Here is a 114161-nt window from a genome sequence, read left to right as displayed (position 1 = left end):
GGCTGGTGCGGATTAGCTCCGGAACTTGCGGGTGAGTTAGCAGCTTATCGACGAAGATCTCATCGAAATGAGCAAATTTATGCCGATGATGCTGATTAATGTCTTTCAAGATTCGTTGGGCGCGATGCTGCTCTAATTCGGGTAATGCATTGAGTTGAATTAGCTGGCGCAACTGTTGCGCCATCGCCTCGCCTTCAATCACAAAATGGCTGATAAAACCGGTGCGATTGGCTAATGAAAGGGATTCAATCAGTGCTTTTTGTGCTTCACTTTTCCGCTCGGTTTGCCAGTAAAGAGTGTTACTTAACAATAGATTACGATTAAGGTCACTGGTGAGACGCAAGCGGCGGGCATTCTCATTAAGTTCGTCCAGCACCACTTCCGCTTCATTAAACCGGCCCAACATAATCTGGATGCGTGCAATATTGCGCCATTGCCCCTGCAAAAAGTGGTTATCGGCCATCCCCGGTTTTTCGGCCTGGCGTAGCCAATTTGCCGCCGCAACTTTATCTCCGGTCATTTGCCAATGAATAACCCGGGGTTTATCGGCATTGGTAATCCAATCGAGATGATATTGGCTGCCGTGTTGCAGCGCCTCGCAGCGCTGAATGTACATGTTGGCGTTATCTAAATCCCCACGGGCCAGCGAACATTTTGCCAACATCGCCAGACACTGTAATTGCTGCTGTGGCTGATAGTTGACCAGAATTTCGATACCTTTGCGCGCCGCTTCTTCAGCTTCATCCAGCCGTGACCACGACCACAATACCTGGGAGCGAATGCGCAATAGGAATTCATGCATCGGAAGCTGTTCAAGATGCTGTTCATGAACTAAATCAAAGGCTTTATCTTGTGTTTCATAAGCTGCTTGCAGGAATCCCTGCGCAATCAGAATTTCACTCTGCTGCAATAACGCCCATAAAGCATAGTGATAGACTTCGTGGCGGCGTGCCATTTGCTCAGTTTGCTGCATCATCGGCAGTGCGCGGCTTAGTTCGCCTTTGCAATGATGAACTTCCCCGGTGACCGAGGTCGCGACAATGCGGCTGTAGAAGTTTGCCATCGGTAGATATTTCAGCGCATCGGTTGCCAGCTTCTCGGCTTCCTCCGGCTTACCGGCATTGATAGCCACTTGAGCACGTAAAGCATCAAACTCAGCCCGCAAAATATCATCAATAGGAATTTTACGTTCCTGCATTGCTGATTCAGCGCGCTCAAGCAAGGTATTGACCTCACCATAGCGATGTTGGCTTTGCGCCAGCCATGCCTGTAGCAATGCCAGTTCAGGATTTTGCACCAATAAAGAGTAGGGCAGGGCGAGCAGACATTGCTCCAGCAGGGCTAACTCACTGTGATTAAACAGAGTCCAGGCGTGTTGCAGCAAGATATCACGTAGCATGCCGACATCGCCCGCCGCCAATGCATGGTGGATAGCTTCCGCTGGATAGCCCAGAGCCAGCCAGCCCTCAGCCGCCGCATGGTGTAATTCTGGCAATTCTAATGCCAGTTCCCATTGGCAGCGTTGGCGCAGGAAAGTGGCGAACAATGGATGGAAGCAGAACCATTCACCGCTGTCATCCATTCGATGAATAAATAGTCCCTGACGCTCTAATTCTTCCAGCCGTTGTTGGCCGTTATCTTCACCGGTCAGGCGCACTATCAGGGCATCATTCATTGAGCGCAATACCGAACAGCGCAACAGGAAAGCGCGCGCCTCGCTATCGACCTGATCCAGCACTTCATCGACTAAATAATCTGACAAATGGCTGGCATTTAACCCGGCCAACCGTTTTGCTGATTTTTGTGCTGAGGAATTGGGCTGGCGCGATGACAACGCGATCAATTGCAGCGCCGTCGCCCACCCTTCCACTTCATCACACAGGCGGCTGCTATCACCTTGCTCCAGTGGAACGGAGAGGCGGCAATCAAAGAATTGCTGCGCTTCCTGATGATTAAATGCCAACTGCTGCATACCTAATTCCAACAACTGGTCGCGCACCCGCAGGTTAGCAATACCCAGTGGTGGCAAGGTGCGAGAAAGCAGAATCAGGGTCAGATTTTCTGGCTGATGGCGCAGGAAAAAGCGCATGGCTTCATGAATGGCATCATTGGTAATCAGATGATAATCATCAATCACCAGATACAGCGGGCCGTCCCAATCGGACAGCTCGATAAATAATTGCGCAAACAGCGCAGAGAGACTGGCATATTGATGCTTCTGGCTGAGGGCTTCACTTTTGCTGCAATGGCCTCTGGTCGCCAATTGTATGGCTGCGATTAAATAGGTCGCAAAACGCTCGGGTTGATTGTCACTTTCATCCAGAGAATACCAGCCCAGATCGCATTGGTCGGCTGCCCACTGAGCGATTAACGTCGTCTTACCATATCCCGCCGGGCAATTTATTAATGTCAGGCGGTAATTTGCGACGCCAGATAACTTCACTAACAAGCGATCGCGTATCACGGTATTTTGCAGCCGTACCGGGCGGCTCAGTTTTGATGGGATAAGCATGCTGTGTCCGGTTTAAAAGGGTTCCGGTGAGAAAACGTCCTGGCGTTTGACATATCCATTTTTAATGAGTTGTTACAGGCATTCATAAGAGTAATTATTTTTAGCCTCGTAATTAATCAGCACTGCTAAGGTCTGATAACGGCCATCTTATTGCAATAGAGTTAATGTTTCCTGTGGCTGTAAGTTGCACCGGATCACAATTTTAGCTACGCCCTGCGACTCATCCCCAGCTAACTACCCGGCAGGATGATGCTCTTGTCCATTCTCATTGGCAGGATAAGGGTAAAATTACCCCACTCACAGGATTAGAGACTTCCCTATGTCACAGCTTATGCTTAAAAAGGACGATTTCCTGGCCGCACTGGCCCGCCAGTGGCAGCGCTTTGGTTTAACTTCTGCTCAGCAAATGACCCAACACCAATGGTGGGAAGCGGTCAGCGCGGCATTGGCCGAGCAACTGTCAGCTCAGCCCGCCCCACAGCCAGCCAAAAAAGTACAGCGCCATGTTAACTACATTTCGATGGAGTTTTTAATTGGCCGTTTAACTGCCAATAATCTGATTAACCTGGGGTGGTATGACCAAGTAGAGGCGCTGTTGGCGGAGCAGCAGGTTAACTTGAGCGACCTGTTAGAACAGGAAACTGACCCCGCATTGGGCAATGGTGGTTTGGGCCGTTTGGCGGCTTGTTTTCTTGATTCAATGGCGACAGTTGAGCAGCCCGCCACTGGCTATGGTCTGAATTATCAATATGGTTTGTTCCGCCAATCTTTCAGTGAATGTAAGCAGCAGGAAGCACCGGATAATTGGCAGCGCGAAAGCTACCCGTGGTTCCGCCACAATGCCGCGCTGGCGGTGGATGTTGGCTTTGGTGGCAAGCTGGAGAAACAGGCGGATGGCCGTCAGTTATGGCGTCCGGCCTTTACCTTACGTGGCGAAGCTTGGGATTTGCCGGTGCTGGGCTTTCGTAATGGCGTCACTCAACCCTTGCGTTTATGGCAAGCCACTCATCAGCATCCATTTGATTTAACTAATTTTAATGACGGTAAGTTCTTGCTTGCCGAGCAAAATGGTGTTGAAGCAGAAAAGCTGACTAAAGTGCTGTATCCAAATGATAATCATCTGGCCGGTAAACGTCTGCGGCTGATGCAGCAATATTTCCAGTGTGCTTGTTCGGTGGCCGATATCTTGCGCAAGCACCATCTGGCGGGCCGCAAGCTGGCTGAATTGCCAGATTATGAAGTCATTCAGTTGAATGATACCCACCCGACTATCGCCATTCCTGAAATGCTGCGCGTGTTGCTGGATGAGCATCAGTTCAGTTGGGATGCTGCTTGGGCGATTACCAGCAAAACTTTTGCCTACACCAACCACACTCTGATGCCCGAAGCGCTTGAATGCTGGGATGAAAAACTGGTGCGTAGCTTGCTGCCACGTCATTTTGTCATCATCAAGCAAATCAATGCGCAGTTTAAGAAGTTGGTCGATAAGCAATGGCCGGGCGACGAAGAGGTCTGGGCCAAGCTGGCAGTCCACCATAATAAACAAGTGCGGATGGCCAATCTGTGCGTGGTGAGCGGCTTTGCCGTCAACGGCGTTGCACAGTTGCACTCAGATCTGGTTATCAAAGATTTGTTCCCTGAATACTATCAATTATGGCCAAATAAATTCCACAATGTTACTAATGGTATTACCCCGCGCCGCTGGTTGAAGCAATGTAACCCGGCTTTGTCAGGTTTGATTGACGACACATTAAAAGTGGAATGGGCAAATAATCTGGATGCATTAGCCGGGCTTGAGTCTTATGCCGAAGATAAAGCTTTCCGCCAACAGTATCAGCAGATCAAATATGACAATAAAGTTAAATTAGCTGCATATGTTAAGCGCGTTATGGGGATAACTATTAACCCGGATGCTATCTTTGATGTACAGATTAAGCGGTTGCATGAATATAAACGTCAGCATTTGAATCTGTTGCATATTCTTTCGCTGTATCGCCAGATTCGTGACAACCCGAACCTGGATATTGCCCCGCGTGTATTCCTGTTCGGGGCGAAAGCTGCGCCAGGTTATTATTTAGCTAAGAATATTATTTATGCGATTAATCAGGCGGCGGAGAAGATCAATAATGATCCGATCGTCAAAGATCGCCTGAAAGTGGTGTTCATTCCTGACTACCGTGTTTCGGTCGCAGAATTGATGATCCCGGCGGCAGATGTGTCCGAGCAGATTTCCACTGCTGGTAAAGAAGCTTCTGGGACGGGCAATATGAAGTTGGCGCTGAATGGCGCATTAACGGTGGGCACACTGGACGGCGCTAACGTCGAGATTGCTGAACAGGTCGGTGACGAAAATATCTTTATTTTCGGCAACACCGTTGAACAGGTAAAAGCCATTCTGGCGAAAGGTTATAAGCCGCAGGCATATTTGAAATCTGACCCACATCTGAAAAGTATCTTGGATGAGCTCGCCAGCGGTGCATTCAGCCAAGGTGATAAACACGCATTTGACATGATGCTGCATAGCCTGTTGGAAGGGGGTGACCCTTATCTGGTACTCGCTGATTTTGCTTCATATTGTCAGGCACAGAAGCAAATTGATGCCCTTTACCGCGATAAGGATGAATGGACCCGCCGTACCATTCTTAACACCGCTCGGGTAGGGATGTTCAGTTCTGACCGTTCAATTCGCGATTATCAAACGCGGATCTGGCAAGCCAAACGTTAAGGAGAAGACTGCATGGATCGTAAATCGCTCGATCAAGCAGCGACACTGGCAGGGATAGCCGCCAACTATATTAATGCGCATGGTAAGCCGCAGGCTATTTCGGCACAAACTAAGCAGCAGTTGTTGGCGGCCATGGGGCGCACCAGTGTGCCCTCTGACTCCCAGACAGAAAAAGCACCATTACCACCGGTAAAAGTATTTACTTTTGGCAGCGCAATGCAGCTGCCAATGGCGGGTTCAGGCGATTATCACTGGCAGCTACAGACCGAAAAAGGTGATTTACATCAAGGGCGTATCAGTGCCAAAAAGACGCTGACCTTGCCAGCCTCACTGCCGCAGGGCTATCACCGTTTGGTGCTGGAACAAGGCTTACAACAGTGGCAGTGTTCGGTTATCGTCGCGCCGAAGCGCTGTTTTGAACCGGATGCCTTGTTGGCAGGGAAAAAACTCTGGGGAGCCTGTGTGCAGCTGTATACCCTGCGCTCCGAGCGCAACTGGGGTATTGGTGATTTTGGCGACTTAACCCAGATGTTGGAGCAGGTGGGTGAGCGCGGTGGGGCCTTTATTGGCCTTAACCCGATTCATGCGCTGTATCCGGCAAATCCACAAAGTGCCAGCCCCTACAGCCCCTCTTCACGGCGCTGGCTGAATGTGATTTATATTGACGTCAATCGCGTGGATGAATTCCACAGCAGCGAAGCCGCGCAGACTTGGTGGAACCAGTCCGAGACACAAAGTGCGCTGGCGAAAGCGCGCGCTAGCGAATGGGTTGATTATCCGCAAGTGATGCAACTCAAACTAGCCGCTTTGCGTTTGGTTTTCCCGCTTTTTACTGCCCGCAAAGCAAAAGATGCGCGGGTGCAGGCTTTCCATCGATTTGTTGAACAAGGTGGCAGTAGCCTGCATCAACAGGCCGCTTTTGATGCTCTTCATGCTCATTTGAGTGAAAATGACCCGATGATGTGGGGCTGGCCGGTATGGCCGGAAAAATATCGTGATGGGCACAGCAGTGGTGTGGCTGATTTTTGCCGTGAGCATGCGGATGAAGTGAATTTCTATCTGTGGTTGCAGTGGTTGGCCGCCAGCCAGTTTGATGATTGTTTCCATATCAGTCAAACACGAAAAATGCCGCTGGGTTTGTATCGTGACTTGGCGGTTGGCGTAGCAGAAGGTGGCGCTGAAACCTGGTGTGATCGCGAGTTATATTGTCTTAAAGCTTCTGTGGGAGCACCGCCCGATATTTTAGGGCCGCTGGGCCAAAATTGGGGCTTGCCGCCAATGGATCCGCACGTCATGGCCGCTCGCGCTTATCAGCCTTTTATTGATTTGCTGCGGGCCAATATGACCAGTTGTGGCGCGCTGCGTATTGACCATGTCATGGCGTTATTGCGTTTGTGGTGGATTCCTTACGGCCAAACCGCCGATCAAGGAGCTTATGTTAAATACCCAGTCGATGATTTGCTGGCGATATTAGCTTTAGAGAGCCAGCGTCACAACTGCATGGTCATTGGTGAAGATTTAGGCACGGTGCCGGTCGAGATTGTCGCCAAGTTGCGCGACAGCGGGGTGTATTCCTATAAAGTGCTCTATTTTGAGCATGACAGCGAAAACACCTTCCGCGCACCACAGTCTTATCCGGTACAGGCGATGGCGACCATCACCACCCATGACTTGCCGACTCTGCGCGGTTATTGGCAAAGTGATGATTTGACGTTAGGAAGTAAGTTGGGGTTATATCCGGACCAACAGATGTTGAAACAGCTCTATCTTGATAGAGAGCGCGCGAAACAAGGTTTGCTGGAAGGGCTGCATCATTATGATTGTGTGCCAAAGAAAGTGGGTCATAAAGCATCGTTGCTATCGATGAGCCCTGTTCTCAACCGCGGATTGCAGCGCTATGTGGCTGATAGTGCCAGTGCGTTACTGGGTTTGCAGCCGGAAGACTGGCTGGATATGGCTGCTCCAGTCAACATTCCTGGCACCAGTGATGAGTATCCAAACTGGCGGCGTAAGTTGACATCAACTTTGGAAGAGATGTTCGCCGACGACCAGGTTAATCGTTTATTGAAAGATTTGGATAAGCGCCGCAAGAATGTTTCAGCGGGGTGACCTTTTAGGTCGTACAAAGGGTTATTAGGTGATGGGTTCGGTTGACATGAGATTGCCGCTCACCTAACTCTTGATGCTTAAACCGGTTAAGGGTGTGGGCGCACACCCTTAACAATCCCGCGCCTTGCGCGAAATATTGTGGCTGCGCCATTCCCTCCAGCAGCCGCTAGCCTTATCGAGCCAACGCGATGGGCATCCCTGCCCAAGCGCGCTTTTCGCCGCCGTCCGTGGCGGCTCACTCGGGCCATCGTCTTTGTCGGCAATATCCCTGATTGCGCTCAACGTCAAAACATATACTCGTCACATTGCTTCAAGTGCCGCTAACACCGCTGTAACGCCAAGGACGCAGGATAATTAGTAGTAAGAATGCTCGCCGCGCTGATGCTCGGTCAAATCCCTCACACCCTTCAATTCTGGGAATTTCTGCAATAACTCTTTTTCGATGCCTTCTTTCAAGGTCACATCGACCATGGAACAGCCGTTACAACCGCCACCGAATTGCAGGATAGCCAATGCATCTGGCGTGATTTCCATCAAGGTGACACGGCCACCGTGACCGGCTAATTGCGGGTTAATTTGTGATTGCAGCACATACTCAACCCGCTCCATCAGCGGAGCATTGTCATCCACTTTACGCATTTTTGCGTTAGGGGCTTTGAGTGTCAGTTGAGAACCTAACTGGTCAGTGACGAAATCGATTTCAGCGTCTTCCAGATAAGGTTTGCTCAACTCATCAATATAAGCTGATAACTGCTCAAATTTCAGTACGGTATCTGTTGCTTCAACGGCATCCGGTGGGCAGTAAGACACACCGCACTCGGCGGTTGGCGTACCGGGGTTGATAACAAATACGCGGATTTGGGTGCCTTCTTCTTGATTTGCCAACAGTTTGGCAAAATGAGATTGTGCTGCGTCTGTTATTGTGATCATGGCATCTGCTCAATAGTTGACTATTCTTGTCGGTTATAATACGCCCATTGTTAGGGTGACTACAAGGTTCGGCAGAGACACCAGACCTGCAATGAGGCGATCTCCTGAGCCCATAGTAACTTGGCAATCTCATTCAGTGTACTGCCTGTTGTCACAACATCATCCAGCAGAGCAATATGTTGGCCGCGAATAGGCTCCATGCAGCGAAATATTCCCTGCATATTTTTCCGCCGTGCGGTGGCTTTTAATTGCTGCTGAGGGGGCGTCGCTCGAATGCGGCGTAAGGTGGTATTGCTGTAGTCGCAACCCAGCCAGCGAGCCAATGGGCGCGCTAATAAATCTGTTTGATTATACCCGCGCCGCCAACAACGCCAGCGGTGCAGCGGTACACTGATAATTCTGTCCGGTTTGATGACGTTACCGTGACGCCAAACATCGAGCCAGCGCAGTAAGAATAATCGAGCCAATACCGGTGCCAGTGAGGTCGCCCCGCTAAATTTTAGCTTTTTTATCAACCCATTCAATGGGGGAATATAATCGCTGACAAATATCATACGCATCCAGGGCCGTGGTTGCTGAAGACACCGGCCACAAGGCAAAGCTGTATTGCTGCAAGGTAAGCCGCAGTAAGGGCAACAAGGCGGTAATGGGGGTAAGTGGCGGCGGCAGTAGCAACAAATACCGTGCTTTGGGTGATACAGCGGTTGCTGGCATAGCCAACATTGGCTGATGATTGTTAGCATGTATATCTTCCTTGCTATACAGGTTAAGGCGACAGGATACTAACGTATGAAACAACTTTATTGGAACGTCTGCGGTGAAGGCGATCGCGATCTTGTGTTACTGCACGGATGGGGGCTGAATGCAGGAGTATGGCATTGCATAATTGACCGACTCGCGCCGCATTTTCGCCTGCATTTAGTCGATCTCCCTGGCTATGGCCGCAGCAATGAATTTGGTGCGATGTCACTGTCTGAAATGGCTGAAATAGTCTTACAACAAGCCCCTAAGCAAGCTATATGGCTGGGTTGGTCAATGGGCGGGTTGGTTGCTAGCCAGATAGCTTTGCAGCACCCTGAGCGGGTCAGTGGGCTTATCACGGTGGCTTCTTCCCCGTGTTTTGCGGCTCATGATGAGTGGCCGGGTATCCGCCCAGAGGTTTTGGCGGGTTTCCAACAACAACTCAGTGAGGATTTCCAGCGCACCGTTGAACGTTTTTTGGCGCTGCAAACTTTGGGGACGGAAAGCGCACGCCAGGATGCCCGTTTGTTGAAAGCGGTTGTATTGCAACACCAAATGCCGGAAGTGAGTGTCTTGACCGGTGGGTTAGATATCCTGCGCACGGCGGATTTGCGCGAAGCGTTAGCCGGCTGCTCTCTGCCTTTTTTGCGTATTTATGGTTATCTGGATGGGCTGGTGCCGCGCAATGTCGCCTCATTGTTAGATAGCAAATGGCCGCACACGCAGTCGGTGGTGATGAAAGGATGTGCCCATGCGCCATTTGTTTCTCATCCTGATGAATTTTCAAAACTAATTATCGATTTCGCGCAACAGAATAGCCGCTGACATTCTATTTTTTGGGCTTTCGAAGCACCATGGCTGGCGATAAGAGCCGGTTGAAAAGAGCGGCTAAATAAAATTTAATCGTCGATTTAATGGCTAAATATTAAATTTAATTAATAATTGTTAGTGCATTAGTACAATACTTATAAGCATTAATCATTCATTTGCGAGGTATTCGGTATGAATTTATTGAAAAATCTGGCGGTAGCTCTGGTGGTGACAGGGGTTTCTTTTGGCGCGATGGCGGCTAAAGAAATTACTAAAGAAGAAGCTAAAAATTACGAAAAAATTGGCACAATCTCGACTTCGGGTGAAGCAACATCGCCAATGGACGTGAAGCATGAACTGTCAAAATTGGCAGACGAGAAAGGCGGTAAGTATTACCTGATTATTGCCGAGCGCGAGAAAGGGAAGTTTGCTGCCGATGCAGAAGTCTATAAATAATGTTAGCAGAGATGCCCAAGTGGGCATCTCATTTGGTGCGCTGTTAATTTTTCAAGTGATAAATCACTGTGTTACATTGATTCTTTCCCTCAGGGCAACGCTTGCAATTGCCGCTGAGGCACCCGCTATTATCTTGCTCAATACGTTCAATCTTGCCCATTGCGGTCAACTTTTCCAGCATTGCCTCAACCAGAGGTAAAGGCAGCGCCAATTGGTGGCTTAACTGCTTGGCATCAGTGTTGCCGCTAAGGGCGATTGCATCGCGCAATTGCACCAGGCTTGCCATAGCTTCTCCTCATCAATGACAGTCATTGCCAGAGCGCTGGCAACACTTGCTGGTGGGTGTATTGTTTTGTAATCTCACGGTGACCCGGCTGCGCGCCCGGCGCAAACCCAACAAGATTAAAACATTAATAATAATAACCAATGCGATAATGCTAAGACTCTGTTGCGGGTGATCCCGGAAAGTGGCCGCTTGATAGAACAAGGTGGCCAGTGAGTAAGCAACATTCAGCCCCCACAGTATTGAGAAAGTCATCCAGCCGCGGCTGGTTTCCCGCGTAATCGCCCCCATCACCGAGACACAAGGCACATACAGTAAGACGAAAATCAGGTAGCTGTAGGCTGAAATACTGGAGCCGAACTTGCTACTCATCATCCCCATCGAACCGGCCGCCATTTCGCCGTCACCTTTACTGGCTTCAATAGGGTTGGATAACACACTGAGGCTAAAAGTATCTTTTAACCCCTGCCAGGTGGTATCAACCGCTCCGGCCAATTCACCCCATAAATTAAAGCTTTCAGCATCAAAAGGTTCATTTTTAATTTGTTCGGCGGTGTAAAGGGTATTCAATGTCCCCACCACGACTTCTTTGGCCATGGCCCCGGTGACTAAGCCCACAGTCGCTTGCCAGTTATCCTCATGAATCCCCATTGGCGACAGTAATGGCGTTAATACTTTACTAACAGAAGCCAGCGCCGAGTCATTAATACTGTCGACGGCTTTGCCGCTGAAAGAAAAACTGTTCAAACCGCCAATAAAAATACTCGCGATAACAATGACTTTCCCGGCGCGCAGGACAAATCCTTTCAACCGTTGCCAGGTTTGTAATAACAGACTTTTGAGATGCGGCACATGATAAACCGGCAATTCCATCACAAAGGGTGATGCTTCACCGCGCATGATGGTGTATTTCAAAACCAATCCGGTGAGAATGGCGACGGCAATCCCCAGTAAATAGAGAGAAAAGACGATACTGGCCCCGTCCTGGCCGAAGAATGCGGCGGCAAATACTGCAAATATAGCTAGCCGCGCGCCACAGGACATAAACGGCGCCATCATGATAGTTATCAATCGCTCGCGTTGAGCATCCAAGGTGCGTGCGCCCATAATCGAGGGTACATTGCAGCCAAAACCAACAATCAACGGCACAAAAGATTTACCCGGTAACCCCAGCGCCTGCATCAGCCGGTCCATAACAAACGCGGCACGGGCCATATAGCCAGAATCTTCCAAAAAGGAGAGGAACAAATACATCATGCCAATTTGTGGCACCAGCGGCAGCACGGTGTTTATCCCGCCCCCGACCCCTTGGGCCAGGAAGATAGTTAGCCACTGCGGGAAATGCAGTGTATAGCCAACCCATTGTATTCCTTGAATAAAAATGGCCGCAGAGCCGATATCAAATATCGGTTGTAGCGCCCCGCCGATATTAATGGCCAAGACGAACATTAAATACATGACAAACAAGAAGATAGGCACGCCCAACCAGCGGTTCAGGATCACTTTGTCGAGTGCTTGTGTCAGGCGGTTGGGTTCGGCTTGCTGTGAGTTGCCGACGATATCGCAGATACGGGCAATGCTCTGATAGCGGGCATCGGCGATCACCAGTTCTGAGTCTTCGTGCTGATTTTTCCGTAGGTTTTCACGTGCCAGCTCAAGGCGTGGCGCAGCTATACCCGCACGCGCCAAGCTGTAAATATCCCCTTCCAAGATTTGCAGGGACAACCAGCGGCGTTGTTGAACCGGCAAGGAGGGCGGCATTTCCTGCACCAGCTTCTCCACTTCATGCAGTAGCACCGGCGGGTAGTTAATCAAAGCTTTAAAAGTGACGGGCTGAAACTCATCAATGCTCGTTTTTAATTCATTGATACCGCGCCCTCGAGTCGAGATCAGCGGGATAACCGGGCAGCCCAATTGCTGAGAAAGGGCTTCAATATCAATATCAATGTGCTGGCTTTTGGCGATATCCAGCATATTCAGAGCCACGATACAGGGGATGCCTAGCTCCAGCAGTTGCAGTGTCAGGTAGAGATTGCGCTCCAGATTGGCGGCATCCACCACGTTAATCAGCAGGTCCGCTTCGCCGCTCAAAATATAGTGGCAGGCAATTTGCTCATCCAGCGAGGTTTGCTCTGAAATGGTCGTTAGTGAGTAGGTTCCCGGCAGGTCAACCAAAGTCACTTGGTGTTGCGCGGTGTTGAAGTGGCCCTCTTTGCGCTCGACAGTGACCCCGGCCCAGTTACCAACTCGCTGGCGAGCGCCAGTTAACTGGTTGAAAAGGGTAGTTTTACCCGCATTGGGGTTGCCAATTAGGCCAATGGTGAGTGTTTTCATAATCCAACGTGATAATCAATAAATGAAAGTCAGCTTGCGCAAGGCGATTATCTTGCATCACCCCGCAACCAGAATAAGAAGTTGACCTGAAAAACAAGAAGTTGACCTGAAAAATAAAGAATTGACCTGAAATCTTAGGGTTGCAGGTCGAGAGTCAGCAAATCTAAGTCTTTTTTACGGAGCACCAGACTGACCCGACGAGTTTCTATCTGAATAGGGTCACCTAAGGGCGCTAGGCGAACAACATTAAATGAAGAGCCGGGTAGCATACCCAGAGACAACAATTTCTGCCGGTAAGCGGGGCTAATTTCAGGTGAGAAACCAACAATTTTGTAGGAACGTTGTGGGATCAAATGCATAAGAGCCTCTTGAAATGTAGGTAATTAATTATCGTTATTGATGTACCAGTATTCAGAGTGATTCCACCCTACTCGCCATACTTCAAGCTGCATGTGCATTGGCTACCTTCCTGCAACTCAAATTATTTAGAGTCTGTAAGACGTAATAATTAAAGTAATAATAGTAAGAATCGTTTTCATATTCAACTCAGGTTAAATACTCAAAAGTAAATATTCATTACGATCTCATTTTTATAATTAATGAGTCTGATTTTTATTTGCGCTTGTTTTACCATCAAATTAGCACAATCGCAAATGCGAACAATGAGTTAAATCAGTTAACTGAATGTTTCTATAAACCGTTATCCATAATGATAAATACCGATTATTAACATAATCATTTCACTATGATTTGAATCAAATAACATTCGCATTCTAATTAACTATTAGAATGCTATGGTAATTATTTATAAATTAACAGCCATAGCGGACCAAATTAAACCGCATGTTAACTATGATGTTAAATCAGCCAGGGTGATACTCGATTTAACACTGGATAAAAGAATTGCGTGCTAATTAATTTAGAAGATAACCCAGCAATCTTATAGAAGAAAAAAATATGAGCGTAGAGGGTCAATAACCCGTTAGGGATGAGTTTTAACTGACAAATGCCATGCAGAAAGTGAATAAAGCAAGCTGAGGGTCACAAATGTGGCCCTCAGCTCCGATATCAGCGCTTTTTAAACGCCGCAGCCAACGCGTCACTCATGGCGCTGTTGTTGCTGCCAGAATTGCTGTCTACGCGCCCTTTGGCTGCTGGGCGGCTATTGGATTCATTATTATTCCGTGGTCGGCTGTTATTACTGGAATTATTGGCATTGGCACGGTTTTCACCGCCATTACCCCGGCGTGAACCGCTTTCACCCGGTTGCTCATCAAGGCGCATCGTCAGAGCAATACGTTTGCGCTGCAAATCCACTTCCATGACTTTAACTTTGACGATATCGCCGGCTTTCACCACCTTATGCGGGTCATCGACAAATTTATCTGCCAGTGAGGAAATATGCACCAGACCATCCTGATGAACGCCGATATCGACAAACGCACCAAAGTTAGTCACGTTAGTCACTGAGCCTTCGAGGATCATACCCGGCGTCAGGTCATTCAGTGTTTCCACGCCCTCGGCAAAGGTCGCCGTTTTAAACTCAGGGCGGGGATCTCGGCCCGGTTTTTCTAGCTCGCGTAAGATATCGGTGACCGTCGGCACACCAAATTTCTCGGTGGTGAAATCGCGGGCATTGAGATTACGCAAGGCCGTGGCATTGCCCATCAAATCCTGCAAAGCTTGCTCGGTGGCGGCCAAAATACGCTCGACAATCGGATAGGCCTCTGGATGCACTGTTGAGGCATCCAGCGGGTTATTCCCGTGGTTGATACGCAAGAAACCGGCGCACTGTTCAAAGGCTTTTGGCCCTAAGCGGCTGACTTTCAGCAATTGTTCGCGGTTATGGAAGCGGCCATTCTCATCACGCCAGTTCACAATATTTTGCGCCATCATGCGGGTCAAACCGGCGACTCGGTTCAGCAATGGCACGGACGCGGTGTTCAAATCGACTCCCACGGCGTTTACACAGTCTTCTACCACCGCATCCAGTTTTTTCGCCAATTGGCTTTGGCTGACATCATGCTGATATTGGCCGACCCCGATGGATTTCGGGTCGATTTTCACCAGTTCCGCTAACGGGTCTTGCAAGCGGCGGGCAATAGAGACCGCGCCACGGATGGAAACATCCAGATCTGGGAATTCCAGTGCCGCCAGCTCCGAGGCTGAATAAACTGACGCCCCGGCTTCACTGACAATGACTTTCTGCGCCGTCACCGCCGGATACTGCTGTTGCAGCTCAGTAAAGAAGCGCTCGGTTTCCCGTGATGCGGTGCCGTTACCAATCGCTACCAATTCAACCTGATGTTTGATGCACAGGGCGGCCACTACAGCGGCGGCTTTTGCCGTCTGCCCGGTATGAGGATAAATGGTATCGAAGGCAACCAGCTTGCCGGTAGCATCAACTACCGCCACTTTTACCCCGGTGCGCAGGCCCGGATCGAGGCCCATAGTGGCGCGCATCCCTGCTGGGGCCGCCATCAGCAAATCTTGCATGTTACGGGCGAATACATTGATAGCTTCGTCTTCGGCCCGTTCACGCAAGGTGCTCATCAACTCGGTTTCAAGATGCATCAGCACCTTAATGCGCCAAGTCCAGTTGACCACCGCTTTGCGCCAGCTGTCTGCCGGCGCATTATTCAGGCGCAGATCCAGGTGATTGATAATAATCTGTTCGCCCTGACTCTCGCGAGGCGGCTCGTCAAACTGGGGATCGGGATTCAGCGCCAGTTGCAGCACACCTTCATTACGGCCACGGAACATCGCTAGGGCGCGGTGAGAAGGGACTTGGGCGATAGGTTCGTGGTGATCAAAGTAATCGCGGAATTTAGCGCCTTCCTGCTCTTTGCCTTCCACTACTTTTGATACTAAATGGGCGTTTTTCCACAAGTATTGGCGCACTTTCGCCAGCAATGTTGCATCTTCCGCAAAACGCTCCATCAGGATATAGCGCGCGCCATCCAGTGCCGCTTTGGTATCCGCCACGCCTTTTTCAGCATCGACAAAAGCGAGCGCGACCTGTTCTGGGTCTTGCTGTGGATCATGCCATAAGCTGTCTGCCAAGGGTTCCAGACCGGCTTCAATAGCAATCTGCCCACGGGTGCGGCGCTTGGGTTTATAAGGAAGGTATAAATCTTCCAACTCGGTTTTACTCATGGTGCCGTTAATGGCACCGGCGAGTTGCTCGGTGAGCTTGCCTTGATCTTCTATTGATTTAAGAATGGTTTGGCGGCGGTCTTCAAGTTCGCGCAGATAACCCAAACGGCTTTCCAACTGGCGCAGCTGGGTATCATCCAATCCGCCGGTAACTTCCTTACGATACCGTGAAATAAAGGGCACGGTATTACCTTCATCCAACAGGCGTATTGCAGCAATCACTTGCTCCGGTCGCGCCTGTATTTCGCTTGCAATAATGCTGCTCAGTTGTTCATTCATAAGTCTGATATCAATTTTGATAGAGGAATAGGGAAAAATCATAGAGAACAGTTATACGGATTGCGGTAAAAAATTGCCAGCACTGCGGTTATCCCGGCGAGCCAGAAAAAGTATTGTGAGACATTTCCACTTTGTAACAGGAAAGCCAACAACCTCATTCCCAAAATATTGCCTAACGAATCACCCAATGTTGCTGACAGTGATAGCAAACCAAAATAGGTCGCGAAACTGCCATGGTCAGCAAATGCAGCATTATTTGCATCTGCGCTGGGCATGTACACCATAAGAGCCAGGGAGAAAACCCCCGCAGCCCATAGAATCAGTACCATATCCTGAGCAAGATAAATCAGGAAAAAAGAAACAGAGAATAACATCAGAGCGACAGCAGGATAATAAGATGGAATATACTGATTAATATAGAGACTGACCCAATGCTGCAACACCATGACGCATAGCGCTTCCACGATAAAGAACAGTGTCAGATTACTTTCGTCATCGAAGGTCTCGCGGGTATAGAGAGGGATGGTGGAATAAAGCTGGGCATGCAGCATCCATAATAAACTGTTGACCAGTAGGAAGCGGCAGTAATTGCGATTTTTAAAGGGCTTGAGCCAGTCAGCGAGTGTCAGGCGCGGAGCTGGGGGCGGTTTGCACTCAGTCCCCGAGATGTATATCAGGCAATAGACCAGCAGTAATATATAGAGGCCACCGATAATCCAATATAGCCCTTGGGGTACATAGCGTAGGATTTCAAAGCCGATGATAGGGGCAATCAACGCCGAACCATTCATCAAGATATAGAGAAAGGAGTAATCAGCCGAGGTTGTCGCATTGTGAGACCGAAGTTGTTTCTGGCTGGCAATAAATGACTGAGTCAGCAAGACAACCGAGGAAACACCCACTCCAGCGATACACAGACACCAAGGGGCGAATTCCCCCATGAGAGCATTCGACGATGCTAATAAAAAACCACTGGCGGCGATGCCTAGCGCGAAAATCAGGCCGGAACGAAAAGTCAGGCGATCAAACCACGGCCCCAGTGCGACTTTGGATAACCGTGAAACTAAAATGTAGCCAAACATAATGACGCTGACAGTGGTAATAGGAAAACGTAAATGTTCATGGAGATAAGTGGAAAACGTCGTCATCAGCACGTAATAAGCCAAAGAGGAGCCAACAAAAATGATAGCAATTGGCTGCATCGGTTGAGGGCGTTTCCATAACCGCATCAATGAGTGGCCTAAGCAGATCGACGGCTACGGTGGCCTTCACCCAATGGTTGATGCAAATAAACATCCAGCAGGTGGCATTGCCAGAGATAAAGCGCTTCAGTAAAACCATAGGCGAATCTCAATGCTGCCCCAGCAATAGTTATCGGCAGGGCACCATAGCAAGCTGAGAATAAACTTAATGAATTGAGATGGTCATACTCTTCATCGGTTTCGGCATGCGCTATCAGCGGCATGACAACATCGTCATGCAAAGCATGCTGAGCCGCCACATGGTGATAAAACTGGCGAGTCTCCTCAACTCGCCGCGCCGTTTTCTCTAGAACGGCCACGCAACTTTTATAGACGAACGGGTGCTGTTTAGCCGCCATCTGCAAGAATCGGCAAATTCCCTGGGTGCTGGGTAGCGGCAATAAGTTTTTTTCTAATTGAGGCAATTGATGAGCATGTCGAAAACGTGTTGCGCTGACTTTAAACAAATAAGGATGATCCCATTCCTCTGATAAATGAATGATGCACTTATTAATCAGTAATAACTCATTAGTGTGGGCTAATACGGTGCCCAAATGTTGGATAACACTGTGGGTATGGTGATAATTCTCGATTGCCCAGGCGTAAAGAGTATTGAGATTGTTCGGCGAATCTGGATTATTCATTTTTTGCCAAAATGTATCAAAATACAGGGCGTCGGCCCAAAGATTCAGTTCTTTATTAATGGCTTCAGCGGCCATGCTGGCATCAATGTAATCGGCATCGGGGGGAAAGGGGTAAAGCATCATATTCTGGTCAAGAAATTCGATAAAATCGTCGCTGAATGCCTCACAACAACCCGCTTCTTGCAGTGCCCGTTCAGGATCTCTATGGGCTGAAAGCTGGGAGGTAAAAAAAGTGCTGATATCGGTGTCAACCAACTCGACAACCTGTAGCCTTGAAGTCAGGCGCAGCCTGTGTTCCTGAACATGCTCAATGCTGATTGAGTTTTTTAATAGCATACTTTCCTCCTATCCTTGCTCGGTTTATGCGCCAGAGTTACACGCCGTGTAACCAATCCATTTTTAGGCGGGGAAAAGGCAATTTTTTATTGACATAAAAAATGCTTATTCCCCGGTAAAATAGATGAAATTGATCCCCCAACGAGGCTAGGTTAATCAAACTGGTATCTAAATCCCGTTGTAAACGTGGCCCCAAAATATCGGCACAGGCTTTGCCATAACGGCCACTATAGGGGTAACCATAGCGCTGAGTCGCGGGAATACTGGCAAATGATATTTCGTTGCTGGTCGCTTCGGCGACCCATGAAGAAAGTTGTTGGGTTACTTTCTGATGACTAGAGATGCGTTCGAAAAATTGCGCCATGGCGTTAAGCGCGTCAGTATCTCCTGGGGAACCAAAAAGCCCCATGGCATAAGAGAATGCTAGTGGGTCTTTCACCGCCATATTTTCCAGCGCCAACTGGAACATTAAAGTTGAGGTTAATGGCTCAAGCTCCGTGATCGGGGAGTGGGTCAATTCCTGGCAGATAGCATCCCAGTATTTATGCATGTGGTGTGAATGGAATGCGTGGCGGATAAACAATTCCTGCAACTGTTTATCCTCAGTTTCTGCTGCACATCGTGCGAGGGTTTTGTCCAGCCCGTATAACAAGTGGCACATTTCAACCATCAGTTTGCAGCAGTGTGGCGCTAGCCCATAGTATTCACTTAGCTTGTCGCCCTCCAGCCAGCCGCGTAATACATGCAGTGTGGTAGTCAGACATTCATCTATCTCTTCGGGTTGAACAACATCCCAAAGTTCTCTGGCAATAGATAAATCATGCAGTGATACAAGGGGGATGGCTGGGGCGATGACAGTGTTATCCATAAAATAGACCTCAAATAATGAATATTAGCCGCCAACTCCTGACGACTGAAGCTGATGATAGGGGGGTTGTGGCGGACGGTTAGTTAAATAGGGAGGGTCTGATAGGCGGTAATGATGATAAATATTGTCATTCCACACCTCAAACCAATCTGCCAGCCGATGGCAGCTTGAAAAAATAGCGGCTACGGTTGCTGCTGGTAGCATTGGATGGTTCTCCAGCAGCTGTTCAAAGATATCGATATGGCCAAATTCTTTATCAACCATCAAGTGGCGAATAAGTTCATCAGTGAATGCCTGAGGCAAATCGTGTCGTTGGCCGACGGTTTGGTAAAAATCCACTACTGTTTGGTCATTATCCGTGGTGGCTTCCAGTAACGCCTCGCAAGCGTTGTACACCAGTGTCCCTAGAGGGGCGACGCTGCGCATAAATAGAGTGATATTTAATGTGCTTGCCAGTGGGCGGCTTTCATTTAGATAGTCTGCACTGATAGCTGTGGCCTCACAGGCGGTCATAAACAGCCGATAGTGATCCCATTCTTCGCTGAGATGGCGGAACTGGACTTGCTGTTCTCTTTCCGTGCTCGCGTACTGGACGGCGAGGGGCATATGTGACATTACGCTGCGGGTGTAATGCATATTTTCCTGCGCCCAACCAATCATTATCGATGCGGGTTCATGACCATCATACAGACCTTGCCATATCATCGGCTGGTCGTACATTTGGTGAACCCATATAGGGAGCCAACGGTTAAATTCCTGTAGAAATAAAGATGTTGGAATGGCGTGGTAATCCGGTAAACACCAGATAAAGCCAGCGTCCTCCAGAGAAGCGAGAGTGTTATTCAACTTATTGATATCAAGAGAAAGAATTGTGGCGATTTGTTCCGTAGTGTGTTTGCCATTACAGCACCCAAGTAGGCGATTAAAACGTTCCCATTCAGCAAGATCGGCAATGGTCAGCAAGACCCCTGCTCGTAAGGCTGTATTGGTTGATAGCGTGATATGAGGTAACAGTAAGGGCTTAGAACCTTCCATACGTGTTCGCTCCATTGTGTAACGTTATATGAACTGAGACATAAACTAACCTCCCTAATGTTCCAGGGAGGTTTCGGTTGTTATTGATCGGCGGCTGGCCGAGGTACGTTTTGTGCCGGTAATTTGGTTTCTAGAATAATTATTTCCATTTTTATACCCTCCATTATGTAAATAAATTCATATACAACATTCAGTTAATAAATACTGATAAGTGGTCGACCACCCACTTCTTGTTCTAAAACTCACTGGTTAAAAAGTCAACATATCCAGTTCCAAATGAGAGAAACTACAGATATCTTGTGAACAAGCCGCAACGCGAGAGTGGGGGCAACCCATTGGATAATGAGGAAATAAACTTATTGGCAGAAAGTTTCGTTATTACGTTATATTGCGTGGTATTAGACCCAACCATATTGATTGGATGAGCGAATGGCTAAAAGCAACTACATTACCCGCGAGGGCTGGCAGGCGCTGGATCGGGAGCTGCATTATCTGTGGCGAGAAGAGCGGCCGATAGTGACACAAGCCGTGTCTGAAGCGGCCGCCATGGGTGACCGTTCGGAAAATGCCGAATATATCTATGGTAAGAAGCGACTGCGGGAAATTGACCGCCGGGTGCGCTTTCTGACCAAGCGCCTTGAAGTGCTGAAAGTTGTCGATCCCGACCCTCGTCAGGAAGGAAAAGTCTATTTTGGTGCTTGGGTGCGGGTAGAAAATGAATTAGAAGAACAACGCATCTTTCGTTTGGTCGGGCCGGATGAGTTTGATCCTGCGAAAAAATGGATTTCTATCGATTCGCCGGTGGCCCGTGCCTTAATAGGCAAACAGGTGGATGATGAAGTGACGGTGCAAACACCCAATGGCGAAGCAACCTACTGGATTTTAGAAATTCGCTATCGCCCATTTGACGAAAGTGTTGATAATTAAGCCCGACAATAAGCTTTGTAACAATTTCGACTAGAATATATACCATTAATAGCTGTCTGTTATACCCGTCATACTTCAAGCTGCATGTGCGTTGGCTGCTTTCGTTCACCCCAGTCACTTACTTATGTAAGCTCTTGGGGATTTACTCAGTTACCGCCTTCCTGCAACTCGAATTATTTAGGGTATAGAGTAAGTTTTTCTAACAATGTGCAGATTCGGGCAATACGGCCTTTGGGAGTAATAAAATGCAAGAGAATCACAAGATTCTGGTCGTTGATGACGATATGCGCCTACGTGCGCTATTAGAACGTTACCTGACAGAGCAAGGTTTCCAGGTGCGCAGTGTTGCCAATGCTGAACAGATGGATCGCTTGCTGACCCGTGAGTCTTTCCACCTGATGGTGCTCGACCTGATGTTACCAGGGGAAGATGGCCTGTCTATTTGCCGCCGTCTGCGCAGTCAAAGCAACCCAATGCCGATCATTATGGTGACGGCGAAAGGTGAAGAAGTTGACCGTATCGTTGGGCTGGAGATTGGTGCGGATGACTATATTCCGAAGCCATTCAATCCCCGCGAATTGCTGGCCCGCATCCGTGCAGTATTGCGTCGTCAGGCTAACGAATTACCGGGCGCGCCTTCACAAGAAGAAGCGATTATTGCCTTTGGTAAGTTCAAACTGAACCTCGGGACTCGCGAGATGTTCCGTGAAGATGAGCCTATGCCATTGACTAGCGGCGAGTTTGCGGTGCTGAAAGCCTTGGTCAGTCACCCGCGTGAGCCATTATCTCGCGATAAATTGATGAACCTGGCGCGTGGCCGTGAATACAGTGCAATGGAGCGCTCTATCGACGTACAGATTTCACGTCTGCGCCGCATGGTAGAAGAAGATCCAGCGCATCCACGCTATATCCAAACCGTATGGGGTTTGGGCTATGTATTCGTGCCGGACGGCAGTAAAGCATGAGGCGATGGCGCTTTTCTCCGCGTAGCTCATTCGCCCGAACCTTATTACTGATTGTGACCTTGTTGTTTGTCAGCTTGGTCACGACGTATTTGGTGGTGCTGAATTTCGCCATTTTGCCCAGTTTGCAGCAGTTTAATAAAGTGTTGGCCTATGAAGTTCGTATGCTGATGACTGATCGACTGCAACTGGAAGATGGCACGCTACTTGAAGTCCCGCCGGCGTTTCGGCGTGAGATTTACCGTGAATTGGGGATTTCGCTTTATACCAATGCTGCGGCAGAGGAAAGTGGCCTGCGTTGGGCACAGCATTACAAATTTCTTAGTGATCAAATGGCCCAGCAATTAGGTGGGCCAACCGATGTGCGGGTTGAGGTGAATAAAAACTCCCCGGTTGTCTGGCTAAAAACATGGTTGTCGCCGGATATCTGGGTGAGGGTGCCATTAACCGAGATCCATCAAGGCGATTTTTCGCCACTGTTCCGCTATACCTTGGCCATCATGCTGTTGGCGGTCGGCGGGGCTTGGCTGTTTATCCGTATTCAGAATCGTCCCTTGGTCGAGCTGGAACACGCGGCTTTGCAGGTCGGTAAGGGTATTATTCCGCCGCCTTTACGGGAATATGGCGCTTCAGAAGTGCGTTCTGTGACCCGGGCATTTAACCAAATGGCGGCTGGCGTGAAGCTGCTGGCTGATGACCGCACTTTGCTAATGGCCGGGGTCAGCCATGACTTACGCACACCATTGACCCGGATTCGTTTGGCGACGGAAATGATGAGTGAAGCCGACGGTTATCTCTCTGAGTCGATCAATAAAGACATTGAAGAGTGCAATGCCATTATTGAGCAATTTATCGATTATCTGCGCACTGGGCAGGAGATGCCGACCGAATCGAGTGATCTTAATGCGGTGTTGGGTGAAGTGATTGCGGCTGAAAGCGGCTATGAGCGGGTAATTGAAACAGATTTATGCCAAGGCGAGGTCATGGTGGATATTCATCCGTTATCCATTAAACGCGCTTTGGCAAATATGGTGGTGAACGCCGCCCGTTACGGTAATGGTTGGATAAAAGTGAGTAGCGGCACTGAACTTCAACGCGCCTGGTTCCAGGTGGAAGATGATGGCCCCGGTATCAAGCCCGAAGATTTAAAGCATTTATTCCAGCCTTTTGTCCGTGGTGATAGCGCACGCAGCACCAGCGGCACCGGATTAGGGCTGGCCATTGTGCAGCGGATTATTGATGCGCACGCCGGTTCGTTGGATATCGGCACCAGTGAGCGGGGCGGATTACGGATTCGGGCTTATATCCCGTTGCCGTTGGATGTGAAGGCTAAGCCATCAGTGGTAGTGTGATCAGATTTGGTTATTGAATATTAATTGTTCAGTGACTAGTGAATAGTGATTCGGTTCGGTTGAGGCTACGGAGATAAGCTAATCACTAAACTCATGACAACCGAACCCGATCACCGAACAACCACAACCCAACCTGATCACTAAACCACCAAACCAGATCTAATCCATTGTTGATGTGCGAAAAACAAAAAGGGACACCAATGTGCCCCTTTTGTCATCTTACAAAACCAAATCTAAATCAGATCTTTGGCCCTGCGCTGACTAGCGCGGCCCCAGCTGGGGTATCCGTATACTTATCGAAGTTAGTGGTAAAGCGCTTCGCTAAGTCTTCGGCTTTCTCTTGCCACTGCGCGACATCGGCGTAAGTATCGCGAGGGTCGAGGATTGCAGGGTCTACGCCCGGTAATGCCATCGGCACCGCCAGATCAAAGATAGGTAAAGTAAAGGTTTCAGCCTTATCAATTTCACCATTCAGAATGGCGTCAATGATAGCTCGGGTATCTTTGATGGAAATACGTTTGCCCGTGCCATTCCAGCCAGTGTTGACCAGATAAGCTTGTGCGCCCACCGCTTGCATACGTTTCACCAGCACTTCTGCATATTGTGTTGGATGCAGTGACAAGAATGCGGCACCAAAACACGCAGAGAAGGTTGGCGTCGGCTCAGTAACACCGCGCTCAGTACCGGCCAGTTTGGCGGTAAAGCCAGACAGGAAGTGATACTGGGTTTGATTTGCCGTCAGGCGAGATACCGGCGGTAATACGCCAAAAGCATCAGCCGTCAGGAAAATAACTTTAGTGGCATGGCCCGCTTTAGATACTGGCTTGACGATATTTTCAATGTGGTAGATAGGGTAAGAAACACGGGTGTTTTCAGTTTTGGAACCGTCATTGAAATCAACAGTACCATCTGGCAGTACGACTACGTTTTCCAGCAAAGCATCGCGCTTAATTGCATGATAAATATCGGGTTCTGCTTCTTCGGATAATTTGATGGTTTTGGCGTAGCAGCCACCTTCAAAGTTAAATACGCCGTCATCATCCCAGCCATGTTCGTCATCGCCGATCAACTTGCGTTTCGGGTCAGTGGACAGGGTGGTTTTACCGGTACCGGACAAGCCGAAGAAGATAGCAACATCGCCTTTTTCGCCGACGTTAGCCGAGCAGTGCATGGAAGCAATGCCTTTCAGTGGTAGCAGGTAGTTCATCATTGAGAACATACCTTTCTTCATTTCACCGCCATACCATGTGCCGCCAATCAGCTGCATACGTTCTGTCAGGTTAAAGGCGACAAAGTTCTCTGAATTCAGACCTTGCTCTTTCCAGTTCGGGTTAGTGCATTTAGCGCCATTCATGACGATAAAATCAGGTTCGAAATGGGCCAGTTCTTCATCTGTTGGGCGGATAAACATGTTTTTGACGAAATGCGCTTGCCAGGCCACTTCAGTGACAAAGCGAACTTGCAGACGGGTATCGGCATTGGCACCGCAGAATGTATCAACAACAAACAGGCGCTTGCCAGACAACTGATTGGTTACCAACCCTTTCAGGTGGGCCCAGGTTTCTTGGCTCAGCGGTTTGTTATCATTCTTGCCTTTGCCTTGATCAGCCCACCACACGGTATCCTGCGTGATGGCATCTCGGACAATATATTTATCTTTGGGTGAACGGCCAGTAAAGATACCGGTGTCTACCGCAATTGCTCCTGTGGTGGTGAGGGTTCCGCGCTCGTATCCTTCGAGTGTGGGTTTGGTCTCTTCCTGGAACAGTAAATCATAGCTTGGGTTGTAAACAATCTCGCTGACGTTATGGATGCCATAGGCGGCGAGCTCCTGCGGGGTAATTCCTTTAACACTCATGTCATAACTCCTGGATCGTCAATTTTCTACCAGCGATTGTAATTACTCATCTCTGATTAACAGCGATAGCGTTCAAATATTTCAATATATGGCCTATTTTTCGCTAGGTTATGAGAGATAGGACACGGATTGTCGCAAGTATGAAACAGCAGGAGAAATAGCTGGGCACGAGTCAGCACCCAACTATGCATTACAAGAATTAATGAATTTGTTCTGGTGACGGACTATTACCGCTTTTTAATGTGGCGATATCAACCGCATCAAACAGGTAGTGAGTGCCGCAATACTCGCAATTCATATCGATATTGCCGTCCAGCTCGAGCATCTCTTTAACGTCATCTTCGGATAACGTCACTAATGCATCGGCACAACGTTCACGGGAACAGGTACAACGGAAGCTGACATTTTGTGGCTCATAAAGTGTCACTTCTTCCTGATGATATAACCGATACAGCACCTCATTGGCCGGCAGGGTGAATAACTCTTCAGCTTTAATGGTGGTGGTCAGTTGTGCCAGATGATCAAACTCATCTTCATTGCGATCTGTTGCTGGCAGAACTTGCAGCAACATACCGCCTGCGGCAGCTTTACCCTCTACACTACCCGTGCGGATGAACAGGCGGGTAGGGAGCTGTTCAGACTGCATAAAGTAATTTTCCAGACAGGCAGCGATGGTTTCACCTTCCAATGCCACGACGCCTTGATAGCGTTCCCCCTGTGCTGGCGTGATAGTGATCACCAGATAACCACTGTTGCCCATCATCTCTTTCAGGGTGCTTTCATCACTGATCTCGCCTTTAAAGCGGGCGACGCCACGCATTTCTTGTTGGTTATTGCCGTTAATCACTGCCAGTGATAGTGGGCCATCGCCGCCCTGCAATTGCACCGTAATATCACCGTCAAACTTGAGGGTAGCCGTTAGTAGACTGGTCGCGACCAACATTTCACCCAACAGTTTTTGTACCGCGGGTGGATAATCATGATTGGCTAATACCTGCTGATAGGTTTCATTAACTGAAACTAGCTCACCGCGCACCGCATGGTTAGCGAACAGATAGCGATGTAGTTGATCGCGATTAGATTGGTCGTGATGAGACAGGTCGTGATTAGACATAATTTTCTCTCTTTCTGGCTGCAAGCAGTTTACTCAGGCTCGCCTTGTTTAAATTTGATTAGGTTGCGACGCTCTTTTTTATCCGGACGTCGATCCGGATGCGGCATAGTCAGAGCATTTAGCTTGCGCGCCTGTGCCACTTTCTCGCGGTTAGCAATGCTGGCCTCTGTTTCTTCATATAATGCCTGAGCTTCACTTGCGCCCCTGCGCTGGTGGTGTAGCGCCAAGACCCGTACTGTGCGCTCATCGTTTCCTTGGCGCAGGCGGATTTCAGCATTGATTTCAACTAACTTACTCGGTTTACCGCGCTGCCCGTTGTAGTGGACTTTGCCGCCGTCCACCATGTCCCGCGCGACGGCTCTGGTTTTGTAAAACCGGGCAGCCCAAAGCCATTTATCCAGCCGAACCGATTCATCCAAAGCTGTTTTATCCTTCATGAAAACTCCTGTCGTTAGGCTGAATTTCCCCACTCACTTGCGTAACTGCAATGCGGGCAATAGCTTACGGTAATCATTGATTGCAGGATGGCTGTGAAATGCCTTATCAGCACAGCTGGAATCTGGGTTTTCTATCCCCAGACAATAGCGGATACCAAAGGCGTGCGCGGCATCCAAAATCTTTTCACTGTCATCGACAAATAAGGTTCTGGCAGGATTCAGCCCAGTATGCTGTGTGACAGCTTGCCACAGCCGTTGATCTTCCTTTGGATAACCAAATGTATGGGTGGAAAGTAATAAATCAAGGTGCTGGTCGAGAGCGGTGTGCTCAATTTTTACCGCCAGGCTGTGCGGGTGGGCATTGGTGAGCAAAATAGTTTGCAAGCCGCGCTCCCGTAAACTGGTCAGAAAGGGCTGGGTATCCTGGCGCAGACGAACCCGGCTGCCCGCTTGTGTGGTCATGGCGTAGATATCTAAATCCAGTCGCTCACTCCAATAATCGAAGCAATACCAATTTAATGTGTGCTGCACTGCCAGATATTCATCATGGATAATTTTATGCGCTTGTTCCAGCGAGATTCCGCGCTGTTGGCTGAGAGTTTCCGGTACCTGCTTTAACCAGAAATGGCTGTCGAACTCTAAATCCAGCAGAGTGCCATCCATATCCAGCAGCACGGTATCAATTTCTTGCCAATTAAATTCAGGGGGCATAGCGGCTCCACAATCACAATAGTGGTGATAACCCGTCATACTTCAAGCTGCATGTGCGTTGGCCGCCCTTCTGCAACTCGAATTATTTAAGGTATAAATAATAGTTCATAATAAACGAAAAATGGCTAACGCAGGAAAGGTGTTGGAGTGAGGGTTTGGTTGAAGCAATTATCATAATAGCGCTGAATATTATCCATACGGCTACGGTTTTTCAGTATCCGCTGAATGAATAAGGTTGCATTCACCGCGAAACAAATCATCAGGGCCAGCAACAGCAGGCTGGTACCCAAATAACGGCCGAGTGTCATGATATCCGGTTCACTGTGTAATGCAATATGGCGGGTGCCATTGGCGTCGGTAGTGATATTGGTAATGATCCCTTCCGCCTTAAATGGGGTGTTGAGTAGCAGCCCAGAGAGCCGCTGTAACTCCCGCCATTGCTCAAGCGCACTGTAATCAAACAGTGGAACCGATGGAGCAGGGTGATTAACCAGTTGTTTACCTTCATCGCTGGTAATCAGGAACCCACCCGGCGGTGGGCTGTTTAACGCTTCTGTCGCCAAATGTGTTTCGCGGTAAACAAATGATGAGGTTGCCGTCTTAACCAGATTTTCCAAGGTGTCAGCACTGACCGGGCGTAACAGCACATTCATGCCTTTTAAGGTGCCAGATTGTGCCCGTTTCACTAGCCCAGACCAATTTTTGGCATTACCTAAATTCACCAAGGCATTTTTTAGACGGATACAATCGGCGTCTCCACCACATAATGCCTGCGTTTTTAGGACGATATCAGCAAAGTTATCCAGCAAAATCATGCCGGATTTTTCAATCGCAGTTGCCAACTGTGGGTTAACGTTGGTATCCGTGCCTTGTGGGTGCAGTTGTTGGTTGACGGTCGCCACCAGCGCGGCCGCTTTTTCAATAATTTCAGATTCAGGTTGCGGCAAGGGTGCAGCGTTATTCCAATAGATACCGGAACAATCAAAAGGTGTAAAAACAAAATTGTGTGGGTTTTGGGTATTCGGTGGGACATAGCACATCCCCGTCCCCTGCGCTTTCAGCATATCGCCAATATGGAGTGGCATCTTTTCTAATGCTTCGACGCTGGTCACCTGCTGGCTTTGTGCGCCTTGTAACCAAGCAACACTTAATTTCAGCGGCAGACCCAATGGGATATAAATCAGTAATAATCCCATGACTAACAGTGAACCGGCCATCAGCGTCAGGTTTTTCCCCCAACGCTGTAGAGGAAAATGTTTCATTTCATCATGCAGGGATAAAAAAGCCCCCTGACGAACAACCTGACGATTGAGATAGATATCAATGTTGGTTTTTTTACCCAGATCATGAGCAAAATAAGGCCCCCAATGGGCCGGATAAATCAGATCTACAATCCCGAGTGAGATATTGTTCATCTGCCCCTGATTTGACTCACCGAACAGGCCCCAGCGCTTTGGTGTACCACTCAAGCAATGAACTTCCCGCAAGTCTTTCTCAGATAGCGGGCGGAACATATTCCAGCAAGCCCAACCGGTTAATATGGCTGCCACAATAATAAGCCAGGGCAGTATTACCGTTGGGCCAGTCAGTGCAAAGAACAGCAATAGCAATGCTAAACAAATAGCCGCCGCTTCTTTTAGGCCATTAGCGCCATGCAGAGCATATTCTTCCGCTGTTTCCTTACGGATATTCAGCAGCTCAATATGCTCGCTATCCGCCTTGCGAATTGACGCATTTTGCGCCACTGAAGGTAAAATAAGCTGGTAACTATTCTCAGACTGGTGATTTTTCAGCGTATGCCCGTTGAGGGAAATAACCAGAGGGAGCGGCTGGGTTTGGATCAGTTCTACGTCATTATCCTGAGTAATATATTGTTCCCACGAAGCAGGTAAATGAACTTCAATAGAATCAAGATAATAACGCCAATTATTGGGTTCATCAGTGGCCACGCCATAGCGGGTAATGGCGCGCGTAACCGAATAAACATTGTCGCTTTGAGGGGTTAGAATAAGCTTCGTGGGTGAAGGAGTGCTGTTGCTCAGGCTATGGGTATCAAAAGTTGATTGGGGTTTAAGCCCAATCTTATCCTGTTGATTTAAGAGATAATTCTCAACGTTTACCCGCTCTTCAGGTGTCAGTTTGCGATGAGTAGGTTTTACGAACGGCAGAGTTGCAGTTACGGGAGCAGGGCGGCGGAATCGGAACCACCACCACAAACCTACTGCGATCAGACTGGTCAACAGTAAGGCCAATATTATGACTATTGTGCTCATCCCATCCCCATCCGAACGCCCCTGTTTTACGCCAACTCTATGAAATAACGCATTATCCCCGTCATACGTCAAGCTGCATGTGCGTTGGCTGCTTTCATTCACCCGAATCATTGACTGGCGTCAACTCATCTGGATTCACTCAATTGCCGCCTTCCTACAACTCGAATTATTTTGGGCATATATTATGCATAAACACCTTACAGAGGCATATAACAGAGTTATTCATCAAATAACTTAATGCAAGTGCTCTTTCACTGCCCGTAGGCTGATAAGGATAGCAAGGCTAAAACTTCGGTAATATCAGCATAATCCTATTTTCAAACACAATTTTTAACGAGTACTGCACTGAAATAGGATGAAAATTAACCAGTTGAATCTTGACTAAACTCGCCGCCATGTTAAAAACAGGTAAATTATATCTAACTAGCGTTGCGATAAAGGTTCTCATTAACGCACAATGTGATCAAGTTCTAATAAATTCCAGTATAAAGAGTCGGGTTAATCCGCGTGGGTAAAAAGTCGCTTATGAAGTAACCTTATTATGAGCCTGACTACCCTGATACGTGCCCGACACAGGCGGTAAGTTTTAATTTGGGGCCATTATGGAACACCTGCAAAAACCTAAAATACTTAAAATAGAAACGATTGCCTGCTCCCGCTTATTTACGGTTGAAGCCGTCGATCTCGAGTTCAGTAATGGCGTACAACGTGTCTATGAGCGCATGCGGCCATCAAATCGCGAAGCCGTCATGATCGTGCCCATTATTGGTGATGACCTATTGCTGATCCGCGAGTATGCCGTGGGTATAGAAGAGTATGAATTGGGCTTCCCCAAAGGGTTGATTGATCCCGGAGAGGGTGTATTAGAGGCCGCAAATCGCGAATTGATGGAGGAGGTTGGCTTTGGCGCTGAGCGTTTCGATTACCTCAGTAAACTGACGATGGCACCGTCCTATTTCTCCAGCAAAATGAACATTATTGTGGCGCAAAACCTTTATCCACAAAGTCTGGAAGGTGATGAGCCAGAACCGCTGCCCCAAGTGCGCTGGCCTATTGCGAATATGATGGCGCTGCTCGATGAACCGAATTTTCGCGAAGCCCGCAATGTCAGCGCCCTGTTTTTGGCTCAGGTATTTTTGACCAAAGCGGGTATGGCCTGATATTGAGCGGCTCGCCATAAAAAAACCGGGACAATCTTGCGATTTCCCGGCTTTTATTTTGGTGCTAAAGCAGCTTAGTCGCCATTAGCACTCACTTCACCGCTCGTCAGAACAACTCGTGAGTCTGGCCGTTGTCCATTAGTGTCGTACCCGCTTCATGTACTGAATACTCGGTGGGTTGTGTCCCCTCGATAAAGTACTCTGAGCGGCTACCTGGGCCGCCTGGGGATAGCTTGCCTGTCTGCTTATCAATCACGACACTGACGATACCTGGCGGTGGTGAAACTTGTTTTTCCGGCAGGCCTTCCAAGGCCGCTTTCATAAAGTCATTCCACGCCGGTTGAGCCGTTTTCGCTCCGCCCTCGGCCCCTGAAATCTGATCAGAAATAGCGCCAGATGCAGTGCTGCGGCCTAAGTCACGGCGATGATCGTCAAAACCAATCCAGACGGATGTCACGGTATCCGGGCCGTAGCCGGAGAACCAGGCATCTTTCGAGTTATTGGTGGTTCCGGTTTTACCGCCGATATCTTTGCGTTTTAAGTCGCGCCCAGCACGCCAGCCTGTGCCCATCCAGCCGGGTTCCCCGAAGATGTTGGAGTTCAATGCATCGCGCATCAAGAACGCCAGCGGTGTACTGATCACATGTGGCGCATATTGCTCATCGCTATTGAGCTTGGCCTGTGCTGGCGTAACTTGTTCCAGCTCTGGCATTGGCACATTGTTAGCATTATTCGTTTGTGAAGTTGCGACGTTTTCAGTGTTGTCGTCGGACAGCACGACCGAGCGCTGAGTGTCACCGTAAATGACCGGTAAATTACACTCTGCACATACAATTTTTGGTTTCGTTTCAAACAGCACATTGCCGGTGTCATCGGTGATTTTGGTGATGAAATACGGGTCGACCAAATAGCCGCCGTTGGCCAACACTGCATAACCGCGGACGAGCTGTAATGGTGTGAATGACGCGGAACCCAGCGCCAATGATTCTGAATGCACGATATTCTGTGCCGGGAAACCAAAGCGCTCCAGATATTCAGCGGCATAATCCACACCCATGGCACGCATTGCCCGCACCATCACCACGTTTTTCGACTGGCCTAAACCTTGACGCAGACGAATCGGGCCATCATAAGTTGGAGGCGAGTTTTTGGGCCGCCAATCGGTGCCAGCACCCGCATCCCAGCGGGTAATTGGCAAGTCGTTAAGGATGGTTGCCAGAGTCAGGCCTTTGTCCATCGCCGCGGTATACAGGAAAGGTTTGATATTCGACCCGACCTGACGCAGCGCCTGTGTCACACGGTTAAATTTACTTTGGTTAAAGTCAAAACCGCCGACCAGTGCTTTGATTGCGCCATTGTTCGGGTCAATAGAAACCAAGGCGGAATTGACGTCTGGCACTTGAGCCAACCACCAACTGTCACCTACTTTTCTGACCCAAATCTGTTGACCTGGCTGTACCACATCAGTGACTTTCTTAGGTGTTGGCCCCTGAGCATTGTCAGATTTATAGGGGCGCGCCCAACGCATACCGGCCATCGGTAACGCCACACTGTTGCCATCCGCCAATATTGCTGTCGCTTGGTCGGCATTCGCTTGCGTAACGACCGCAGGCAACAGCGGGCCATAAACCGGCAATGTTTTCAGCGAATCAATAATTTTCTCATTGCTCCATGCGCTTTCACCCACTTTCCACAACACATTGGATGGGCCGCGATAGCCGTGGCGCATGTCATAAGCCAACACATTGGCACGTAAGGAATCCACCGCCGCCAATTGGAGTTTTCTAGTGATAGTGGTGTAGACCTGATAACCATCGGTATAGGCGTTTTCGCCATAGCGCTTAATCATCTCCTGCCGCACCATTTCAGACAAATAAGGTGCTGAGAAAGCAATTTGCGGCGCATGATAGTTGGCGACCAGTTCTTCACTGCGAGCTTGCTCGTATTGCGCCTGGGTGATGTATTTTTCATCCAGCATGCGTGATAGCACAACATTACGGCGCGCAACCGCCCGGTCATGTGAGTAGAGCGGGTTGAAAGTCGAGGGCGCTTTCGGTAAACCGGCAATCATCGCCATTTGACTGAGGGTCAACTCATTGACTTCTTTACCAAAATAAACCTGCGCCGCCGCCCCGACACCATAAGCGCGGTAACCCAGATAAATCTTGTTCAGGTACAACTCAAGAATTTCATCTTTCGTCAGTAACTGTTCGATACGAATGGCCAGGAAAGCTTCCTTGATTTTGCGCATCAAGGTGCGCTCCGGGCTTAAGAAAAAGTTTCGTGCCAATTGCTGAGTAATGGTGCTGGCACCTTGAGAGGCACGGCCGGAAACCAGTGCAATAGAAGCCGCACGCAGGATACCTACTGGGTCCACACCGTGATGCTCATAGAACCGGCTGTCTTCCGTGGCAATAAACGCATGCACCATTTCTGGTGGAATTTGTTTTAGTGTCAACGGGATACGGCGCTTTTCACCGTATTGGGCGATCAATTCGCCTTCGGCGCTATACACCAACATAGGCGTTTGCAGCCGGACATCTTTCAGTGTGGCAACGTCGGGTAGCTGAGGCTCAATATATTTGTACAGGCCAAATATCGAGGCTGCTCCCAGTAAAATGCAACACACCGCAAGGATCAAAAAATACTTTACGAACTTCACCTGAGATTTCCCATTCAATGTCAATTGGGCAGTTTATAAACAACCGCGCCGTAGTATAAAGGCAAGCCCGTTACATGGATACGTTCTTTTATTCTCTCTCGACACGGAGGTCGACAAAGATGCACACACAATATTGGCAGGTTGGGCTAGATATTCAAATGGAGGCTATACGCGCCTTGGCCGTTGTCAGACGCCGTTATGGTTGGCAACTGCGGTATTGGTGGCATCAAACCTTACCTTCTGGGGCTTTGCGGGAGGGTATTTTACAACAGCCAGATGTAGTTAGCGACAAACTCAAATTATTACGCAAACAATTACCACGACATATTTCATTACGCATTGCACTGCCCGCCCAGCGTATATTGCAGCAGACTATCCCTCTTCCAGACCGGCGGCTGCGTGAACCCGAACGCACGGGGTTCATCAATGCGGAGGCAAGCAAGCTTTTCCCGGTCAACAGTCAGGAGTTGGCGCTGGATTATCGTGCTGAAGTTGGTAGTGAATTATTAATCACAGCCGCTCGCCAGTCAGAAATTCACCAATGGCAAGCATGTTTACAGCAGGCTAACCTACCATCCCCCGTAATTGATATCACCCCCTGCGCCCTGCGTTATATGGCCACGGCCGCTGGTTTATCAGGGACTTATTGGTTAGTTCATCGGCTGGCACATGAGTGGTTGTGGGTTTCCTCCAGTGAAATGCCGTTTATCTTTGGTGTGGTACCCATTGAAATTGACGAGATACAGGAATGCGACTGCGTGCGCTCGTTTAATCCGTTAACTGCTAATCCGTTAACTGCATTACTGGCACAGTTGCATACCCATCATCCCCAACCAAATGATAATCCGGTGAAAGTGTATTACAGCAGTATGATGGATGAATCCCCACCGGAAAATACCACGCGCTGGTCACCCTTTGCTGCGTTTGCTCAGTATCAGCCCCCTTTGCCCTCATCACCGGCCGCTTTCATGTTGGCTGGTGGGTTGGCATTACGCCCGGCAGATTACTGATGTATCAGGTTAATTTCTCATCATGGCGCACAGATCGCCAGCTTGCACGTTACCGATTTTGGCGCAACTTAGGGTTATGCCAAGCCCTGTTTTTTATCATCATACTGGTGGTTGTGCAGCGGCAATCACAGTTAGCGCAAATCAGTCAGCAAAGCAGCCTTACCGCGCTTTTGCACCAGCAAAAGGTATTAAGCCAGCATCATCAACAGGTGCAACAGCGGATGACACAAAAACAGCACGCGGAGCAGCGAGTGAAAATGTATCGGAAAATGCACCAATCCGCTCGCCGCTACGCAACATTATTGCAGTTGTTAGCACAGGAAATCCCCGAGAACTGCTGGTTAATCAGCCTGATACCTAAAGGTGAATATCTGGTTTTTGAGGCTGTTAGCCAAGATTACACCGCTATCCATGATTTTTTGGTGAAGTTAAGGCGTCAGCCCCTATTGGCAAATGTGCGCTTACAAAAAATTGCGCAGCAGGATGATGGTCATTTTCGATTTATGGCGCAGGCCGACTGGCAGGAGGAGGGGGTTAATGATGAATAAACAGCTTCAGCGCTGGATGGACAGGCCCGGCTGGCAGCTTTGTTTATATCAATGGGGGATACTGGCGCTGGTTGGTGCGAGTGTTTATGGCATGGTGCTGCGGCCCTTATGGCAACAGCAACGGCTAGCTACTCAGGAAATTATTCAACACCAACAACAGATTGAGCGCCAACAATCCACACTGATGCAGTTGCCATCGCTCATTTCTCTTGAGCAGCAAATTACTGTGTTGAATGCGGTTGAAGCACCGTTGCAGCCGTCAAATGCCTCAATGGCACATTTGGTGGGGCAATGGATTGTGCCGTTTGGTGGACAGGTGATGAGTTGGCAGCGGCAATCTGAACAGTCAGTGGCGGCCGGAGGAAACTCAGCCGAACAACAATTAACTGAGCAACAACAATTAACTAAGCAACAACAATTAACCAAGCAACAACAATGGCATGCAACCTTGCGGGTTAATTTTTATGGATTGCTCCATTTACTTCGTCAGTTAGCTGCAACCTCATCGCCAGTCCAAGTCCAGATAATGGGCATTACACGAGAGAAGCATGCGCTGACAGTGAAACTAAACCTAAAAGAGTCTCTTACCGGAGGTGAAAGTGAATAATCGCCGCAACAGACAGTGGATGTTTGGAGGGCTGTTGATGGTGGCATTACCGGCTTTGACGGTTGGCGCAGAACCCTTACTGGCTGAGATTGGGCGCAACCCATTTGAACGAGTATTAACAGGGGCTTGTGATGATGACCGTGAAAAACTCGCCGATTGGCAATTACAGGGCATTGTCCGGGGGGCGGATTACCATTCTGCTTGGGTACAGCGGGCGGAGGGCCAGTGGCAAAAACTGGCGATAGAAACGCGCCTATTGGCTCATTGGCAAGTGACCGACATCAGTGCGCGGCAAGTCCGCCTCCAGCATGTTAACCCAGAAAAGCCATGCTCGGGTTCATCAGGTTCTGTGGTGCTCTCGATGCGCTAAGATATTAATCATCAGTATTAAAAGGAATGAATCTGATGGGTTTCTATATATTTAAAATTAAAAATATATTTAAAATCAATAATATGGACAAATCAAAAGACGGGCTATGGGCTGCGTTTGGTATGCCGCGAGAGCTATTATTTATTTTTCTGCTGCTCGGTGTCTTACTTACCATGCCCTTTTCCATTAATGCAAAAGGCGGCTCGCCAATCTCACTGGAGTTTCAAGACACTCCTGCCCCCATGGTGTTGCAAGCACTGGCGGATTATCAGCAATTGAATTTGGTCATTGCGGCAGATATTGGCGGTAATCTTAGTCTCCGGCTGGTGGATGTCCCTTGGGAACAAGCACTTGCTATCGTTTTGCGCATGAGCCGCTTGAAAGTCGAGCGCGAAGGGGCGGTGATGATGGTTTTCACTGAACAGGATATTGAGGACAGGCGGCTGCAAGCTAAACAAAAAGCTGGCCCAGAATCACTCAGTAATTTGAGCCTTGCTTTGCAATATGCGGATGCTGAACAAGTCGCGGACAGCTTGAATCTGGCCGAGGGCGGGTTACTTTCTCCACTGGGCAGTGTGGTGGTAGATAAACGTACAAATACATTATTAATTCGTGATACTTCCGCATCATTAGCATTATTGAAAAGCTGGTTGGCAGAGATGGATTTGCCTTTACAGCAAGTACAGTTAGCTGCGCATATAGTGACCATCAGCCGTGAAAACTTGCAGGAGCTTGGCGTACGTTGGGGAATGGGGGAGCCACAACCTACATCCGCGCTGAGAATGAGTGATTTTAATGTCAATTTGCCGCTGCCTACCAGCGCAGTCAGTGCTGGATTTAATGTTGCCCGCATCGGAGGGCGGCTGCTGGAGCTGGAGTTGAGCGCTCTGGAGCAAGAAAATCAGGTCGACATTATTGCCAGCCCGCGCTTAGTAGCCTCACACCAGCAAACCGCCAGCATCAAACAAGGTTCTGATATTCCTTATACTGTCTCGCGGGGGAAGAAAGGGGCGACGACGATTGAGTTTAAAGAGGCGGTATTAGGAATGGAGGTCACACCAAAAATACTGCGTAATGGCAAAATTACTTTAAACTTAAAAATCAGCCATAATATGCCGGGAATGGCGATGAAACGTGGTGATAGTGAAACTTTGCTAATCGATAAGCAGGAAATAAAAACCCAAATAACCGTCAATAACGGCGAAACTATTGTATTAGGTGGGATTTTTCAGCAAAAAAACAGTCAAGGTGTTAATAAAGTGCCTATGTTGGCCGATATTCCTTGGTTGGGGGGGCTGTTTAAACAGGACGCCCAGCAACAAAGTCGTCGGGAGTTAGTTATTTTTATCACCCCAAGGTTGATAGGTACTTGAGCCCCAAAAGGTGCCGATTGATGAAAACAGGCCAATCTTGGTGACTTTCTGCAACTTTTTGTGTGATAGGAGGCTTCTAAATTTGACGCTGCCCCCGATTTAGCTTACAAGGGTTACCGAATTGAGCTCCGAGGTTTTTAATAACGTTGATACGCCGATAAAAACGTATGGTTTCCCTCCCACGACGTGTACAACGATTTATTCGGTTGCCAAACTACCAGAAGTGCTGAGATAATTTTCAGTCTGATCTCGCACTATCGCTCATGAGGTTTCAGTTTAGGTCCCGTTGCTAATTTGATTGGCGGGGCGGGTTATCATTAACGAATAGTCTTAGTAATACCAAAAACATGGCAGAGAAACGCAATATCTTTCTGGTTGGGCCTATGGGTGCCGGCAAAAGCACTATTGGTCGTCAGTTAGCTCAGCAACTCAATATGGAGTTTTTCGACTCTGATCAAGAAATTGAGCGACGTACCGGAGCTGACGTGGGCTGGGTATTCGACGTGGAAGGCGAAGAAGGTTTCCGCGATCGTGAAGAAAAAGTTATTAATGAACTGACGGAAAAACAGGGCATTGTTCTGGCAACCGGTGGTGGCTCTGTTAAATCCAGAGAAACCCGTAACCGTTTGTCAGCCCGTGGCGTGGTGGTGTATTTAGAAACCACCATCGAGAAGCAGTTGGCCCGCACACAGCGCGACAAAAAACGTCCGTTGTTGCAGGTTGATTCGCCTCCACGTGAGGTGTTAGAAGCACTGGCAAAAGAACGTAATCCGTTGTACGAAGAAATTGCAGATGTCACCATCCGCACTGACGATCAAAGCGCGAAAGTTGTTGCTAACCAGATTATCAACATGCTGGAAAGTAACTGATTTAGCATTTTACTAATGCCCGCGGGCGTAAGTTAAGAAGGTTACAGGGCGCGACATGGAGAAGATTACTGTCACGTTAGGGGAGCGTAGCTACCCGATTACGATTGCTGCTGGATTGTTCAAAGATCCGGCCTCTTTTAAGCCGCTAAAAGCGGGTGACCAGGTAATGCTGGTGACCAACCAAACGCTAGCGCCACTCTACCTGGATTCGCTCCGGGCAGTGCTGGAACAAAGCGGCATTAAAGTCGATCAGGTGATTTTACCTGATGGTGAACAGTATAAATCTCTGAGTGTTCTGGAGCAGGTATTTTCTGCCCTTCTGGAAAAACCGCACGGTCGTGATACTACACTTGTCGCCCTAGGTGGCGGTGTAGTAGGCGACCTGACCGGTTTTGCCGCAGCTTGTTATCAACGCGGTGTACGCTTTATTCAAGTTCCTACCACCTTACTTTCTCAAGTGGATTCCTCTGTCGGTGGTAAAACCGCAGTGAACCACCCATTGGGTAAGAACATGATTGGTGCTTTCTACCAGCCCGCATCGGTGGTGGTTGACCTTGATTGTCTCAAAACCCTCCCTCCACGTGAGCTTGCTTCCGGGCTGGCCGAAGTTATCAAATACGGTATCATTCTTGACGCCGCTTTCTTTGAGTGGCTGGAAAACAATATTGACGCTTTGTTAGCACTGGATATGTCAGCATTAGCTTACTGCATCCGCCGTTGCTGTGAATTGAAAGCCGATGTTGTTGCCGCCGACGAAAGGGAAGAGAGCGGGATGCGCGCTTTACTCAATTTGGGTCATACTTATGGTCATGCTATTGAGGCTGAAATGGGTTATGGCGTCTGGCTACACGGGGAAGCAGTTGCCGCCGGAATGATGATGGCTGCACATACCTCCCGTCGATTAGGCCAGCTTTCAGACCAAGATGTTGAGCGTATCAAGAAACTACTTTTACGTGCTGGTCTGCCAGTCAGCGGGCCGCAGGAAATGACGCCAGAGTCCTATCTGCCGCACATGATGCGAGATAAAAAAGTGCTAGCCGGTGAGCTTCGTCTGGTATTGCCAACCGCAATAGGTCGGTCAGAAGTTCGTGGTGGTGTTGCACATGATATGGTACTGGCGTCTATCACTGATTGTCAGTGATAGAAAATGGCATAAGTATATTTATTATATTCCTTTGCTGCGGGCGTTTTAGCTTGTTAGCAGTCAGTAAAATCAATCAGCCGGACTGCAATGATAAATGCGGTAGGCTTTTGCCTCTAGTTGGAGGGTTTAGATGGATGATTTAAAGCCGGAAGACGATCTGAAACCAGATAGCAGTGACCGTCGCCCAACACGTGCCCGCAAGTCCTCGACTGGGCCTAAGCTTGCTGTTTCACGCCAACATATGATGATTGGTATTGGCATTTTAGTGCTGCTGCTGATCATTATTGCCATTGGTTCAGCCTTAAAAGCCCCGACCGAGCATGAAGCATCGCAACAAAATCCAAATGTGGATGCTGCGCGAAATATTAATCTGTCTGATTCATCTTCACTGACCAGTGGCAGCAATACTCAGCCAGCCGTGGCAAATAACACCACCGATGGTCATGATGCCAATGGCGTGAGAAATACCGCTCAGCCACAAGATATCAATGTGCCGCCGATTTCTCCGACACCGACCGAGGCCGCTCCGCAGTCTTCTGTCAATAATTCAACTCAACGTGTTGAATTGCCTGGGAATATGTCTGATGCGCTTTCTCAGGCCCAGGGGCAGGTCGATACTCTGTCTCAGAATATGAATGACGGCCCGACCTCCACACTGCCGACGGCACCAGCTACCGTTTCAACCTCGAAAGGGGCCAAAGCGCCAGTAGCACGGGAACCGATGACTCATCCGACGCAGAAACAGGCCACGGCAGCGACTAAACAATCAGCAACGAATTCATCCGCTGTTAGCCATAAAAATCCGACAACAGCCGTCTCTCCAGCCGCTTCTGCGGTGGCGAAGTCAGGTTCGGCTGGCAGCAGCAGCGCATTGAAAAATGCTCCTGGTAGCCACTTCACGTTACAACTGAGCAGCGCATCGCGCTCAGATACCTTGAATGCCTATGCTAAGCAGCAAAAACTATCTGACTATCATGTATATGAAACTAAACGTGATGGTAAGCCTTGGTACATCTTAGTGAGTGGCAATTACGCCTCCTCTGCTGATGCTAAAAGGGCGATAGCCACATTACCCGCTGATGTTCAGGCGAAAAAACCGTGGGTTAAACCTGTACAACAAGTACAGCAAGACCTTAAAAAATAAATCATTCTTATTTGTGCGCTGATGTGCTGTCTGAAACAGAGTACAATCTGCGGCTCTGAATTATTAAGTAGCTAACTGACGGCATGAAGAAAAACCGCGCTTTTTTAAAATGGGCTGGTGGGAAATATCCGCTGGTTGATGACATTCGACGCCATCTTCCAGCGGGAGACTGCTTGATAGAGCCATTCGTCGGTGCGGGGTCGGTGTTTCTTAACACTGAGTATGAATCTTACATACTGGCCGATATCAACAGTGATCTCATTAACCTCTACAATATTGTAAAGAACCGCACTGATGGCTTCGTGCGGGATGCTCGTGTTTTATTCACGGGCGATTTCAATAATTCCGAGAGTTTTTATCAACTGCGTCAAGAGTTTAACGCCAGTGCCGATACCTATCGCCGTGCTTTATTATTTCTCTATTTGAATCGCCATTGTTATAACGGTCTGTGCCGTTATAATTTGAGCGGTGAATTCAATGTGCCTTTCGGTCGTTACAAAAAACCTTATTTCCCCGAAAATGAGCTGTATTGGTTTGCTGAAAAATCGCAAAATGCTGTTTTTGTTTGTGAGCATTATCAGGAAACTTTATTAAAAGCTGTGCACGGGGCGGTGGTTTACTGCGATCCTCCGTATGCGCCATTATCAGCGACGGCTAATTTTACGGCATATCACACCAGTAATTTTGGTTTAGCGGATCAACAGAATCTGGCTCGTCTGGCTTACCAGCTATCAGCAGAAAATAAGATCCCGGTTCTAATTTCTAATCACGACACAGAGCTGACGCGCGATTGGTATCATCAGGCGTCACTGCATGTGGTCAAAGCGCGCCGAACTATCAGCCGTAATATCCTTGGCCGTAGTAAAGTGAACGAGCTTTTGGCGCTGTATAGCTGAGCGGGAACTGCCGCTCGGTAAAGATTCAAACCCCATGGTTTGTGAGAAAAGCTTGTTACGCTGAAACCTCATAAAACAAAGAGATACGTTTGGAGAAGCGGATGAAAAAGTTTTTAATTGCCCCGTCTATTCTGTCAGCAGATTTTGCCCGCCTGGGCGACGATACCGCTAAGGTGCTTGCTGCCGGTGCTGATGTTGTGCATTTTGATGTGATGGACAATCATTACGTTCCTAATCTGACTATCGGGCCGATGGTGTGCAAGGCTTTGCGTGATTACGGTATTACCGCCCCTATTGATGTCCATCTGATGGTGAAACCGGTCGATCGTATTGTCCCGGATTTCGCCAAAGCCGGTGCCACGTATATTTCATTCCATCCTGAAGCTTCAGAGCATGTTGACCGCACTTTGCAACTCATCAAAGAGAGTGGCTGCAAGGCGGGTTTGGTGTTTAACCCCGCCACCCCGCTTAGCTACCTTGATTATGTGATGGATAAGCTGGATGTTATTTTGCTGATGTCGGTGAACCCCGGCTTCGGCGGGCAGTCTTTCATTCCCGAAACACTGAACAAATTGAAGCAAGTGCGCAAGCTGATTGATGACAGCGGCTATGACATTCGTCTGGAAGTAGATGGCGGCGTCAAAGTGGATAATATCCGCGATATCGCGGCTGCCGGTGCTGATATGTTTGTCGCCGGTTCGGCAATCTTTAGTCAGCCGGACTATAAAAGTGTGATTGATGCCATGCGCAGTGAATTGGCCAAATCTGCCCATGACTAAATTTGATGCTATCCGCGGTGTGGCTTTTGATCTCGATGGCACATTAGTTGATAGTGCACCGGGGCTGGCCAGCGCGATTGATCTGGCGCTGGCACATCAAGATTTACCGGTCGCAGGCCAATATTTGGTCTCAACCTGGATTGGCAATGGCGCTGATGTATTAGTCGAGCGCGCGCTACGCTGGGCGGGTCGCGAGCCAGATGCGCCATTAGTGGCACATACTCGTGAACTGTTTGACCACTATTACGCCCAGACAGTCGAGCAGGGCAGCCAGCTATTTCCGCAAGTGAAAGCGACATTGGCGCAGTTGGCGGCCAGTGGTTTGCCGATGGGCCTGATTACCAATAAGCCCACGCCATTCGTCGCCCCACTGCTAGCGTCCTTGGGTATTGCCGATTATTTCTCCGTCATCATTGGCGGTGATGATGTGGTGGTGAAGAAACCCCATCCCGCGCCCTTGTATTTATTGCTGGCTAAGCTTGGCTTGCATGCCCGTGAAATGCTGTTTGTTGGTGATTCACGTAATGATATTATGGCCGCGCAGGCGGCGGGTTGCCCCTGTGTCGGGCTGACCTATGGATATAACTATGGTGAAGCTATTGCCACCAGTCATCCCGACTGCGTGCTAGAGCACTTTGCCTGTCTGTTGCCCGCTCTCGGGCTGCCATCTTTAAAAGATCAGGAAGCATAAAATGAGTAAACCCACTGAAATATCTGCTGTATCCGATAAACAAAAACCTATCGTATTTAGCGGCGCGCAACCGTCCGGCGAATTGACTATTGGCAATTACATGGGTGCATTGCGTCAGTGGGTACAAATGCAAGATGACTATGATTGCATTTATTGCATTGTTGACTTGCATGCCATCACGGCTCGTCAGGATCCAGCCTTGTTACGCAAAAGAACTCTGGACACCTTGGCTCTGTATCTGGCTTGCGGTATTGACCCGAAGAAAAGCACCATTTTTGTTCAATCCCATGTGCCAGAACACTCCCAACTGGGCTGGGCGCTGAACTGCTACACCTATTTCGGCGAACTGAGCCGCATGACCCAGTTCAAAGACAAATCAGCCCGTTACGCTGAAAACATTAACGCCGGTTTGTTTGATTATCCGGTGTTGATGGCAGCGGATATTTTGCTGTATCAGACTAACCAAGTGCCGGTCGGTGAAGACCAGAAGCAACATCTGGAACTGAGCCGTGATATTGCCAGCCGATTCAATAATCTGTACGGCGATATCTTCAAAATTCCTGAGCCGTTTATTCCTAAAGCCGGTGCGCGGGTGATGTCTTTGCAGGACCCAACCAAAAAAATGTCCAAATCTGATGACAACCGCAATAATGTCATCGAATTGCTGGAAGATCCGAAATCTGTGGTGAAAAAGATTAAGCGCGCGATGACGGATTCTGACGAGCCAGCGGTTATCCGCTATGACACAGAGAAGAAAGCCGGTGTTTCTAATTTGCTGGATATCTTGTCAGGTGTGACTGGGCAGCCTGTTCCTGAGCTGGAAGCCCAGTTTGAAGGCCAAATGTATGGTCATTTGAAAGGTGCGGTTGCGGAGGCGGTTTCTGGCATGCTGAGCGAGCTACAGGCGCGTTATCATCAATATCGCGAAGACGAAGCTTTCTTGCAGGAAGTGATGCGTGACGGGGCGGCTAAGGCGCGTGCTCGCGCACAAGAAACGCTGGCAAAAGTGTATGAAGCGATTGGTTTTGTTGCCCATCCGTAAGTGAATCAATCAGTGCGTCAGTCGAAGGGGGATTTCTCCCCCTTCAGAGTCAATTCAGTTTAACCCACCTGTTCAATTTGCTCCTTTACCTCAGCTTTGCCGTGTTCCGCACTGGAAAACCAATTCAGTTTTTTGCGCAAACTGACCACACTGCCGACAATAATCAAGCTCGGGCTGCTGACCTGCTGCGAAAGCAGTGCCAATTGACTCAGTTCGCCGCTGACTACCCGCTGATGTCGCGAGGTGCCATTCTCGACCAGAGCAACTGGCGTAGTGGCTGGCATGCCGTGCCGAATTAATTGCTGCTGAATCTCGCCCGCTTGTGATAACCCCATATAAAACACCAGAGTTTGCTTTTCTGCCGCCAGATTGGCCCAATCTAACTGACTGTCTTTCTTGGCGTGGCCGGTAATCAGCCGCACACTTTGGGCGTGATCGCGGTGAGTTAGGGGAATGCCGCTGTAGGCTGAGCAGCCAGACGCCGCTGTTATCCCCGGCACCACGGAAAACGGAATATTGTAATCTGCCAGTGTTTCCAGTTCTTCGCCGCCACGGCCAAAAATAAACGGGTCGCCGCCTTTCAAGCGCACCACACGTTTCCCCTGCTGCGCCTGCTGCAAAAGAATCTGATTGATTTGATCTTGTGGAACACTATGGCGGCCAGACTCTTTGCCGACAAAAATGCGCTCGGCATCGCGGCGCACCAAATTCATTACTTCATCGGACACCAGCCGGTCATAGACCACCACGTCTGCTTGCTGAATCTGCTGCAAACCTTTCAATGTCAGCAAACCGGCATCGCCCGGCCCGGCCCCCACCAACACCACTTCACCGCGGTCAGACAGTGGCGTATTGAACAGTTGCTCAACATGCTGCTCGACTTGCACCTGATCCTCATTCGCCAGTGATTGCGCCAGCCGGTCGTGGGTCAGCAGTTTTTCCCAGAAGCGGCGGCGGTCAGTCATGGCGGCAAAATGCTGTTTCACCCGCTGGCGTAAATTGCCCGCTAACTGTGCTAACTGCCCCAAATGCTGTGGCAGCATGGCCTCGAGTTTCTCTCGCAGCAATCGCGCTAATACTGGCGCTTTACCGCCCGAGGAGATGGCAATCATGATAGGAGAGCGGTCAATGATTGATGGCATGATAAAACTGGTGCGTTTCGGGTCATCAACTACATTGCAGAACACCCGCTGTTGATTGGCACTTTGATAAACCAAAGCATTGACGGCCACCTGATCCGTTGCGGCAATCACCAGCCATTTTTCTGCCAATAGCCCGGGTACAAACTCGCCGCTGACTAAAGAAAGCCGCCCCTCATCAGCCCAATCATGAAACTGCGGCGTAAACTCGCACGCATTGACGGTGACGGCGGCACCGGCATCCAGCAACAAGCGGGCTTTGCGTTCGGCCACTTCACCTCCACCGACCAGCAGGCAGGCTTTGTTTTGCAGTTGGCAGAAAATCGGGAAGTAGTCCATGGGCAATCCTTCAGGTTGAGGCCGCTAGGGGGTAAAATCAGCCCCTAAGAGCTGGTGAATTCGGGTATCAGACTGCTGATAAAGTCAATTGAAGGGGAATCGTGCCGTTGGGGTCGTAGCGACGTAAGTCGCCGGAGTGCCCCTCGGTGCGGTAAACTCTTCACTCACTGAGCTATCAATCGACCTCGTATAACTCACTCTTGCACTGCTTGTGGCGCATTGATGGCCGCTGGCTGTGGGCGTTGTTCCCGTGGGGTGGCATACCAGTAGCCCAGCCCCATAAAAACCACGCCTGACAAGGTATTGCCCAGTGTGACCCATAACAGGTTGTGGCCGATGCCGCTTAAGGTATAAGCCTCACTGTGATGACCAAACCACGACAACGCAAATAGGGTCATATTGGCCACTGAGTGTTCGTAACCAGAGGCAATAAAGGCCAGCAAACACCACCAGATGGCAATGAATTTGGCAGCACCCTCTACGCGGATTGCCATCCAGATTGCCAGACAAACCAGCCAGTTACATAATACACCCTTGAAGAATAAGGTCATAGCGGGCGCAGAGGTTTTTGCCAGCGCCGCGGTGTGTACCAAACTGGTGTCAACGGACAGCAAATTGCCGCCGCCGTAGTAATAGAGCAGGGCGACAAAAACAGAACCCAACAAATTCCCCAGCCAGGTTTGTGGTAAAACTGCCCACATTTGGCTGGATTTGATGGTGCCGGCTTTGACACCAAAGGTCAGGAACATGGTGTGACCGGTAAACAATTCAGAGCCGGCAATAATCACCAAGGTCAACGCCAGACCAAAGGTGGCTCCCATCACTAATGGGCGGTAAGCCGGGTCAATCAGGTTACCCAGTGTGAAAATCAGAATAATGCCAAGGCCGACATAGGCACCGGCCATTGCCGAACCAATCCAAAAGCCCAGCGGGCTTTCTTTCGCCAGTTTGACGATTCGGGCCGCATTGGCCGCGCATTTGTTGATGGTGTCTGTATACATATTCTATCCCAGTCCCCTAGCTCTCGACGCCGCAGCAGTGTTTGCTGCGACGCCAATATCCTTGGGGATAATTGAAGTTATTTTTATCAGCATCCGGCATTTGCCAGAACCCGTTATCTATTACGCTTTGACTTGCACTATGCCGTCACGAACCCGCACGTCGTAATGGGTCACTGAGCGAGATTCATCTTCCAGACATAAACCATCATGCAGGCGAAAATGCTGTTTTTTCAGGGGGCTAGCCACCCACAAGTCACCTTGATGTTCTGCAATTAATCCACGCGACAACACGCTGGCCTGAGCAAAGGGGTCAATATTGCTGATAGCAAAAACATGTTCGTCGGTATAAGGCCGGAAGACCGCGACGTGATGCTCGCCAATCAGACCGCATACGCCGCTACCGGGCAAAATGTCATTTAATGGGCAAAGTGGGATCCACTGGCTCATAGGTTTTCCTCCAGTTCCAGCATCCGGACTGGGATGCGTTCTTCCGGGCGGGCCGGGCGATGTTGGTCGCGTTCGCGCACCACTTGTACATTGGGGTCGCGCAGCGGGCTGTTGATAAAGTGGGCGAAACGGACTTGCGCCGCAGGGTTTTCCACGGTGACTTTCCATTCGCAGACGACTTTGTCGCGCAGACGGGCAATATCAGTTTCGAGCTGATCATTAATGCCCAGTTTGTCGTCGAGAATAACGGCGCGCAGGTAATTAATGCCGCCCTCCAGACTTTCCAGCCACACCGAGGTGCGTTGCAGCTTATCGGCGGTGCGGATATAGAACATCATAAAGCGGTCGAGATAGCGCATCAGGGTTTCTTCGTCCAGATCCGCTGCCAGTAAATCCGCATGACGAGGTTTCATGCCGCCGTTACCGCAAACATACAAGTTCCAGCCATTTTCGGTGGCAATAATCCCGACATCTTTGCCCTGTGCTTCAGAACATTCACGGGTACAGCCGGAGACACCAAATTTCATTTTGTGTGGTGTGCGGATGCCCTTATAACGGTGTTCCAGCGCCACACCAAAGCCAACGCTGTCACCCACGCCAAAGCGGCACCAGGTGCTACCGACACAGGTTTTTGCCATGCGCAGGGCTTTGGCATAGGCGTGTCCGGTCTCAAAGCCCGCTTCAATCAACTGCGCCCAGATAGCGGGCAGGTCGTCTTTTTGCGCGCCAAACATCCCGACGCGCTGTGAGCCAGTCAGTTTGGTGTAGAGATTATATTCTTTGGCGATGCGGCCTATGGCCAGCAAGCCGTCAGGGGTGATTTCCCCACCCGGTGAGCGCGGGATAACCGAGTAAGTGCCGTCTTTTTGGATATTGCCGAGGAAGTTGTCGTTGGTGTCTTGCAACGGGGTATGTTGCGGTTCCAAGACATATTCATTCCAGCAGGATGCCAGCAGTGAGCCGACCGTCGGTTTACAGACTTCGCAGCCGTAACCTTTGCCGTATTTTTCCAGCAAGGCATCGAAATTTTTAATCTGTTCAACGCGAATCAGGTGGTATAGCTCTTGGCGCGAATAGGCAAAGTGCTCACATAAATGATGATTAACTTCAATACCTTGCTTGCTGAGTTCGGCATTTAACACTTGGGTGACGAGTGGAATACAGCCGCCGCAGCCGGTACCGGCTTTGGTAGCCGATTTCAGCGCCGCCACGGTATGGCAGCCCTGGCCGATAGCCTGAATAATATCGCCCTTGGTGACATCAAAACAGGAGCAGATTTGCGCACTGTCCGGCAGGGAGTCGACCCCCATCGCCGGTTTGCTACCGGCATGAGCCGGTAAAATCAGACTGTCTGGATTTTCCGGTAGCTCAATATTGTTCAGTGCCAATTGCAGCAGATTGCCGTAATCGCTGGTATCGCCCACCAGCACTGCCCCGAGCAGGGTTTTGTTGTCGGCACTGACTACCAAACGCTTGTAAATCTCTTTACTTTCATCCAGATAGACATAACTGCGCGCGCCTTCAGTGCGGCCATGGGCATCACCAATTCCGCCGACATCTACCCCCAGTAGTTTGAGCTTGGCGCTCATGTCCGCGCCGTGGAAAGCATTTTCACGGCCCAATAAATGGTCGGCGGTCACTTGCGCCATTTTGTAACCCGGCGCAACCAGCCCGAAAGTCCGCTCTTGCCATGATGCGCATTCGCCAATGGCGTACACATCCGGATCAGAGGTCTGGCAATTATCATTGATAGCAATACCACCACGGCGTGCTGTGGCTAAACCGCATTGATGGGCCAGTTTGTCTTGTGGACGGATGCCGGTGGAAAAGACGATAAAATCGACTTCCAGCTGCGAACCATCAGCAAACAGCATAGTTTTGCGGCTGTTTTGCCCGCTATGGACAATTTCTTGCGTATTTTTGCCGGTGTGAACTCGGACGCCCATGCGCTCAATCTTCTGGCGCAGTTGGTCACCGCCCATGGGATCAAGCTGTTCAGCCATCAATACGGGTGCAAATTCAATGACATGAGTTTCAACGCCGAGGCTTTTCAGTGCGCCAGCCGCTTCCAATCCTAATAACCCGCCGCCGATCACCGCCCCGCGTTTGCTGCGACGGGTGCAAGCTTCAATGGCATTTAAGTCTTCAATGGTGCGGTAAACAAAGCAATCTTGCCCTTCGCTGCCTTTAATCGGCGGGATCCACGGATAAGAGCCCGTCGCCATAATCAGCTTGTCGTAATACAGAGTACGGCCGCTGTTGGAATGGATGACTTTCTCTTTACGATTGATGGTAATCGCGCGTTCGCCGACCAGCACATTGACGCCGTGCTTTTCATAAAAACCTTCGCGAACCAGTGACAGTTCTTCCGCAGTGTGGTGGGAGAAATAAGAAGAAAGATGAACCCGGTCATAAGCGATGCGCGGTTCTTCGCAAAATACGGTTATCTCAAATTGGTCTTTATCTGCTTTATCTAATAAGTCTTCAATAAAGCGGTGGCCGACCATGCCGTTGCCGATGATGGCAAGCTTGACTTTGCTCATTTTTGCCTCAATTTTTAATTTTCTACCCTCACCTTAATCTTCCGCACGGCGCACTTATTGATGTAAATCAATTTGCTCCCTATATACCTCTAAGGTGGTAGATGGCTGATTTTTAACGTTTTTTATAAGTTGTGGATTTCATTCATGTTTAGCTGAATGGTTTCAGTTTTGGTTTTTTGATTTATTAAAATAAAACGGTGTTTTATTAAAAGAAAATCGGGCGAGGGGAGATGGGTCGGGTAAGCTAAAGGGTAATAATGAAAAACAATCATGGAGGCCTTTATGGCGGGCAAATCTTTAATCCCTCATTTATTAAACACTATCAATAATGTCCGCCTTAGTGGGCAAACGGGGCTGTGGCAGATAACCATTGCAGACGGCAAAATCACCGCGATTGCGCCACAACCGGAGCAGACCGTCGCCGGTGAGGGGATATTGGATGCACAAGGTGGGCTGGCTTTGCCGCCATTTATTGAGCCGCATATTCATCTGGATACCACTCAAACTGCCGGGCAGCCCAGTTGGAATCAATCCGGCACCTTGTTTGAGGGCATTGAGCGCTGGGCTGAGCGCAAAGCGCTACTGACTCGCGAGGATGTTAAACAGCGCGCCTGGCAAACCTTAAAATGGCAAATAGCCAATGGAATTCAGCATGTTCGCACCCATGTTGATGTTTCTGACCCCAGTTTGACCGCTTTGAGCGCGATGTTGGAAGTCAAAGAAGAAGTCAGTCCGTGGGTGGATATGCAGATTGTGGCCTTCCCACAAGAGGGAATTCTCTCTTATCCCGAGGGGGCCGCACTGCTGGAAGAGGCGCTGCGGCTAGGCGCTGATGTGGTTGGCGCGATTCCTCATTTTGAATTTACTCGTGAATATGGCGTCGAATCGCTGCATATTGCCTTTGCATTGGCGCAGAAATATCAGCGGCTGGTGGATGTTCATTGTGATGAAATTGATGATGAACAGTCGCGCTTTGTCGAAACGGTGGCGGCATTGGCGCACCGGGAGAACATGGGCGCACGGGTGACCGCCAGCCATACCACGGCGATGCACTCTTATAATGGCGCTTATACCTCGCGGTTATTCCGTCTGCTGAAAATGTCCGGCATTAATTTTGTTGCTAACCCGCTGGTAAATATTCACTTGCAAGGGCGCTTTGACACTTATCCCAAGCGGCGCGGTATTACTCGGGTGAAAGAGATGCTGGCGGCAGAGATTAATGTTTGTTTCGGTCATGACGATGTGTTCGACCCGTGGTATCCACTGGGCACCGCCAATATGTTGCAGGTGCTGCATATGGGATTACATATCTGTCAGTTGATGGGCTATGGCCAAATCAATGATGGGCTGAATTTGATCACCACCCACAGCGCCAGAACGTTGAATTTGTCGGATTATGGTTTGCAGCCGGGGAATAGCGCTAACGTGATTATTCTGCCCGCCGACAATGGTTTTGATGCTGTACGGCGACAGGTACCGGTGCATTATTCTATTCGCCATGGCGTGGTGATCGCCAAGACGCAACCGACAGAAAGTCGGATATATTTAGGGCAGGAAGAAATAGTTAGCTTTAAATAAAAAAACAGTGATTGCCCTGCAACCGAGATGGCGGCAGGGCAATAAAACAGCTAAATCAGTTGGTTGTATGGCCGTGGCTGCGGTGCTTAGTGAAGAAGCCCAGAATCAGACACATCACAAACACGGTCAGATACAAACCATTGGCGGTTGCCAGCGCGGCATGAACACCACTGTTAGCCACAATCGGGCCAGTGACCACGAAAGTCAGCATGGTGCCGACGGTGCCGCAGGTCAGAATGAAGTTCACCAGTTTTGGCGAAGACACTTTGGTTTGCAGTGAACCCAATGTAATCAAGGTGGTGTAAATAGCACTGGAAACAAAACCTAACGCCAGAATGTAGTAGCTCAGGTGCTCTGGGTTATTGGTGCTGACAAACATGTACATCGCCAATGTCGCCAGCGCAGCCAGTATGGTCACGATGCGCTGTAGGTCAAAGAAGCGCAGGATAAAGCTGAATGCCCACATCCCAATCATGTAGGAAATCCAGAAGTTACTGACCAATTGGCCCGCCTGATTGATATCCATGTTGAAGTTTTTGGTGGCATATTCCGGCACCCACTGGATGAAACCGAGTTGGCCGAGGATATAACACAGTGCAGCAATCGCCAGGAATAATACGCCAAGGCCCCATTTTTCTTTCTCCACCGGCTTGCTCTGGTCAGTGGCTTTGTGGCCAAGAACCGGGAATTCAGAGCACAATGTCAGCACGAAAATACCGACATACAGTAGGCCGATGCAAGCATAAACCCAGTACCATTCAATATGGCGCGCCAGCAGCATTGCTGCGGCGACCGGGAAAATCATCCCAGCCATGCTGAAGAATGAGTCGGTGAACAGCAGGCGAGAACCGCGCTGACGCCCTTCATACATATGGGTGACCAGGAATGTCCCGATCGACATAGTTATCCCGCTGACAACCCCTAGAATGAACATGCTGATGGAGAAGACCATCAGATTATGGCCAACCATTAATCCGGCAATAGCAATTAACATCAGAATAAAACCAAACACTAACTGACGTTTTAATGGAATGATTTCCATCAACCAAGCATTCAGGAAGATAGAGATCAAAATACCGGCGTTAAGGAAAGTGAATGTGTTACTCATACTGGCAATAGGCAGATTGAAATACTCTGCGATATTTCCCATCACCATCCCGGTGACAATAACTAACGCACCGGTCAGCGCGTATGAAAGGTAACTGATCCAAGTGAGTCGAAGGCGATTGCTGTTATTCATAGATGGGGCCTGTGTCAGCATAATATTTAAACAATAATAGTAAGAACATTTATAGAAAGCGTTCAAACCAGTTTCACTACTGAGGCCGCGGATCCTAGCATAGGCATAGTGATTTTTTGTGATTTACATTCAACTTTTAATGTAATTTATGAAATGTCATTGATAATAATTGTGATGTGTCACAGTTCGGGAGTGAGCCAGAGGATAAATATTCTGAATATGACCGGGATGTGAGCGCGCTTTGAGCGCGACTAAGACGGATGTGGTAGTAAGTATCGTGGTAGTAAGCGTCGTGATAGCAAGGAAGGTGGTCGGGTACTGTATGAGTTGGCAGAAAAGCTACTTCTTGGGCGGCATAACTGACTCGCGCATGATAATCGCCGGTGGGAAACTGGCGTTGGGAATCAACGGGTTAATTAGCAATTGAGTTGCATGTCGCGCCATTTCTACAATGGGGAAATGCAAGCTGGTCAAGGCCGGGCGGACAAATGGGGCGCGTTCGCCGCTGTCATAGCAAAGCAATGAAATATCCTGCGGTACTTGTAAATGGTGCTTATTGATAGCCAACAAAGCGCCGATGGCCATTTCTTCGTTGCAACAATAAATGGCGGTGGGGAGATTGGGGCGGCTGAGGATTTCATCGGCGCGCTGATGACCACTTTCCAAGTCATAAACCCCTTCTACACAGGCCACCGGCTCTAAACCGGCTAATTGCATAGCATCAAGAAAACCCTGACGGCGTAATTCACTGGAATGGCGCTGTGCGGAGCCACTGATACAAGCAATATGGCGATGGCCGGCATCAATCAATGCCTGTGCTGCCATTTGGCTGGCGCGACGATGATCAAAAGTAACACAACGGGCTTCCAGACCGGGAACCAGCCTATCCAATAACACAAATGAGCGCCCAGCCGCTGCCAACTGATGCAGCTTCTCATCACTGAGAAAACGGACATGCAAGATTAAACCATCGCAGCGTAAGTTATACAGGCGCTGGATAGCTTGCCATTCTTTATCTGCATTATCCCGCCCTTGAGTGACTAATAGCTGTTTACCCTGAGATTCAGCTTCAGTTTGGACACAATCCATCAATGCACCAAAAAAGCCGCCGCGATAAGAGGTGGTCACTAGCCCCAAGGTATGACTTTGGCTGGAGGCCAGTGCCCGTGCGGCAGGGTTAGGGGTATAGCCCAATACCGCGACCGCCTGTTCGACTTTTTCGCGCGTCTGCGCTTTGACATTGGTATCACCGTTGACCACGCGGGATACTGTAGCGCGGGAAACCCCGGCTAATACCGCGACGTCTTCCAGTGTGACCATCATCTTGCTCCAGTCCCTTTCATATTTGAAGTTGCAGGGGGAACTGCAACTCCAATTACTGTGGGTAATAAAATGAGTTAATGTTACAAATCTGCGAACTGCGGCAAGTAAGGTTTATTGACCTGTAAAACCTCTTCCAGCAGTGGCTGAGCAATGCTGGCGTTGCCAATCAGCGGATTGGTCACTAATGCCAGCAGAGCACTGCGGCGATCACCGTGAACTGCCGCTTCAATCGTCAGGCGCTCATAGGCTTTGACTTGCTGAGTTAGCCCGTGCATTGACACCGGCAAAGGCCCGAAAGTGAGCGGATGAGCACCTTGTGCATCAACAATACAGTTGGTTTCTACCACGGAACCATCAGACAAGCCACGAATCGCACCACGGTTTGTGGTATTCACTACAAGTTGCGTTCCTAAATTATTATGAATTGCACGAATAAGTTCCAGTGCTACTTCAGAATAAAATGATCCGCCCCGGAAACTCAATTGCTCCGGTTTGCTGTCCAGATGGGGGTCAGCGTACAGATCAAATAACTCTTTTTCTACCTGCATCACCTGCTCTGCGCGGGTACCACGTTCAGCGGCAGCGGCCTGCTCTTCTGCCAGCATATCTTGAGTCTGGTAGAAATAGCGATGATATGGGCAAGGAATTGCGCCCATTGCCCGCAGAAATTCCGGCGGCCATGGTGCTTCCTTGATGTTGTTCATGGTCAGTGAAGCGCCGTCACACAGCATGTTCAGCACATCTGCGGTGACATTTTTACCCTGCTGCAATACTTCATGCACCCACACCATATGATTAAGCCCGGCGAAGCGCAGTTGGATATCTTCATAAGGCGCATCCAGTAGTTTTGCAATCATGTGGTGCATGCTGATTGGAACATTACACAGGCCAATAATTTTCGCTTTGCTATAGCGGGTTACCGCTTCGGTGACGATACCGGCGGGGTTAGTAAAGTTAATTATCCAAGCATCTGGTGCCAGTTTCTCAACTTTAGCCGCAATATCCAGCATTACCGGAATAGTGCGTAGCGCTTTGGCAAAACCGCCGACACCAGTCGTCTCCTGCCCGAGCAAGTTATATTTCAGACCCAAGCGCTCATCTGCTGCCCGTGCTGGGAGTTGGCCAACCCGGAATTGTGTCAGAACAAAACTGGCACCTTCGATTGCGGTATCCAGGGAGAAGTGAACACTAACTTTCACGCGCTCCAGCCCGTGGCGATCCAGCATTCTGCGGGTCAGTGCAGCAATAATTTCCACTTTTTGACGGCCTAACTCGACGTCAGCCAGCGCCAGTTCCGTGACCGGTAACTGGTCAATCCGCTGAATTAATCCATCAACTAATTCTGGGGTATAGCTACTGCCGCCACCAATAATGGTAATTTTAAAGGTTTTCATATTTGGCCTCCAAATGAATAAATTAGAAATGAGAGCGCTCTCATTTGAGAGGAAAGACTAACGATTAACCAAAAACAAAATGGGATGCTGCTCGCAAAAATGGCAGTTTGAGAGTAAGAAAATAAGCAAGACGTGATCCCGGTTACAGAATTTCACTGTCGGCTAGGATTTGGTAGAGGGGTTAATATGATTAATTAATCGCCATTACGCTATTTCACTGCTGATGCGGTGAGTTTTCAGCGAAAATGCGCATTCTGTAACATAAATAACCGTAAATGGGTGGCATTGCGTGGGTCAGGTCTTTAGAATCAAAGCGTTTTTCCGTTGTTCGCATCCCACAGAAAGGAACCGTTAATGTTTAAACGTACTTTAGTGACCTTCATCGCACTTTGCTCTCTAAGCGCCGTGGCACCCGCTGCTTTGGCTGCCGGTGAACCTCATGTGTTGTTAACGACGTCGGTTGGGAATATTGAGTTGGAACTCAATAGCCAGAAGGCACCGGTTTCAACGCAGAATTTCGTTGATTATGTCAACAACGGCTATTACAACAACACCATATTCCACCGCGTTATCCCCGGTTTTATGATTCAGGGCGGAGGTTTTACAGCCGATTTCAAACAAAAAACGGCTAAAACCCCCATCAAAAATGAAGCGGATAACGGCTTGCGTAACCTGCGTGGCACTATCTCCATGGCCCGCACCGCAGATAAAGACAGCGCCACCAGCCAGTTCTTCCTCAACGTGGCAGACAATGCTTTCCTCGATCACGGCCAGCGCGATTTTGGCTATGCCGTGTTCGGTAAAGTGGTTAAGGGGATGGATGTGGTAGAGAAAATCTCCCAGGTTCAGACTGAAAACGTCGGCCCGTATCAGAATGTGCCAGTGAAACCTATCACCATTCTGTCGGCGAAAGTTTTACCTTAATTGCTGCAACCAGCTTTCATCCCCGAAAGCTGGTTTATCTCCTAAAAATCCCATCCCATCAGAAATTAATCAACAGGTTGCATATAATCAATTATCTGTCTTAGCTTGGGGGAAAGGTTCATGAGTGAAGCATTGCTTATCGCGAAGGCGCAGCCAGCACAGGATTTAGTGATTTTATCGGCATTGGCAAACCGTCATGGGCTGATTACCGGCGCGACCGGTACCGGTAAAACGGTCACATTACAAAAAATGGCTGAGCAGTTTTCCCGTATTGGCGTACCGGTATTTCTGGCCGATGTGAAAGGCGATTTATCCGGTATTGGCGCGGAAGGTATTGAATCAGAAAAACTGCAAGCAAGACTGACGGCAATTGGCGTCACTGACTGGCAACCCCAAGCTTGCCCGATTGTACCTTGGGATATTTTCGCTGAAAAAGGCCATCCCATCCGGGCCACCATTTCTGATCTTGGCCCGCTGCTACTGGGGCGTCTGCTTGATCTCAATGAAGTGCAAAGTGGCGTACTGCAATTAGTGTTTAAAATTGCCGACGACAATAATTTGCTGCTGTTAGACATGAAAGATTTGCGCGCCATCGTGCAATTCGTTGGCGACAATGCCAAGCAGTTCCGCACCCAATACGGCAATATTACGCCCGCCTCGGTAGGCGCTATCCAGCGCGGTTTACTGACCTTAGAACAGCAGGGTGCTAATCAATTTTTTGGTGAGCCGATGCTGGATATTCACGATTTGATGCGAACTGACAGTAATGGGCAAGGTGTTATCAATCTATTGGCCGCTGATCGGCTGATTAATCAACCTAAACTCTATGCCATTTTCCTGCTGTGGTTGTTAGCCGAACTGTTCGAGCAACTGCCGGAAGTCGGTGATGTCGATAAACCAAAATTGGTTTTTTTCTTTGATGAAGCCCATTTATTATTCACTGATGCCCCGGCGGCGCTGGTGGATAAAGTTGAACAAGTGGTGCGGTTGATTCGCTCAAAAGGGGTCGGCATCTATTTTGTGACACAAAATCCATTGGATGTTCCCGATAAAATCCTCGGCCAATTGGGTAACCGTGTGCAGCATGCTTTGCGTGCTTTTACTCCACGGGATCAAAAGGCGGTGAAATCCGCTGCGCAAACCATGCGCGCGAACCCGGCATTCAGTGCTGAACAGGCGATTACTGAGCTGGGTGTCGGCGAGGCACTTATTTCTTTCCTTGATAAGAAAGGGCGGCCCAATATTGTTGAGCGTGCCATGGTGATTGCCCCACAATCCAAAATGGGCGCGCTGGATGCCACTGCACGTAATCACGCCATTAATCATTCGCCGCTATATGGCCGCTATGAAGAGATGGTGGATCGCGAGTCAGCTTATGAGAAATTGTCTGCCGGTGGCTCCTCAACCTTGGGAGATGCGGCTTCGGGTAGGGAGGCGGCACCTCAGCAACCAGATGCTCATGGCGGCGGTTTGATGGATGGGCTGAATGATTTGCTGTTTGGCTCTACCGGGCCGCGTGGCGGCAAGCGCGATGGTATTGTCCAGACTGCCGCCAAAAGTATGGCGCGCGATCTGGGCCGACAAATTTTGCGTGGTGTTTTGGGGTCAATTACTGGTGGGCGCAAGCGTTAAAAACACTGCAATGACCTAGTCTCTAAAACGAGAAAACCCGCCATTAAGGCGGGTTATCCCGAATATCTGTCGGCTACAAAGGCATAGTTTCCTACCCTATGTGCCTATCAAGTTGTACCTTGGTTCATTGGTACGAGAGGGACTATATAGCGCGTAAATTACAGAGTCAATAGGTGCTGTCAAGTTGCTACCTTAGTCAGGGTATTGTTGCGAGTCAGTTCTGAGGAACCAATAATAAATCTTTAAATGTAGCGCTCTGGAGATTAACGTTAACAAATTGAAATAACAAAATATATTACTGGATATTATGTATGTCAGTTGAACGTATTATTGAGTCAATATCAGGAAAACGTATTGCGACATATGAGCGTTGTTTTGAAACAACTGATATATCGGAATGTCTCGGTATGTATATCTGGAATAAGCGAGTATGCGCCGAACTGTTGCCTGTACTACAAATACTGGAAGTCTCTCTTCGCAATGGCCTCTGTTCGGGCTATGAATCCTTATTCAGAGAACGCCTAAAGCAACAGGGTAAGAATGCGGCTGAAATTGATGCTGCATTCGACCCTATGTGGCTTAAGAATTTCTATGATTCAGCCACCGATAATCAATATAAAGATACCAAGGTTGCAATAGTATCGGCAGCAAATAAGTTGGAAAAGAGGGGAATAGAGCTCACTGCGGATAATTTAATACCAGAATTAACCTTTGGGGTGTGGAGCCATTTGTGTCAGTCCCATGACATAAATGCCGATCAATCTTTACGACTGTGGCCGGACTTACTTTACCATGCATTCCCCGGTAGAAAAATGAAGCACCCGCAACTGATTAATATTCTAAGAAATGTTAACCGATTACGGAATAGAATTGCTCATCATGAGCCAGTCTGGTACTCAAAAAGTCTTTATGGCACACCCGCATACTTGAATAAAGTCATCAATTTTTATAATGAGTGTTTGATATTGATTGAAGCAATCAACCCTTCAAATCTCAAAGCCATTACTTTGGTGAATAGTCATGCGTCATTGACTGCACTTTGTTCTATCCAATGTGTTGCAGAGTATAAAAATCTCGCGGCGGGAGTCCATGAAATTCCTCAACTCAATATTAAAAACTGGCATACTCATGCACAATTTAGTGAACGTATACGTGGTGCAATATCATCAATTCAGGGCGATTTAGTATCAATAAAAGCTGTTGATGGTAATTATGCCGGGCAATTTTTTATAGATAAAAGAGATAAGGCCATCTTGGTGGGACTTGCTCAGTTAAAAGTAGGGGAACTGGTGACCTTTATCCCTACAAGATTTGATGACTCTTTTATTGCCACCAAAGTGCATTACAATCTACCAACTTAGTCAGTTAGGTTAAATATGCTGTTATTGATCGATAATTACGATTCGTTTACCTACAACCTTTACCAGTATTTTTGTGAGCTGGGCGCGGAAGTGGTTGTTAAACGTAATGATGAAGTACAACTAGCTGATATTGAAAGATTATCACCATCCCATTTGGTGATTTCGCCCGGCCCCTGCACCCCCAATGAGGCCGGGATTTCTGTGGCCGCGATCCGTCATTTTGCCGGTAAATTGCCCATATTGGGCGTCTGTCTGGGCCATCAGGCGCTTGGGCAGGCTTTTGGCGCACGTATCGTGCGGGCGCGGCAAGTGATGCACGGTAAAACCACAGCAATTCGCCATAATGGTCAGGGTGTCTTTCGTGGGCTTAATCAGCCGCTTACTGTGACCCGCTACCACTCTTTAGTGATTGCTACTGACTCTCTACCTGATTGTTTTGAGCTGACCGCATGGACTGAACAAAACGGCGTGATGGATGAAATTATGGGCATCCGCCATCGCACTTTGCCACTGGAGGGCGTGCAGTTCCATCCGGAAAGTATCCTCAGCGAACAAGGCCATCAATTATTGGATAATTTCCTTAAAAATTAATTGGTTGAATTGCATTTTCTCTATTGGTTAATTTTTTGTTTGCTTGATTTTGATTTTTTATGCATATTTTGTGATTATATTCTCACTCGTCAGTAATTGGCGGCTCAATATTTTCTCAGATTGGACAGTGCAATGGCAGATAAATTAGCAGTGACTCGCAGTACATTCGACCAGGTTATTTTGCCTGTTTATGCACCCGCGCAGTTTATTCCGGTCAAAGGGAAAGGTAGCCGCGTGTGGGATCAACAAGGCACGGAATACATTGATTTTGCAGGTGGAATTGCGGTTACAGCACTCGGTCATTGCCATCCGGCGCTGGTGGCGGCATTACATCAGCAAGGTGAAATGTTATGGCATACCAGTAATGTATTCACCAATGAACCCGCCCTACGTTTGGCACAAAAACTGATTGCGGCGACCTTTGCTGACCGCGTGTTTTTTGCCAATTCCGGTGGCGAGGCGAATGAGGCGGCATTTAAGTTAGCCCGTCATTACGCTATTGAACGCCACAGCCCGTATAAAACTAAAATCATTGCTTTCCATAATGCATTCCATGGTCGCACGCTGTTTACTGTATCGGTCGGTGGGCAACCCAAGTACTCCGATGGTTTTGGCCCGAAACCGGCCGATATTATCCATGTGCCGTTTAATGACCTGGCTGCGGTAAAAGCGGTCATGGACGACCACACTTGTGCGGTGGTGCTGGAACCTATTCAAGGGGAAGGGGGCATTACCTCCGCGACACCAGAGTTTCTGCAAGGTGTGCGCGCGCTGTGTGATCAACACAAAGCGCTGCTGGTGTTTGATGAAGTGCAAAGCGGTATGGGGCGCAGTGGTAAGCTGTTTACTTATATGCACTACGGCGTGACGCCAGATATCCTCACCACGGCTAAAGCGTTAGGCGGCGGGTTCCCGGTCAGCGCGATGCTGACGACTGAAGAAATTGCCTCGGTGATGGCGGTAGGAACCCACGGCACTACCTATGGGGGGAACCCACTGGCCTGTGCGGTCGCAGAGGCCGCGCTGGATGTGATTAATACTCCAGAGGTACTTGATGGCATTGAACAGCGCCACGGCCTGTTTGTGCAGGCTTTGCAAGAGATTAACAGTAAGTATCAGGTGTTTGATGACATCCGCGGCATGGGGCTACTGATAGGGGCACAATTAACGCCGCAATATCATGGTCGCTCGCGGGAGTTCCTGACGGCAGCAGCAGCGAATGGTTTAATGATTCTTAATGCCGGGCCAGATGTATTACGGTTAGCGCCTTCGTTGGTGATTGAACCCGAAGATATCCAGCAAGGTATGGCGCGTTTAGAAAGGGCGGTTACCAGCCTGGTCAAAGGTTAAATCGTATTTTTGTCAACGGATTGTGGAGAGGTTTTTTGCCTCTCTTTTTTACGATGCCGTCCCCCGCAGTTTCCGGCTACGCCAAATACCATGGTGCGGCTGTTGCTGCCATGCCAGCGATGAAACGGTATGCATCACACTCAAATGAGACAAAATACGCCGTAAATTACGTTCAAGTTCAGAGATTTGCGTATCAGTATCTCTATCTGGCATTTGAACAAAATCGTTATTCCCCTCACGGGTATCTGACTCTAGCCGTTGCTGACATTGTTGAATCGCCATTTCACAGAGCTGTAAATACTCTTCCGCCAACCTAACCGTCAGCTGAATGTGGTGTTTATCTGATTCTGCCGGTGACTCTGCCAATGGATAAGCCCGCGTCAGTATAGTCATCTCATTGATATTCCCGACAATAAGTTCGCTATGGGTGGCCCACAGACGCATGTCCGCCAGATATTCTGAGTTGAACCCCGGCTCCTGCATAGCTTCTTTCAGTGAACTGAGGACGGCGTTGCTGGCTTTGTTCACGTGGATGCGCTCAAACGACAGTTGCTCAATATTCGGATTAGGTTTCAACAGGATGCGCAGGATTCTCTGATAACTTTCCAGCGTTTGATGCGCATTTTTACGCAGTAAACCGCTTTGCCACTGCGGCCATAGCCACAATGTACTGGCAAAGGCCAATGCACAGCCGATTAACGTATCTAACAATCGCGGGATTAAAAAGTCCGCACCTTCGCCGGTCAATAACTGCAAGATATAGACCGTAGTGATGGTTCTGAGAATGACCGACCAGCCATAGTTTTTGCGTTGAACCAGATAGGCCCCCAGGGTGATAAGCAACATAATGCTTAGCGTGGTGCCTTCCGGCATTTGAAAATGCAGCAAAGCTGCCGCGAGTAACAGCCCAATCAGGGTGCCAAGGGCGCGGTGATGAATTCGAATTTTAGTGGCGTTATAGCCGTTTTGTGTGACCAGCATCACGGTGAGCAAAATCCAATAAGGTTTAGGCAGATGAATCAAGGTACCGATGTAACTGCCGGCGGCCAAAGTGACGCCAAGGCGAGCGGCATTCCGCAAGGCACTGGATTTAAAAGATAAATAGCTGGTGAGTGCTGGCCAGAACGGCTGAGATAGCTGGCTGGACATCAAAGTGCGTTCATACTGCGGGCGTTGGTCGCTCAGGATTTGGGTAACATGGCTGATATGGTAATAGAAGAATTGTGCCGCTGGGTTATCCGGATGCTGCTGGGCAATCTCTTCCAGTTCGACCAGCGCATCATCTGCACTGAAATGATTTTTCGCTCGGTGATGATAGAGAATATCATCGGCGATGGTGCGCATTTGCGTCGAGATAACCTGCATATTGCGCTTAAGGACTTTCTCTATCGGGCTTTGGTCAATTAACTCTTGCGTTTTTTCTGACTGACTCACTGCCGCGGTGATGTGTTCCTGTAAATCGAGCGCCATCTGAAACAAGTTCAATAGCCGTTTCCGCTCTTTTTTAGTGGCATTGTCTATCAAGTTAAATTGCTGATAAATCTGATTAATCTTGTCCATTATACCTTGTTGCCGGTCAAGCAACGGCGGTATTGCCTTTTCTAGCGCCACATGTTGACCCAACAAACTGTATTTAGCATCACAATAATCGGCCAACAAATGATAAAGCTGACTCAATGGCTCACGGATCGGCTGGTCTTTACATAACCGGAACCATAGCCAGGTAAATAGGCCATACCAGAGAGTCCCCACGGCACACATCAATGGCGCTTGCCAGATAGGCGTACGGCCTACCATGCTGAGGCTAAAAATAGCGGCGATAAGTGCGGCGGGGAGCAGGCGGCCATTGAGCTGGCTGATAGCGCCACTGACACCCAATATTAATGCCAAGCCAAGCATCACCGCAGGTAATGGAATATCCCACAGCAGTAGTTGTTGAGTCAGAAAACTACTGAAAGTAAAGATAGCCCCGCCGACAATCAGTCGCTGGAAGAAATGTTGATGGGGGGTATCTAGCGCTGCAATATTACAGCAGGCGGGTATCAGGGAGAACATCAACCCCAACCGCAATTCGCCTATCGCGAACCCCAATGCCGCCGGCAAGCAGAGAACAAGTGTCTGGCGGAGTGCATAATTGACTTCAGGATGATAAATAAGCCGTTGCCAATTCATATAGGCCCCAGAGATTTATTAATTACATAACATATACCCAGAAGGCGGCAATTGAGCGAGTCCCCAAGAGCCTATTTACTTTAAGGTCAACGACCAGTAAGTGACTGGGGTGACAAATCTGCCGGGAGCAGATTTGAACGCTGCTTGCAGCGGCCTCGCAGAGGCGAGGCCCATGGACGGGCCGAGTAGTGAAAGCAGCCAACACACATGCAGCTTGAAGTATAACGGGTATAGAAGAAAACTGGTGCCGAGGGTATCGGCACCAGTTTATAGGGAATTAACGAGTGCCGTAAACGACAATCGTTTTACCATGCGCGGAGATCAGATTTTGATCTTCTAGCATTTTTAGTATCCGCCCCACAGTTTCGCGGGAACAGCCAACTATTTGACCAATTTCCTGGCGGGTAATCTTTATCTGCATCCCATCTGGGTGGGTCATGGCATCCGGTTGTTTTGCCAGATTAAGCAGCGTTTGTGCAATGCGCCCAGTGACATCCAGGAAGGCGAGGTTACCCACTTTCTCAGATGTTATCTGTAAGCGATTCGCCATTTGTGACGACAGGCGCATCAAGATATCTGGATTAACCTGAATCAGCTGACGGAATTTTTTGTAAGAAATTTCAGCCACTTCACAGGCGGTTTTTGCCCTAACCCAAGCACTACGTTCTTGGCCTTCTTCAAATAATCCAAGCTCGCCGATGAAATCTCCCTGGTTTAAATAGGAGAGAATCATCTCTTTACCTTCTTCATCTTTGATAAGCACCGCAACGGAGCCTTTCACGATGTAGTAAAGCGTTTCGGCTTTTTCACCTTGGTGAATTAGCGTACTTTTCGATGGATATTTGTGGATATGGCAATGAGACAGGAACCATTCGAGAGTCGGGTCTGTTTGTGGCTTGCCGAGAACCATTCGCTGTTATCCTCTGTTGTTATCGCAGCCTAACTTAACAGGGCTCAGAGTTCCCTGTACGGCGTGCTTATAAAATACACTTTCATTTAGCATATTAATTTGCTCAACTGCCGAAAGGTATAGCCAAGATGCGTACCGAGTAGAAACCCTTCACTGAGTATTGAGAAGCTACCCTATTTAATTCTAAATACAACACTTTCGGTTCTGTTTGTAGCACAGGATGAGGTCGGTGTCTTGTGTTGTATCGCTTCAGCATGATGAACATCGGGTTACATTGCCAGTTTGTAAATGAAAGGGTAGTCTGAATGAGAAAATTTAACCGGGAGCATGAGTTATGCAAGCACGTGTAAAGTGGGTTGAGGGGCTGACATTTTTAGGTGAATCCGCATCTGGTCATCAAGTTTTAATGGATGGAAATGCAGGAGATAAAGCCCCTAGCCCGATGGAAATGTTGTTAATGTCGGCGGGGGGCTGTAGCGCAATTGATGTCGTTTCCATTTTGCAAAAGGGGCGCAACGATGTGCGCGATTGCGAAGTGACATTAACCTCGCAGCGCCGGGAAGAAGCACCGCGCCTGTTTACCCAAATTAACCTGCATTTTATTGTCAGCGGCAAAGGGTTGACTGATAAAATCGTTGAGCGTGCAGTTGAGCTTTCAGCAGAGAAATATTGCTCGGTTTCTTTGATGTTGGGGAAAGCGGCGACTATTACCCACAGTTTTGAGATCCGCGAAATCGCCTAAATAAATCCTTCGCCCTTGCAGCTGCAGAGTTGCTAACCGCCTACCTGCAGCTCCAAGACAGAAGAATTATCCGATCTTCTTGCCTTCCAGCAATTGCTGCACCAGCGGGGCCATAATCAGCTCCATTGCCAGCCCCATCTTCCCGCCGGGGACAACCAACGTGTTGATATTGGAGATAAAAGACCCTTGCAGCATTGCCAATAAGTAGGGGAAATCGATTTGGTCCAAACCTCGGAAATGAATGACAACAAAACTTTCATCCAGTGAGGGAATGGCTTTAGCAGCAAATGGGTTTGAGGTATCGACGGTCGGCACGCGCTGAAAGTTAATGTGGGTGCGCGAGAACTGCGGCGTAATGTAGCTAATGTAATCGTCCATGGAACGCACCACGGAATCCATCACCGCCTCACGGGAATGGCCGCGCTCACCGGTATCCCGGACTAATTTTTGAATCCACTCCAGGTTGACGATGGGCACCACGCCGACCAGTAAATCTACATGTTTTGCCACATCATGATGCTCGGTCACGACTCCGCCGTGCAGCCCTTCATAAAATAATACATCGGTGGGTTCTGGCAGCGCCTCCCAAGGGGTGAAAGTGCCCGGAATTTGGTTATAAGGTACAGCTTCATCATAAGTGTGCAAATACTTACGTGAACGCCCCGAGCCATTTTTGCCGTACTCTTCCACACTGTCTTCTAACTGACCAAAGTCATTGGCTTCTGGGCCAAAATAGCTGATATGACGCCCTTGATCCCGTGCCTTACGGATGACGGTATCCATTTCTGGGCGGGTATAGCGGTGGAAGCTATCGCCCTCAATTTGCGCCGCGCGAATATTCAATTGCTGAAAAATTTTGCGGAACGCCAGGCTGGTTGTCGTCGTCCCTGCGCCACTTGAGCCGGTGACGGCTATAACCGGATGTTTAGTTGACATATTAGCTGTAACTCCATGGGGTTAGATCCTCAGTGGACAGGCTGAAATTGGCTGTTTTTTAGCGCTAATGGCTGATTTTTTTAGGGCTAAGGGCTATTTTTAGGGCAAATTGTCCGGCTTGTCACTCTGATTTTACTCGGCGAGTGTCGTGATCCGGCGAGGATTATGGCAACTCTTCGGCACCGGCTCGAAATGCACCGCGCGGCATAATATTGATGGTCTCGTGTAACTCGGACCAGACCAAAACAGCCTCACCACTGACCAACTGACGGCGGACGTCTTCGACTTTTTGGGTCAATGAGCGCTCATGCTCGCCGTAATCTGTGCCTTCACGTAGCACAAAGGCTTCCAGCAGATTATCCAGTGTTTCACTGTCGACTTGTTGCCAAGGGATCATCATGATGATTGCTCCAAATAGGGGGAAAGCCAGGCTGGAATACGTTGTTCCAGCCACATTTGTGGGTGTTTTAAGGAGCCGCCGACAAAACCGACATGGCCGCCGTGCTCTGTGAGCTGATAAGCAATATTGTCCGGTAACTCGTTGAGATTCGGGATAACCTCGGCGGTCATGAATGGATCATCTTTGGCATGAATGATAAGCAGCGGCGTCTTAATTTGTGACAGCTTAGGTAAAGCGCTACAACGCCGATAATAATCCAACGCATCATTGAAGCCATGTATTCTAGCCGTTATGACATCATCAAACTCTCTGATTCGCCGCAGTCCTTTCAATTGAGTCAGATCCAACGGCAGACTGCCGGGGTAATGCAGTAGCTTACGGGTGGCATTTAATTTGAGTTGGTTCAACAAATAGCGCTGATAAACCCGAGAGAAACCTTGCTCCATGCGGTCAGCACAAGGTTCTAGCATCAGCGGTGCAGAAACCACCACGGCTGCCTCTAATAAACTCTCTTGCTCTTGTTGAGCTAACTGCCCTTGTTCAGCTAAATAGAGGGCCAACATATTGCCCCCTAAAGAGATGCCAACCGCGGCGGTGGGTACCTGACCATAACTTTCCCGCAACCAGCGCAGAAAGAAGCGGGCATCCTCTGTTTCACCGGAGTGATAAATGCGTGACTTGCGATTTGGCTCACCACTGCATCCACGAAAATGCATCACCACACCCAGCCACCCTCGGTCTTGCCAGGCGCGCAGTAACCCATGGGCATAAGGGCTATAAAAATTTCCTTCCAACCCATGGAATAGCACCACTCTGGGCTTATCGCGCGCCAGCTCAGGGTTTTCACTCCAGGCCAGATCGACAAAATCCCCATCGGGCAGTTCCAGCCGTTGCCAAAAAGGTTGCAGTTGTACGCGCCGCCTGACCAAACGGGGCAGCAGCGTTTGTAGATGTGGGTTACTGGCACCGGCCAGCGGACGAAATATTTCATGCATATGGTGAATGGAAATCATGTCATTGCTCTTGTGTGATCAATAGCACACTGTTAGCTTCATGGGTATATCGCGCATCATTTTGGGTGAGAGGCACCCGTCTCATGGAACTGAGTTTATTTCTTTCAATGGTAGGTTTTCTCTGGGTTGCTGCAATTACCCCTGGCCCAAACAATATGTTATTAACCTCAGCCGGGGCCAACTTCGGTTTTATGCGCTCTATCTGGTTGATGTTAGGCATTATGTTGGGCATGCAGAGTATGCTGTTGCTGGTGGCATTTGGTGTCGGCGGCCTGATATTAGTTTATCCTTCCCTGCATTTAATCCTGAAAATTCTCGGCAGTCTTTATCTGCTGTGGTTGGCATGGAAAATTGCCACTTCGGCCTATGAAAAATTAGAAACCAATGTCGTCCCGCCAAAACCGCTGCGATTGTATCAGGGTTGGCTATTGCAGTTCCTTAACCCAAAAGCCTGGCTGATGGGATTAGGGTCAGTCGCCAGTTTCAGTATGGCGGGTGCGGCTTATAATCATTCCATCTTAATGATAAGCCTTGGCATGTTTATGGTGAATCTGGTGGCCGGTATTATTTGGCTGGGTTTTGGTACTTTGATTGGCCGTTTGCTGCGCAGCCGCCGGGCCTGGTTTACTTTTAATATCTCGATGGGGTTGCTGACAGCGGCCTGTGTACTACTTATTTGGCACTGACAATACTCGTCATACTGCAAGCTGCATGCGCGTTGGCTGTTTTTATGACTCGGTTCGCGGCCGATTTGTCACCCCAGTCACTTACTGGTTGTTGACCTTAAAGTCAGTAGACTCCGGGGGATTTACTCAATTGCCGCCGGCCTGCAACTCGAATTATTTAGAGTACGATCATGGGAGCTATTGATGGCTTATAACTATTTCCATGTTGATGCGTTTATCGGCAGCGGATTATCTGGTAACCCGGCGGGTGTGTATCTGCTGAAAAAGCCGCTGTCGACAGAACAGATGCAAAGTATCGCCGCCGAGATCAATTTGCCGGAAACCAGTTTTGTCTGGGATGAAGGAGATAAATCGGCTATTCGTTGGTTTACGCCCGAACGTGAAGTGGATTTATGCGGTCACGGCACCTTGGCGGCGGCGCATGTGATGTTCAATGTGATTAATCCCGGTTTGCACGATATCTGTTTTCGTAGCGCCAGCGGTGATTTACATGTCAAACGCGATGCCGATAACTTCAGTCGGTTGTCGCTGAACTTCCCCACATTGCCGCCAGAGAAAATCGCGATTTCGGTGCAGTTGAAAACCTTGCTAGCTGTTGATATTCAACAAGTATGGCAAGCAAAATCTCTGCTGGTAGTGCTGGAGAATGAGCAACAGGTTCAGCAATTACAGCCGGATATTGCTGCGCTCATTGCTTTCGCTGGCCGTGGTGTCATTGTGACGGCACCGGGTGATGAGGTCGATTTTGTTTCGCGCTACTTTACCCTGAGCAGCAATGAAGACCCGGTGACTGGATCGGCCCATTGCACATTAATGCCCTATTGGGCGGCTCGGTTGGGCAGGTCGTCCCTCCATGCCCGCCAGATATCGGCGCGAGGTGGCGAGTTATTCTGCACGTTAGCCGGAGATCGCACGGTTATCTCCGGTGAATCTCGCATTTTCCTCAAAGGCGAATTATCCCTTTAGTTAACTATTTGTTGTAGATAATGATCCGCTCGTGAGTTAATTTGTTATCACATAAAGGAATAAAGAATAATTTTTTATTCCTTTGTCTCTATTCCGCCTTCAGGTATCACTGTCATCTCAGCGCCCCTGTGCGCTAAAGGTCGCAATAATAGCGAATGACATTGTTAACCGAGCGGAGTGAACCATGGCGGTAATCCTATCTTCTACAAGCTTATCTTCTGCACGTTTATCTTCTGCAAACATTGCCGCCGCCATTCGCGGCTTCTTACGGCCCGGTAGCGCGCTGTTGGCTCTGTCATTGGTGGCGGTCAGTGCGCATGCTGTCGATGTGACGGTGGCCTACCAAACTTCTGCCGAACCGGCCAAGGTCGCTCAGGCGGATAACAGTTTTGCCAAGCTTTCCGGTGCTAAGGTCGATTGGCGCAAATTTGATAGCGGCTCCAGTGTGGTCAGGGCGCTGGCCTCGGGTGATGTGCAGATCGGGAATATCGGTTCCAGCCCATTGGCAGTTGCGGCCAGTCAGAATGTCCCGATTGAGGTTTTCTTGCTCGCCTCACAGTTGGGTAGCTCGGAAGCATTAGTCGTCAAAAAAGAGATCAAAACCCCGCAAGATTTAATCGGTAAGCGTATCGCCGTGCCCTTTATCTCCACCACTCATTACAGTCTACTGGCGGCTCTGAAGCATTGGGGCATCAAGCCGGATCAAGTCACGATTCTGAACTTACAGCCACCGGCTATCGCCGCAGCGTGGCAACGCGGTGATATTGATGGCGCGTATGTTTGGGCGCCCGCCGTAAACGAATTAGCCAAAACTGGCACGGTGCTGACGGATTCCGCGCAAGTGGGTCAATGGGGCGCGCCAACTCTGGATGTTTGGGTGGTGCGCAAAGATTTCGCCCAAGCACATCCCGAAGTGGTGACCGCCTTTGCTCGCAGTGCATTAGCTGCCCAAGGAGCTTATTTGGCCCAACCGAATCAATGGCTTAAAAACTCAGAAAATTTGAAACAGCTTGCGCGCTTAAGTGGCGTACCCGCCGAGCAAGTGCCGGAGTTGGTGAAGGGCAATACCTATCTGCCGGTGGCTGAACAGATAACACAGCTGGGCCAGCCAGTGGATCAAGCTATCCGCGATACTGCCGCGTTCCTCAAAGAGCAAGGTAAGATCCCGCAAGTGGCCAGTGATTATCATGATTTCGTCACTGACCGCTTTGTGAAAGCGGTTCAGGCGGCACCGCAGTCCTAGGAGTTATTATGCTAAACGTCAGCGGCCTGTGGGCTGAATATCAGGGCAAACCGGCTTTACAGGATGTGTCATTACAAATCGCATCCGGACAGTTAGTCGTGGTATTGGGGCCATCGGGCTGCGGCAAAACCACCTTGTTGAATTTGATTGCCGGGTTTATGGAGCCTTCAGCTGGCAGCATCACTCTGGATGATATTCCGGTTCACGGCCCCAGTGCCGAGCGGGGAGTGGTGTTCCAGCATGAGGGTTTACTGCCGTGGCGCGATGTGGTCAGTAATGTCGAGTTTGGCTTGCAACTGGCGGGGCTAAGTCAATCCCAGCGGCGGGCAACCGCGCTGAAAATGCTTCATCGGGTCGGGTTAGCCGGTTTTGAACATCACTTTATTTGGCAGCTTTCCGGTGGCATGCGCCAGCGAGTCGGGATTGCCCGTGCACTGGCGGTTGACCCGCGTTTATTGCTGCTCGATGAGCCGTTTGGCGCACTGGATGCTTTCACTCGCGAACAGATGCAAGAGTTGTTGCTGACGATTTGGCGTGATACTGGCAAGCAAATTCTATTGATTACGCACGATATTGAAGAGGCGGTATTTTTGGCCAGTGAGTTATTGCTACTGTCGCCAGGGCCGGGGCAGGTGGTCGAGCGGTTATCACTGAACTTTGGTCAGCGCTATGCCGACGGTGAAGCTTGCCGCAGCATTAAATCTGATCCTGAATTTATCGCCCGCCGTGAATACGTGCTAGGTAAAGTCTTCCAACAGCGGGAGGCCCTGATATGAGTCTGCACAATACCATACGCGACAGCACCATACGCGACAGTACATTGCGCGAAGCCAATTTGCGCCCAGTATCTTTGCCCACTCAAAAACCCACCCGCCGTTTCCCTGGCAGTTTTTTACCGGGCAGTTTTTTACTGGGTAGTTTTTTACCGGGTAATAAAGGGGTGTGGCTCAGTATCGCGACGTTGGCGAGTGTGGTGGCGCTGTGGTGGGCAGTCACCGCGCTTGGGCTTATCAGCCCACTGTTTTTGCCCGCGCCGCAGCAGGTTTTGCATCAATTATTAGTGATTGCCAGCCCGCAGGGGTTTATGGATGCCACGCTATGGCAGCATTTGGCGGCCAGTTTGGGGCGCATTTTAATTGCCCTGTTCGCCGCCGTGGCGCTGGGGGTGCCGACGGGGATCGCCATGGGCCTCAGCACTCGGGTGCGCGCGGTGCTGGACCCGCTGATTGAGATTTATCGCCCAGTGCCGCCGTTAGCCTATTTGCCGCTGATGGTGATTTGGTTTGGTATTGGCGAGACTTCAAAAATCCTGCTGATTTATCTGGCTATCTTCGCGCCGATCACCTTGGCCGCCGTGGCCGGGGTGCGCAGTGTAGCGCAGGTGCGAGTAAGAGCCGCCCGCGCACTAGGAGCCAGCCGCTGGCAGGTTTTATGGTTTGTTATCTTGCCCAGCGCATTACCGGAAATCCTAACCGGTATCCGCATTGGTTTGGGGGTCGGTTGGTCAACATTAGTGGCCGCCGAGTTAATCGCCGCCACCCGGGGTTTGGGCTTTATGGTGCAATCCGCCGGTGAGTTTCTTGCGACTGACGTGGTGATTGCCGGCATCAGTGTGATTGCTATTATCGCCTTTGGGATGGAATTAAGTTTGCGGGCGATTCAGCGCCGGTTAACGCCTTGGTATGGAGCACAGCAATGAATGAACGTTTGGTCGTGACCCCGTTGGGGCCATATATTGGGGCGTTGGTTGAGAATATTAATATCGCCCGCCCATTGGGAGACAGCCAGTTTGAGCAGCTTTATCATGCTTTGCTCAAGCATCAAGTGCTGTTTTTCCGCAATCAGCCGATTACCCCTCTACAGCAACGCGAGTTAGCCGGGCGCTTTGGCGATTTACATATTCACCCGGTTTACCCTCATGCTAAAGAGTGTGAAGAAATCATTGTGTTGGACACGCACGATGATAACCCACCGGATAATGACAACTGGCACACTGACGTGACGTTTATCGAAAATCCGCCATTGGGCGCGATTCTGGCGGCCAAGCAGTTGCCGACAACCGGCGGCGATACGTTATGGAGCAGTGGGATTGCGGCTTATGAAGCCCTTTCCGCGCCGTTTAAGCAGCTATTGGCGGGGTTACAGGCGGAGCATGATTTCACTCATTCTTTTCTGGAGCGCAAACACCGCGCTACGCCGGAAGATCATCAGCGCTGGTTGTTGGCAAAAGAGAAAAATCCGCCGTTGCTCCATCCGGTGGTGCGCACCCACCCGGTGAGTGGGCGTCAGGCATTATTCGTCAATGAAGGATTCACTACTCGAATTATTGATTTGAGTGATAAAGAGAGTGATGCGCTACTGCGTTTTCTGTTTGCCCACACCACAAAACCCGAGTTCCAGGTGCGCTGGCGCTGGCAGCAGGATGACGTGGCTATCTGGGATAACCGCGTCACCCAACACTATGCCAATGCGGATTATTTACCACAGCGGCGGATTATGCACCGAGCGACGATTCTCGGGGATAAGCCGGTGTTCCGGCCTCAGTAGGTTCCAACAGTGACGGCGCGTCAACCAACAGGGTGCGGGCGGCAGTTTCGACGGCATCGACGGTGATGTCTTCGACCTGCGGGCCGGCGTGCAGCAATATGTGGCGAGTTAGCGGATACCAACGCAGATATTTCTCTGGTCGGGATTCAAACAAAGCCACCACCGGGATTTGCAGTGCTGAACTGATATGTACCGGCGCACTGTCGGCGGAAATCACCACATCCAACTGGCTGGCTGCGGCCACAAACTCATCAACCGAGGGGGTTAACAAAGGGCGCGCTGCGATACTTGCCAACTGTTGCTCACTCGGTGGCTCTTGAGGGTCATAAAGAATGATGATATCAGCCTGATCACTGAGTTTCAGCGCCAACTGTTGCCACTTCTCCCAACTCCAACGCCGTTGCGGGGCTTTGTTAGAAACAAAAAAACCGACCCGTGGCCGCTTTTTTTTACCGAGTTCTGTCTGCCATTTCGCCTGCAATTCAGGATCAGGATAGATATGCAGTTTCACTGCTTCAGTATCAATTTGCTCTAATTCTGGCACCAGTGCGAAACCGGAGAGTGCTTCGTGGCGTATTGGCCGGTTAACAACATGGTCAGGATTGCGGTCATCAAACTCACTGACAGGAGTATGCCAGCGGCTATCGGCCACATTAAGTTGCTTGGCGAACTGAATACTATTTTTATTCATGCCGCCATTAGGAATTACCAGCAAATCAAAACGCAAACGCCGTAATTGCCAAATCAAGGCCAAGCGATCAAGAAGGCTTTTAAGTCTGCCAGGCTGCTGATTTCGTTCACATTGTTTGCTGTAAACGTAAGTATGTACTGCACTGACATCAGGGTTGCGTGCCAGTGCTGCCCGGTTGTATTTGTTCGCTAAGACATGAATCTCAGCTGCAGGCCACCGCTGTTTTAGTGCATGTAAAAAAGCAGTGGTGCAGATCATATCGCCAAGGAAATCAATTCGGATGACCAAAATGCGCTGCATTGATACTTTCCCCAGAAATAGTTTTATGCCTTATTAGACATTAAAATCCTCTGAGCAATAACAAAAATAAACATCAATTTAATATCTATTTATGTAATGAATGTTTTTGCCATGCATAACGCGTGATAGTCAGTGTGCAACGTAGTGCCCGCCAGAACTCATGTTTGTTACCAATGCCGCGGAACAGGGCTGAGTGTAACTTCAATTGACAGAACTTGGTGGCGAGTACGCTGCGTTCCGATGAGGTGGGCAATCTTTTGCGCATCAGCCCTAAAAAATGGCCGCTCTCTTGGTTAGCATGGCGGAGCAAAGTACGGCGTAAGTTTGGCTCTGCCGCGTCAGCGATATCAACTAATCCTTTGATAATATTGATATAGCTGTTCGCTCGAAGCAAGATATCTTGAGTTGAATGGGAGTGAGTGATTGAACTGGGATTGGTGCGGTAGCCATAAAATGGTGCGGCACAGTAACCCACACGTTGTGCTACTAATGCCAGTTGGACTGTCCACAGAATATCTTCGTGTAACATTTCTGGGATGAATGCGAGCTGATGGGTTTGAATAAGATCACGGCGAATCAGTTGCAGCCAGACATAATGTGGCCACTCATTGCGCTCAACACTCCCAATAATCCATTGTTTACCACTCAGTACCTGACCCCAAGACTATTTATGCAACAGTTGGGGGCTGGTGGAGTGTTGGGGGGCGGTGACGAAGGAATAGCCATTGCCAATCAATAAATCGAGTTGTTGTTGATTAGCTTGCTGTAGCCAGGTTGATAAAGTCTCGGGAGCCAGCCAGTCATCTCCATCGGCAAATGCAATCCAGGTTCCGGTCGCCCGGGCTATTCCAGCATTACGCGCCGCAGATAGCCCCTTATTCTGTTGATTGACAATTAAATACCGGCACTATGACGGTAATATCCTTTTTATTCATAACCTTATTATCCTTAATATAGGTCTTTTTTGAAAAGCGGGTTACCCCGCTTCAAATTGCTTGGTGATATTCTCCAACTGCTCTTGTGCATCCAACCAATGCATCTCAGTTTCTTCCAGCTTGGATTTCACCTGCGTCTGCTGTTGTAAGCATTGGGTGAGATCGCTCTTGCGAGCTATGTCGTACAGCGCGGAATCAGCGAGTTGCTCCTCAACTGCTGCTAATTCGGTACTGAGTTTATCCATCTGTTTTTCCAGCGTCATAATTTGCTTACGCAAAGGCTGGGTTTGGCTGCGGAACTCAGCATCGCGGCGTTTTTGGTCTTTGCGTTGTTGTGCGCTGTTGCCGGATAACTCTTTGCCGGGGTTATCTTGCTGGTTTTGCTGGCGCTGTACATCCACCAGAAACTGTTGATAATCCTCCAGATCGCCGTCGAACTGCTCCACTTTACCGTCATGTACCAGGTAAAGGTCATCAGTAGTAGACCGTAATAAGTGACGATCATGGGACACCACCACCAATGCGCCTTCGAAATCAATTAAGGCTTCGGTCAATGCCTGGCGCATATCAAGATCCAGATGGTTAGTCGGTTCATCCAGCAGCAACAGGTTAGGGCGCTGCCAGATAATCAGCGCCAATACCAGCCGCGCTTTTTCACCACCGGAGAAGCGAGCGGTAGGGTCGGTAACCTGATCCCCCTGAAAACCGTAGCCACCGAGATAATCGCGCAACTGCTGCTCCGGCTCCTTGGGGGCCAGGCGGCTCATATGTTGCAGCGGAGATTCATCTGCTCGTAAGAATTCAAGCTGATGCTGGGCGAAGTAACCCAGTTTAATCCCTTTGGACAGACCGATTTCACCACTTTTTGGTTCCAGTGTCCCTGCTAACAGTTTGATTAAAGTAGATTTACCCGCGCCATTGCGGCCTAGCAGGCCGATGCGCGAGCCCGGCACCAGATTGAGCTTGATGGATTCTAAAATAGTGCGGTCGCCATAACCGGCGCTGACTTTGTCCATCCGTAACAGGGGGTCTGGCAAGCTTTCCGGTGTGCGGAAACTGAAGTGGAATGGATTATCCACATGGGCCGGTGCAATCAGCTCCATCCGCTCAAGCATTTTAATACGGCTTTGGGCTTGTTTGGCTTTGGTCGCTTGGGCACGAAAACGGTCAATATAACTTTTCAGATGCGCGACTTTTTCTTGCTGATTCTGATACATCGATTGTTGCTGCGACAGCTTGGTGGCGCGCTGGCGTTCGAAAGATGAATAGTTACCGGTATATTCATTCAGAGTCTGCTGTTCAATATGCAGAATTTTATCAATAATAGGATCAAGGAAATCACGGTCATGGGAAATCAGCACCAGTGTGCCGGGGTAGCTTTTCAGCCATTTTTCCAGCCAGATCACTGCATCCAAATCTAAATGGTTGGTCGGTTCATCCAGCAACAGCAAATCAGAGCGGCAAACCAGTGCTTGCGCCAAGTTAAGGCGCATCCGCCAGCCGCCGGAAAATGAACGCACCGGCTGCTGTAATTGCTCTTGAGAAAAGCCCAGCCCGTGGAGCAAACTGGCTGCACGCGACTGAATGGTCCAGGCGTCAATGGCATCGAGTTTGCCATGCACGGTAGCAATGGCATGGCCGTCATTTTTTTCATTGGCGGCCTGAAGTTCGGCCTCTAACTGACGATATTCGCGATCGCCGTCGATAACATACTCTATCGCCGGCACATCCAGAGCGGGGGTCTCTTGATTGACCCAAGCCAGCGCCCAGTTACTGGGAAAAGTGGCATTGCCCCCATCGGCGCTGAGTTCGCCTTTGAGCAACGCCAGCAGAGTGGATTTACCACAGCCGTTTTTGCCGACCAGCCCGACCTTTTGCCCAGGGTTAATCGTTGCTGTCGCGTTGTCCAGCAAGACACGAGTACCACGTCGAATTTGTAGTGAGGAAAAAACAATCATAGAGTGCCGTATGTTAAATTGTCATTATGTGAGGGTGAACAGGGTGTTTAGCGCCCTATTTTTTGGTCTTTGCGAAGCATGGTAACGGAAAAACCGGACCCTGACGACGCTTTGGAGGGGAATGATGTCGCAGCCACCCAAGGTTTTGCTGCTGTATGCCCATCCGGAATCACAGGACTCGGTGGCTAACCGGGTTTTACTGCAACCGGTGCAGCAGCTAGAGCATGTCACTGTGCACGATTTATATGCACATTATCCGGATTTCTTTATTGATATTCACCATGAGCAGCAATTGCTACGTGAGCATCAAATTATTGTCTTTCAACATCCTCTTTATACTTACAGTTGCCCGGCGTTACTGAAAGAGTGGCTGGATCGGGTGCTGGCGCGTGGCTTTGCTAATGGGGTCGGGGGGCATGCTTTGACCGGTAAATACTGGCGTTCGGTGATAACTACCGGCGAGCCAGAAGGAGCCTATCGCGTTGGCGGTTATAACCGTTACCCGATGGAAGATATTTTGCGGCCTTTCGAATTGACGGCAGCTATGTGCCATATGCATTGGATGAATCCGATGATTATTTACTGGGCACGGCGGCAGAAGCCGGAAGTCCTGGCCAGTCATGCGCAAGCTTATGGGCAGTGGTTGCAGTCACCGCTACCGACCGGAGGGCTTTGAATATGGAAAGCTCGGCGCTACTGACCGCGATTTTATTATTCTTATTTGCCGCTGTGGTGGCGGTTCCCATTGCCCAGCGCCTCGGTATTGGGGCGGTTTTGGGCTATTTGATTGCGGGTATCGCCATTGGCCCTTGGGGATTGGGCTTTATTCGTGATGTCGATGAAATACTCCATTTCTCCGAGTTGGGTGTTGTTTTCCTGATGTTTATCATTGGCTTGGAATTGAATCCGGCCAAGCTTTGGCAGTTGCGGCGCTCTATTTTTGGCGTTGGTGCGGGTCAGGTGGTGATAACCGCAGCGGTGCTGGGGGCATTGCTCTACTTTAGCCATTTTGCCTGGCAGGCGGCGGTGATTGGCGGTGTCGGTTTGGCGATGTCTTCAACCGCGATGGCATTGCAGCTGATGCGGGAAAAGGGCATGAACCGCAATGAAGGCGGCCAGCTCGGTTTCTCGGTTTTGCTGTTTCAGGATATGGCGGTGATCCCCGCCTTGGCGCTGATTCCTATTTTGGCCGGTGGCGGCGGGGCGGCGAATGATTGGGTCAAGATTGGCATCAAAATCGCGGCTTTTGCTGGCATGCTGATTGGCGGCCGCTATTTGCTGCGCCCATTATTCCGCTACATTGTGGCCTCTGGTGTGCGGGAAGTTTTCACTGCTGCGGCTTTGCTGGTGGTATTGGGGTCGGCGCTGTTTATGGATGCTCTGGGCCTATCAATGGCGCTAGGGACTTTTATCGCTGGGATATTACTGGCTGAAAGTGAATTCCAGCATGAGTTGGAAATTGCCATCGAACCCTTTAAAGGGCTGCTGCTCGGGCTATTTTTCATCTCTGTCGGGATGGCTTTGAACCTCGGCGTCTTGTTTACTCACTTGTTGGATGTGCTGCTCGGCGTGCTGGCCTTGGTCTTCATCAAAGGCGCAGTGCTATATGGTTTGGCGCGGACATTTGGCTTGCGCCGTTCGGTGCGGCTGCAATTTGCTGGAGTGCTAAGTCAAGGGGGCGAATTTGCTTTCGTGTTATTCTCCGCAGCATTCTCTCAGCACGTGTTGGATGCTGAACAACTGGCATTGCTGCTGGTGGTGGTCACTCTGTCGATGATGACCACGCCGCTTTTGATGCAGGGGATTGACCGCATTTTGATCCGCCGTTACAACGCGCAGGAAGAGAGCGACGAGAAGCCGTTTGTTGAAGATAATGACCCGCAGGTCATTATTGTCGGCTTCGGGCGCTTTGGTCAGGTGATTGGGCGCTTACTGATGGCGAACAAAATGCGCATTACCGTGTTGGAGCGCGATGTCAGTGCCGTCAGTGTGATGCGCAAATACGGCTATAAAGTTTACTATGGCGATGCTACCGAGCTAGAACTGTTGCGGGCTGCCGGAGCGGAAAAAGCCAAAGCTATCGTGATCACCTGTAACGAGCCGGAAGACACCATGACGCTGGTGCATTTATGCCAGCAACATTTCCCCAACTTGCACATCCTGGCCCGTGCCAGAGGGCGTGTTGAAGCGCATGAATTGCTGCAAAATGGGGTTAAAGATTTTACGCGCGAGACTTTCTCCAGTGCGTTGGAGTTGGGGCGAAAAACACTGCTGGAATTAGGGATGCATCCGCATCAGGCCTACCGAGCACAGCAACATTTCCGCCGTCTCGACATGCGAATGTTGCGTGAGCTGGTACCGCAGCATCATGGGGATGTCGCGCAAATTTCCAGAATTAAAGAAGCCCGCCGTGAGCTGGAAGATATTTTCCAACGAGAAATGCTGCATGAAAGTCGGCAGTTAGATGGGTGGGATGAATACGAATAATGCCGGAGAAAATGATGTCTATTACGCTAAATAACAAAACAATTCCGCCAAATAACAAGACAGCAACACGTAAAAGATTCATCGCCGGGGCTGTTTGTCCTCAATGTAAGGCACTGGATACGCTGGCTTTATGGCGTGAAGATCAAGTAGAAGTGGTGGAGTGTGTTAAGTGCGGTCACCATCAGCGTCAGACGGATGAACAGGTCAATCAGCATGTCCGTGAGAATGAACAAGTGATCGGAATTTTCGATCCAGAGTAGCGTTATTCTTCGTGTTTTTTTATGCTGAAGAGTACAGCGGTGCAGATTTCCGCTACAATCTGTGCCAATTTTTGTTCCAAGGGTAGGAGATATCATGAAAGTAGCAAAAGACTTGGTGGTCAGCCTGGCTTACCAGGTGCGTACAGAAGACGGTGTGTTAGTTGATGAGTCTCCGGTGAGCGCGCCGTTGGACTACCTGCACGGCCACGGTTCCCTGATCGCAGGTTTGGAAAAAGCGCTCGAAGGCCACGAAGCGGGCGACAGCTTTGACGTGCGTGTAAACGCCGACGAAGGTTACGGCAGCTATGATGAGAATCTGGTGCAGCGCGTACCGAAAGACGTCTTTATGGGCGTTGACGAGTTGGAAGTTGGCATGCGTTTCCTGGCTGATACCGACCAAGGCCCAGTGCCAGTCGAAATCACGGCTGTTGAAGACGAGCACGTTGTGGTTGATGGTAACCATATGCTGGCGGGTCAGGATTTGAACTTCCACGTTGAAGTGGTTGCTATCCGTGAAGCAACAGAAGAAGAACTGCAGCATGGTCACGTCCATGGTGAGCATGATCATCACCATGAACACGGTGACGGTTGCTGCGGTGGCCACGGCCATGATGAAAGTGACCAAGGTCACGAACATGGTAAAGGCGGTTGTGGTAAAGGCGGCGGCTGCGGCTGTCACTAACATCTGACCTGTCACTAACATTTGATATGGTCAGTCAAAAGCCAGCCTTGCGGCTGGCTTTTTGCTATTTATGTCAATCGAATTGCAATTACGCGAGCGACTAATAGTGCGGCGGCGGCGGCTCTTCTGCTGGTGAAGCCATCATGGAAGACTGAGACTCTCGCAGCTTATCGGTCAATAAACGCAGATGTTCGCGTAATTTGGTTATTTCCATCTGGTGCTCCGTCACGATCAAATTGAGTTCTTCAATCGTCACTTCCTGAAATGCCAGACGGCTCTCCAGCGTTTCTAGCCGTTGCTCAAACAGGGATTGTTCCATCTTAATATCCTCTTATGACTGCAAACCATACCCTCTGATCACTTTCCGTTTGACGGCCATAAAACAGCTCGACGGCCATAAAACAAGGGCGGGCAATACTACCTGTAAAACCCCATGATTGCCCTGAGAGGGTCAAGATATCGATAAAACGAAACTTCTTGTAGTAAAAAAAGTCTTAATATCACTTAATAGCATCTGCATAGAGATTGTTTTGTGTTCGCACAGACAGTTATAGTACAAGACACACTTATAATCGTTGCTTGGGGTAAGTGTCCTTAAGCCAATGGAGAAATGGATGAAATCACTGTTTAAAGTAACGCTACTGGCTACCACCATGGCGCTGACCCTGAATACTTCTGCGACTTTTGCTGCTGAAACAGCCAAAACCGCTGATGCGGCTGCAACGACAAATAGCGCATTTAAGAATGATGACCAGCAATCTGCATATGCATTAGGTGCATCATTAGGGCGTTATATGGATAACTCCCTGAAAGAGCAAGAAAAATTGGGCATCAAACTGGATAAAGACCAGTTGATCGCCGGCGTACAGGATGCTTTTGCGAGCAAAAGTAAACTGACTGATGAAGAAATCGAAAAAACCTTGCAAGGTTTTGAAGCGCGCGTGAAAGCTTCTGCTCAAGCCAAAATGGAGCAAGATGCTAAAGAAAACGCCGATAAAGGTGCTAAGTACCGCGAAACTTTTGCTAAAGAAAAAGATGTGAAGAAAACTGAATCTGGCCTGCTGTACAAAGTAGAGAAAGCCGGTACCGGTGAAGCACCAAAAGACAGTGATACCGTGGTAGTTAACTACAAAGGGACTCTGACCGATGGTACTGAGTTTGATAACTCTTACAAACGCGGTGAGCCACTGTCTTTCCGTCTTGATGGTGTTATCCCTGGCTGGACCGAAGGCCTGAAGCAAATCAAGAAAGGCGGCAAAGTCACTCTGGTTATTCCACCAGAGTTAGCTTACGGCAAAACTGGCGTCCCAGGCATTCCAGCCAACTCTACTCTGGTATTTGATGTAGAGTTGTTGGATGTTAAAGCGGCACCTAAAGCTGACGCTCAAGAAGAACAACCTGCTGCTACGGACGCAAAAGCTAAAAAATAATTTAGCGCCTTTGTTGTCGTAACCTAGTACCCGGTTCTGCTATAACCGCCGCGATAATTGTCGTGGCGGTTTTTTTTGCGGTATATCTACCTTCTGCTCGTTGATAACTTGACGATTTATGGTTTGTGGGCTTAACGTCAAGATCACGCGCAAACGCAAGGATTTTATCTCGGCATATTTGCTAGACTTAAAATTCGATATATTTGAGTTATGAGTCTGCCGACGATATTGAGACAGGCTTTATGTAGAGGATGGTGTCTTCGATGTCTAATTCGCTTCTCAGTAGCGAAACCAGTGAACTGGATTTACTGGATGAACGTCCGTTCAGTCAGACGGACCATGAAATACTCAAATCATACGAAGCTATCGTTGATGGCTTGGCGATGCTTATTGGCAACCACTGTGAAATTGTCCTGCATTCACTGGAAGACCTGAAAAACTCTGCGGTAAGAATTGCTAATGGCGAACACACCGGCCGGCAAATTGGCTCGCCGATAACTGACCTGGCCCTGCGGATGCTGCATGATATGGCGGGTGCAGACAGCAGTGTTTCAAGAGCCTATTTCACACGCGCCAAAAGCGGTGTGCTGATGAAATCTGTCACTATCGCTATCCGTAACCGCGACCAGCGCGCTATTGGCCTGTTATGTATTAACATAAATCTGGATGTGCCTTTCTCGCAAATCATTAAGACTTTCATGCCGCCGGAAACTCAGGAGGTTGCTTCCTCAGTAAACTTTGCTTCATCGGTCGATGACTTGGTGGCGCAAACACTGGAATTTACTATTGAGGAAGTTAATGCTGATCGCAATGTGTCTAACAATGCGAAGAACCGCCAGGTTGTTCTCAATCTGTATGAGAAAGGTATTTTTGATATCAAAGATGCAATTAATCAGGTGGCTGAGCGACTAAATATTTCCAAACACACGGTTTATCTTTACATTCGCCAGTTCAAAAGTGGCGATCTCGTGGGACACGAGCGTTAATGTCAGGGGCAAAGGTGGCGAAATATTGTCTGATGGTCACAGGCCCAGCCTATGGCACCCAGCAGGCCAGCAGCGCCTATCAGTTCGCCCAAGCACTGATAAGTTCAGGCCATAATTTGGTTAGTGTTTTCTTCTACCGCGAAGGTGTTTTGAATGCTAACCAATTAACTGCACCTGCTAGTGATGAGTTTGATTTGGTACGGGCGTGGCAGCAACTCGCACTTAACCATTCGATTGAGCTAAATGTTTGTGTGGCGGCGGCATTGCGCCGTGGTGTTACTGACCAAAATGAAGCTGACCAACTCGATTTGGCGGGAGCAAATCTGCAACCCGGTTTTACCTTGAGTGGGCTAGGTGCACTGGCTGAAGCCGCATTAACCTGTGACCGCATGGTGCAATTTTAATGGCAGAGAATGGTAAGAATAGTGTTGCTTTTGTTTTCACCCAAAGCCCGCATGGTAATTCAGCGGGACGGGAAGGGTTAGATGCCTTGCTGGCAACTTCTGCTTTGAGTGAAGACATCGGGGTATTCTTTATTTCGGATGGTGTTTTGCAGCTTTTGCCACAGCAGCAGCCAGAAAAAATTCTCTCCAGAAACTATATTGCAACTTTCGGTGTCTTACCTCTGTACGATGTTGAGAATTGTTATATCTGTGAAGCCTCATTACAGCAGCGTGGATTGAGTGAAGTGACGGATTGGATACTTGATGTTGCGGTGTTATCTCCGGTAAATTTACGCCGCCAATTGGCAAATTATGATGTTGTACTGACTTTCTAATGAGATTTGGGTAGCCATAATGCTGTATACCGTCAGTCATTCACCTTATCACTGCGATTTATCTGCATTGCTGAAACTCGTCACATCGGAAGATGAAATTCTATTTCTGCAAAATGGAGTGATGGCGGTTTTAAAAAATAGTGAAAGTCTTAACTTGTTGTTAAATAACCCCGCTTCGCTATTTGTGTTGGAAGATGACGTTATTGCCCGTGGCTTGGGTGGTCAAATTTCAGACAAAATCATGCTAATCGGTTATACTCGCTTTGTGGATTTGACCCTAAAACATCAGCAGCAACTGGCATGGTAATGCAGTCAATGCTGTATATTTCTTGACACCTTAGATAGTCAGCCATAAAATTCTGCGTCCTCGTTCTCTGCCAGTAGTGCAAACGAGGGGGATTTATCACGTGTTTACGAAGCAAAAAACCAGGAGCTTTTTTAATAATGGCAACGATTAACCAGCTGGTTCGCAAGCCACGCAGCATGAAGGTTGCTAAAAGCAACGTTCCTGCGCTGGAAGCATGCCCGCAGAAACGTGGTGTATGTACCCGCGTATATACAACCACCCCGAAAAAACCTAACTCCGCACTGCGTAAAGTTTGTCGTGTGCGTTTAACTAACGGTTTTGAAGTCACCTCCTACATCGGCGGTGAAGGTCATAACCTTCAGGAACACTCCGTGATCCTGATCCGTGGCGGTCGTGTTAAAGACTTGCCAGGTGTGCGTTACCACACCGTTCGCGGCGCGCTTGACTGCTCAGGTGTTAAAGACCGTAAGCAATCACGTTCTAAGTACGGCGTGAAGAAGCCAAAGGCTTAATGGTTCTCCGTTAAGTAAGGCCAAACATTTTCACATTAATGTCAAAATAAACTCTTAGAGTTTTGGACAACCCTGAATTAACAACGGAGTATTTCCATGCCACGTCGTCGTGTAATTGGCCAGCGTAAAATTTTACCAGATCCTAAGTTCGGATCTGAATTGCTGGCTAAATTTGTAAATATCCTGATGGTAGATGGTAAGAAATCTACTGCAGAAGCAATCGTCTATACCGCGCTGGAGACCCTGGCTCAGCGTTCTGGTAAAGATTTTCTGGAAGCTTTCGAAGTAGCTCTGGACAACGTGCGCCCGACTGTCGAAGTTAAGTCTCGCCGCGTTGGTGGTTCTACTTATCAGGTACCAGTTGAAGTTCGTCCGGTTCGTCGTAATGCCTTGGCAATGCGTTGGATCGTTGATGCTGCTCGTAAACGCGGTGATAAATCCATGGCTTTGCGCTTAGCGAATGAACTGTCTGACGCAGCAGAGAACAAAGGTTCTGCTGTTAAGAAACGTGAAGACGTTCACCGTATGGCTGAAGCTAACAAGGCGTTCGCGCACTACCGCTGGTAATCACCACGCAGTAGTCATGCTAACCATGCGGGCGCTTTAAGCCAACCCGCATGGGTTAACCGAATGAACGCCCTAGGAATAGAGGAATCAAATGGCTCGTAAAACACCCATTGAGCGCTATCGTAATATCGGTATCAGCGCTCACATCGACGCCGGTAAGACAACCACTACCGAACGTATCCTGTTTTACACCGGTGTAAACCACAAGATCGGTGAAGTTCATGACGGCGCAGCCACCATGGACTGGATGGAACAGGAGCAGGAGCGTGGTATTACCATTACTTCTGCGGCTACTACCTGCTTCTGGTCTGGTATGGCTAAACAGTACGAACCACATCACGTCAACATCATTGACACCCCAGGGCACGTTGACTTCACTATCGAAGTAGAACGTTCCATGCGTGTTCTTGATGGCGCGGTAATGGTTTACTGTGCAGTTGGTGGTGTTCAGCCACAGTCTGAAACCGTATGGCGTCAGGCTAACAAATATAAAGTTCCACGCATTGCGTTCGTTAACAAAATGGACCGCATGGGTGCTAACTTCCTGAAAGTTGTTGGTCAGATTAAATCTCGTCTGGGCGCGAATCCAGTTCCATTGCAACTGGCAATCGGCGCGGAAGAGAAATTCACCGGTATTATCGACCTGGTGAAAATGAAAGCGATCAACTGGAACGAAGCTGATCAGGGCGTGACCTTCGAATACGAAGAGATCCCGGCTGATATGGCTGAGCTGGCTGCTGAATGGCACCAGAATCTGGTTGAATCTGCTGCAGAAGCATCTGACGAGCTGATGGATAAATACTTGGGCGGCGAAGAGCTGACCGAGGAAGAAATCAAGAAAGCTTTGCGTCAACGCGTTCTGCGCAACGAAATCATCTTGGTTACCTGTGGTTCTGCGTTTAAGAACAAAGGCGTACAGGCAATGCTGGATGCAGTTATCGACTATCTGCCAGCACCAACTGACGTTGAAGCAATCAACGGTATTTTGGACGACGGTAAAGATACTCCGGCTGTTCGTCACTCAGACGACAAAGAGCCGTTCTCTGCACTAGCATTCAAAATTGCTACTGACCCGTTTGTGGGTAACCTGACGTTCTTCCGTGTGTACTCTGGTGTTGTTAACTCCGGTGACACAGTGTTGAACTCAGTACGTTCACAGCGTGAACGTCTGGGCCGTATCGTTCAGATGCACGCCAACAAACGTGAAGAGATCAAAGAAGTTCGTGCAGGCGACATCGCAGCAGCGATCGGTCTGAAAGATGTGACGACGGGTGACACTCTGTGTGATCCAACTAATCCGATCATCTTGGAACGTATGGAGTTCCCAGAGCCAGTAATCTCTGTTGCCGTTGAACCAAAAACCAAAGCCGACCAAGAAAAAATGGGTATGGCTCTGGGTCGTCTGGCGAAAGAAGATCCATCATTCCGCGTTTGGACTGACGAAGAATCTGGTCAGACTATCATCGCTGGTATGGGTGAGCTGCACTTGGATATCCTGGTTGACCGTATGCGCCGCGAATTTAATGTGGAAGCAAACGTTGGTAAACCTCAGGTTGCATACCGTGAAACTATCCGCGATACCGTTAAGGACGTGGAAGGTAAGCATGCTAAGCAGTCAGGCGGTCGTGGTCAGTACGGTCATGTTGTTATCGACATGTCTCCGTTGCCACCGGGTGGTGTTGGGTATGAGTTCGTCAACGAAATCGTTGGTGGTTCTATTCCTAAAGAGTTCATCCCTGCTGTTGATAAAGGTATCCAGGAACAACTGAAAGCCGGTCCTCTGGCTGGTTACCCGGTTGTTGACGTTAAAATCCGTCTGCACTACGGTTCTTACCATGACGTTGACTCCTCAGAATTGGCGTTTAAATTAGCCGGTTCTATCGCCTTTAAAGAAGGGTTCAAACGAGCTAAACCAGTTCTGCTTGAGCCAATCATGAAGGTTGAAGTCGAAACCCCTGAAGATTACATGGGTGACGTAATGGGCGACCTTAACCGTCGTCGTGGTATCATCGAAGGTATGGAAGATACTGCTACCGGTAAAACCGTTCGCGTCAAGGTTCCGTTGTCTGAAATGTTCGGTTATGCTACTGACCTGCGTTCTCAGACTCAGGGCCGTGCTTCTTACTCCATGGAATTCCTGGAGTATGCTGAAGCACCTAGTAACGTCGCTAAAGCCGTTATCGAAGCCCGTGGCAAATAAGCTTTCGGGTTTAAAACAATGATCCAGTGCTCTCTCATAAGTGGGAGAGCACAAGAGTAAGGAATATAGTCGTGTCTAAAGAAAAATTTGAACGTAACAAACCCCATGTAAACGTCGGTACTATCGGCCACGTTGACCATGGTAAAACTACCCTGACTGCTGCAATCACCACCGTACTGGCTAAAACCTACGGCGGTAGCGCTCGTGCTTTCGATCAGATCGATAACGCACCAGAAGAAAAAGCACGTGGTATCACTATCAACACTTCTCACGTTGAATATGACACCCCAGCACGTCACTATGCGCACGTTGACTGCCCAGGGCATGCCGACTACGTTAAAAACATGATCACCGGTGCTGCTCAGATGGACGGCGCGATCTTGGTTGTTGCTGCAACTGATGGCCCTATGCCACAGACTCGTGAGCACATCCTGTTGGGTCGCCAGGTTGGCGTTCCATACATGATCGTATTCATGAACAAATGTGACATGGTTGATGATGAAGAGTTGCTGGAACTGGTAGAAATGGAAGTGCGTGAACTTCTTTCTGCTTACGATTTCCCAGGCGACGACATTCCAGTAATCAAGGGCTCAGCTCTGAAAGCACTGGAAGGCATTCCTGAGTGGGAAGCTAAAATCATCGAATTGGCTGAAGCATTGGATACCTACATTCCACTGCCAGAACGTGCTATTGATAAGCCATTCTTGCTGCCAATCGAAGACGTATTCTCTATCTCCGGCCGTGGTACTGTTGTAACGGGTCGTGTAGAGCGCGGTATCGTTAAAGTTGGTGAAGAAGTAGAGATCGTTGGTATCAAAGATACTGTTAAATCTACTTGTACCGGCGTTGAAATGTTCCGCAAACTGCTGGACGAAGGCCGTGCTGGTGAGAACGTTGGTGTTCTGCTGCGTGGTATCAAACGTGAAGATATCGAACGTGGTCAAGTTCTTGCTAAACCAGGTTCTATCAAGCCACACACTACCTTTGAATCAGAAGTTTATATTCTGAGCAAAGACGAAGGCGGCCGTCATACTCCGTTCTTCAAAGGCTACCGTCCTCAGTTCTACTTCCGTACAACTGACGTAACCGGTACCATCGAACTGCCAGAAGGCGTTGAAATGGTGATGCCAGGTGACAACATCAACATGGTTGTTACTCTGATTCACCCAATCGCAATGGACGACGGCCTGCGTTTCGCAATCCGTGAAGGCGGCCGTACTGTAGGCGCTGGTGTTGTTGCTAAAGTTATCGCTTAATTGTTTTATTGATTAATTACGTTATTGATCAAGTAAGAGGGCGCTTCGGCGCCCTTTTTTATTGCCTAAAGAAAATAATCTTAATTGAAATAACTCGCATTCTTATTTACACTGTGGATCTTGGTTAAGAAGTGAGTCATTTTATGTATGTTTGCCTGTGTAATGCGGTATCTGACAAAGTTATCCGTAAAGCTGTGCGTCAGCACCATCCACATACCATTCAACAGCTGCGCCAATTAGTACCAATTGGTACAGACTGCGGGAAGTGCATTCGACAGGCCAGAGAAATCTTGATTGAGGAACGCGCTAACATTCCAGAAATGAATGATGTTGCCTAATCGTTAGCAGGGAGAAGTTTTCCCCACACTTTGCCATCTGGTACTACACTTTTAGTACTGGAAGCGGAGGGTATAACTATGAAAGGCGATAAAAAGATAATTGCACATCTCAATAAACTACTCGGAAACGAGTTAGTTGCTATCAATCAATATTTTCTCCACGCCCGAATGTTTAAAAACTGGGGGCTGATGCGCCTTAATGATAAGGAGTATCACGAATCAATCGACGAAATGAAGCATGCGGATAAATATATCGAGCGCATCTTATTCCTCGAAGGTATTCCTAACTTACAAGATTTAGGTAAGCTGAATATTGGTGAAGACGTTGAAGAAATATTGAAGTCAGATTTAGCCCTCGAATTAGCAGGAGCTAAGGATCTGCGCGAAGGCATTGCCTATGCTGATTCTATTCATGACTATGTCAGTCGCGATTTGTTGAAGGAAATTCTAGCGGAAGAAGAAGGCCACATAGACTGGCTGGAAACAGAGCTGAGCCTCATTGAACGTTTGGGGATACAGAACTACTCCCAGGCTCAATTGGCAAAAGACTAGTTTTTTCCTCACTGCACCGTCGTTTACTCAACCATCGTATATTCAGTCAAAAGAGTGAGAACCTCCTTGGCCTCACTCTACTTCTCATTTTCAGACCTGTAAAAATAGACCTATTCCCCTCAAATTAAGTTATCTGGTAAGTTTTCGCATAGATTTTCAACACTGGCTTGCTTCCTGTCGGTATTTCAGTATAATGCGCGGGCCTACCTAATCTTGATAGGTCAGATTGAAACTAATCTGTCGGTTACAGCCTAGTGTTGGAACTGAACAATACTCCCGATATGGGGGTTATATGTTGAACGATTACACTCCCCCATCAATCGAAATGGGTGCGAGGAGTAATCATTTACGTTTATAAATAATTGGAGCTCTGGTCTCATGCAGAACCAAAGAATCCGTATCCGCCTGAAAGCGTTTGATCATCGTTTGATCGATCAATCAACTGCGGAAATCGTCGAGACTGCCAAGCGCACTGGTGCGCAGGTTCGTGGTCCGATCCCGCTGCCAACTCGCAAAGAGCGCTTTACCGTTCTGATCTCTCCGCACGTCAATAAAGATGCGCGCGATCAGTACGAGATTCGCACTCACAAGCGTCTGGTTGACATCGTTGAGCCAACCGAGAAAACCGTTGATGCTCTGATGCGTCTGGATCTGGCTGCCGGTGTAGACGTGCAGATCAGCCTGGGTTAATCAGGTCATTGAGCGATTGAGAGGTTGAAACAATGATTGGTTTAGTCGGTAAGAAAGTGGGCATGACGCGTATCTTCACAGAAGATGGCGTTTCAATCCCAGTAACTGTTATCGAAATTGAAGCGAACCGTGTAACTCAGGTCAAAAGCCTGGAGAACGACGGATACCGTGCTGTACAAGTAACTACCGGTGCTAAAAAAGCTAACCGCGTTACTAAACCAGAAGCGGGTCATTTCGCTAAAGCTGGCGTAGAAGCTGGCCGTGGTCTGTGGGAATTCCGCCTTCCAGAAGGTCAAGAGTTCACTGCTGGTCAAGAAATTAGCGTCGAGATTTTTGCTGACGTTAAGAAAGTCGACGTTACAGGTACATCTAAAGGTAAAGGTTTTGCCGGTACTGTTAAGCGCTGGAACTTCCGCACCCAAGATGCTACCCATGGTAACTCCTTGTCTCACCGTGTTCCGGGTTCTATCGGTCAAAACCAGACTCCGGGCAAAGTGTTCAAAGGCAAGAAAATGGCTGGCCACCTGGGTGACGAGCGTGTAACCGTTCAAAGCCTGGACGTAGTACGTGTTGACGCTGAGCGCAACCTACTGCTGGTTAAGGGTGCTGTACCGGGCGCTACCGGTGGCAACCTGATCGTTAAACCAGCTGTGAAGGCGTAAGGGGATAGCAATGGAATTAGTATTGAAAGACGCGCAAGGCGCGCTGACTGTTTCCGAAACTACCTTCGGTCGTGATTTCAACGAAGCGCTGGTACATCAGGTTGTTGTTGCTTATGCAGCAGGTGCCCGTCAAGGTACTCGTGCTCAGAAGACCCGCGCCGAAGTGACTGGTTCCGGTAAAAAACCGTGGCGCCAGAAAGGCACCGGCCGTGCGCGTGCAGGTTCTGTAAAGAGCCCAATCTGGCGTTCAGGTGGTGTGACCTTTGCTGCGAAGCCTCAGGACCACAGTCAGAAAGTAAATAAAAAGATGTACCGCGGCGCGCTGAAAAGCATTCTGTCCGAATTGGTACGTCAAGATCGTCTGATCATTGTCGAAAAGTTCTCTGTTGAAGCACCTAAAACTAAGTTGCTGGCGCAGAAGCTGAAAGATATGGCTCTGGAAGATGTACTGATCATCACTGGTGAACTGGATGAGAACTTGTTCTTGGCAGCTCGCAACCTGTACAAGGTTGATGTCCGTGATGTTGCTGGTATTGACCCAGTTAGCCTGATCGCCTTCGACAAAGTGGTTATGACTGCTGATGCTGTGAAGCAAGTTGAGGAGATGCTGGCATGATTCGTGAAGAACGTCTGCTGAAAGTACTGCGCGCGCCGCATGTATCTGAAAAAGCATCCGCTGCGATGGAAAAGAATAACACCATCGTTCTCAAAGTTGCCAAAGACGCGACCAAAGCAGAAATTAAAGCTGCAGTGCAGAAACTGTTTGAAGTCGAAGTCGAAGACGTTAACACCTTGCTGGTTAAAGGCAAGAGTAAGCGTCACGGTCAGCGTGTTGGTCGTCGTAGCGACTGGAAAAAAGCTTACGTCACCCTGAAAGAAGGCCAGAATCTGGACTTCATCGGCGGCGCAGAGTAAGTCGGAGGAGTAAACAATGGCAATTGTTAAATGTAAACCTACGTCTCCGGGTCGTCGCCACGTTGTTAAAGTGGTTAACCAGGAGTTGCATAAGGGTAAGCCTTATGCCCCGTTGCTTGAGAAATTAAGCAAAAGCGGTGGCCGTAACAACAATGGCCGTATCACTACCCGTCATATCGGTGGTGGCCACAAGCAACATTATCGTCTGGTTGACTTCAAACGCAACAAAGATGGTATCCCTGCTGTGGTTGAGCGTCTGGAGTACGATCCGAACCGTTCTGCGAATATCGCACTGGTTCTGTACAAAGACGGCGAACGCCGTTATATCCTGGCGCCAAAAGGCCTGAAAGCTGGTGACCAGATTCAATCTGGCGTTGATGCTGCAATTAAAGCAGGTAACACCCTGCCTATGCGTAACATCCCAGTTGGTTCAACGGTTCATAACGTAGAAATGAAACCAGGTAAAGGCGGCCAATTGGCTCGTTCTGCTGGTGCATACGTTCAGATCGTTGCTCGTGACGGTTCCTACGTGACCCTGCGTCTGCGCTCCGGCGAAATGCGCAAAGTTCTAGCTGATTGCCGCGCCACCTTAGGTGAAGTCGGTAACGCTGAACACATGCTGCGTGTGCTGGGTAAAGCAGGTGCTAGTCGTTGGCGTGGTATTCGTCCTACCGTTCGCGGTACGGCGATGAACCCAGTCGATCACCCACACGGTGGTGGTGAAGGTCGTAACTTTGGTAAGCACCCGGTAACCCCGTGGGGCGTTCAAACCAAAGGTAAGAAGACCCGTAGCAACAAGCGTACTGATAAGTTCATCGTACGTCGCCGTAGTAAAAAATAATTAGAGGATAAGCCATGCCACGTTCTCTCAAGAAAGGTCCCTTCATTGACCTGCACTTGCTGAAGAAGGTAGAGAAAGCGGTGGAAAGCGGAGACAAGAAGCCAATTCGGACTTGGTCCCGTCGTTCAACGGTCTTTCCAAATATGATCGGTTTGACCATCGCTGTCCATAATGGTCGTCAGCACGTTCCCGTTTTTGTTTCCGATGAAATGGTCGGTCACAAACTGGGTGAATTCGCGCCGACCCGTACTTATCGCGGCCATGCGGCCGATAAAAAGGCTAAAAAGCGCTAAGGTAGGAGGAAGAGATGGAAACTATCGCTAAACATCGCCACGCTCGTTCTTCTGCTCAGAAGGTTCGCTTGGTAGCGGATCTGATTCGCGGTAAGAAAGTGTCGCAAGCTCTGGAAACTCTGGCCTATACCAACAAGAAAGCTGCTGGTTTGGTTAAGAAGGTACTGGAGTCTGCCATTGCTAACGCAGAACACAACGATGGCGCTGACATCGATGATCTGAAAGTCACGAAGATCTTCGTAGACGAAGGCCCTAGCATGAAGCGCATTATGCCTCGTGCAAAAGGTCGTGCAGATCGCATCCTGAAGCGCACCAGCCACATTACTGTGGTTGTGTCCGATCGCTGAGACTCTGGAGACTAGCAATGGGTCAGAAAGTACATCCTAATGGTATTCGACTAGGTATTGTCAAAGCTTGGAACTCTACCTGGTACGCAAATACCAAAGAATTCGCTGACAACCTGGACAGCGACTTTAAAGTTCGCCAATTCTTGACTAAAGAATTAGCGAAAGCTTCCGTTTCTCGCATCGTTATCGAGCGTCCAGCGAAGAGCATCCGTGTGACTATTCACACCGCTCGTCCTGGCATCGTTATCGGCAAGAAAGGTGAAGATGTCGAAAAACTGCGTAAGGTCGTAGCGGATATCGCTGGCGTTCCTGCACAGATTAATATCGCCGAAGTCCGTAAACCGGAACTGGACGCAAAATTGGTTGCTGACAGCATCACTTCACAGCTGGAACGTCGCGTTATGTTCCGTCGTGCTATGAAGCGTGCTGTACAGAACGCAATGCGTCTTGGCGCTAAAGGTATCAAAGTTGAAGTAAGCGGCCGTCTTGGCGGTGCTGAAATCGCGCGTACCGAATGGTACCGTGAAGGTCGTGTTCCGTTGCATACACTGCGTGCGGATATCGATTACAACACATCTGAAGCGCACACCACTTATGGTGTAATCGGCGTTAAGGTATGGATCTTCAAAGGTGAGATCTTGGGTGGTATGGCTGCTGTTGAACAACCGGAACCGGCTGCTCAACCTAAAAAGCAGCAGCGTAAAGGCCGCAAGTAAGGAGAATCGCTGATGTTACAACCAAAGCGTACAAAATTCCGTAAGATGCACAAAGGCCGTAACCGTGGCCTTGCGCAAGGTACGGATGTTAGCTTCGGTGAGTTCGGCCTGAAAGCTTGTGGCCGTTGCCGCCTGACGGCTCGTCAAATCGAAGCAGCCCGTCGTGCGATGACACGTGCAATTAAGCGTCAAGGTAAGGTCTGGATCCGTGTATTCCCGGACAAGCCGATCACTGAGAAGCCGCTCGAAGTGCGTATGGGTAAAGGTAAGGGTAACGTAGAGTATTGGGTTGCCCTGATCCAGCCAGGAAAAGTTTTATTTGAAATGGCTGGTGTACCGGAAGAAACTGCTCGCGAAGCATTTAAGCTTGCTGCAGCGAAACTGCCTGTAGGAACCACCTTTGTAACTAAGACGGTGATGTAATGAAAGCACAAGAGCTGCGTGAAAAAAGCGTTGAAGAGCTGAACACTGAGCTGCTCAACCTGCTGCGTGAGCAATTTAATTTGCGCATGCAGGCGGCTAGTGGCCAGCTGCAACAAACTCACCTGTCGAAACAAGTGCGCCGTAATATCGCACGTGTTAAGACTTTACTGACTGAGAAGGCGGGTGCGTAATGACTGACCAAATCCGTACTCTGCAAGGTCGCGTAGTTAGTGACAAAATGGAGAAATCCATGGTTGTTGCTATCGAACGTGTGGTGAAGCACCCAATTTATGGGAAATTCATCCGTCGTACGACGAAATTGCATGTACATGACGAGAACAATGAATGTGGAATCGGTGACGTGGTAGAAATCCGCGAATGCCGTCCATTGTCAAAGACTAAGTCTTGGACACTTGTTCGCGTTGTAGAGAAAGCGATTCTGTAATAGAGTAGCTGACTCGAACATAATAAGCGGCTCTGAAAATGGGCCGCTTATTTTTTCTACCCACTTTTTCCTATCAAAGGATGTGGAACCGGTGTTATAATGCCGCGCCCTCATTAGTGGGGCTTTTAAACGACCTATTCTGGGTCCTAAAGTAGTAGTTGACATTAGCGGAGCACTAACATGATCCAAGAACAGACTATGCTGAACGTGGCCGACAACTCCGGTGCACGTCGCGTAATGTGTATCAAGGTTCTAGGTGGCTCGCACCGTCGCTACGCAGGCATCGGCGACATCATCAAGATCACCATCAAGGAAGCAATTCCTCGTGGCAAGGTGAAGAAAGGCGATGTTCTGAAGGCGGTAGTGGTGCGCACCAAGAAGGGTGTACGTCGCCCGGACGGTTCTGTCATTCGCTTCGATGGTAACGCTTGTGTTATTTTAAATAATAACAGCGAGCAGCCAATCGGCACGCGTATTTTTGGGCCGGTAACTCGTGAACTGCGTAATGAGAAGTTCATGAAAATTATCTCTCTGGCACCAGAAGTACTCTAAGGAGCGAACCATGGCAGCGAAAATCCGTCGTGATGACGAAGTTATCGTGCTAACCGGGAAAGACAAAGGTAAGCGCGGTAAAGTAAAGAATGTCCTGTCTGCTAGTAAGGTCATTGTTGAAGGTATCAACCTGGTTAAAAAACATCAGAAGCCGGTTCCGGCCCTGAACCAACCAGGTGGCATTGTTGAAAAAGAAGCTGCAATTCAAGTTTCCAACATTGCGCTGTTCAACGCGGCAACTGGTAAGGCTGACCGTGTAGGCTTTAGATTCGAAGATGGCAAAAAAGTCCGTTTCTTTAAATCTAATAGCGTAACTATCAAGTAATTTGGAGTAATACGATGGCGAAACTGCATGATTACTACAAAGACGAGGTAGTCAAACAACTGATGTCTCAGTTTGGCTACAACTCTGTCATGCAAGTCCCTCGGGTCGAGAAGATCACCCTGAACATGGGTGTTGGTGAAGCGATCGCTGACAAGAAACTGCTGGATAATGCAGCAGCTGACTTGGCAGCAATCTCCGGTCAAAAGCCGTTTATCACCAAAGCACGCAAATCTGTTGCAGGCTTCAAAATCCGTCAGGGCTATCCGATCGGCTGTAAAGTAACCCTGCGTGGCGAACGCATGTGGGAATTCTTTGAGCGTCTGATTACCATTGCTGTTCCACGTATCCGTGACTTCCGTGGCTTGTCCGCTAAGTCATTCGATGGCCGTGGTAACTACAGCATGGGTGTGCGCGAGCAGATCATCTTCCCGGAAATCGACTACGATAAAGTCGATCGTGTACGTGGTTTGGATATTACCATTACCACTACTGCGAAGTCCGATGATGAAGGCCGTGCATTGTTGGCTGCTTTTAAATTCCCATTCCGCAAGTAAGGTAGGGTTACTGATGGCTAAGCAATCAATGAAAGCACGCGAAGTCGTTCGCGTGAAACTAGCTAACAAATACCGCGCTCAACGCGAGGAATTAAAAGCTATTATCTCTGGTGTGAACTCATCCGACGAAGATCGTTGGAATGCTGTTCTGAAGCTGCAGTCTCTGCCGCGTGATTCCAGCCCGTCCCGTCAGCGTAACCGCTGCAACCAAACTGGTCGTCCGCATGGTTTCCTGCGGAAGTTCGGGTTGAGCCGTATTAAAGTCCGTGAAACCGCAATGCGCGGTGAAATCCCGGGCCTTAAAAAGGCTAGCTGGTAATTGTCACCAATTGAATCACGGGAGTAAAGACAGATGAGCATGCAAGATCCGATCGCGGATATGCTGACCCGTATCCGTAACGGTCAATCCGCAAACAAAGTCGCGGTCACCATGCCTTCCTCCAAGCTGAAAGTGGCAATTGCCAACGTTCTGAAGGAAGAAGGTTTTATTGAAGATTTTAAAATCGAAGGCGACACCAAGCCTGTTCTGGAATTAGCACTTAAGTATTTCCAGGGTAAGGCAGTGGTAGAAAGCATTCAACGTATCAGCCGTCCAGGTCTGCGCATCTATAAGAAAAAAGATGAGCTGCCAAAAGTTATGGCCGGTTTGGGTATCGCTGTTATTTCTACCTCTAAAGGTGTTATGACCGATCGTGCAGCTCGCCAAGCTGGTCTTGGTGGCGAGATTATCTGCTACGTAGCTTAATTCGGGAGGAAAGAATGTCTCGTGTTGCAAAAGCACCCGTCGTCATTCCTGCCGGCGTAGAGGTAAAACTCAACGGTCAGGTTATTTCGATAAAGGGTAAGAACGGCGAGCTGACTCGTACCGTCCATAGCGCTGTTGAAGTTAAGCAAGAAGAAAATACATTGACTTTCGCTCCACGCGAAGGCGCTGTAGACGGTTGGGCCCAAGCGGGTACCACTCGTGCACTGCTTAATGCAATGGTCGTTGGTGTTACCGAAGGCTTCACTAAGAAGCTTCAATTGGTAGGTGTAGGTTACCGTGCCGCAGTTAAAGGCAACGTGGTGAATTTAGCTTTAGGCTTCTCTCATCCAGTTGACCATGAATTGCCGGCTGGCATTACTGCTGAATGCCCGACCCAAACTGAAATCGTGCTGAAAGGCGCTGATAAGCAGGTGATTGGTCAGGTTGCAGCAGATTTACGTGCCTACCGTCGTCCTGAGCCTTATAAAGGCAAGGGTGTCCGTTACGCCGACGAAGTCGTGCGTACCAAAGAGGCTAAGAAGAAGTAAGGTAACACTATGGATAAGAAAGCAGCTCGTATCCGTCGTGCGACCCGCGCACGCCGCAAGCTCAAAGAACTGGGTGCGACTCGCCTGGTGGTACATCGTACCCCACGCCATATTTACGCGCAGGTTATTGCACCAAACGGTTCTGAAATTTTGGTAGCAGCTTCTACTGTAGAAAAAGCTATCAATGAGCAATTGAAGTACGCCGGCAACAAAGATGCCGCCGCAGCTGTAGGTAAAGCTGTTGCAGAGCGCGCATTGGAAAAAGGGATCACGAAAGTATCCTTTGACCGTTCCGGTTTCCAATATCATGGTCGAGTCCAGGCACTGGCAGATGCTGCCCGTGAAGCTGGCCTTCAGTTCTAAGGTAGAGGTGTAAGATGTCTCACATCGAAAAACAAGCTGGCGAACTGCAGGAAAAGCTGATCGCGGTAAACCGCGTATCTAAAACCGTAAAAGGTGGCCGTATTTTCAGCTTTACCGCACTGACAGTAGTTGGTGATGGTAACGGTCGCGTTGGTTTTGGCTACGGCAAAGCACGCGAAGTTCCGGCAGCGATCCAAAAAGCGATGGAAAAAGCCCGTCGCGCTATGATTAATGTTGCTTTGAATAACGGCACTCTGCAGCACCCTGTTAAAGGTGCTCACACAGGTTCCCGTGTATTCATGCAACCAGCTTCTGAAGGTACCGGTATCATCGCCGGTGGTGCAATGCGCGCCGTCTTGGAAGTTGCAGGGGTTCATAACGTTTTAGCTAAAGCATATGGTTCTACTAACCCGATTAACGTGGTTCGTGCAACTATCGCAGCTTTAGAAGATATGAAATCCCCAGAAATGGTCGCTGCTAAGCGTGGTAAGTCCGTCGAAGAAATTCTAGGGAAATAACCATGGCAAAGACTATTAAAGTAACTCAAACAAAAAGCAGTATCGGTCGTTTGCCGAAACACAAGGCAACTCTGATCGGTTTAGGTCTGCGTCGTATTGGTCATACTGTAGAGCGTGAGGATACTCCTGCTGTGCGTGGTATGGTCAACTTGGTTTCCTACATGGTTAAAGTTGAGGAGTAACAGATGCGTTTAAATACTCTGTCTCCGGCTGAAGGTGCCAAGCATGCGCCGAAGCGTGTAGGTCGTGGTATCGGTTCTGGCCTGGGTAAAACCGCTGGTCGTGGTCACAAAGGTCAGAACTCACGTTCTGGTGGTGGCGTACGTCGTGGTTTTGAAGGTGGTCAGATGCCTTTATATCGTCGTTTGCCGAAATTCGGCTTCACCTCTCGCAAAGCTATGATCACGGCAGAAGTTCGTCTGTCTGAACTGGCTTTAGTGGAAGGCGACGTAATCGACCTGAACACGCTGAAAGCCGCTAACGTTGTTGGTACCCAGATTGAGTTCGCGAAAGTTATGCTTTCAGGCGAAATCACTCGTGCGGTAACTCTGCGTGGTCTGCGTGTCACCAAAGGCGCTCGTGCTGCTATCGAAGCTGCTGGCGGTAAAATTGAGGAATAAGTAGCAGATGGCTAAGCAACCAGGATTAGATTTTCAAAGTGCTAAAGGCGGATTAGGCGAACTGAAGCGCAGACTTTTGTTTGTTATCGGTGCGCTTATTGTTTTCCGTATCGGCTCTTTTATTCCGATTCCTGGTATCGATGCCACTGTGCTTGCTAAATTGCTCGAGCAGCAGAGAGGGACCATCATTGAAATGTTTAACATGTTCTCTGGTGGTGCTCTCAGTCGTGCTTCTATCTTTGCCTTGGGTATCATGCCGTATATTTCGGCATCGATTATTATCCAACTGCTAACTGTGGTTCATCCGGCGTTGGCAGAAATAAAGAAAGAAGGGGAGGCTGGCCGTCGTAAGATTAGTCAGTACACCCGCTATGGCACGTTGGTATTGGCTATATTCCAATCGATCGGTATTGCTACCGGTCTGCCGAATATGCCTGGGATGCAAGGTCTGGTAATCAACCCAGGCTTTGCTTTCTATTTTACCGCTGTTGTTAGCTTGGTCACAGGGACGATGTTCCTAATGTGGCTTGGCGAACAGATTACTGAGCGTGGTATCGGTAACGGTATTTCAATCATAATCTTTGCTGGTATTGTTGCCGGTCTTCCACCTGCAATAGCCCATACCATCGAGCAAGCTCGGCAAGGCGACCTGCACTTCCTCCTGTTGCTGTTGGTTGCAGTATTAGTGTTTGCAGTAACCTTCTTCGTTGTTTTCATTGAACGTGGTCAACGTCGTATCGTCGTTAACTATGCTAAACGTCAACAAGGTCGTCGTGTTTATGCAGCACAGAGCACACATTTACCGTTGAAAGTGAATATGGCCGGGGTTATCCCTGCAATCTTTGCTTCCAGCATAATTCTGTTCCCTGCCACGATTGCATCATGGTTCGGGGGCGGAACAGGTTGGAACTGGCTGACGACTATTTCGATGTATTTGCAGCCAGGACAGCCGCTTTATGTGTTACTCTATGCGTCTGCAATCATCTTCTTCTGTTTCTTCTACACGGCGTTGGTGTTTAACCCACGTGAAACAGCAGATAACCTGAAGAAGTCCGGTGCATTCGTGCCAGGAATTCGTCCGGGAGAGCAAACGGCGAAGTACATCGATAAAGTAATGACGCGTCTAACCTTAATTGGTGCGATGTATATTACTTTCATCTGCCTGATCCCGGAGTTCATGCGTGACGCGATGAAAGTACCATTTTACTTTGGTGGTACCTCCCTACTTATCGTAGTGGTGGTCATCATGGACTTTATGGCTCAAGTGCAAACTCTGATGATGTCTAGTCAGTACGAGTCTGCATTGAAGAAAGCAAACCTGAAAGGCTATAACCGCTAATTCAGGGATGTTTGAGAAGTTACGGAGAGTAAAAATGAAAGTTCGTGCTTCCGTCAAGAAATTATGTCGTAACTGCAAAATTGTTAAGCGTAACGGTGTCGTTCGCGTAATCTGCAGTGCCGAACCAAAGCATAAACAGCGTCAAGGCTGATTTATCTTGCATATTTTTCTTGCAAAGTTGGGTTGAGCTGGCTAGATTAGCCAGCCAATCTTTTGTATGTGACTGCAATGCTATTTGAGTATCCTGAAAACGGGCTTTTCAGAATGGTATTGCTGTATAAAATAGTAGGAGTGCATAGTGGCCCGTATAGCAGGCATTAACATTCCTGATCAGAAACATACCGTTATCGCTTTAACAGCGATCTTCGGCATCGGTAAGACCCGTTCACAGGCTATCTGTGTTGCTGCGGGTATTGCTGAAAATGTTAAGATCAGTGAGCTGTCTGAAGAGCAAATCGAGAAGCTGCGTGACGAAGTTGCCAAGTACGTTGTAGAAGGTGATCTGCGTCGTGAGGTGACCCTGAGCATCAAGCGTCTGATGGACCTTGGGACTTATCGTGGTTTGCGTCATCGTCGTGGTCTACCAGTTCGCGGTCAGCGTACTAAGACCAACGCACGTACCCGTAAGGGTCCGCGTAAACCGATCAAGAAATAATCGGGGTGATTGAATAATGGCAAAGGCACCTATTCGTGCACGCAAGCGTGTAAGAAAGACAGTCTCTGACGGTGTGGCTCATATCCATGCTTCTTTCAACAACACCATCGTTACCATTACAGATCGTCAAGGTAACGCATTGGGTTGGGCAACAGCAGGTGGTTCCGGTTTCCGTGGATCTCGTAAGTCTACTCCGTTTGCAGCGCAAGTTGCAGCAGAGCGCTGCGCTGACGCAGTGAAAGAATACGGTATCAAGAATCTGGAAGTTATGGTTAAAGGACCTGGTCCGGGCCGTGAGTCTACTATCCGTGCGTTAAACGCGGCTGGTTTTCGCATCACTAATATTACTGATGTGACTCCGATCCCTCATAACGGTTGTCGTCCGCCGAAAAAGCGCCGCGTATAACGCTGCTTTTAGGTTTGTTGGAGAGAGAAAATGGCAAGATATTTGGGTCCTAAGCTCAAGCTGAGCCGTCGTGAGGGCACAGACCTGTTCCTTAAGTCTGGCGTTCGCGCGATTGACACCAAGTGTAAGATTGAACAACCACCTGGCCAGCACGGTGCGCGTAAACCGCGTCTGTCTGACTACGGTGTGCAGTTACGTGAAAAACAAAAAGTTCGCCGTATCTATGGTGTTCTAGAACGTCAATTCCGTAACTACTATAAAGAAGCAGCACGTCTGAAAGGCAACACCGGTGCAAACCTGTTGCAATTGCTGGAAGGCCGTCTGGATAACGTAGTTTACCGTATGGGCTTTGGCGCAACTCGTGCTGAATCACGTCAGCTGGTTAGTCATAAAGCTATCATGGTAAATGGTCGCGTTGTTAACATCGCTTCTTATCAGGTATCTCCGAATGACGTAGTCAGCATCCGTGAGAAAGCTAAAAAGCAGTCTCGTGTTAAGGCAGCTTTGGAGCTGGCTGAGCAGCGTGAAAAGCCGACTTGGCTGGAAGTTGATGCTGTCAAGATGGAAGGTGTGTTCAAACGTATTCCTGAACGTACTGATCTGTCTGCGGACATTAACGAACACCTGATCGTCGAGCTTTACTCCAAGTAAAGCTTAGTACCAAAGAGAGGACACAATGCAGGGTTCTGTGACAGAGTTTCTAAAACCGCGCCTGGTAGATATCGAGCAAGTGAGTTCGACGCATGCCAAGGTGACCCTTGAGCCGTTAGAGCGTGGCTTTGGCCATACTCTCGGCAACGCACTGCGCCGTATTCTGCTTTCATCTATGCCGGGTTGCGCTGTGACCGAGGTTGAGATTGATGGTGTACTACATGAGTACAGCACCAAAGAAGGCGTACAGGAAGATATCCTGGAGATCCTGCTCAACCTGAAAGGGCTGGCGGTGAGAGTTCAGGGCAAAGATGAAGTTATTCTTACCCTGAATAAGTCTGGCATTGGCCCTGTGACTGCAGCCGATATCACCCATGATGGTGATGTCGAAATCGTCAAGCCGCAGCACGTTATCTGCCACCTGACCGATGAAAACGCATCTATTAGTATGCGTATCAAAGTTCAACGTGGTCGTGGTTATGTGCCGGCTTCTGCCCGAATTCATTCGGAAGAAGATGAGCGCCCGATTGGTCGTCTGTTAGTAGACGCATGCTATAGCCCTGTAGAGCGAATTGCCTACAATGTTGAAGCAGCGCGTGTAGAACAGCGTACCGACCTGGACAAGTTGGTTATCGAGATGGAAACCAATGGTACGATCGATCCTGAAGAGGCGATCCGCCGTGCGGCAACTATCTTGGCTGAACAGCTTGAAGCTTTCGTTGACCTACGTGATGTACGTCAGCCGGAAGTTAAAGAAGAGAAGCCAGAGTTTGATCCGATCCTGCTGCGCCCTGTTGACGATCTGGAATTGACTGTCCGCTCTGCTAACTGCCTCAAGGCAGAAGCTATCCACTACATCGGTGATCTGGTACAGCGTACCGAGGTTGAGTTGCTGAAAACGCCTAACCTGGGTAAAAAATCTCTTACTGAGATTAAAGACGTGCTTGCATCACGTGGTCTTTCTTTAGGCATGCGCCTAGAAAATTGGCCGCCGGCTAGCATTGCTGATAACGAGTAACCGGATCACAGGTTAAGGTTTTACTGAGAAGGATAAGGTCATGCGCCATCGTAAGAGTGGTCGTCAACTGAACCGTAACAGCAGCCATCGCCAGGCTATGTTCCGTAACATGGCCGGCTCTTTGGTTCGTCATGAGATAATCAAGACGACCCTGCCGAAAGCGAAAGAGCTGCGTCGCGTTGTTGAGCCGCTGATTACTCTTGCCAAGACCGACAGCGTAGCTAATCGTCGTCTGGCATTCGCCCGCACTCGTGATAACGAGATCGTGGCAAAACTGTTTAACGAGCTAGGCCCGCGTTTCGCGAGCCGCGCCGGTGGTTACACTCGCATTCTGAAGTGTGGCTTCCGTGCAGGCGACAACGCACCGATGGCTTACATCGAGTTAGTTGATCGTGCTGCATCGCAAGCAGAAGTAGTTGCTGCAGAGTAATCTGTAAACGCGTAAAAAAACCGGGCTTGCCCGGTTTTTTTACGTCCAGAATTCAGCAACATGGTTTCCATTCTTCATCTCTTTACACCGTGCCACTTATTATTTATCTGCCAATCCATTAATCTTAACTAGCACTCCATTTTATGGGGCTGATTGGAGGATATATGGGATTAGTCGATGAATGGGCTGAAAGACACATTATTAATGCTCAAGAGAATGGAGAACTGGATAATCTTTCGGGAAATGGCAAACCCTTGTTGCTTGATGATGACCGCCTTGTTCCTCCTGAACTAAGAGCTGGCTATAGATTATTGAAGAATGCCGGATATCTTCCTCCTGAATTGCAGGATCGTCAGGAAGCACTGACTATCACTGATTTATTATCGCAACTGGATAAACAACACCAAGATTACCCTAACTTGCATAAAAGACTGGTCCTACTGGAACTAAGATTAAAGCAAGCGGGGTTTAGCACGGACTTTTTACACAAAGAGTATCAGCACAAAGTGGCAGATAAGCTGTCCAAAGAGGAGTAATGCATGCTAAAAATTGGGCAACTCGCTAAACTTGCAGATGTCACGCCAGATACTATTCGCTATTACGAAAAGCAAGGCATGATGGAGCATGGCGAACGTACGGAAGGTGGCTACAGACTTTACACTGAACAAGATTTGCAGCGTTTACGTTTCATTCGTTATGCAAAGCAGCTTGGTTTTACATTAGAAACAATTGCTGAGTTATTGTCGATCCGTGTTGATCCGGAACATCACACATGCCAAGAGTCTAAGGCGATTGTAGATTCTCGGCTACATGATGTGGAAAGCAAGATCATAGAGTTGAAAAAGATGCAGGAGTCTTTAAAACGACTTAGTAATGCGTGTTGCGGTAGTACGCACGCCACGACTTATTGCTCAATTTTGGAGGCACTGGAGCAAGGGGCAACTGAAGAGTTAGCTAGAGACTAAATTTTTTTAGAGGATGGGTTTTTATCCGTATTTATAGGCAGTATTATTCGTGTGTTTTTTGATCAATATTTCATTGGTGAGGTACTACTATGACGACATATCGGCATACTAAAGGAAAAATTAAAGACAATGCGCTGGAAGCCCTGCTCCATGATCCACTATTTAGGCAACGTATTGAGAAGAATGCTAAAGGCAAAGGAAGCTACCAGCGTAAAGAAAAACACGGTAAAGGCGGTAACTGGGAGGCCAGTGGTAAGCAATCAATAGATTTATTACCACTGGCCTCCTGATTTGAAAGCAATAAAAAAGCCATCAATATTGATGGCTTTCTACATTTAATAAAGCTGAAATTATTTTGGTTGTTGCGCTTTCAGTAGGTCACGAATTTCAGCAAGCAGTTTTTCTTCTGTTGTTGGTGCTGGCGGCGCTGCAGGTTCTTCCGCTTTTTCGCGACGTAGTTTATTCATTAGTTTAACGGCTGAGAAAATAGCGAGTGCGACAATGACGAAATCAAAAACGCTTTGAATAAAACTACCATAATTCATTACAACAGCAGGTATAGTTCCTTCGGCGGCACGTAATACGAAATGGAATTGTTTGAAATCGACCCCACCGAGCAATAAACCTAATGGTGGCATAATGATATCGGCAACAAGTGAGGAGACAATTCTGCCAAATGCAGCTCCAATAATTACCCCGACAGCCAAGTCGACCACATTGCCACGCATGGCAAATTCACGAAATTCCTTCATAAAACTCATAACTAACACCCCCCTTTAAAATGAACTACTTAATCTTAGCTAAATAAAACTGGATACAGCCATAATTATAGGAAAATTTTTCCATTCTCAATGGGAATAGTTTTAATTTAATCATCATTAATTACAAGAAGAACGGACTTGGCTGGAACAGCCGCTCCACATCAGGGACGAATTTTTTGTGAGTAATAAACATTATTACATGATCGCCCTGCTTAATAACGGAGTTACCATTTGCAATAATAACTTCGTCACCACGAACAATTGCCCCAATAGTTGTACCCGGCGGCAGCTTTATATCTTCAACCATTCGGCCTACCACTTTTGATGTTGTTTCATCACCGTGGGCAATAGCTTCTATTGCTTCAGCAACACCTCGTCTTAATGACGAGACACTGACAATATCGGCTTTGCGGACATGGCCTAATAATGCGGAAATAGTAGCTTGTTGTGGCGATATAACAATATCAATAACACTTCCCTGAACCAGGTCGACATAGGCACTGCGCTGGATTAGTACCATTGCCTTTTTAGCGCCCATGCGTTTTGCCAACATAGCTGACATAATATTTGCTTCATCATCATTGGTAATGGCGATGAAAACATCAACCTGTTCAATATGTTCTTCTGCTAACAATTCCTGATCTGATGCATCACCATAAAATACGATAGTATCGTGCAGCATTTCTGCTAATTCAGCCGCACGTTGCTGGTCGCGTTCGATTAACTTTACGCTGTAATCTTTTTCCAATCGTAACGCTAAGCCCGCCCCTACATTTCCACCACCAACAATCATGATGCGCTTATAGGGTTTTTCCAGCCGTTGCAATTCACTCATTACGGCCCGGATATGCTGCGAGGCAGCAACAAAGAATACTTCATCACCCGCTTCAATAATTGTCGAACCCTGCGGACGAATTGGCCGATCTTGACGAAATATTGCCGCGACTCTAGTATCAATATGCGGCATATGTTCACGTAAAGATGATAATGCATTCCCGACTAGTGGCCCGCCATAATAGGCTTTGACCGCCGCAATGCTGACTTTACCTTCAGCAAAATTCACCACCTGCAAAGCACCCGGATATTCGATAAGTTTATAGATGTAATCTATAACTAACTGTTCCGGTGAGATTAAATGATCAATAGGAACCGCTTCCGGTAGAAATAGTTTATCTGCTTCACGAATATATTCAGCCGAACGAATGCGAGCGATACGATTTGGTGTGTTAAATAGCGAGTAAGCTATTTGGCAGGCAACCATATTAGTTTCATCTGAGTTAGTCACTGCTACCAACATATCGGCATCTTCTGCCCCAGCTTCCCGCAAAATACGCGGGTGCGACCCATGCCCTTGCACGACTCGAAGATCAAATTTATCTTGTAGCTGGCGTAGCCGACCAGAGTCGACATCAACGACCGTGATGTCATTGTTCTCACCTACCAGATTTTCTGCCAGGGTACCGCCGACTTGCCCCGCCCCAAGAATAATTATTTTCATAGCGCTCTCTGTTTCACACTGAAATTAGGTTTGAGGCAGCAAAGGCCACGACTATCTTTTGATCAACTTTGCATAATAAAAACCATCGCCATCCTCAGGATGTGGCAGGTTTTGTCTACCGGGCGCTGAAGTTGTACCGGTTTCGACCAATTCTGCTTCACTGTGCCGTTGCAGGAAAGCGGCTATCTGCTGCTGATTCTCTTCTGGCAATATAGAGCAGGTAGCATAAACCATTACGCCACCTTGTTTTAGTTTAGGCCAGATAGCTTCAAGTATCTCAGATTGAAGTTGGGCCAGGTCGGCAATATCGCTGTCTCGGCGCAACCATTTGATATCGGGATGCCGGCGAATAACCCCGGTTGCTGAGCAAGGGGCATCTAACAGAATTCGGTCGAATTGCTGATCACCGCACCATTCATCCGGGGTTCGGCCATCACCGACTCGCACGTCCGCATGTAATTTCAGACGTTGTAAGTTCTCTTTAACTCGGCTGAGACGCTGTTCATCTATATCGATAGCTAATACATGGGCCTTTGGCGCTGCTTCCAATATATGAGTTGTTTTACCCCCTGGAGCGGCACACAAATCGAGGATCTGTTCACCATTTTGGGGATCAAGCAGATCAACACAGCCTTGTGCGGATGCATCTTGCACTGTTACCCAGCCGAGTTCAAAACCGGGGAGAGCGCCGACAGCACAAGGTGTAATAAGGCGAACAGCATCAGGATAAAGATCATGAGGTAGAGCATCAATATTAGCTTGCTTCAACAGCTCAAGGTATTCACTACGTGAATGATGTAGCCGGCTTACGCGCAGCCACATTGGCGGTTTTTGATTATTTGCGTCCAAAATCTGCTGCCATTGATCTGGATAGGCGTGTTTAATCCGCGCCAGTAGCCAGCTTGGATGCAGGTAGTGACTCTCGTTATTTGCAGCTCGCTCTAATAATTCCACTTGCTGGCGCTGGAATTGGCGCAGTACCCCATTAATTAACCCTTTTAATTGGGGGCGTTTCAATGCGGTAGCCCCCTCAACTGTTTCCGCCAGCGCTGCATGAGGGGGAATGCGCGTGTATATCAGCTGATAAAGTCCAACCATAATCAAATAATGAAAAACGCGCTGTTTGCCCGTCATCGGGCGTGCCATTAATTGCTTGATGCACCATTCGAGCTGCGGTAAAACACGCAAAGTGCCAAAACACAACTCCTGCAGCAATGCGCGATCTTTATCGGAAATATTTTTATGTAGCCCAGGTAAAACGGTACTGAGCGATTGCCCCTGATCCAATACCTGGCTAATTGCTTTGGCAGCGATGCTGCGGAGATTATATGTGTTTTTCATAACCAAAAAAGCCGACAAACGTCAGCAAATAAAGGGAAAGTAGCCCGATGATGAAGTATCGGGCGATGAAACTTATACCCGTTGGGTATATGATTAAATAGATCTTTTATGCTAACTGGTTACCGGGAGTAAACCATTCGCGCCGCGAATTTAACAAATCTGCTGCTGACATCGCTTTCTTTCCAGCCGGTTGCAGTTGCGTGATATTCAAAACACCATCAGCGGTGGCAATTTGAATGCCATGCTTATCGGCCTGAATGATTGTTCCAGGAGCGGCATTGTCAATAGTCGCGAGCACTTGTGCTTGCCAAACTTTGATCGGCTGCGCATCAACAACGAAATAGCTGACTGGCCAAGGATTGAAGGCGCGAATACAACGCTCTAACTGAACAGCAGAAAGTGACCAATCTAGTTTGGCTTCCTCTTTGCTCAGTTTTTCTGCATAGGTTACTTGCGCTTCGTCCTGTACTTCGGGCTGTGCACGGCCTTCGGCCAACTGTTGCAGTGTGACTAATAAGCCCTGAGGGCCAAGTTGCGCCAATTTATCGTACAGTGTCGCACTGGTGTCTTCTGGCTGAATATCACACTCAATCTTATGCAACATATCACCGGTATCCAGCCCGGCATCCATCTGCATGATAGTCACACCGGTTTTTGCATCGCCGGCCCATAATGAGCGTTGGATCGGAGCAGCACCACGCCAGCGCGGCAACAGGGAACCATGGACATTAATACAGCCTAATCGCGGCATGGTTAAAACAGATGCCGGCAGAATCAAGCCATAAGCAACCACCACCATAATATCCGCGTTAAGATCGGCAACTAAGTGCTGATTTTCTTCCAGGCGTAATGATTTTGGCTGAAAAACGGGAATGTTGTGTTGTTCAGCTAATACCTTCACCGGGCTTGGGGTAAGCTTATTTCCTCGGCCTGCTGGGCGGTCAGGTTGTGTGAAAACCCCCACAATCTGATGTTGAGAAGACAACAACGCGCCTAAATGGCGCGCTGCAAAGTCAGGAGTTCCGGCAAAAATAATCCGCAAAGAGTCAAACACATTGGTTTCCTGCAATTAATAGGTTTCCTGTATTAGAGTCAGTTAGTCGGCTCGAGCATTTAGCTTGGCCATTTTCTCCAGCTTCTGGCGGATACGCTGACGTTTCAGTGGAGATAAATAATCCACAAACAGTTTGCCCACCAAATGATCCATTTCATGCTGGATACAAATCGCCAATAAGTCATCAGCTTCTAGCTCGAACGGTTTACCGTCACGATCCAGCGCCCTGATTTTGACTTTTTCAGCCCGAGGAACTAACGCGCGTTGCTCTGGAATGGATAAGCAACCTTCTTCAATACCGGTTTCACCGCTTTTTTCCAACAGTTCAGGGTTAATCAACACTAAACGTTGGTCACGATTTTCCGAGACATCGATGACGATAATTTGCAGGTGAACATCCACTTGTGTTGCAGCAAGGCCAATACCTTCCTCTGCGTACATGGTTTCGAACATGTCGTCCACGATACGCTGGATTTCACCATTAACTTCTTTTACCGGCGCTGCAATTTTGCGCAGCCGCTCGTCTGGGTAATGTAATACTTGTAATACTGACATAAATATCTAGATCTGCGTCCGAGTAGTGAATGATATTCAATCTCTATTCTAGACATTTCCGGCCATGATTGACAGCATCGTCTACCAATTGAACAAATCGGCGTCAGTTTAGGAAATATGCCAGGGAGGCGATATGCTAGCGGCAGAATTATGGCTCAGGATGAGCTACGTCAAAGGGCTCGGGGCAATAAAAAGCAGCGCATTGGTAAGGCGGTTACTGGCCAGCGGTGATGTTCACCTTGGGAGATTGGCCGCCTATGGGTTAGATCCCCAGCAATGTCAGCAATTTACTCAGGTCGATCCCCATTATATTGACGCCACCCTGACCTGGCTGGATCACCCCTCGCATTACTTATTCACATACGGCGAGCCTGGCTATCCACCGCGTTTAGCTCATATTTCTACTGCTCCCCTGATGATTTTTGTTTCCGGTGAACTTGATGCCCTTTATCGGCCACAAATTGCCATGGTGGGCAGTCGCCATTTTAGCCATTATGGCGAACAGTGGGGGCGATATTTCGCTTCAGAATTGGCTCAAACTGGGTTAGTCATTACCAGTGGTCTGGCTGTGGGGATTGACGGAATCTGCCATAAGGCGGCCCTGAATGCTAAAGGAAAAACCATTGCTGTATTAGGTAGTGGATTGGAGCACATATACCCACGTCGTCACAGTCAATTAGCGCGCGAAATTGAGTATCAAGGTGGGGCTTTAGTCTCCGAGTTTCTGACAACAGCATTACCTATCGCCGCTCATTTTCCTCGAAGAAACCGTATTATCAGCGGATTAAGTTCCGCAGTGTTAGTTGTTGAAGCAACAATGAAAAGTGGCTCTTTAATTACTGCCCGCTATGCTATGGATCAAGGCCGAGATGTTTTTGCACTTCCGGGGCCACTCGGCAGCGCAACCAGTGAGGGGGTTCACTGGCTAATTCAGCAGGGGGCATACTTGGCCAAATCTGCTCATGAGGTTGCTGAACAGGTTGGCGGTTCGCTGCAATGGATATCATTGCCCGACAAAGTAATTATTTCTTCATCTGAGGGGCAAGTTGAATTGCCATTTGCCGATGTGTTGGCTAACGTAGGAGATGAGGTGACACCCGTTGATGTCGTCGCCGAACGTGCCGGCCAACCTGTGCCAGATATCGTTAGCAAATTGCTCGAACTGGAGTTAGCAGGGTGGATCGCAGCTGTACCCGGCGGCTATGTCCGATTAAGGAGGGCAGGCCATGTTCGACGTTCTAATTTACTTATTTGAAACTTATATGCATAACGAGTCGGAAATGCTTGTTGATCAAGACAGGATTACTGATGATCTTGCACAAGCAGGTTTCTATCGTGAGGATATCAACAACGCCCTGAACTGGTTAGAGGCTCTCGCCGACCTACAAGAGGGGCAGAAAGCACCTTATCTCTATGCTGCTGATCCGCAAGCACTGCGTATTTATACGGCGGAAGAGTGTCAACGTCTGGATGCCACTTGCCGTGGTTTTATCCTGTTTCTTGAACAAATTCAGGTATTACACCTTGATACCCGTGAGATGGTTATCGACCGTATTATGGCATTGGACTCGAATGAGATTGACCTAGAGGATCTCAAATGGGTTGTGTTAATGGTGCTGTTTAACATTCCGGGTTATGAAAGCGCCTATCAGCAGATGGAAGAGTTACTTTTTGAAGTCAATGAAGGTTATTTGCACTAAGTGGTAATATCACTGGCAAATAACTTTATATAGAAGGCGTTATGACAAAAACAGTTACTGCTAAGGATAATGGGTCGTGTCCGGAGTGCGGAGCGGCGTTAGTCATTCGTAGCGGCGGTCATGGCCCATTCCTTGGTTGCTCACATTATCCAGGTTGCCAGTACATGCGCCCGCTGAAAGCGCAATCTGACGGCCATATCGTGAAAGTTCTGGAAGGGCAACATTGCCCTGAATGTGGTTCAGAAATGGTGTTGCGGCAAGGACGTTTTGGTATGTTTATTGGTTGTAGCCAATATCCGCAATGCGATCATACCGAAGTTATTGATAAACCGGATGAAACATCAATAGACTGTCCACAATGTGGGCAAGGAAAATTGCTACAGCGCAAATCTCGGTTTGGAAAAGTCTTCCATGCTTGCAATCGTTATCCCGATTGCCAGTTTACAATTAATCAGCAACCCATTACTGGAGAGTGTGTTTATTGCCACTATCCATTGTTAATGGAAAAGAAAACAGCACAAGGCGTAAAACGTTTTTGCGCCAGCAAGTTATGCGGGAAGGCAGTAGTCAGTGAGTAATAACAACGTGAGTAAGCCAGAGAATAGTGCCGTTTTGGCGGATGTGTTGCGGGCATTGCAACAAGAAGAGGTTATCGCCTACCCGACAGAGGCTGTGTTCGGGCTGGGCTGTGATCCTGATAGTGAAAAGGCTGTTAATGCATTATTAGCATTAAAACAGCGGCCATGGCAGAAAGGGCTGATTCTAATTGCCGCCAATTATGAACAGTTAAAACCGTATGTGAATGACGCGGCACTAAGTGACGCCCAGCGAGAGGCTATTTTTTCCTGTTGGCCAGGGCCGGTAACTTGGGTTATTCCTGCCCGCCCTGAAACACCGCGCTGGCTAACGGGCAGCTTTGATTCATTAGCCGTGAGAGTCAGTGACCACCCACTTGTACAGCAGCTTTGCTCGCAGTATGGCAAACCGTTGGTTTCAACCAGCGCTAACTTAAGTGGCCAAGAACCTTGCCGTACAACTGAAGAAGTCAGAATACAGTTTGGTGTTTCACTGCCCGTATTCACTGGTTTAGTTGGCGGGCGTTTGAATCCATCTGAGATTAGAGATGCTTTAACCGGTAAACAATTTCGTCAAGGATAGGAAATAGCATGGATCAGAAGTTTGCAGTGTTTGGTAACCCAATTGGGCACAGTAAGTCACCAAGGATCCATGCGCTCTTTGCTGAGCAAACGGGCATTGAACATCGTTACGGTATGGTTTTGGCTCCTAATGAAACTTTTGAAGAGACATTAACGTCTTTTTTTGCGGGCGGAGCGATAGGCGCGAACATAACGACACCGTTTAAAGAACGTGCTCATGCAAAGTGCGACGAATTGACCGATCGCGCGTCACTGGCCGGTGCCGTCAATACTATTAAGCAATTAAAAGATGGGCGCTTGTTGGGTGATAACACCGATGGCATTGGTTTGCTCAGTGATCTTGAGCGACAGGGTCTGATCCAAACAACCGACCGTATCCTATTGGTGGGGGCTGGTGGGGCGGCTCGGGGTGTTATCCTTCCTTTACTTTCCTATGGCTGTAAGGTTGTTATCACTAACCGGACTTATGCTCGCGCGCAGCAACTTGCAGAAGTATTCCATCATTTAGGGGATATAGATGCTATCGAGATGCAAGATCTGAGTGGGCAGCAGTTTGATTTAATCATCAATGCGACAGCCTCAGGCATTCATGGTGAAGTACCAAACCTGCCTATAGATATTATTAGCCCACAAACCCGTTGTTACGACATGTTCTATCAGGCTGATATTACGCCATTTTTAACCTGGAGTACGCGCTTGGGGGTGACGAACTATGCCGATGGTTTGGGCATGCTGGTGGGGCAGGCGGCGCATGCTTTTCAGTTATGGCATGGTGTGATACCTGAAATTACCCCTGTATTAAATCAGCTGCGTGATGAGTTAGGTAAATAGAAAGTCACGGAGTAATGCAGGGAAGATATGGTTAATTCCCTGCATCAGAAATTAATCTCTATTTGGTTTCTGCCAGATAGTCATCTTTCCAGCGCACATAGTTACCCGCAGAATAAAGTAGGCCTTCTAATTCAGCGGGCGTTAAAGGGCGGACTTGTCTGGCTGGGCTGCCCATATAAAGGTGGCCGCTAACCAGTTTTTTTCCAGTAGAAACTAAACTACCCGCTCCAATCATCACATCATCTTCTACAATAGCACCATCTAATACGATGGAGCCCATTCCCACTAATACCCGATTGCCAATGGTACAACCGTGGAGCATGGCTTTATGTCCGACAGTCACATCTTCGCCAATAATCAGCGGATTCCCCTTGGGATTATGTTCTGAGTGATGGGTAACATGTAACACGCTACCGTCTTGAATATTAGAACGTGCGCCAATGCTAACCTGATTAACATCACCACGAATGGCAACTAACGGCCAGACACTGACATCATCACCCAAAATAACATTACCAATGATCACACTGGATCTATCGATCATGACTCGTTCACCTAGCGTAGGTAAGTAATGAAGATAAGGGCGAATAGCATCAGACATAATAATAGCCTCTTTATAAGAAAGTACTTTACCGGCAATACTAGCCTTTGCTGGTGGAATTACAACCAATCGGCGGTGGGGATCGCCATGAAAACACAGCGGATCGACCAAGATCTGCACGTAAGGAGTGAAAAGTATTCAAACAGAAGAAAAACGCGAAAAAAGTGTTGTGCAAAAAATTCGACTCCCTATAATGCGCATCCATCGAGACGGCACACAACGAATCAAGTAGTTGAGTGGCCGGCGAAGAGAACAGAGAAAATCAACGAAATTAGTAGTTGACTCTGAATGAGGAAAGCGTAATATGCGCACCTCGCGTTACCAACCACGGGTTGCTAACGCGCTGCTCTTTAACAATTTATCAGACAATCTGTGTGGGCACTCGCAAGACGATATCGAAGCCTGTTTCGGCAGGCAGAAGAAATATCAAAGTCTTGAAGAGTGACCAAAGCAGTACACATTTGAACTTCGGTTCGAATGCATATTTGCAGAAAGTAATCTTTGAGCATCGCTATGTTAACTCATAGCAAATCAAACA

The 114161-nt window shown here is 48.8% G+C and carries 124 protein-coding genes and 1 pseudogene (1 of these 125 running past the window's edge); 85 read left to right on the top strand and 40 right to left on the bottom strand.

Going from position 1 to position 114161, the window contains the following annotated elements; translation table 11 throughout:
* Nucleotides 1-2512, bottom strand: the 5' portion of a protein-coding gene (gene malT / locus OVO64_RS05820; protein ID WP_042562529.1) for an HTH-type transcriptional regulator MalT. Its footprint begins 200 nt before the window's first position; only the first 2512 of its 2712 coding nucleotides appear in the window; its start codon is at nt 2510-2512; the stop codon falls past the left edge of the window.
* A 319-nt stretch (nt 2513-2831) separates the two neighbouring features.
* Between malT and malP the strand changes: the two genes are divergently transcribed.
* On the top strand, nt 2832-5237 hold the full coding sequence (gene malP, locus OVO64_RS05815) for a maltodextrin phosphorylase (RefSeq protein WP_038637293.1): 2406 nt from the start codon (nt 2832-2834) through the stop codon (nt 5235-5237).
* Nucleotides 5238-5249: 12 nt separating this feature from the next.
* Nucleotides 5250-7346 carry a 4-alpha-glucanotransferase gene (gene malQ, locus OVO64_RS05810; protein WP_267248664.1) on the top strand — a complete coding sequence of 699 codons (2097 nt, stop codon included), beginning with the start codon at nt 5250-5252 and terminating at the stop codon, nt 7344-7346.
* A 108-nt stretch (nt 7347-7454) separates the two neighbouring features.
* Here the strand turns inward: malQ and OVO64_RS05805 are convergent, their stop codons facing one another.
* The 3 genes from OVO64_RS05805 to gntX all read right to left on the bottom strand — a co-directional run bounded on the left by OVO64_RS05805 (nt 7455) and on the right by gntX (nt 9019).
* A complete protein-coding gene (locus tag OVO64_RS05805; RefSeq protein ID WP_162484228.1) occupies nt 7455-7634 on the bottom strand; it encodes a hypothetical protein in 180 nt (59 codons plus the stop codon).
* Nucleotides 7635-7700: 66 nt separating this feature from the next.
* Nucleotides 7701-8276 (bottom strand): Fe-S biogenesis protein NfuA, encoded by a 576-nt coding sequence (nfuA, locus tag OVO64_RS05800; protein ID WP_038637289.1) that lies wholly within the window; start codon nt 8274-8276, stop codon nt 7701-7703.
* A 59-nt stretch (nt 8277-8335) separates the two neighbouring features.
* Entirely contained in the window at nt 8336-9019 is a 684-nt protein-coding gene (gntX, locus tag OVO64_RS05795) for a DNA utilization protein GntX (protein WP_038637286.1), read from the bottom strand.
* Between the two features lie 46 nt (nt 9020-9065).
* On the opposite strand from gntX, the gene bioH reads away from it, so the two are divergent.
* Nucleotides 9066-9842 carry a pimeloyl-ACP methyl ester esterase BioH gene (gene bioH / locus OVO64_RS05790; protein WP_038637283.1) on the top strand — a complete coding sequence of 259 codons (777 nt, stop codon included), beginning with the start codon at nt 9066-9068 and terminating at the stop codon, nt 9840-9842.
* A 177-nt stretch (nt 9843-10019) separates the two neighbouring features.
* Nucleotides 10020-10283 (top strand): YdgH/BhsA/McbA-like domain containing protein, encoded by a 264-nt coding sequence (locus tag OVO64_RS05785; RefSeq protein ID WP_038637281.1) that lies wholly within the window; start codon nt 10020-10022, stop codon nt 10281-10283.
* Nucleotides 10284-10326: 43 nt separating this feature from the next.
* Here OVO64_RS05785 and OVO64_RS05780 read toward each other — a convergent pair whose 3' ends face one another.
* The 8 genes from OVO64_RS05780 to OVO64_RS05745 form a co-directional block, all read right to left on the bottom strand.
* Nucleotides 10327-10569 carry a FeoC-like transcriptional regulator gene (locus tag OVO64_RS05780; RefSeq protein WP_038637278.1) on the bottom strand — a complete coding sequence of 81 codons (243 nt, stop codon included), beginning with the start codon at nt 10567-10569 and terminating at the stop codon, nt 10327-10329.
* Nucleotides 10570-10581: 12 nt separating this feature from the next.
* Nucleotides 10582-12900: a Fe(2+) transporter permease subunit FeoB gene (gene feoB / locus OVO64_RS05775; RefSeq protein WP_145510063.1), complete on the bottom strand. Its 2319-nt coding sequence runs from the start codon at nt 12898-12900 to the stop codon at nt 10582-10584.
* 134 nt (nt 12901-13034) lie between these two features.
* Nucleotides 13035-13259, bottom strand: a complete 225-nt coding sequence (feoA, locus tag OVO64_RS05770) for a ferrous iron transporter A (RefSeq protein ID WP_005186094.1) — start codon at nt 13257-13259, stop codon at nt 13035-13037.
* A 709-nt stretch (nt 13260-13968) separates the two neighbouring features.
* Nucleotides 13969-16335 (bottom strand): Tex family protein, encoded by a 2367-nt coding sequence (locus OVO64_RS05765; protein ID WP_050291835.1) that lies wholly within the window; start codon nt 16333-16335, stop codon nt 13969-13971.
* Between the two features lie 38 nt (nt 16336-16373).
* The gene (locus tag OVO64_RS05760; protein WP_230852362.1) at nt 16374-17564 is read right to left on the bottom strand and encodes an MFS transporter; all 1191 of its coding nucleotides are present in this window, start codon (nt 17562-17564) and stop codon (nt 16374-16376) included.
* 11 nt (nt 17565-17575) lie between these two features.
* Nucleotides 17576-18556 carry a hypothetical protein gene (locus OVO64_RS05755; protein ID WP_038637264.1) on the bottom strand — a complete coding sequence of 327 codons (981 nt, stop codon included), beginning with the start codon at nt 18554-18556 and terminating at the stop codon, nt 17576-17578.
* 37 nt (nt 18557-18593) lie between these two features.
* On the bottom strand, nt 18594-19424 hold the full coding sequence (locus OVO64_RS05750) for a hypothetical protein (RefSeq protein ID WP_050291833.1): 831 nt from the start codon (nt 19422-19424) through the stop codon (nt 18594-18596).
* Nucleotides 19425-19448: 24 nt separating this feature from the next.
* The gene (locus OVO64_RS05745) at nt 19449-20459 is read right to left on the bottom strand and encodes a hypothetical protein (protein WP_038637256.1); all 1011 of its coding nucleotides are present in this window, start codon (nt 20457-20459) and stop codon (nt 19449-19451) included.
* Between the two features lie 429 nt (nt 20460-20888).
* Between OVO64_RS05745 and greB the strand changes: the two genes are divergently transcribed.
* From greB to envZ, 3 genes are all read left to right on the top strand, one after another.
* Nucleotides 20889-21386: a transcription elongation factor GreB gene (gene greB / locus OVO64_RS05740; RefSeq protein WP_038637253.1), complete on the top strand. Its 498-nt coding sequence runs from the start codon at nt 20889-20891 to the stop codon at nt 21384-21386.
* 245 nt (nt 21387-21631) lie between these two features.
* On the top strand, nt 21632-22351 hold the full coding sequence (ompR, locus tag OVO64_RS05735) for a two-component system response regulator OmpR (RefSeq protein WP_004393220.1): 720 nt from the start codon (nt 21632-21634) through the stop codon (nt 22349-22351).
* Nucleotides 22348-23700 carry a two-component system sensor histidine kinase EnvZ gene (envZ, locus tag OVO64_RS05730; RefSeq protein ID WP_038637250.1) on the top strand — a complete coding sequence of 451 codons (1353 nt, stop codon included), beginning with the start codon at nt 22348-22350 and terminating at the stop codon, nt 23698-23700. The genes ompR and envZ overlap by 4 nt, the downstream gene beginning before the upstream one ends.
* 238 nt (nt 23701-23938) lie before the next feature.
* On the opposite strand, the gene pckA is transcribed toward envZ, so the two are convergent.
* The 5 genes from pckA to OVO64_RS05705 all read right to left on the bottom strand — a co-directional run bounded on the left by pckA (nt 23939) and on the right by OVO64_RS05705 (nt 30093).
* Nucleotides 23939-25558, bottom strand: coding sequence for a phosphoenolpyruvate carboxykinase (ATP) (gene pckA / locus OVO64_RS05725; protein ID WP_004393224.1), 1620 nt, complete (start codon nt 25556-25558; stop codon nt 23939-23941).
* A gap of 199 nt (nt 25559-25757) precedes the next feature.
* Complete coding sequence (gene hslO / locus OVO64_RS05720) at nt 25758-26672, bottom strand: Hsp33 family molecular chaperone HslO (protein ID WP_038637247.1); 915 nt, start codon at nt 26670-26672, stop codon at nt 25758-25760.
* 29 nt (nt 26673-26701) lie between these two features.
* Nucleotides 26702-27109 carry a ribosome-associated heat shock protein Hsp15 gene (hslR, locus tag OVO64_RS05715; protein WP_038637244.1) on the bottom strand — a complete coding sequence of 136 codons (408 nt, stop codon included), beginning with the start codon at nt 27107-27109 and terminating at the stop codon, nt 26702-26704.
* A 33-nt stretch (nt 27110-27142) separates the two neighbouring features.
* The gene (gene yrfG / locus OVO64_RS05710) at nt 27143-27820 is read right to left on the bottom strand and encodes a GMP/IMP nucleotidase (protein WP_145509945.1); all 678 of its coding nucleotides are present in this window, start codon (nt 27818-27820) and stop codon (nt 27143-27145) included.
* A gap of 125 nt (nt 27821-27945) precedes the next feature.
* Nucleotides 27946-30093, bottom strand: a complete 2148-nt coding sequence (locus tag OVO64_RS05705; protein WP_038637238.1) for an intracellular growth attenuator family protein — start codon at nt 30091-30093, stop codon at nt 27946-27948.
* 602 nt (nt 30094-30695) lie between these two features.
* Between OVO64_RS05705 and nudE the strand changes: the two genes are divergently transcribed.
* Nucleotides 30696-31253, top strand: a complete 558-nt coding sequence (nudE, locus tag OVO64_RS05700) for an ADP compounds hydrolase NudE (protein WP_038637236.1) — start codon at nt 30696-30698, stop codon at nt 31251-31253.
* 106 nt (nt 31254-31359) lie between these two features.
* On the opposite strand, the gene mrcA is transcribed toward nudE, so the two are convergent.
* The gene (gene mrcA, locus OVO64_RS05695; protein WP_038637233.1) at nt 31360-33915 is read right to left on the bottom strand and encodes a peptidoglycan glycosyltransferase/peptidoglycan DD-transpeptidase MrcA; all 2556 of its coding nucleotides are present in this window, start codon (nt 33913-33915) and stop codon (nt 31360-31362) included.
* Between the two features lie 119 nt (nt 33916-34034).
* Here mrcA and pilM point away from each other — a divergent pair, with 119 nt between their 5' ends.
* The 12 genes from pilM (at nt 34035) to trpS (ending at nt 44388) form a co-directional block, all read left to right on the top strand.
* Entirely contained in the window at nt 34035-34925 is an 891-nt protein-coding gene (gene pilM / locus OVO64_RS05690) for a type IV pilus biogenesis protein PilM (protein WP_038637230.1), read from the top strand.
* The gene (locus OVO64_RS05685) at nt 34925-35473 is read left to right on the top strand and encodes a PilN domain-containing protein (RefSeq protein WP_145509944.1); all 549 of its coding nucleotides are present in this window, start codon (nt 34925-34927) and stop codon (nt 35471-35473) included. Before pilM ends, OVO64_RS05685 begins: the two co-directional genes overlap by 1 nt.
* On the top strand, nt 35466-36080 hold the full coding sequence (locus OVO64_RS05680) for a hypothetical protein (protein ID WP_050291916.1): 615 nt from the start codon (nt 35466-35468) through the stop codon (nt 36078-36080). The genes OVO64_RS05685 and OVO64_RS05680 overlap by 8 nt, the downstream gene beginning before the upstream one ends.
* 19 nt (nt 36081-36099) lie before the next feature.
* Complete coding sequence (locus OVO64_RS05675) at nt 36100-36450, top strand: pilus assembly protein PilP (protein ID WP_038639913.1); 351 nt, start codon at nt 36100-36102, stop codon at nt 36448-36450.
* 173 nt (nt 36451-36623) lie between these two features.
* Nucleotides 36624-37823, top strand: a complete 1200-nt coding sequence (hofQ, locus tag OVO64_RS05670) for a DNA uptake porin HofQ (protein WP_072089165.1) — start codon at nt 36624-36626, stop codon at nt 37821-37823.
* A 347-nt stretch (nt 37824-38170) separates the two neighbouring features.
* Nucleotides 38171-38692 (top strand): shikimate kinase AroK, encoded by a 522-nt coding sequence (gene aroK / locus OVO64_RS05665; RefSeq protein WP_004391482.1) that lies wholly within the window; start codon nt 38171-38173, stop codon nt 38690-38692.
* Nucleotides 38693-38747: 55 nt separating this feature from the next.
* Nucleotides 38748-39833, top strand: a complete 1086-nt coding sequence (gene aroB, locus OVO64_RS05660; protein ID WP_038637220.1) for a 3-dehydroquinate synthase — start codon at nt 38748-38750, stop codon at nt 39831-39833.
* Between the two features lie 133 nt (nt 39834-39966).
* Nucleotides 39967-40980: an SPOR domain-containing protein gene (locus tag OVO64_RS05655; protein ID WP_038637217.1), complete on the top strand. Its 1014-nt coding sequence runs from the start codon at nt 39967-39969 to the stop codon at nt 40978-40980.
* Nucleotides 40981-41063: 83 nt separating this feature from the next.
* Nucleotides 41064-41876 carry an adenine-specific DNA-methyltransferase gene (gene dam / locus OVO64_RS05650; protein ID WP_038637213.1) on the top strand — a complete coding sequence of 271 codons (813 nt, stop codon included), beginning with the start codon at nt 41064-41066 and terminating at the stop codon, nt 41874-41876.
* Nucleotides 41877-41977: 101 nt separating this feature from the next.
* Nucleotides 41978-42655, top strand: coding sequence for a ribulose-phosphate 3-epimerase (rpe, locus tag OVO64_RS05645; RefSeq protein ID WP_038637210.1), 678 nt, complete (start codon nt 41978-41980; stop codon nt 42653-42655).
* Complete coding sequence (locus tag OVO64_RS05640) at nt 42648-43346, top strand: phosphoglycolate phosphatase (protein WP_038637207.1); 699 nt, start codon at nt 42648-42650, stop codon at nt 43344-43346. Before rpe ends, OVO64_RS05640 begins: the two co-directional genes overlap by 8 nt.
* A gap of 1 nt (nt 43347) precedes the next feature.
* Nucleotides 43348-44388 carry a tryptophan--tRNA ligase gene (gene trpS / locus OVO64_RS05635; protein ID WP_267248660.1) on the top strand — a complete coding sequence of 347 codons (1041 nt, stop codon included), beginning with the start codon at nt 43348-43350 and terminating at the stop codon, nt 44386-44388.
* A 59-nt stretch (nt 44389-44447) separates the two neighbouring features.
* Here the strand turns inward: trpS and cysG are convergent, their stop codons facing one another.
* The 4 genes from cysG to nirB all read right to left on the bottom strand — a co-directional run bounded on the left by cysG (nt 44448) and on the right by nirB (nt 49857).
* Nucleotides 44448-45866, bottom strand: a complete 1419-nt coding sequence (gene cysG, locus OVO64_RS05630) for a siroheme synthase CysG (protein WP_145509942.1) — start codon at nt 45864-45866, stop codon at nt 44448-44450.
* 194 nt (nt 45867-46060) lie between these two features.
* Nucleotides 46061-46867: a nitrite transporter NirC gene (gene nirC, locus OVO64_RS05625; RefSeq protein ID WP_145509941.1), complete on the bottom strand. Its 807-nt coding sequence runs from the start codon at nt 46865-46867 to the stop codon at nt 46061-46063.
* Between the two features lie 120 nt (nt 46868-46987).
* Nucleotides 46988-47314 carry a nitrite reductase small subunit NirD gene (nirD, locus tag OVO64_RS05620; protein WP_038637197.1) on the bottom strand — a complete coding sequence of 109 codons (327 nt, stop codon included), beginning with the start codon at nt 47312-47314 and terminating at the stop codon, nt 46988-46990.
* Nucleotides 47311-49857 (bottom strand): nitrite reductase large subunit NirB, encoded by a 2547-nt coding sequence (gene nirB / locus OVO64_RS05615; protein ID WP_038637195.1) that lies wholly within the window; start codon nt 49855-49857, stop codon nt 47311-47313. Before nirB ends, nirD begins: the two co-directional genes overlap by 4 nt.
* Before the next feature lie 270 nt (nt 49858-50127).
* On the opposite strand from nirB, the gene OVO64_RS05610 reads away from it, so the two are divergent.
* The gene (locus OVO64_RS05610; RefSeq protein ID WP_416371388.1) at nt 50128-51435 is read left to right on the top strand and encodes a cytosine deaminase; all 1308 of its coding nucleotides are present in this window, start codon (nt 50128-50130) and stop codon (nt 51433-51435) included.
* 55 nt (nt 51436-51490) lie between these two features.
* Here OVO64_RS05610 and tsgA read toward each other — a convergent pair whose 3' ends face one another.
* The 3 genes from tsgA to OVO64_RS05595 form a co-directional block, all read right to left on the bottom strand.
* Entirely contained in the window at nt 51491-52675 is a 1185-nt protein-coding gene (tsgA, locus tag OVO64_RS05605) for an MFS transporter TsgA (RefSeq protein WP_038637190.1), read from the bottom strand.
* Nucleotides 52676-53014: 339 nt separating this feature from the next.
* Nucleotides 53015-53995, bottom strand: coding sequence for a LacI family DNA-binding transcriptional regulator (locus tag OVO64_RS05600; protein ID WP_038637187.1), 981 nt, complete (start codon nt 53993-53995; stop codon nt 53015-53017).
* Between the two features lie 83 nt (nt 53996-54078).
* Nucleotides 54079-55392, bottom strand: coding sequence for a 6-phospho-beta-glucosidase (locus OVO64_RS05595; protein ID WP_038637184.1), 1314 nt, complete (start codon nt 55390-55392; stop codon nt 54079-54081).
* A gap of 354 nt (nt 55393-55746) precedes the next feature.
* Between OVO64_RS05595 and ppiA the strand changes: the two genes are divergently transcribed.
* From ppiA to argD, 5 genes are all read left to right on the top strand, one after another.
* Nucleotides 55747-56316, top strand: coding sequence for a peptidylprolyl isomerase A (gene ppiA / locus OVO64_RS05590; protein ID WP_025376626.1), 570 nt, complete (start codon nt 55747-55749; stop codon nt 56314-56316).
* 120 nt (nt 56317-56436) lie between these two features.
* Entirely contained in the window at nt 56437-57948 is a 1512-nt protein-coding gene (locus OVO64_RS05585) for a helicase HerA-like domain-containing protein (RefSeq protein WP_145586400.1), read from the top strand.
* Nucleotides 57949-58259: 311 nt separating this feature from the next.
* Nucleotides 58260-59309 carry an Abi family protein gene (locus OVO64_RS05580; RefSeq protein WP_145509939.1) on the top strand — a complete coding sequence of 350 codons (1050 nt, stop codon included), beginning with the start codon at nt 58260-58262 and terminating at the stop codon, nt 59307-59309.
* Between the two features lie 15 nt (nt 59310-59324).
* On the top strand, nt 59325-59900 hold the full coding sequence (locus OVO64_RS05575) for an aminodeoxychorismate synthase component II (RefSeq protein WP_145586401.1): 576 nt from the start codon (nt 59325-59327) through the stop codon (nt 59898-59900).
* Between the two features lie 132 nt (nt 59901-60032).
* Nucleotides 60033-61250 (top strand): bifunctional acetylornithine/succinyldiaminopimelate transaminase, encoded by a 1218-nt coding sequence (argD, locus tag OVO64_RS05570; protein WP_038637171.1) that lies wholly within the window; start codon nt 60033-60035, stop codon nt 61248-61250.
* A gap of 48 nt (nt 61251-61298) precedes the next feature.
* Here the strand turns inward: argD and OVO64_RS05565 are convergent, their stop codons facing one another.
* Together OVO64_RS05565 and crp are read right to left on the bottom strand one after the other, a co-directional pair.
* Complete coding sequence (locus OVO64_RS05565) at nt 61299-63422, bottom strand: YccS/YhfK family putative transporter (protein ID WP_050291822.1); 2124 nt, start codon at nt 63420-63422, stop codon at nt 61299-61301.
* Nucleotides 63423-63699: 277 nt separating this feature from the next.
* Nucleotides 63700-64332, bottom strand: coding sequence for a cAMP-activated global transcriptional regulator CRP (gene crp / locus OVO64_RS05560; protein WP_002212297.1), 633 nt, complete (start codon nt 64330-64332; stop codon nt 63700-63702).
* Between the two features lie 334 nt (nt 64333-64666).
* Here crp and OVO64_RS05555 point away from each other — a divergent pair, with 334 nt between their 5' ends.
* Nucleotides 64667-65074 (top strand): OsmC family protein, encoded by a 408-nt coding sequence (locus OVO64_RS05555; protein WP_004875129.1) that lies wholly within the window; start codon nt 64667-64669, stop codon nt 65072-65074.
* A 66-nt stretch (nt 65075-65140) separates the two neighbouring features.
* Here the strand turns inward: OVO64_RS05555 and OVO64_RS05550 are convergent, their stop codons facing one another.
* The 3 genes from OVO64_RS05550 to OVO64_RS05540 form a co-directional block, all read right to left on the bottom strand.
* Nucleotides 65141-66010, bottom strand: coding sequence for a phosphoribulokinase (locus tag OVO64_RS05550; RefSeq protein WP_038637163.1), 870 nt, complete (start codon nt 66008-66010; stop codon nt 65141-65143).
* Between the two features lie 163 nt (nt 66011-66173).
* Entirely contained in the window at nt 66174-66410 is a 237-nt protein-coding gene (locus OVO64_RS05545) for a YheU family protein (RefSeq protein ID WP_038637160.1), read from the bottom strand.
* Complete coding sequence (locus OVO64_RS05540; protein WP_038639911.1) at nt 66407-67405, bottom strand: hydrolase; 999 nt, start codon at nt 67403-67405, stop codon at nt 66407-66409. The genes OVO64_RS05545 and OVO64_RS05540 overlap by 4 nt, the downstream gene beginning before the upstream one ends.
* A gap of 101 nt (nt 67406-67506) precedes the next feature.
* On the opposite strand from OVO64_RS05540, the gene OVO64_RS05535 reads away from it, so the two are divergent.
* The 6 genes from OVO64_RS05535 to tauD all read left to right on the top strand — a co-directional run bounded on the left by OVO64_RS05535 (nt 67507) and on the right by tauD (nt 72865).
* Nucleotides 67507-68109, top strand: a complete 603-nt coding sequence (locus OVO64_RS05535; protein ID WP_050291820.1) for a LysE family translocator — start codon at nt 67507-67509, stop codon at nt 68107-68109.
* Between the two features lie 183 nt (nt 68110-68292).
* Nucleotides 68293-69075: a PhzF family phenazine biosynthesis protein gene (locus OVO64_RS05530; RefSeq protein ID WP_145509938.1), complete on the top strand. Its 783-nt coding sequence runs from the start codon at nt 68293-68295 to the stop codon at nt 69073-69075.
* Nucleotides 69076-69259: 184 nt separating this feature from the next.
* On the top strand, nt 69260-70318 hold the full coding sequence (gene tauA, locus OVO64_RS05525) for a taurine ABC transporter substrate-binding protein (protein WP_050291819.1): 1059 nt from the start codon (nt 69260-69262) through the stop codon (nt 70316-70318).
* Nucleotides 70319-70326: 8 nt separating this feature from the next.
* Nucleotides 70327-71094, top strand: a complete 768-nt coding sequence (gene tauB / locus OVO64_RS05520) for a taurine ABC transporter ATP-binding subunit (RefSeq protein ID WP_038637147.1) — start codon at nt 70327-70329, stop codon at nt 71092-71094.
* Entirely contained in the window at nt 71091-72017 is a 927-nt protein-coding gene (gene tauC, locus OVO64_RS05515; RefSeq protein ID WP_050291815.1) for a taurine ABC transporter permease TauC, read from the top strand. Before tauB ends, tauC begins: the two co-directional genes overlap by 4 nt.
* The gene (gene tauD, locus OVO64_RS05510) at nt 72014-72865 is read left to right on the top strand and encodes a taurine dioxygenase (protein ID WP_145586405.1); all 852 of its coding nucleotides are present in this window, start codon (nt 72014-72016) and stop codon (nt 72863-72865) included. Before tauC ends, tauD begins: the two co-directional genes overlap by 4 nt.
* Here the strand turns inward: tauD and OVO64_RS05505 are convergent.
* The 3 genes and pseudogenes from OVO64_RS05505 to OVO64_RS05485 form a co-directional block, all read right to left on the bottom strand.
* Entirely contained in the window at nt 72813-73856 is a 1044-nt protein-coding gene (locus OVO64_RS05505; RefSeq protein WP_120011541.1) for a glycosyltransferase family 9 protein, read from the bottom strand. The genes tauD and OVO64_RS05505 overlap by 53 nt on opposite strands.
* Before the next feature lie 85 nt (nt 73857-73941).
* Nucleotides 73942-74760: pseudogene (locus OVO64_RS20500) on the bottom strand (glycosyltransferase); the annotation flags it as partial.
* Nucleotides 74761-74832: 72 nt separating this feature from the next.
* Nucleotides 74833-76749 carry an ABC transporter ATP-binding protein gene (locus OVO64_RS05485; protein ID WP_038637137.1) on the bottom strand — a complete coding sequence of 639 codons (1917 nt, stop codon included), beginning with the start codon at nt 76747-76749 and terminating at the stop codon, nt 74833-74835.
* A 124-nt stretch (nt 76750-76873) separates the two neighbouring features.
* Between OVO64_RS05485 and kefG the strand changes: the two genes are divergently transcribed.
* The 4 genes from kefG to slyD all read left to right on the top strand — a co-directional run bounded on the left by kefG (nt 76874) and on the right by slyD (nt 80178).
* The gene (gene kefG, locus OVO64_RS05480; protein WP_038637134.1) at nt 76874-77425 is read left to right on the top strand and encodes a glutathione-regulated potassium-efflux system ancillary protein KefG; all 552 of its coding nucleotides are present in this window, start codon (nt 76874-76876) and stop codon (nt 77423-77425) included.
* 2 nt (nt 77426-77427) lie between these two features.
* A complete protein-coding gene (gene kefB, locus OVO64_RS05475; RefSeq protein ID WP_038637131.1) occupies nt 77428-79236 on the top strand; it encodes a glutathione-regulated potassium-efflux system protein KefB in 1809 nt (602 codons plus the stop codon).
* A gap of 14 nt (nt 79237-79250) precedes the next feature.
* Entirely contained in the window at nt 79251-79496 is a 246-nt protein-coding gene (locus OVO64_RS05470) for a YheV family putative zinc ribbon protein (RefSeq protein WP_042562659.1), read from the top strand.
* A 94-nt stretch (nt 79497-79590) separates the two neighbouring features.
* Nucleotides 79591-80178 (top strand): peptidylprolyl isomerase, encoded by a 588-nt coding sequence (gene slyD, locus OVO64_RS05465; RefSeq protein WP_038637128.1) that lies wholly within the window; start codon nt 79591-79593, stop codon nt 80176-80178.
* Nucleotides 80179-80278: 100 nt separating this feature from the next.
* Here the strand turns inward: slyD and OVO64_RS05460 are convergent, their stop codons facing one another.
* A complete protein-coding gene (locus OVO64_RS05460; protein ID WP_004391440.1) occupies nt 80279-80497 on the bottom strand; it encodes a SlyX family protein in 219 nt (72 codons plus the stop codon).
* 295 nt (nt 80498-80792) lie between these two features.
* Here OVO64_RS05460 and fkpA point away from each other — a divergent pair, with 295 nt between their 5' ends.
* The 42 genes from fkpA (at nt 80793) to OVO64_RS05250 (ending at nt 104415) form a co-directional block, all read left to right on the top strand.
* Nucleotides 80793-81608, top strand: a complete 816-nt coding sequence (fkpA, locus tag OVO64_RS05455; RefSeq protein WP_038637126.1) for an FKBP-type peptidyl-prolyl cis-trans isomerase — start codon at nt 80793-80795, stop codon at nt 81606-81608.
* A gap of 263 nt (nt 81609-81871) precedes the next feature.
* Nucleotides 81872-82594, top strand: coding sequence for a helix-turn-helix transcriptional regulator (locus OVO64_RS05450; RefSeq protein WP_038637124.1), 723 nt, complete (start codon nt 81872-81874; stop codon nt 82592-82594).
* The gene (gene tusD, locus OVO64_RS05445; RefSeq protein ID WP_038637122.1) at nt 82594-82998 is read left to right on the top strand and encodes a sulfurtransferase complex subunit TusD; all 405 of its coding nucleotides are present in this window, start codon (nt 82594-82596) and stop codon (nt 82996-82998) included. Before OVO64_RS05450 ends, tusD begins: the two co-directional genes overlap by 1 nt.
* Nucleotides 82998-83372 carry a sulfurtransferase complex subunit TusC gene (gene tusC, locus OVO64_RS05440; RefSeq protein WP_038637119.1) on the top strand — a complete coding sequence of 125 codons (375 nt, stop codon included), beginning with the start codon at nt 82998-83000 and terminating at the stop codon, nt 83370-83372. Before tusD ends, tusC begins: the two co-directional genes overlap by 1 nt.
* A 19-nt stretch (nt 83373-83391) precedes the next feature.
* Nucleotides 83392-83679, top strand: a complete 288-nt coding sequence (gene tusB, locus OVO64_RS05435) for a sulfurtransferase complex subunit TusB (RefSeq protein WP_038637117.1) — start codon at nt 83392-83394, stop codon at nt 83677-83679.
* 137 nt (nt 83680-83816) lie between these two features.
* Nucleotides 83817-84191 carry a 30S ribosomal protein S12 gene (gene rpsL, locus OVO64_RS05430; RefSeq protein ID WP_002212323.1) on the top strand — a complete coding sequence of 125 codons (375 nt, stop codon included), beginning with the start codon at nt 83817-83819 and terminating at the stop codon, nt 84189-84191.
* A gap of 96 nt (nt 84192-84287) precedes the next feature.
* Nucleotides 84288-84758 carry a 30S ribosomal protein S7 gene (rpsG, locus tag OVO64_RS05425; RefSeq protein ID WP_002212324.1) on the top strand — a complete coding sequence of 157 codons (471 nt, stop codon included), beginning with the start codon at nt 84288-84290 and terminating at the stop codon, nt 84756-84758.
* Between the two features lie 91 nt (nt 84759-84849).
* Nucleotides 84850-86958 (top strand): elongation factor G, encoded by a 2109-nt coding sequence (gene fusA / locus OVO64_RS05420; protein ID WP_038637115.1) that lies wholly within the window; start codon nt 84850-84852, stop codon nt 86956-86958.
* 71 nt (nt 86959-87029) lie between these two features.
* Complete coding sequence (gene tuf, locus OVO64_RS05415) at nt 87030-88214, top strand: elongation factor Tu (protein ID WP_038637113.1); 1185 nt, start codon at nt 87030-87032, stop codon at nt 88212-88214.
* Nucleotides 88215-88357: 143 nt separating this feature from the next.
* Nucleotides 88358-88552: a bacterioferritin-associated ferredoxin gene (bfd, locus tag OVO64_RS05410; RefSeq protein WP_004391429.1), complete on the top strand. Its 195-nt coding sequence runs from the start codon at nt 88358-88360 to the stop codon at nt 88550-88552.
* Between the two features lie 78 nt (nt 88553-88630).
* Nucleotides 88631-89104 (top strand): bacterioferritin, encoded by a 474-nt coding sequence (bfr, locus tag OVO64_RS05405; protein WP_032820222.1) that lies wholly within the window; start codon nt 88631-88633, stop codon nt 89102-89104.
* A gap of 378 nt (nt 89105-89482) precedes the next feature.
* A complete protein-coding gene (gene rpsJ / locus OVO64_RS05400; RefSeq protein WP_001181005.1) occupies nt 89483-89794 on the top strand; it encodes a 30S ribosomal protein S10 in 312 nt (103 codons plus the stop codon).
* A gap of 32 nt (nt 89795-89826) precedes the next feature.
* Nucleotides 89827-90456 (top strand): 50S ribosomal protein L3, encoded by a 630-nt coding sequence (gene rplC, locus OVO64_RS05395; protein ID WP_004709250.1) that lies wholly within the window; start codon nt 89827-89829, stop codon nt 90454-90456.
* Nucleotides 90457-90466: 10 nt separating this feature from the next.
* Nucleotides 90467-91072, top strand: a complete 606-nt coding sequence (rplD, locus tag OVO64_RS05390; RefSeq protein WP_004391426.1) for a 50S ribosomal protein L4 — start codon at nt 90467-90469, stop codon at nt 91070-91072.
* Nucleotides 91069-91371 (top strand): 50S ribosomal protein L23, encoded by a 303-nt coding sequence (rplW, locus tag OVO64_RS05385; RefSeq protein WP_005159841.1) that lies wholly within the window; start codon nt 91069-91071, stop codon nt 91369-91371. Before rplD ends, rplW begins: the two co-directional genes overlap by 4 nt.
* Before the next feature lie 16 nt (nt 91372-91387).
* Entirely contained in the window at nt 91388-92212 is an 825-nt protein-coding gene (rplB, locus tag OVO64_RS05380) for a 50S ribosomal protein L2 (protein ID WP_004391424.1), read from the top strand.
* 14 nt (nt 92213-92226) lie between these two features.
* Complete coding sequence (gene rpsS, locus OVO64_RS05375; protein ID WP_002213430.1) at nt 92227-92505, top strand: 30S ribosomal protein S19; 279 nt, start codon at nt 92227-92229, stop codon at nt 92503-92505.
* A 14-nt stretch (nt 92506-92519) separates the two neighbouring features.
* A complete protein-coding gene (gene rplV, locus OVO64_RS05370; protein ID WP_004391423.1) occupies nt 92520-92852 on the top strand; it encodes a 50S ribosomal protein L22 in 333 nt (110 codons plus the stop codon).
* A gap of 17 nt (nt 92853-92869) precedes the next feature.
* Entirely contained in the window at nt 92870-93568 is a 699-nt protein-coding gene (gene rpsC, locus OVO64_RS05365) for a 30S ribosomal protein S3 (RefSeq protein ID WP_002221644.1), read from the top strand.
* 12 nt (nt 93569-93580) lie between these two features.
* The gene (rplP, locus tag OVO64_RS05360) at nt 93581-93991 is read left to right on the top strand and encodes a 50S ribosomal protein L16 (RefSeq protein ID WP_002218940.1); all 411 of its coding nucleotides are present in this window, start codon (nt 93581-93583) and stop codon (nt 93989-93991) included.
* Nucleotides 93991-94182 carry a 50S ribosomal protein L29 gene (gene rpmC, locus OVO64_RS05355; protein ID WP_005159843.1) on the top strand — a complete coding sequence of 64 codons (192 nt, stop codon included), beginning with the start codon at nt 93991-93993 and terminating at the stop codon, nt 94180-94182. The genes rplP and rpmC overlap by 1 nt, the downstream gene beginning before the upstream one ends.
* Complete coding sequence (gene rpsQ, locus OVO64_RS05350) at nt 94182-94436, top strand: 30S ribosomal protein S17 (RefSeq protein ID WP_002228135.1); 255 nt, start codon at nt 94182-94184, stop codon at nt 94434-94436. The genes rpmC and rpsQ overlap by 1 nt, the downstream gene beginning before the upstream one ends.
* A gap of 180 nt (nt 94437-94616) precedes the next feature.
* Entirely contained in the window at nt 94617-94988 is a 372-nt protein-coding gene (gene rplN / locus OVO64_RS05345) for a 50S ribosomal protein L14 (RefSeq protein WP_002213325.1), read from the top strand.
* Between the two features lie 10 nt (nt 94989-94998).
* Nucleotides 94999-95313: a 50S ribosomal protein L24 gene (gene rplX, locus OVO64_RS05340; protein WP_038637108.1), complete on the top strand. Its 315-nt coding sequence runs from the start codon at nt 94999-95001 to the stop codon at nt 95311-95313.
* Nucleotides 95314-95327: 14 nt separating this feature from the next.
* Nucleotides 95328-95867 (top strand): 50S ribosomal protein L5, encoded by a 540-nt coding sequence (gene rplE / locus OVO64_RS05335; protein WP_004391419.1) that lies wholly within the window; start codon nt 95328-95330, stop codon nt 95865-95867.
* Nucleotides 95868-95880: 13 nt separating this feature from the next.
* A complete protein-coding gene (gene rpsN / locus OVO64_RS05330; protein ID WP_004391418.1) occupies nt 95881-96186 on the top strand; it encodes a 30S ribosomal protein S14 in 306 nt (101 codons plus the stop codon).
* Between the two features lie 33 nt (nt 96187-96219).
* Nucleotides 96220-96612 (top strand): 30S ribosomal protein S8, encoded by a 393-nt coding sequence (gene rpsH / locus OVO64_RS05325; RefSeq protein WP_032820216.1) that lies wholly within the window; start codon nt 96220-96222, stop codon nt 96610-96612.
* A 14-nt stretch (nt 96613-96626) separates the two neighbouring features.
* Nucleotides 96627-97160, top strand: a complete 534-nt coding sequence (rplF, locus tag OVO64_RS05320; RefSeq protein ID WP_004391415.1) for a 50S ribosomal protein L6 — start codon at nt 96627-96629, stop codon at nt 97158-97160.
* Between the two features lie 9 nt (nt 97161-97169).
* Nucleotides 97170-97523 (top strand): 50S ribosomal protein L18, encoded by a 354-nt coding sequence (gene rplR, locus OVO64_RS05315; RefSeq protein ID WP_004391413.1) that lies wholly within the window; start codon nt 97170-97172, stop codon nt 97521-97523.
* Between the two features lie 14 nt (nt 97524-97537).
* The gene (rpsE, locus tag OVO64_RS05310) at nt 97538-98041 is read left to right on the top strand and encodes a 30S ribosomal protein S5 (RefSeq protein ID WP_002213337.1); all 504 of its coding nucleotides are present in this window, start codon (nt 97538-97540) and stop codon (nt 98039-98041) included.
* Nucleotides 98042-98043: 2 nt separating this feature from the next.
* On the top strand, nt 98044-98223 hold the full coding sequence (gene rpmD, locus OVO64_RS05305) for a 50S ribosomal protein L30 (protein ID WP_002213339.1): 180 nt from the start codon (nt 98044-98046) through the stop codon (nt 98221-98223).
* A gap of 3 nt (nt 98224-98226) precedes the next feature.
* Entirely contained in the window at nt 98227-98661 is a 435-nt protein-coding gene (gene rplO, locus OVO64_RS05300) for a 50S ribosomal protein L15 (RefSeq protein WP_004391411.1), read from the top strand.
* 7 nt (nt 98662-98668) lie between these two features.
* Entirely contained in the window at nt 98669-100000 is a 1332-nt protein-coding gene (secY, locus tag OVO64_RS05295; RefSeq protein WP_002213344.1) for a preprotein translocase subunit SecY, read from the top strand.
* A gap of 34 nt (nt 100001-100034) precedes the next feature.
* Nucleotides 100035-100151, top strand: coding sequence for a 50S ribosomal protein L36 (gene rpmJ, locus OVO64_RS05290; protein ID WP_002227352.1), 117 nt, complete (start codon nt 100035-100037; stop codon nt 100149-100151).
* Nucleotides 100152-100298: 147 nt separating this feature from the next.
* Entirely contained in the window at nt 100299-100655 is a 357-nt protein-coding gene (gene rpsM / locus OVO64_RS05285; protein WP_004391410.1) for a 30S ribosomal protein S13, read from the top strand.
* A 16-nt stretch (nt 100656-100671) separates the two neighbouring features.
* On the top strand, nt 100672-101061 hold the full coding sequence (rpsK, locus tag OVO64_RS05280; protein ID WP_004709234.1) for a 30S ribosomal protein S11: 390 nt from the start codon (nt 100672-100674) through the stop codon (nt 101059-101061).
* A 30-nt stretch (nt 101062-101091) separates the two neighbouring features.
* A complete protein-coding gene (gene rpsD, locus OVO64_RS05275; protein ID WP_002218949.1) occupies nt 101092-101712 on the top strand; it encodes a 30S ribosomal protein S4 in 621 nt (206 codons plus the stop codon).
* A 25-nt stretch (nt 101713-101737) separates the two neighbouring features.
* Complete coding sequence (locus tag OVO64_RS05270; RefSeq protein ID WP_004709232.1) at nt 101738-102730, top strand: DNA-directed RNA polymerase subunit alpha; 993 nt, start codon at nt 101738-101740, stop codon at nt 102728-102730.
* 40 nt (nt 102731-102770) lie between these two features.
* Nucleotides 102771-103160: a 50S ribosomal protein L17 gene (rplQ, locus tag OVO64_RS05265; protein ID WP_004391407.1), complete on the top strand. Its 390-nt coding sequence runs from the start codon at nt 102771-102773 to the stop codon at nt 103158-103160.
* Between the two features lie 164 nt (nt 103161-103324).
* Nucleotides 103325-103696: a DUF1992 domain-containing protein gene (locus tag OVO64_RS05260; protein ID WP_038637103.1), complete on the top strand. Its 372-nt coding sequence runs from the start codon at nt 103325-103327 to the stop codon at nt 103694-103696.
* Nucleotides 103697-103699: 3 nt separating this feature from the next.
* Nucleotides 103700-104125: a Zn(2+)-responsive transcriptional regulator gene (gene zntR, locus OVO64_RS05255; protein ID WP_038637102.1), complete on the top strand. Its 426-nt coding sequence runs from the start codon at nt 103700-103702 to the stop codon at nt 104123-104125.
* An 89-nt stretch (nt 104126-104214) separates the two neighbouring features.
* On the top strand, nt 104215-104415 hold the full coding sequence (locus OVO64_RS05250; RefSeq protein WP_038637100.1) for an alternative ribosome-rescue factor A: 201 nt from the start codon (nt 104215-104217) through the stop codon (nt 104413-104415).
* 60 nt (nt 104416-104475) lie between these two features.
* On the opposite strand, the gene mscL is transcribed toward OVO64_RS05250, so the two are convergent.
* From mscL to def, 5 genes are all read right to left on the bottom strand, one after another.
* Nucleotides 104476-104886, bottom strand: coding sequence for a large-conductance mechanosensitive channel protein MscL (gene mscL / locus OVO64_RS05245; RefSeq protein WP_004391404.1), 411 nt, complete (start codon nt 104884-104886; stop codon nt 104476-104478).
* A 121-nt stretch (nt 104887-105007) separates the two neighbouring features.
* Nucleotides 105008-106384 (bottom strand): Trk system potassium transporter TrkA, encoded by a 1377-nt coding sequence (gene trkA / locus OVO64_RS05240; RefSeq protein WP_038637098.1) that lies wholly within the window; start codon nt 106382-106384, stop codon nt 105008-105010.
* Between the two features lie 51 nt (nt 106385-106435).
* A complete protein-coding gene (gene rsmB / locus OVO64_RS05235) occupies nt 106436-107725 on the bottom strand; it encodes a 16S rRNA (cytosine(967)-C(5))-methyltransferase RsmB (protein ID WP_038637096.1) in 1290 nt (429 codons plus the stop codon).
* Nucleotides 107726-107831: 106 nt separating this feature from the next.
* Nucleotides 107832-108779: a methionyl-tRNA formyltransferase gene (gene fmt / locus OVO64_RS05230; RefSeq protein ID WP_038639905.1), complete on the bottom strand. Its 948-nt coding sequence runs from the start codon at nt 108777-108779 to the stop codon at nt 107832-107834.
* A gap of 42 nt (nt 108780-108821) precedes the next feature.
* Nucleotides 108822-109334: a peptide deformylase gene (def, locus tag OVO64_RS05225; protein WP_004391400.1), complete on the bottom strand. Its 513-nt coding sequence runs from the start codon at nt 109332-109334 to the stop codon at nt 108822-108824.
* A gap of 133 nt (nt 109335-109467) precedes the next feature.
* Here def and dprA point away from each other — a divergent pair, with 133 nt between their 5' ends.
* From dprA to aroE, 5 genes are read left to right on the top strand one after another with little or no spacing between them, the layout of a single operon-like run.
* Nucleotides 109468-110589 (top strand): DNA-protecting protein DprA, encoded by a 1122-nt coding sequence (gene dprA, locus OVO64_RS05220; RefSeq protein ID WP_038637094.1) that lies wholly within the window; start codon nt 109468-109470, stop codon nt 110587-110589.
* Entirely contained in the window at nt 110561-111034 is a 474-nt protein-coding gene (locus tag OVO64_RS05215; protein ID WP_038637092.1) for a DUF494 family protein, read from the top strand. Before dprA ends, OVO64_RS05215 begins: the two co-directional genes overlap by 29 nt.
* Nucleotides 111035-111075: 41 nt before the next feature.
* Nucleotides 111076-111612: a type I DNA topoisomerase gene (locus tag OVO64_RS05210; protein ID WP_038637090.1), complete on the top strand. Its 537-nt coding sequence runs from the start codon at nt 111076-111078 to the stop codon at nt 111610-111612.
* Between the two features lie 7 nt (nt 111613-111619).
* A complete protein-coding gene (gene tsaC / locus OVO64_RS05205; RefSeq protein WP_038639902.1) occupies nt 111620-112192 on the top strand; it encodes an L-threonylcarbamoyladenylate synthase type 1 TsaC in 573 nt (190 codons plus the stop codon).
* Nucleotides 112193-112200: 8 nt separating this feature from the next.
* Nucleotides 112201-113022, top strand: coding sequence for a shikimate dehydrogenase (gene aroE, locus OVO64_RS05200; RefSeq protein WP_038637088.1), 822 nt, complete (start codon nt 112201-112203; stop codon nt 113020-113022).
* A 58-nt stretch (nt 113023-113080) separates the two neighbouring features.
* On the opposite strand, the gene OVO64_RS05195 is transcribed toward aroE, so the two are convergent.
* Complete coding sequence (locus tag OVO64_RS05195; RefSeq protein WP_038637086.1) at nt 113081-113623, bottom strand: gamma carbonic anhydrase family protein; 543 nt, start codon at nt 113621-113623, stop codon at nt 113081-113083.
* 304 nt (nt 113624-113927) lie between these two features.
* On the opposite strand from OVO64_RS05195, the gene OVO64_RS05190 reads away from it, so the two are divergent.
* Complete coding sequence (locus OVO64_RS05190; protein ID WP_162928760.1) at nt 113928-114068, top strand: hypothetical protein; 141 nt, start codon at nt 113928-113930, stop codon at nt 114066-114068.
* Nucleotides 114069-114161: the final 93 nt, after the last annotated feature.

The sequence above is a fragment of the Yersinia sp. Marseille-Q5920 genome (assembly GCF_946902935.1).
Lineage (GTDB): Bacteria > Pseudomonadota > Gammaproteobacteria > Enterobacterales > Enterobacteriaceae > Yersinia > Yersinia rochesterensis.
Note: the sequence above shows the minus strand (reverse complement) of the source record. Positions and strands in the feature narration are given on the sequence as shown.

Coding starts and splice junctions, on each gene's coding strand:
- nirC (WP_145509941.1), bottom strand. CDS start 46,867: ATGTATACAGACACCATCAACAAATGCGCGGCCAATGCGGCCCGAATC.
- rplC (WP_004709250.1), top strand. CDS start 89,827: ATGATTGGTTTAGTCGGTAAGAAAGTGGGCATGACGCGTATCTTCACA.
- bioH (WP_038637283.1), top strand. CDS start 9,066: ATGAAACAACTTTATTGGAACGTCTGCGGTGAAGGCGATCGCGATCTT.
- rplO (WP_004391411.1), top strand. CDS start 98,227: ATGCGTTTAAATACTCTGTCTCCGGCTGAAGGTGCCAAGCATGCGCCG.
- OVO64_RS05705 (WP_038637238.1), bottom strand. CDS start 30,093: ATGAGCACAATAGTCATAATATTGGCCTTACTGTTGACCAGTCTGATC.
- fkpA (WP_038637126.1), top strand. CDS start 80,793: ATGAAATCACTGTTTAAAGTAACGCTACTGGCTACCACCATGGCGCTG.
- rpsL (WP_002212323.1), top strand. CDS start 83,817: ATGGCAACGATTAACCAGCTGGTTCGCAAGCCACGCAGCATGAAGGTT.
- OVO64_RS05555 (WP_004875129.1), top strand. CDS start 64,667: ATGCAAGCACGTGTAAAGTGGGTTGAGGGGCTGACATTTTTAGGTGAA.
- malQ (WP_267248664.1), top strand. CDS start 5,250: ATGGATCGTAAATCGCTCGATCAAGCAGCGACACTGGCAGGGATAGCC.
- OVO64_RS05530 (WP_145509938.1), top strand. CDS start 68,293: ATGGCTTATAACTATTTCCATGTTGATGCGTTTATCGGCAGCGGATTA.
- rpsJ (WP_001181005.1), top strand. CDS start 89,483: ATGCAGAACCAAAGAATCCGTATCCGCCTGAAAGCGTTTGATCATCGT.
- rpsE (WP_002213337.1), top strand. CDS start 97,538: ATGTCTCACATCGAAAAACAAGCTGGCGAACTGCAGGAAAAGCTGATC.
- cysG (WP_145509942.1), bottom strand. CDS start 45,866: ATGGACTACTTCCCGATTTTCTGCCAACTGCAAAACAAAGCCTGCCTG.
- kefG (WP_038637134.1), top strand. CDS start 76,874: ATGTCGCAGCCACCCAAGGTTTTGCTGCTGTATGCCCATCCGGAATCA.
- OVO64_RS05470 (WP_042562659.1), top strand. CDS start 79,251: ATGTCTATTACGCTAAATAACAAAACAATTCCGCCAAATAACAAGACA.
- OVO64_RS05550 (WP_038637163.1), bottom strand. CDS start 66,010: ATGTCAACTAAACATCCGGTTATAGCCGTCACCGGCTCAAGTGGCGCA.
- feoA (WP_005186094.1), bottom strand. CDS start 13,259: ATGCATTTGATCCCACAACGTTCCTACAAAATTGTTGGTTTCTCACCT.
- OVO64_RS05760 (WP_230852362.1), bottom strand. CDS start 17,564: ATGCGGTTATGGAAACGCCCTCAACCGATGCAGCCAATTGCTATCATT.
- rplW (WP_005159841.1), top strand. CDS start 91,069: ATGATTCGTGAAGAACGTCTGCTGAAAGTACTGCGCGCGCCGCATGTA.
- OVO64_RS05460 (WP_004391440.1), bottom strand. CDS start 80,497: ATGGAACAATCCCTGTTTGAGCAACGGCTAGAAACGCTGGAGAGCCGT.
- OVO64_RS05600 (WP_038637187.1), bottom strand. CDS start 53,995: ATGGTCACACTGGAAGACGTCGCGGTATTAGCCGGGGTTTCCCGCGCT.
- tusB (WP_038637117.1), top strand. CDS start 83,392: ATGCTGTATACCGTCAGTCATTCACCTTATCACTGCGATTTATCTGCA.
- OVO64_RS05595 (WP_038637184.1), bottom strand. CDS start 55,392: ATGAAAACCTTTAAAATTACCATTATTGGTGGCGGCAGTAGCTATACC.
- trkA (WP_038637098.1), bottom strand. CDS start 106,384: ATGAAAATAATTATTCTTGGGGCGGGGCAAGTCGGCGGTACCCTGGCA.
- nudE (WP_038637236.1), top strand. CDS start 30,696: ATGGAACACCTGCAAAAACCTAAAATACTTAAAATAGAAACGATTGCC.
- OVO64_RS05575 (WP_145586401.1), top strand. CDS start 59,325: ATGCTGTTATTGATCGATAATTACGATTCGTTTACCTACAACCTTTAC.
- argD (WP_038637171.1), top strand. CDS start 60,033: ATGGCAGATAAATTAGCAGTGACTCGCAGTACATTCGACCAGGTTATT.
- OVO64_RS05780 (WP_038637278.1), bottom strand. CDS start 10,569: ATGGCAAGCCTGGTGCAATTGCGCGATGCAATCGCCCTTAGCGGCAAC.
- OVO64_RS05260 (WP_038637103.1), top strand. CDS start 103,325: ATGGGATTAGTCGATGAATGGGCTGAAAGACACATTATTAATGCTCAA.
- rpsG (WP_002212324.1), top strand. CDS start 84,288: ATGCCACGTCGTCGTGTAATTGGCCAGCGTAAAATTTTACCAGATCCT.
- rplR (WP_004391413.1), top strand. CDS start 97,170: ATGGATAAGAAAGCAGCTCGTATCCGTCGTGCGACCCGCGCACGCCGC.
- bfd (WP_004391429.1), top strand. CDS start 88,358: ATGTATGTTTGCCTGTGTAATGCGGTATCTGACAAAGTTATCCGTAAA.
- rplD (WP_004391426.1), top strand. CDS start 90,467: ATGGAATTAGTATTGAAAGACGCGCAAGGCGCGCTGACTGTTTCCGAA.
- rplX (WP_038637108.1), top strand. CDS start 94,999: ATGGCAGCGAAAATCCGTCGTGATGACGAAGTTATCGTGCTAACCGGG.
- OVO64_RS05195 (WP_038637086.1), bottom strand. CDS start 113,623: ATGTCTGATGCTATTCGCCCTTATCTTCATTACTTACCTACGCTAGGT.
- bfr (WP_032820222.1), top strand. CDS start 88,631: ATGAAAGGCGATAAAAAGATAATTGCACATCTCAATAAACTACTCGGA.
- greB (WP_038637253.1), top strand. CDS start 20,889: ATGGCTAAAAGCAACTACATTACCCGCGAGGGCTGGCAGGCGCTGGAT.
- rsmB (WP_038637096.1), bottom strand. CDS start 107,725: ATGAAAAACACATATAATCTCCGCAGCATCGCTGCCAAAGCAATTAGC.
- rpsQ (WP_002228135.1), top strand. CDS start 94,182: ATGACTGACCAAATCCGTACTCTGCAAGGTCGCGTAGTTAGTGACAAA.
- hofQ (WP_072089165.1), top strand. CDS start 36,624: ATGCCCTTTTCCATTAATGCAAAAGGCGGCTCGCCAATCTCACTGGAG.
- ompR (WP_004393220.1), top strand. CDS start 21,632: ATGCAAGAGAATCACAAGATTCTGGTCGTTGATGACGATATGCGCCTA.
- OVO64_RS05210 (WP_038637090.1), top strand. CDS start 111,076: ATGACAAAAACAGTTACTGCTAAGGATAATGGGTCGTGTCCGGAGTGC.
- rplN (WP_002213325.1), top strand. CDS start 94,617: ATGATCCAAGAACAGACTATGCTGAACGTGGCCGACAACTCCGGTGCA.
- rpsN (WP_004391418.1), top strand. CDS start 95,881: ATGGCTAAGCAATCAATGAAAGCACGCGAAGTCGTTCGCGTGAAACTA.
- rplV (WP_004391423.1), top strand. CDS start 92,520: ATGGAAACTATCGCTAAACATCGCCACGCTCGTTCTTCTGCTCAGAAG.
- pilM (WP_038637230.1), top strand. CDS start 34,035: ATGCACACACAATATTGGCAGGTTGGGCTAGATATTCAAATGGAGGCT.
- aroK (WP_004391482.1), top strand. CDS start 38,171: ATGGCAGAGAAACGCAATATCTTTCTGGTTGGGCCTATGGGTGCCGGC.
- zntR (WP_038637102.1), top strand. CDS start 103,700: ATGCTAAAAATTGGGCAACTCGCTAAACTTGCAGATGTCACGCCAGAT.
- mscL (WP_004391404.1), bottom strand. CDS start 104,886: ATGAGTTTTATGAAGGAATTTCGTGAATTTGCCATGCGTGGCAATGTG.
- nirD (WP_038637197.1), bottom strand. CDS start 47,314: ATGAGCCAGTGGATCCCACTTTGCCCATTAAATGACATTTTGCCCGGT.
- gntX (WP_038637286.1), bottom strand. CDS start 9,019: ATGCTAACAATCATCAGCCAATGTTGGCTATGCCAGCAACCGCTGTAT.
- hslR (WP_038637244.1), bottom strand. CDS start 27,109: ATGAAGGATAAAACAGCTTTGGATGAATCGGTTCGGCTGGATAAATGG.
- hslO (WP_038637247.1), bottom strand. CDS start 26,672: ATGTCTAATCACGACCTGTCTCATCACGACCAATCTAATCGCGATCAA.
- aroE (WP_038637088.1), top strand. CDS start 112,201: ATGGATCAGAAGTTTGCAGTGTTTGGTAACCCAATTGGGCACAGTAAG.
- ppiA (WP_025376626.1), top strand. CDS start 55,747: ATGTTTAAACGTACTTTAGTGACCTTCATCGCACTTTGCTCTCTAAGC.
- rplF (WP_004391415.1), top strand. CDS start 96,627: ATGTCTCGTGTTGCAAAAGCACCCGTCGTCATTCCTGCCGGCGTAGAG.
- OVO64_RS05785 (WP_038637281.1), top strand. CDS start 10,020: ATGAATTTATTGAAAAATCTGGCGGTAGCTCTGGTGGTGACAGGGGTT.
- rpmC (WP_005159843.1), top strand. CDS start 93,991: ATGAAAGCACAAGAGCTGCGTGAAAAAAGCGTTGAAGAGCTGAACACT.
- trpS (WP_267248660.1), top strand. CDS start 43,348: ATGAGTAAACCCACTGAAATATCTGCTGTATCCGATAAACAAAAACCT.
- OVO64_RS05655 (WP_038637217.1), top strand. CDS start 39,967: ATGGATGATTTAAAGCCGGAAGACGATCTGAAACCAGATAGCAGTGAC.
- OVO64_RS05585 (WP_145586400.1), top strand. CDS start 56,437: ATGAGTGAAGCATTGCTTATCGCGAAGGCGCAGCCAGCACAGGATTTA.
- OVO64_RS05485 (WP_038637137.1), bottom strand. CDS start 76,749: ATGATTGTTTTTTCCTCACTACAAATTCGACGTGGTACTCGTGTCTTG.
- tauB (WP_038637147.1), top strand. CDS start 70,327: ATGCTAAACGTCAGCGGCCTGTGGGCTGAATATCAGGGCAAACCGGCT.
- tauC (WP_050291815.1), top strand. CDS start 71,091: ATGAGTCTGCACAATACCATACGCGACAGCACCATACGCGACAGTACA.
- rpsK (WP_004709234.1), top strand. CDS start 100,672: ATGGCAAAGGCACCTATTCGTGCACGCAAGCGTGTAAGAAAGACAGTC.
- nfuA (WP_038637289.1), bottom strand. CDS start 8,276: ATGATCACAATAACAGACGCAGCACAATCTCATTTTGCCAAACTGTTG.
- malP (WP_038637293.1), top strand. CDS start 2,832: ATGTCACAGCTTATGCTTAAAAAGGACGATTTCCTGGCCGCACTGGCC.
- OVO64_RS05450 (WP_038637124.1), top strand. CDS start 81,872: ATGTCTAATTCGCTTCTCAGTAGCGAAACCAGTGAACTGGATTTACTG.
- rpsH (WP_032820216.1), top strand. CDS start 96,220: ATGAGCATGCAAGATCCGATCGCGGATATGCTGACCCGTATCCGTAAC.
- rplQ (WP_004391407.1), top strand. CDS start 102,771: ATGCGCCATCGTAAGAGTGGTCGTCAACTGAACCGTAACAGCAGCCAT.
- tauD (WP_145586405.1), top strand. CDS start 72,014: ATGAATGAACGTTTGGTCGTGACCCCGTTGGGGCCATATATTGGGGCG.
- tsgA (WP_038637190.1), bottom strand. CDS start 52,675: ATGAATAACAGCAATCGCCTTCGACTCACTTGGATCAGTTACCTTTCA.
- def (WP_004391400.1), bottom strand. CDS start 109,334: ATGTCAGTATTACAAGTATTACATTACCCAGACGAGCGGCTGCGCAAA.
- OVO64_RS05610 (WP_416371388.1), top strand. CDS start 50,128: ATGGAGGCCTTTATGGCGGGCAAATCTTTAATCCCTCATTTATTAAAC.
- rpsD (WP_002218949.1), top strand. CDS start 101,092: ATGGCAAGATATTTGGGTCCTAAGCTCAAGCTGAGCCGTCGTGAGGGC.
- OVO64_RS05765 (WP_050291835.1), bottom strand. CDS start 16,335: ATGAATGAACAACTGAGCAGCATTATTGCAAGCGAAATACAGGCGCGA.
- feoB (WP_145510063.1), bottom strand. CDS start 12,900: ATGAAAACACTCACCATTGGCCTAATTGGCAACCCCAATGCGGGTAAA.
- OVO64_RS05270 (WP_004709232.1), top strand. CDS start 101,738: ATGCAGGGTTCTGTGACAGAGTTTCTAAAACCGCGCCTGGTAGATATC.
- OVO64_RS05750 (WP_050291833.1), bottom strand. CDS start 19,424: ATGGATAACACTGTCATCGCCCCAGCCATCCCCCTTGTATCACTGCAT.
- OVO64_RS05250 (WP_038637100.1), top strand. CDS start 104,215: ATGACGACATATCGGCATACTAAAGGAAAAATTAAAGACAATGCGCTG.
- OVO64_RS05190 (WP_162928760.1), top strand. CDS start 113,928: ATGCGCACCTCGCGTTACCAACCACGGGTTGCTAACGCGCTGCTCTTT.
- rplE (WP_004391419.1), top strand. CDS start 95,328: ATGGCGAAACTGCATGATTACTACAAAGACGAGGTAGTCAAACAACTG.
- OVO64_RS05580 (WP_145509939.1), top strand. CDS start 58,260: ATGTCAGTTGAACGTATTATTGAGTCAATATCAGGAAAACGTATTGCG.
- rpmD (WP_002213339.1), top strand. CDS start 98,044: ATGGCAAAGACTATTAAAGTAACTCAAACAAAAAGCAGTATCGGTCGT.
- OVO64_RS05675 (WP_038639913.1), top strand. CDS start 36,100: ATGTTTGGAGGGCTGTTGATGGTGGCATTACCGGCTTTGACGGTTGGC.
- dam (WP_038637213.1), top strand. CDS start 41,064: ATGAAGAAAAACCGCGCTTTTTTAAAATGGGCTGGTGGGAAATATCCG.
- rpsS (WP_002213430.1), top strand. CDS start 92,227: ATGCCACGTTCTCTCAAGAAAGGTCCCTTCATTGACCTGCACTTGCTG.
- OVO64_RS05565 (WP_050291822.1), bottom strand. CDS start 63,422: ATGAATTGGCAACGGCTTATTTATCATCCTGAAGTCAATTATGCACTC.
- kefB (WP_038637131.1), top strand. CDS start 77,428: ATGGAAAGCTCGGCGCTACTGACCGCGATTTTATTATTCTTATTTGCC.
- nirB (WP_038637195.1), bottom strand. CDS start 49,857: ATGAGCAAAGTCAAGCTTGCCATCATCGGCAACGGCATGGTCGGCCAC.
- OVO64_RS05755 (WP_038637264.1), bottom strand. CDS start 18,556: ATGCTATTAAAAAACTCAATCAGCATTGAGCATGTTCAGGAACACAGG.
- secY (WP_002213344.1), top strand. CDS start 98,669: ATGGCTAAGCAACCAGGATTAGATTTTCAAAGTGCTAAAGGCGGATTA.
- OVO64_RS05545 (WP_038637160.1), bottom strand. CDS start 66,410: ATGATGATCCCTTGGCAACAAGTCGACAGTGAAACACTGGATAATCTG.
- crp (WP_002212297.1), bottom strand. CDS start 64,332: ATGGTTCTCGGCAAGCCACAAACAGACCCGACTCTCGAATGGTTCCTG.
- tusC (WP_038637119.1), top strand. CDS start 82,998: ATGGCAGAGAATGGTAAGAATAGTGTTGCTTTTGTTTTCACCCAAAGC.
- aroB (WP_038637220.1), top strand. CDS start 38,748: ATGGAGAAGATTACTGTCACGTTAGGGGAGCGTAGCTACCCGATTACG.
- rpsC (WP_002221644.1), top strand. CDS start 92,870: ATGGGTCAGAAAGTACATCCTAATGGTATTCGACTAGGTATTGTCAAA.
- OVO64_RS05535 (WP_050291820.1), top strand. CDS start 67,507: ATGGAACTGAGTTTATTTCTTTCAATGGTAGGTTTTCTCTGGGTTGCT.
- pckA (WP_004393224.1), bottom strand. CDS start 25,558: ATGAGTGTTAAAGGAATTACCCCGCAGGAGCTCGCCGCCTATGGCATC.
- rpe (WP_038637210.1), top strand. CDS start 41,978: ATGAAAAAGTTTTTAATTGCCCCGTCTATTCTGTCAGCAGATTTTGCC.
- rpmJ (WP_002227352.1), top strand. CDS start 100,035: ATGAAAGTTCGTGCTTCCGTCAAGAAATTATGTCGTAACTGCAAAATT.
- slyD (WP_038637128.1), top strand. CDS start 79,591: ATGAAAGTAGCAAAAGACTTGGTGGTCAGCCTGGCTTACCAGGTGCGT.
- OVO64_RS05505 (WP_120011541.1), bottom strand. CDS start 73,856: ATGCAGCGCATTTTGGTCATCCGAATTGATTTCCTTGGCGATATGATC.
- OVO64_RS05745 (WP_038637256.1), bottom strand. CDS start 20,459: ATGGAAGGTTCTAAGCCCTTACTGTTACCTCATATCACGCTATCAACC.
- yrfG (WP_145509945.1), bottom strand. CDS start 27,820: ATGCCCCCTGAATTTAATTGGCAAGAAATTGATACCGTGCTGCTGGAT.
- OVO64_RS05215 (WP_038637092.1), top strand. CDS start 110,561: ATGTTCGACGTTCTAATTTACTTATTTGAAACTTATATGCATAACGAG.
- tauA (WP_050291819.1), top strand. CDS start 69,260: ATGGCGGTAATCCTATCTTCTACAAGCTTATCTTCTGCACGTTTATCT.
- dprA (WP_038637094.1), top strand. CDS start 109,468: ATGCTAGCGGCAGAATTATGGCTCAGGATGAGCTACGTCAAAGGGCTC.
- OVO64_RS05685 (WP_145509944.1), top strand. CDS start 34,925: ATGTATCAGGTTAATTTCTCATCATGGCGCACAGATCGCCAGCTTGCA.
- rplP (WP_002218940.1), top strand. CDS start 93,581: ATGTTACAACCAAAGCGTACAAAATTCCGTAAGATGCACAAAGGCCGT.
- envZ (WP_038637250.1), top strand. CDS start 22,348: ATGAGGCGATGGCGCTTTTCTCCGCGTAGCTCATTCGCCCGAACCTTA.
- rplB (WP_004391424.1), top strand. CDS start 91,388: ATGGCAATTGTTAAATGTAAACCTACGTCTCCGGGTCGTCGCCACGTT.
- OVO64_RS05640 (WP_038637207.1), top strand. CDS start 42,648: ATGACTAAATTTGATGCTATCCGCGGTGTGGCTTTTGATCTCGATGGC.
- OVO64_RS05680 (WP_050291916.1), top strand. CDS start 35,466: ATGAATAAACAGCTTCAGCGCTGGATGGACAGGCCCGGCTGGCAGCTT.
- OVO64_RS05540 (WP_038639911.1), bottom strand. CDS start 67,405: ATGCATGAAATATTTCGTCCGCTGGCCGGTGCCAGTAACCCACATCTA.
- tusD (WP_038637122.1), top strand. CDS start 82,594: ATGTCAGGGGCAAAGGTGGCGAAATATTGTCTGATGGTCACAGGCCCA.
- fusA (WP_038637115.1), top strand. CDS start 84,850: ATGGCTCGTAAAACACCCATTGAGCGCTATCGTAATATCGGTATCAGC.